This window comes from Rhodococcus sp. ACPA4, from assembly GCF_002300185.1.
GTDB lineage: Bacteria > Actinomycetota > Actinomycetes > Mycobacteriales > Mycobacteriaceae > Rhodococcus_F > Rhodococcus_F globerula.
Genome location: NZ_NSDY01000001.1, coordinates 1152585 through 1267927, shown reverse-complemented (window position 1 = coordinate 1267927; position 115343 = coordinate 1152585). Strand labels below are relative to the sequence as shown.

The 115343-nt window shown below is 62.0% G+C and carries 83 protein-coding genes and 1 pseudogene (2 of these 84 cut by a window edge); 49 read left to right on the top strand and 35 right to left on the bottom strand.

The annotated features are described in order from the left end of the window. Both CJ178_RS05780 and CJ178_RS05775 read left to right on the top strand, forming a co-directional pair. A protein-coding gene (locus CJ178_RS05780) for a long-chain-fatty-acid--CoA ligase (RefSeq protein ID WP_095886325.1) crosses the window boundary here: on the top strand, positions 1–668 show its 3' portion. 991 nt of this gene lie to the left of the window's left edge; 668 of the gene's 1659 nt are visible here — the last part of the coding sequence; the start codon falls outside the window, past its left edge; it ends in the stop codon at positions 666–668. 188 nt (positions 669–856) lie between these two features. After that, positions 857–1714: an aspartate/glutamate racemase family protein gene (locus tag CJ178_RS05775; protein ID WP_143547500.1), complete on the top strand. Its 858-nt coding sequence runs from the start codon at positions 857–859 to the stop codon at positions 1712–1714. Between the two features lie 703 nt (positions 1715–2417). Here the strand turns inward: CJ178_RS05775 and CJ178_RS05765 are convergent. Both CJ178_RS05765 and CJ178_RS05760 read right to left on the bottom strand, forming a co-directional pair. Beyond that, positions 2418–3356 (bottom strand): SMP-30/gluconolactonase/LRE family protein, encoded by a 939-nt coding sequence (locus CJ178_RS05765; RefSeq protein ID WP_033232007.1) that lies wholly within the window; start codon positions 3354–3356, stop codon positions 2418–2420. Positions 3357–3412: 56 nt separating this feature from the next. Beyond that, positions 3413–4948 carry a class I adenylate-forming enzyme family protein gene (locus CJ178_RS05760; protein WP_095886322.1) on the bottom strand — a complete coding sequence of 512 codons (1536 nt, stop codon included), beginning with the start codon at positions 4946–4948 and terminating at the stop codon, positions 3413–3415. A 347-nt stretch (positions 4949–5295) separates the two neighbouring features. Here CJ178_RS05760 and CJ178_RS05755 point away from each other — a divergent pair, with 347 nt between their 5' ends. Next, on the top strand, positions 5296–6180 hold the full coding sequence (locus tag CJ178_RS05755) for a hydroxymethylglutaryl-CoA lyase (protein ID WP_257013012.1): 885 nt from the start codon (positions 5296–5298) through the stop codon (positions 6178–6180). On the opposite strand, the gene CJ178_RS32445 is transcribed toward CJ178_RS05755, so the two are convergent. Further along, positions 6106–6879 carry a GntR family transcriptional regulator gene (locus CJ178_RS32445; RefSeq protein WP_179300725.1) on the bottom strand — a complete coding sequence of 258 codons (774 nt, stop codon included), beginning with the start codon at positions 6877–6879 and terminating at the stop codon, positions 6106–6108. The genes CJ178_RS05755 and CJ178_RS32445 overlap by 75 nt on opposite strands. 133 nt (positions 6880–7012) lie before the next feature. Here CJ178_RS32445 and CJ178_RS05740 point away from each other — a divergent pair, with 133 nt between their 5' ends. Continuing rightward, positions 7013–8227 carry a CaiB/BaiF CoA transferase family protein gene (locus CJ178_RS05740; RefSeq protein WP_045068132.1) on the top strand — a complete coding sequence of 405 codons (1215 nt, stop codon included), beginning with the start codon at positions 7013–7015 and terminating at the stop codon, positions 8225–8227. 84 nt (positions 8228–8311) lie between these two features. Here CJ178_RS05740 and CJ178_RS05735 read toward each other — a convergent pair whose 3' ends face one another. From CJ178_RS05735 to CJ178_RS05715, 5 genes are all read right to left on the bottom strand, one after another. After that, complete coding sequence (locus CJ178_RS05735) at positions 8312–9376, bottom strand: DUF4236 domain-containing protein (RefSeq protein WP_095886320.1); 1065 nt, start codon at positions 9374–9376, stop codon at positions 8312–8314. A gap of 9 nt (positions 9377–9385) precedes the next feature. Continuing rightward, entirely contained in the window at positions 9386–10006 is a 621-nt protein-coding gene (locus CJ178_RS05730; protein ID WP_095886319.1) for a TerD family protein, read from the bottom strand. Between the two features lie 153 nt (positions 10007–10159). Continuing rightward, positions 10160–10456 carry a putative quinol monooxygenase gene (locus CJ178_RS05725; protein WP_045067782.1) on the bottom strand — a complete coding sequence of 99 codons (297 nt, stop codon included), beginning with the start codon at positions 10454–10456 and terminating at the stop codon, positions 10160–10162. Between the two features lie 44 nt (positions 10457–10500). Then, positions 10501–11139, bottom strand: coding sequence for a carboxymuconolactone decarboxylase family protein (locus CJ178_RS05720; protein ID WP_033232012.1), 639 nt, complete (start codon positions 11137–11139; stop codon positions 10501–10503). 21 nt (positions 11140–11160) lie between these two features. Then, entirely contained in the window at positions 11161–11727 is a 567-nt protein-coding gene (locus CJ178_RS05715; RefSeq protein WP_033232013.1) for a VOC family protein, read from the bottom strand. 201 nt (positions 11728–11928) lie between these two features. Here CJ178_RS05715 and CJ178_RS05710 point away from each other — a divergent pair, with 201 nt between their 5' ends. The 4 genes from CJ178_RS05710 (at position 11929) to CJ178_RS05695 (ending at position 15623) form a co-directional block, all read left to right on the top strand. Next, positions 11929–12315: a nuclear transport factor 2 family protein gene (locus tag CJ178_RS05710; protein ID WP_033232014.1), complete on the top strand. Its 387-nt coding sequence runs from the start codon at positions 11929–11931 to the stop codon at positions 12313–12315. Next, positions 12312–13496 (top strand): acyl-CoA dehydrogenase family protein, encoded by a 1185-nt coding sequence (locus tag CJ178_RS05705; RefSeq protein WP_179300724.1) that lies wholly within the window; start codon positions 12312–12314, stop codon positions 13494–13496. Before CJ178_RS05710 ends, CJ178_RS05705 begins: the two co-directional genes overlap by 4 nt. Further along, complete coding sequence (locus CJ178_RS05700; RefSeq protein WP_095886318.1) at positions 13487–14863, top strand: phosphotransferase family protein; 1377 nt, start codon at positions 13487–13489, stop codon at positions 14861–14863. The genes CJ178_RS05705 and CJ178_RS05700 overlap by 10 nt, the downstream gene beginning before the upstream one ends. Positions 14864–14981: 118 nt before the next feature. Further along, the gene (locus CJ178_RS05695; RefSeq protein ID WP_095886317.1) at positions 14982–15623 is read left to right on the top strand and encodes a TetR/AcrR family transcriptional regulator; all 642 of its coding nucleotides are present in this window, start codon (positions 14982–14984) and stop codon (positions 15621–15623) included. A 101-nt stretch (positions 15624–15724) separates the two neighbouring features. On the opposite strand, the gene CJ178_RS05690 is transcribed toward CJ178_RS05695, so the two are convergent. Together CJ178_RS05690 and CJ178_RS05685 are read right to left on the bottom strand one after the other, a co-directional pair. Beyond that, entirely contained in the window at positions 15725–16882 is a 1158-nt protein-coding gene (locus tag CJ178_RS05690) for an acyl-CoA dehydrogenase family protein (RefSeq protein ID WP_045067779.1), read from the bottom strand. A gap of 418 nt (positions 16883–17300) precedes the next feature. Then, positions 17301–17627, bottom strand: a pseudogene (locus CJ178_RS05685) (transglycosylase family protein); the annotation flags it as partial. An 824-nt stretch (positions 17628–18451) separates the two neighbouring features. Here CJ178_RS05685 and CJ178_RS32700 point away from each other — a divergent pair. Both CJ178_RS32700 and CJ178_RS05675 read left to right on the top strand, forming a co-directional pair. Then, complete coding sequence (locus CJ178_RS32700; protein ID WP_179300723.1) at positions 18452–18856, top strand: hypothetical protein; 405 nt, start codon at positions 18452–18454, stop codon at positions 18854–18856. Between the two features lie 377 nt (positions 18857–19233). Beyond that, positions 19234–20883 (top strand): NAD-dependent malic enzyme, encoded by a 1650-nt coding sequence (locus CJ178_RS05675; protein ID WP_095886316.1) that lies wholly within the window; start codon positions 19234–19236, stop codon positions 20881–20883. 197 nt (positions 20884–21080) lie between these two features. Here the strand turns inward: CJ178_RS05675 and CJ178_RS05670 are convergent, their stop codons facing one another. Then, entirely contained in the window at positions 21081–21746 is a 666-nt protein-coding gene (locus CJ178_RS05670) for a TetR/AcrR family transcriptional regulator (RefSeq protein WP_051730327.1), read from the bottom strand. Positions 21747–21865: 119 nt separating this feature from the next. On the opposite strand from CJ178_RS05670, the gene CJ178_RS05665 reads away from it, so the two are divergent. After that, entirely contained in the window at positions 21866–23260 is a 1395-nt protein-coding gene (locus tag CJ178_RS05665; protein ID WP_095887855.1) for an MFS transporter, read from the top strand. A gap of 256 nt (positions 23261–23516) precedes the next feature. Here the strand turns inward: CJ178_RS05665 and CJ178_RS05660 are convergent, their stop codons facing one another. The 3 genes from CJ178_RS05660 to CJ178_RS05655 all read right to left on the bottom strand — a co-directional run bounded on the left by CJ178_RS05660 (position 23517) and on the right by CJ178_RS05655 (position 25301). Next, positions 23517–23966, bottom strand: coding sequence for a hypothetical protein (locus tag CJ178_RS05660; RefSeq protein ID WP_257013011.1), 450 nt, complete (start codon positions 23964–23966; stop codon positions 23517–23519). Between the two features lie 247 nt (positions 23967–24213). Then, on the bottom strand, positions 24214–24378 hold the full coding sequence (locus CJ178_RS32695) for a hypothetical protein (protein WP_179300722.1): 165 nt from the start codon (positions 24376–24378) through the stop codon (positions 24214–24216). A 464-nt stretch (positions 24379–24842) separates the two neighbouring features. After that, entirely contained in the window at positions 24843–25301 is a 459-nt protein-coding gene (locus tag CJ178_RS05655) for a hypothetical protein (RefSeq protein ID WP_095886315.1), read from the bottom strand. Between the two features lie 147 nt (positions 25302–25448). Here CJ178_RS05655 and CJ178_RS33630 point away from each other — a divergent pair, with 147 nt between their 5' ends. Beyond that, a complete protein-coding gene (locus tag CJ178_RS33630; RefSeq protein WP_306453170.1) occupies positions 25449–25676 on the top strand; it encodes a recombinase family protein in 228 nt (75 codons plus the stop codon). Positions 25677–25708: 32 nt separating this feature from the next. After that, positions 25709–25867, top strand: a complete 159-nt coding sequence (locus CJ178_RS33625) for a hypothetical protein (protein WP_373557443.1) — start codon at positions 25709–25711, stop codon at positions 25865–25867. A 57-nt stretch (positions 25868–25924) separates the two neighbouring features. Here the strand turns inward: CJ178_RS33625 and CJ178_RS05645 are convergent, their stop codons facing one another. The 3 genes from CJ178_RS05645 to CJ178_RS05635 all read right to left on the bottom strand — a co-directional run bounded on the left by CJ178_RS05645 (position 25925) and on the right by CJ178_RS05635 (position 28382). After that, entirely contained in the window at positions 25925–26278 is a 354-nt protein-coding gene (locus CJ178_RS05645) for a hypothetical protein (protein ID WP_257013010.1), read from the bottom strand. 680 nt (positions 26279–26958) lie between these two features. Beyond that, a complete protein-coding gene (locus CJ178_RS05640) occupies positions 26959–27543 on the bottom strand; it encodes a hypothetical protein (protein WP_095887852.1) in 585 nt (194 codons plus the stop codon). Positions 27544–27677: 134 nt separating this feature from the next. Continuing rightward, on the bottom strand, positions 27678–28382 hold the full coding sequence (locus tag CJ178_RS05635) for a hypothetical protein (protein ID WP_233363878.1): 705 nt from the start codon (positions 28380–28382) through the stop codon (positions 27678–27680). A 126-nt stretch (positions 28383–28508) separates the two neighbouring features. Between CJ178_RS05635 and CJ178_RS32690 the strand changes: the two genes are divergently transcribed. After that, positions 28509–30752 (top strand): DUF6924 domain-containing protein, encoded by a 2244-nt coding sequence (locus CJ178_RS32690; RefSeq protein ID WP_179300721.1) that lies wholly within the window; start codon positions 28509–28511, stop codon positions 30750–30752. Between the two features lie 158 nt (positions 30753–30910). On the opposite strand, the gene CJ178_RS05625 is transcribed toward CJ178_RS32690, so the two are convergent. Then, entirely contained in the window at positions 30911–31864 is a 954-nt protein-coding gene (locus tag CJ178_RS05625; RefSeq protein WP_095887850.1) for an alpha/beta fold hydrolase, read from the bottom strand. A gap of 110 nt (positions 31865–31974) precedes the next feature. On the opposite strand from CJ178_RS05625, the gene CJ178_RS05620 reads away from it, so the two are divergent. Next, positions 31975–32997: a helix-turn-helix transcriptional regulator gene (locus CJ178_RS05620; protein ID WP_095886314.1), complete on the top strand. Its 1023-nt coding sequence runs from the start codon at positions 31975–31977 to the stop codon at positions 32995–32997. Then, complete coding sequence (locus CJ178_RS05615) at positions 32998–33618, top strand: YdeI/OmpD-associated family protein (RefSeq protein ID WP_095886313.1); 621 nt, start codon at positions 32998–33000, stop codon at positions 33616–33618. A 99-nt stretch (positions 33619–33717) separates the two neighbouring features. Here the strand turns inward: CJ178_RS05615 and CJ178_RS05610 are convergent, their stop codons facing one another. Beyond that, positions 33718–34338 (bottom strand): class I SAM-dependent methyltransferase, encoded by a 621-nt coding sequence (locus CJ178_RS05610; protein WP_095887849.1) that lies wholly within the window; start codon positions 34336–34338, stop codon positions 33718–33720. A 143-nt stretch (positions 34339–34481) separates the two neighbouring features. Here CJ178_RS05610 and CJ178_RS05605 point away from each other — a divergent pair, with 143 nt between their 5' ends. Then, positions 34482–35204 carry a hypothetical protein gene (locus CJ178_RS05605; protein WP_045068095.1) on the top strand — a complete coding sequence of 241 codons (723 nt, stop codon included), beginning with the start codon at positions 34482–34484 and terminating at the stop codon, positions 35202–35204. Positions 35205–35240: 36 nt separating this feature from the next. After that, entirely contained in the window at positions 35241–35900 is a 660-nt protein-coding gene (locus CJ178_RS05600; protein WP_033232028.1) for a response regulator, read from the top strand. 12 nt (positions 35901–35912) lie between these two features. Here the strand turns inward: CJ178_RS05600 and CJ178_RS05595 are convergent, their stop codons facing one another. Further along, positions 35913–36605 carry a hypothetical protein gene (locus CJ178_RS05595; protein ID WP_095887848.1) on the bottom strand — a complete coding sequence of 231 codons (693 nt, stop codon included), beginning with the start codon at positions 36603–36605 and terminating at the stop codon, positions 35913–35915. A gap of 230 nt (positions 36606–36835) precedes the next feature. Between CJ178_RS05595 and CJ178_RS05590 the strand changes: the two genes are divergently transcribed. The 5 genes from CJ178_RS05590 to CJ178_RS05570 all read left to right on the top strand — a co-directional run bounded on the left by CJ178_RS05590 (position 36836) and on the right by CJ178_RS05570 (position 42777). Then, positions 36836–37399, top strand: a complete 564-nt coding sequence (locus CJ178_RS05590; RefSeq protein ID WP_033232029.1) for an FxsA family protein — start codon at positions 36836–36838, stop codon at positions 37397–37399. Between the two features lie 18 nt (positions 37400–37417). Continuing rightward, a complete protein-coding gene (locus CJ178_RS05585; RefSeq protein WP_033232030.1) occupies positions 37418–39016 on the top strand; it encodes an amidohydrolase in 1599 nt (532 codons plus the stop codon). Next, a complete protein-coding gene (gene lnt, locus CJ178_RS05580; RefSeq protein WP_045067754.1) occupies positions 39006–40607 on the top strand; it encodes an apolipoprotein N-acyltransferase in 1602 nt (533 codons plus the stop codon). Before CJ178_RS05585 ends, lnt begins: the two co-directional genes overlap by 11 nt. Further along, positions 40600–41907 carry a TerD family protein gene (locus CJ178_RS05575; protein WP_095886312.1) on the top strand — a complete coding sequence of 436 codons (1308 nt, stop codon included), beginning with the start codon at positions 40600–40602 and terminating at the stop codon, positions 41905–41907. Before lnt ends, CJ178_RS05575 begins: the two co-directional genes overlap by 8 nt. Positions 41908–41979: 72 nt before the next feature. Beyond that, positions 41980–42777: a hypothetical protein gene (locus CJ178_RS05570; RefSeq protein ID WP_095886311.1), complete on the top strand. Its 798-nt coding sequence runs from the start codon at positions 41980–41982 to the stop codon at positions 42775–42777. A 405-nt stretch (positions 42778–43182) separates the two neighbouring features. On the opposite strand, the gene CJ178_RS05560 is transcribed toward CJ178_RS05570, so the two are convergent. Next, positions 43183–43521 (bottom strand): RNA polymerase-binding protein RbpA, encoded by a 339-nt coding sequence (locus tag CJ178_RS05560; protein ID WP_033232034.1) that lies wholly within the window; start codon positions 43519–43521, stop codon positions 43183–43185. 201 nt (positions 43522–43722) lie between these two features. Between CJ178_RS05560 and CJ178_RS05555 the strand changes: the two genes are divergently transcribed. The 4 genes from CJ178_RS05555 (at position 43723) to CJ178_RS05540 (ending at position 72726) form a co-directional block, all read left to right on the top strand. After that, entirely contained in the window at positions 43723–44064 is a 342-nt protein-coding gene (locus tag CJ178_RS05555) for a hypothetical protein (protein WP_033232035.1), read from the top strand. Positions 44065–44379: 315 nt separating this feature from the next. Next, complete coding sequence (locus CJ178_RS05550) at positions 44380–70914, top strand: non-ribosomal peptide synthetase (protein WP_095887847.1); 26535 nt, start codon at positions 44380–44382, stop codon at positions 70912–70914. A 129-nt stretch (positions 70915–71043) separates the two neighbouring features. Further along, positions 71044–72234 carry a lipase family protein gene (locus CJ178_RS05545; RefSeq protein WP_095886310.1) on the top strand — a complete coding sequence of 397 codons (1191 nt, stop codon included), beginning with the start codon at positions 71044–71046 and terminating at the stop codon, positions 72232–72234. Positions 72235–72282: 48 nt separating this feature from the next. After that, the gene (locus tag CJ178_RS05540; RefSeq protein ID WP_033232036.1) at positions 72283–72726 is read left to right on the top strand and encodes a DUF5709 domain-containing protein; all 444 of its coding nucleotides are present in this window, start codon (positions 72283–72285) and stop codon (positions 72724–72726) included. Positions 72727–72745: 19 nt separating this feature from the next. Here CJ178_RS05540 and CJ178_RS05535 read toward each other — a convergent pair whose 3' ends face one another. Continuing rightward, positions 72746–73807 (bottom strand): GGDEF domain-containing protein, encoded by a 1062-nt coding sequence (locus CJ178_RS05535; RefSeq protein ID WP_095886309.1) that lies wholly within the window; start codon positions 73805–73807, stop codon positions 72746–72748. Between the two features lie 883 nt (positions 73808–74690). On the opposite strand from CJ178_RS05535, the gene CJ178_RS05525 reads away from it, so the two are divergent. Next, positions 74691–75713: a hypothetical protein gene (locus CJ178_RS05525; RefSeq protein ID WP_095886308.1), complete on the top strand. Its 1023-nt coding sequence runs from the start codon at positions 74691–74693 to the stop codon at positions 75711–75713. On the opposite strand, the gene CJ178_RS05520 is transcribed toward CJ178_RS05525, so the two are convergent. Beyond that, complete coding sequence (locus tag CJ178_RS05520; RefSeq protein ID WP_033232226.1) at positions 75710–76153, bottom strand: MarR family winged helix-turn-helix transcriptional regulator; 444 nt, start codon at positions 76151–76153, stop codon at positions 75710–75712. The two genes, CJ178_RS05525 and CJ178_RS05520, sit on opposite strands and share 4 nt — an antisense overlap. Before the next feature lie 117 nt (positions 76154–76270). Between CJ178_RS05520 and CJ178_RS05515 the strand changes: the two genes are divergently transcribed. After that, positions 76271–77149, top strand: coding sequence for an alpha/beta fold hydrolase (locus CJ178_RS05515; protein ID WP_095887846.1), 879 nt, complete (start codon positions 76271–76273; stop codon positions 77147–77149). A 21-nt stretch (positions 77150–77170) separates the two neighbouring features. Here CJ178_RS05515 and CJ178_RS05510 read toward each other — a convergent pair whose 3' ends face one another. From CJ178_RS05510 to CJ178_RS05470, 9 genes are all read right to left on the bottom strand, one after another. Further along, the gene (locus CJ178_RS05510; RefSeq protein WP_095886307.1) at positions 77171–77707 is read right to left on the bottom strand and encodes a nitroreductase family deazaflavin-dependent oxidoreductase; all 537 of its coding nucleotides are present in this window, start codon (positions 77705–77707) and stop codon (positions 77171–77173) included. Between the two features lie 496 nt (positions 77708–78203). Continuing rightward, the gene (locus tag CJ178_RS05505; protein WP_218833744.1) at positions 78204–78962 is read right to left on the bottom strand and encodes an ArsR/SmtB family transcription factor; all 759 of its coding nucleotides are present in this window, start codon (positions 78960–78962) and stop codon (positions 78204–78206) included. A 165-nt stretch (positions 78963–79127) separates the two neighbouring features. Then, positions 79128–79679 carry a PIN domain-containing protein gene (locus tag CJ178_RS05500; protein ID WP_095886305.1) on the bottom strand — a complete coding sequence of 184 codons (552 nt, stop codon included), beginning with the start codon at positions 79677–79679 and terminating at the stop codon, positions 79128–79130. A 1-nt stretch (position 79680) separates the two neighbouring features. Beyond that, the gene (locus CJ178_RS05495) at positions 79681–80118 is read right to left on the bottom strand and encodes a helix-turn-helix domain-containing protein (protein ID WP_095887845.1); all 438 of its coding nucleotides are present in this window, start codon (positions 80116–80118) and stop codon (positions 79681–79683) included. A 208-nt stretch (positions 80119–80326) separates the two neighbouring features. After that, positions 80327–80728: a hypothetical protein gene (locus CJ178_RS05490; RefSeq protein WP_045067747.1), complete on the bottom strand. Its 402-nt coding sequence runs from the start codon at positions 80726–80728 to the stop codon at positions 80327–80329. A 536-nt stretch (positions 80729–81264) separates the two neighbouring features. Next, positions 81265–82401, bottom strand: a complete 1137-nt coding sequence (locus CJ178_RS05485; protein ID WP_095886304.1) for a nucleotidyltransferase family protein — start codon at positions 82399–82401, stop codon at positions 81265–81267. Further along, entirely contained in the window at positions 82380–83255 is an 876-nt protein-coding gene (locus CJ178_RS05480) for a hypothetical protein (protein ID WP_257013009.1), read from the bottom strand. The genes CJ178_RS05485 and CJ178_RS05480 overlap by 22 nt, the downstream gene beginning before the upstream one ends. Positions 83256–83263: 8 nt before the next feature. Next, a complete protein-coding gene (locus CJ178_RS05475) occupies positions 83264–83536 on the bottom strand; it encodes a PqqD family protein (protein ID WP_033232043.1) in 273 nt (90 codons plus the stop codon). A 28-nt stretch (positions 83537–83564) separates the two neighbouring features. Next, positions 83565–85634 carry a glycosyltransferase family 2 protein gene (locus CJ178_RS05470; RefSeq protein WP_095886303.1) on the bottom strand — a complete coding sequence of 690 codons (2070 nt, stop codon included), beginning with the start codon at positions 85632–85634 and terminating at the stop codon, positions 83565–83567. A 44-nt stretch (positions 85635–85678) separates the two neighbouring features. Here CJ178_RS05470 and CJ178_RS05465 point away from each other — a divergent pair, with 44 nt between their 5' ends. Continuing rightward, the gene (locus CJ178_RS05465; protein ID WP_033232045.1) at positions 85679–85951 is read left to right on the top strand and encodes a hypothetical protein; all 273 of its coding nucleotides are present in this window, start codon (positions 85679–85681) and stop codon (positions 85949–85951) included. 1164 nt (positions 85952–87115) lie between these two features. After that, positions 87116–88507, top strand: a complete 1392-nt coding sequence (locus tag CJ178_RS05460) for an NAD(P)/FAD-dependent oxidoreductase (RefSeq protein WP_045067742.1) — start codon at positions 87116–87118, stop codon at positions 88505–88507. Between the two features lie 76 nt (positions 88508–88583). Here the strand turns inward: CJ178_RS05460 and CJ178_RS05455 are convergent, their stop codons facing one another. Continuing rightward, a complete protein-coding gene (locus CJ178_RS05455) occupies positions 88584–89012 on the bottom strand; it encodes a PaaI family thioesterase (protein ID WP_033232047.1) in 429 nt (142 codons plus the stop codon). A gap of 259 nt (positions 89013–89271) precedes the next feature. Then, positions 89272–90027 (bottom strand): hypothetical protein, encoded by a 756-nt coding sequence (locus CJ178_RS05450; RefSeq protein ID WP_242484429.1) that lies wholly within the window; start codon positions 90025–90027, stop codon positions 89272–89274. A 208-nt stretch (positions 90028–90235) separates the two neighbouring features. On the opposite strand from CJ178_RS05450, the gene CJ178_RS05445 reads away from it, so the two are divergent. Genes CJ178_RS05445 through CJ178_RS05435 form a run of 3 tightly spaced genes read left to right on the top strand, consistent with a single transcriptional unit; the run spans position 90236 to position 93653 of the window. Further along, complete coding sequence (locus CJ178_RS05445) at positions 90236–91696, top strand: iron chelate uptake ABC transporter family permease subunit (RefSeq protein WP_072782575.1); 1461 nt, start codon at positions 90236–90238, stop codon at positions 91694–91696. Positions 91697–91698: 2 nt separating this feature from the next. Continuing rightward, the gene (locus CJ178_RS05440) at positions 91699–92802 is read left to right on the top strand and encodes a FecCD family ABC transporter permease (RefSeq protein ID WP_045068076.1); all 1104 of its coding nucleotides are present in this window, start codon (positions 91699–91701) and stop codon (positions 92800–92802) included. Further along, entirely contained in the window at positions 92799–93653 is an 855-nt protein-coding gene (locus tag CJ178_RS05435) for an ABC transporter ATP-binding protein (protein ID WP_033232048.1), read from the top strand. Before CJ178_RS05440 ends, CJ178_RS05435 begins: the two co-directional genes overlap by 4 nt. Before the next feature lie 10 nt (positions 93654–93663). Here CJ178_RS05435 and CJ178_RS05430 read toward each other — a convergent pair whose 3' ends face one another. Continuing rightward, a complete protein-coding gene (locus CJ178_RS05430) occupies positions 93664–96237 on the bottom strand; it encodes a rhomboid family intramembrane serine protease (protein ID WP_095886302.1) in 2574 nt (857 codons plus the stop codon). A gap of 165 nt (positions 96238–96402) precedes the next feature. On the opposite strand from CJ178_RS05430, the gene CJ178_RS05425 reads away from it, so the two are divergent. From CJ178_RS05425 to CJ178_RS05355, 15 genes are all read left to right on the top strand, one after another. Continuing rightward, positions 96403–96798, top strand: coding sequence for a BlaI/MecI/CopY family transcriptional regulator (locus CJ178_RS05425; RefSeq protein WP_033232050.1), 396 nt, complete (start codon positions 96403–96405; stop codon positions 96796–96798). 44 nt (positions 96799–96842) lie between these two features. Then, entirely contained in the window at positions 96843–97796 is a 954-nt protein-coding gene (locus CJ178_RS05420; protein ID WP_033232051.1) for a M56 family metallopeptidase, read from the top strand. A gap of 280 nt (positions 97797–98076) precedes the next feature. Then, positions 98077–100059, top strand: a complete 1983-nt coding sequence (locus CJ178_RS05415; RefSeq protein ID WP_257013008.1) for a DEAD/DEAH box helicase — start codon at positions 98077–98079, stop codon at positions 100057–100059. Positions 100060–100276: 217 nt separating this feature from the next. Then, the gene (gndA, locus tag CJ178_RS05410; RefSeq protein ID WP_033232053.1) at positions 100277–101734 is read left to right on the top strand and encodes an NADP-dependent phosphogluconate dehydrogenase; all 1458 of its coding nucleotides are present in this window, start codon (positions 100277–100279) and stop codon (positions 101732–101734) included. A gap of 62 nt (positions 101735–101796) precedes the next feature. Then, positions 101797–103305 carry a DEAD/DEAH box helicase gene (locus CJ178_RS05405; protein ID WP_095886300.1) on the top strand — a complete coding sequence of 503 codons (1509 nt, stop codon included), beginning with the start codon at positions 101797–101799 and terminating at the stop codon, positions 103303–103305. A gap of 5 nt (positions 103306–103310) precedes the next feature. After that, entirely contained in the window at positions 103311–104192 is an 882-nt protein-coding gene (locus tag CJ178_RS05400) for a DMT family transporter (protein WP_033232055.1), read from the top strand. A 3-nt stretch (positions 104193–104195) separates the two neighbouring features. Next, positions 104196–105632: a GuaB1 family IMP dehydrogenase-related protein gene (locus CJ178_RS05395; protein WP_033232056.1), complete on the top strand. Its 1437-nt coding sequence runs from the start codon at positions 104196–104198 to the stop codon at positions 105630–105632. A 310-nt stretch (positions 105633–105942) separates the two neighbouring features. Then, a complete protein-coding gene (locus CJ178_RS05390) occupies positions 105943–107325 on the top strand; it encodes a hemolysin family protein (protein WP_095886299.1) in 1383 nt (460 codons plus the stop codon). Then, positions 107318–108406 (top strand): hemolysin family protein, encoded by a 1089-nt coding sequence (locus CJ178_RS05385; RefSeq protein ID WP_045067736.1) that lies wholly within the window; start codon positions 107318–107320, stop codon positions 108404–108406. The genes CJ178_RS05390 and CJ178_RS05385 overlap by 8 nt, the downstream gene beginning before the upstream one ends. Positions 108407–108409: 3 nt before the next feature. Further along, the gene (locus tag CJ178_RS05380) at positions 108410–109288 is read left to right on the top strand and encodes a 3-methyladenine DNA glycosylase (protein WP_095886298.1); all 879 of its coding nucleotides are present in this window, start codon (positions 108410–108412) and stop codon (positions 109286–109288) included. A gap of 18 nt (positions 109289–109306) precedes the next feature. Next, positions 109307–110611: a CoA transferase gene (locus CJ178_RS05375; protein ID WP_095886297.1), complete on the top strand. Its 1305-nt coding sequence runs from the start codon at positions 109307–109309 to the stop codon at positions 110609–110611. Between the two features lie 31 nt (positions 110612–110642). Next, positions 110643–111119: an OsmC family protein gene (locus CJ178_RS05370; protein WP_033232061.1), complete on the top strand. Its 477-nt coding sequence runs from the start codon at positions 110643–110645 to the stop codon at positions 111117–111119. Further along, complete coding sequence (locus CJ178_RS05365; protein WP_095886296.1) at positions 111112–112146, top strand: nucleoside hydrolase; 1035 nt, start codon at positions 111112–111114, stop codon at positions 112144–112146. Before CJ178_RS05370 ends, CJ178_RS05365 begins: the two co-directional genes overlap by 8 nt. 231 nt (positions 112147–112377) lie before the next feature. Further along, on the top strand, positions 112378–113328 hold the full coding sequence (locus CJ178_RS05360) for a sulfite exporter TauE/SafE family protein (RefSeq protein ID WP_033232063.1): 951 nt from the start codon (positions 112378–112380) through the stop codon (positions 113326–113328). A gap of 178 nt (positions 113329–113506) precedes the next feature. Next, on the top strand, positions 113507–115343 hold the 5' portion of the coding sequence (locus CJ178_RS05355; protein ID WP_095886295.1) for a LuxR C-terminal-related transcriptional regulator. The gene runs 788 nt beyond the window's last position; the window shows 1837 of its 2625 coding nt (coding positions 1–1837); its start codon is at positions 113507–113509; the stop codon falls past the right edge of the window.

Below are 115343 nucleotides of genomic sequence, written 5' to 3'. Positions count from 1 at the left end.
TCATTCATGCGTACGGGGCTACCGAGACTGCCCCGATGGCTTTCGTGAACTACGGCCGTAAGGTCACCTTGCAGGGCAAGGTCACGGAAGACGAATGGTGGAACATCAAGCGCTATCAGGGTCTTCCCGCGGGGGGTGTCGATGTGCGAATCGTCGATCCCGAAGACAACGACTTGCCGCACGACGGCAACAGTCAGGGCGAGGTCCTGCTGCGGGGACCGTGGATCACCGCGCGATACCACAAGCTTGATGACGACGCCGACCGATTCCTGGACGGTTATTGGCGAAGCGGCGACATCGGGACTATCGATGAAAACGGCTACCTCAAGCTAGCGGACCGGCTCAAAGATGTCATCAAGAGTGGCGGCGAATGGATTTCGTCGATCGATATGGAAAACGCGATCATTGCCCACCCCCGGGTCGCCGAGGCCGCAGTGATCGGTGTCGAGCATCCGAAATGGCAGGAACGTCCAGTCGTCATCATGGTGACCACCGACGGTGAGGACGTCGCGCTGGGCGAGGTCCACGCGCTGCTCGAAGGCGCATTCGCCAAGTGGCAGCTTCCCGACACGGTCCTGTACGTCGACCACCTCCCACGGACCAGTGTCGGCAAGCTGGACAAGAAGGTCATGCGCGTTCAGCACGGTGACCTCTATCGGAGCGTCTAGACGCTGTTGAAACCCGGGCAGTGCGATTTTCGCACTGCCCGGGCTTTGTTGTATCTGTCTGTTACGCAATCTTTTTCGCTGTTCTGGAATATCGGAGTCTATTCTTCACAGTAGAAATGCTTTCTGATAGCCTCGTCACACGAGTCGCCGGTAGTGCCTCACATCACCCATGAATCAAGGAGCGTCAGTTGACCAAGCGGATTGCCTACGTGGAGTTGAAGACCAGTCAGCAGACGAGTCCGGTCCCCGAGCATCTGATCGCGCCCGGCTACGCCGTCGACTTGGTGCAGACGGAAATCCGGGTAACCCCCGTTGACGCAGCAGACCTACTGCTCTCCGATGTCGCCTACGGGGAGGCCGCGATGCGGGCCGCTCGCAACGGGTACGACGGCGTGCTGATCGGCGGCGTACCGGACTACGGTCTGGCTGCAGTACGCGCGACCACCGATATTCCGGTGGTCGGCAGCGGCGAGGCCAGTCTCCTGGCAGCAGCGGCGCTCGGCGAAAAGTTCAGCATCGTCACGATCTGGCCGGAAACGATGGACTTCGTTTACGATCGCCTCCTTCGTGATAATCCCATTGGGCGGCAGTGCATCTCGGTACGTTACGTCTCGACGCACGCCGAGCAGAGCACTCTGGCCGAGGATGACAACTTCCTTACCCAGATGAAGGCCGGGCGCGAGCACATGATCGAGCGCATACTCGCCGAGATCGAACTCGCAGTGCAGGATGGCGCCAAGTCGGTCATCCTCGGCTGTAACTGTATGAGCCCGGTCGCCGAAATCCTTGCTGCCCGCTCGAGTGTTCCGATCGTGGATCCGACCACGGCCGGCTACCGGCAACTCGAGACGATGATCGCGCTCGGCTTGCGACCGGCACGGGACCCACGGATGTCACTATCGGAGCGAGCGGATCTCTTCGCCGAGATGGTGCAGGCTGCGGACCTCTCGCTCGGGGCAGGGCAGGAAGACTGCCCCGTGTGTGTCCTTCACGACGATGGCACCGCGTCGTGTGACCTGCCGGCAAGCGTGCCCGCCGAAGTGTAGGGCGGAACCTGAATTCGACGCGGCTCTCCTCGCAGCGGACCCAGGCGAATCGCCCGCACCGACTTCCATCCCATACGAACTAGACAATCCCGACGACGCCAAAGACCTGCGGTCATATTCGACCGCAGGTCTTCCGTGGTTCGGGCACACATCGAGGTCCTGCACACCGAGTTCTACTGAGACCGCGGCTGTCGGGGGGCTATGACAAGATCGGTGACATGACTCAATTCACGCGAGCGTGCATGGTGCGGCGGGCGGTGGGCGCGGAGCACCAACCGTCGCCCCGGTCCGTCCTCATCCGGGGGTAGCGGTCGGGGCGCACGAACGTGAAAGGCACTGCCTTGTCCCGAACTGATTCACACGCACCGCTGTGGGTTCGCATCACTCGCCGTGAGTTGGGTGTCGAACCCGCCCACGATCACCGCGATGGAATCTGCGATCTGCCGCCTACCCCTTCATCCGATTGGTCGCCGCGGTCGCCGGGCACTTGCTATTGGACATTCGCATACACCGGAATCCGGATCTGCTCCTGTTCACTCTGCTACGACAGTGCCGGCCGCCGAAATGATCTCCAGCGGGAACGGCGCAACGCGGCATCTCGAATCTCGGCTGATCTGCGGCGTTGGCGGATCGGAGACGCCGCCGCATTCGACGACATCTCCACGCCTCGTCGCCGCCGCGATTGGTGGTGACGGTGCGACCGTCAGACCAGTGAAGCCTGGTTGTTGAGAACCAGACCAGCTCGGGGCCAGTCGAATCGGAGCAGTTTTCCGGTACTCGACGCGGTCACGAATGCTGTGCGCATGTCGTCACCGCCCCAGCAGATGTTGGTGATGCCTGGGTCGCCGTCGGTGTCGATGCTGAGGAACTCGATCAACTCGCCGTCCGGACTGATCACACAAATGCCGGGCGTGGCGAGAGATGCGACGCAGATATTGCCATTGGCCTCGACTCCGAGCGAGTCGAAGTAACGGAAGTCGGGTGATCCCCAGAGGAAGTTGCCCCCGCCGGAGCCGGCGAGCGTACGGCCACCGACGATCTCGCCGGGAGCGGTGACGTCCCACCACCAGACCCGCGCGGTGAACGTCTCACTGACGTAGAGGCGTGTGCCGTCGGGGGAGAGGCCGATTCCGTTGGGGCCATGCATTTCTGAAGCAACGAGGCGGATCGACGAACCATCGCTCGTGCCGTAGAAGAGACGGCCGTGATCGTTGCCTCGGTCGTTGCTCTTGCCGTGGTCCGTGAAGTAGAAGCCGCCATGCGCGTCGAAGACGATGTCGTTGGGGCCGCGGAGTGGGATGCCGTCGCACTCGGTGTACAGGGTCTCGATCTCGCCGGTTTCGAGATCGACAGCTTGAATGCTGCCGCCCGTATAGTTCTCGGGGGTGCCGCCCGCGAAGACGTAGCCATACGCCTCCGTGGCGATCATCCCTCCGCAGTTGGCGATGTATGCGCGGCCGTCGGGGCCGATAGCGGTGCCGTTGGGGCCGCCGCCGACCTCCGCGACCACAGTGTTGGTGCCGTCCGGGGTTACTCGCGTGAGTGTTCCGCGGTGAATCTCGACGACTAGTGCGTCGCCGTTCGGCAGTGCAACCGGGCCCTCCGGAAATTTCAGTCCGGTGGTGACAACTGTGAAAGACATCGGGTGCTCCTCGGTTCGTGTACTGCGGGAGTTGTTGTGCTGCTGGGGTGTTGGCGTCAGTTGGATGCGAACTGATCGCGCAGGACGTTCTTGCGGATCTTGCCGCTGACGGTTTGCGGCATTTCGTCGATGAAGATGACCTTGCGGGGCTGCTTGAAGGCGGCGAGTTGCGAGCGGCAGCTGCTGACTACATCGTCCTCGGTCAGCGTGGTGCCGGGCTTGCGGACAACGACGGCAGTGACAACTTCGCCCCACTTGTCGTCGGGAGTTCCGATGACCGCGGCCCCGAGCACATCGGGGTTGGTGTAGATCGCGTTCTCGACCTCGCTCGAGTACACGTTCTCACCGCCGGAGATGATCATGTCCTTGGCTCGATCGACGATGTAGAGGAACCCCTCGTCGTCCTGACGGGCGAGGTCGCCGGTGTGGAACCAGCCGCCCTCGAATGTCTGCGCGTTCGCCTCGGGATTGCCGAAGTAGCCCTTGGTTACCTGGTCGCCCTTGACGACGATCTCACCGATCGTGCCTGTGGAGCAGTCGTTTCCGAGCGGATCGACGACGCGTACATCTACCAGGGACATCGGCTTGCCGACGGCATCGAGCAGGTGCTCTTCCCCATGAGCTGCCCTGATGTGTGCAGCCTTGTCGAGCGTGAGCATATTGCCGCCGAGTTCTGTCATTCCCATGCCGGCGTAGACGACGGGCCCGAACCGGTCGATGGTCTGGCGCAACACATCTGCCGGGATTTTCGACGCCCCGTACCCCATCCACTCCAGGCTGCTCAGGTCGTAGTCGTTGATCTTCGGGTGTGTGAGCAGCATTTGCATCATGGTCGGAGCGAATCCGCCACTGGTGACGCGGTTGTCCTGCACCAACTGCATCCATCGCTCCGGGTCCCAGCCCGACATCATCACTACCGAGCCGCCACGGAACTGGTGCAGCGGGGTCAGGTAGCCCGCGATGTGGCACAGGGGCATGGCATTGAGGAAGCAGGTTTCGGGCTTCGGGTCGTATTCGATCGCCGACTGGATCAACGCGGTGTTGAGGTTGCGATGGCTCAGCCGGGCGCCCTTGGGCTTACCCGTTGTTCCGCTTGTGTACAGGATCCACGCATCGTCGTCTTCGCTGATCTGCAATTGCGGGGCATTGGTCGACGCGGACTGGAGGACGCTCTCGTAGGCCGTGAAGCCTGTGGCGGGCTCGCCGATCACGATAATGTGCTCGACGCTCGTGAGCTCGGATCGATAGTCGGCAATTACCTCGAGATACTTCGACTCCACCATCAGCACACGGGCCCCGGAGTCGTTGAGGATCCAGACCCACTCTTTTGGGTGCAGGCGGTAGTTGAGCAGAGTCAGGACCATGCCTGCAGTCGGGACGCCGTAGTAGGCCTCGATGTACTCGAGATTGTTTTCGGACAGCAGCGCAACTCGATCGCCAGGGGCTGCGAGGCCGCTCAAACCGTTCGCCAGGCGCAGGGCGCGCTTGTGGAGCTCGCCATAGGTCCGGCTATCGGATCCGTCGTCCATCGCGAGTGCAGTCTTGTGGGGAAAGCGAGCGGCGTTCCGCCGTAGAAGATCGCTGTACAGCATGTGGGGCTCCAGTCGAAACGAGGCCAAGCGGCCAGGAATTGCACACAATCTAACTCAAGAGTGCCACAGATCACAAGTATGTGCATCATGCGGTCGATTCAAGATGTCCGATTGTCGACAAGTTGAGCGAGGGGCCGACTTGAGTGATGATTCCCGAGTTCCACCACTTGAACAGGCATAGTCGCGCAAGCACATTGCTGCGACTGTCAGCCACGGCGGATTGCTTGTGGGTGACGTTCCGGTTAGGTGCCGATCCGTCACCTAACGATCACAGACACTTGTTTGTATACAATAATCGGGGTCGGTGCAGATTTTGCCGAGCAGTGTTCAGACGAAAGGGATTTGCCGTGGAGATCGTGGAGGTGAGCCCGCGCGACGGGCTGCAGAACGAGGCCGTGCACGTTTCGACTGCGGACAAGATTGCGCTGATCGAGCGCGCCATCGCTTCCGGTCTGCGGCGCATCGAGGCCACCAGCTTTGTGCATCCGTCTGCTGTGCCGCAGATGGCAGACGCGGAGGCTGTCATGGCAGGAGTGCCGCGTCGTGCCGATGTCTCGTACAGCGGCCTCGTACTCAATCGCCGTGGCTTTGATCGTGCCGTGGCCGCGGGCGTGAACGAGGTGAACTGCGTCGTCGTGGCGTCGGAGACTTTCAGCGAGCGCAATCAGCGAATGTCGGTCGCGGACTCGGTGCATATTGTGCGCGATCTTGTCGACGATGCCCGCGTCGCTGGTGTCGGGGTATCGGTCACCATCGCAACCGCATTCGGTTGTCCGTTCGAGGGTGAAGTTTCCGAATCTGCAGTTCTTGCCCTGGTCGAGCAGATAGCTGAGTTGGGAGTGGACGAGATCGCGTTGGCCGACACGATCGGGGTGGGTGTACCCGCCCAAGTCGCCCGACTGTTTTCAGGGACCGCGGCGATCGCGCCGGGAATTCGGTTGCGCGCCCATTTTCACAACACTCGCAACACCGGATATGCCAACGCTGTCGCAGCTATCGACTCGGGGGTGACGGTGCTGGATTCCTCGATCGGCGGGATTGGCGGATGCCCCTTCGCGCCGGACGCCACCGGCAACATTGCGACCGAGGATCTGGTTTATCTCCTCGATCGCAGTGGTATTGCCACGGGCGCTCTGCTGCCCGAGTTGATCGAGGCGTCAGACTGGCTCGGCGGGGTACTCGGCGCTCAGGTTCCCGGCCAGCTCGCCCGGGCCGGCGGTTTCCCAGGCTGAGACGCCGAACAGCTCGTCCACCTCGTCACTACTGGTTGCTGCGAGGTGGGCGAGAAGTACGTCGCGCCCCTGGAGGACGTGTTCGTGCATCAAGGCGGACGCCCGGGGGCCATCGCCGGCGACAATCGCGTCGCGTATGAGCTGATGGAACAAATGTGACCGCTCGGTCTGGGCGCGATCGTATTGGCGGAACGCCTGAAAAACCAACGGAACGTCAGTGGTTCGTTCAAGCAGGCGGCTTAGCCGCTCATGCTTTGCCGCGGCCATGATGGCCCGGTGGATTTGGCTGTTTGCCGTATCCACCGCCCGAACCCGTTCAACGGCGTCGACCGAAGTGAGTGTCAGTGCGAGTGCAAAATCCTCGATGCCCGCGTCGAGAATCTTCTGCGTGGCAGGGTCGATGCGCTCGGCCGCCAATTCAGCGGCGTATGACTCGAGGCGGGCGCGAAGTCCGTACAAGTCAGACACATCTTCCATCGACAGGGTTCGCACGATGGCTCCCCGGTTTGGCTCGCTGAGCACAAGCCCTTCGGCTTCGAGTCTGCGAAGTGCCTCGCGGACAGGTGTGCGGGACAGCGAGAACTGCTCGGCGATCCGCTGTTCGATCAGGCGCTGGCCGGGCTTGTAGCGTCCTTCGACGATCGCCTGGCGGATTTGAGAGTAGGCGGCCTGACCCGGTGCCTGCGGTGTGGTTGCCACGGTGCCTCTTCGTTGTATGTGGGGTTGATGCACAGCAAAGCCTATCCCGTCGACAATACGATTTTTGTATGCAGGAATGGCGAGTTCCGGGCAGATTATCAATTGAATGTCGCAGATTGTGTACAATTTTGCCATGACTACAACTTCCGGGCCGCTCAGCGGCCTGCGCGTGCTCGAACTGGGAAACTTCATCGCCGGTCCCTTTGCCGGGCAACTCATGGGGGACTACGGGGCTGAGGTACTCAAGATCGAAGCGCCCGGGTCCGGCGACTCGATGCGGCGGTGGGGTGTCACGATGGAAGGCGAAAGCCTGTGGTGGCCTTCGATTGCGCGGAACAAGAAGTCGGTTGCAATCGACCTCCGTCAGCCCGACGGTCGCGAGTTGGTACGCAAACTGGTCGCCGAGGCCGACATCGTACTCGAGAACTTCAGGCCGGGCACGCTTGCGAAGTGGGGGATGGACTACCAGTCACTCGCGGAAATCAACTCACGCATCATCCTTGTTCACGTCTCGGGGTTCGGTCAGAACGGGCCACGCTCGACGGACGCCGGTTTCGGCAGTGTCGGTGAAGCGATGGGCGGAATCCGCCATACGACGGGCAATCCCGGACTACCCCCGACCCGCGTGGGCATTAGCCTCGGCGACTCGTTGGCGGCACTGTTCGCGGTGATCGGGACCCTTGCCGCAGTCCACGAGCGCTCGGTCAGTGGCCGAGGTCAGGAAGTGGACGTAGCGATCTACGAGGCAGTGGCTGCCCTGATGGAATCGACAATGGCTGACCATGAAATCGGTGGCATCACCCGTGGACGCACCGGATCGGTTCTGCCGCGCGTTGCACCGTCGAATGTGTATCCCACGTCGGACGGAGCCGAGGTGATCATTGCCGCCAATGCCGACACCGTTTTCCGCAGGCTTTGCACTGCAATGGACCGCGCCGAGTTGGCCGATGATCCGAAGTTCGCGGAACACGGGCCGCGAGGCGAGAACATGGCCGAGATCGACGCCATCATCGGTGCTTGGACATCGACGATGAGCGGCGATGTGTTGTTGAAGACCATGGAAGACAGCGGAGTTCCGGCCGGCCGGATCTACACGGCCCCGGACATGCTCGCCGATCCGCACTATGCCGCGCGAGAGATGGTAGTCCGCCTCGTCAACCAGTTCGGTGTTGCAGTTCCCGCCGCAGGCGTTGTACCCAAGTTTTCCCGGTCACAGACTGCAACTCCCGAGCCCGGGCCGGGTTTGGGCGAACATACCCGCGAAGTTCTCGCCGCACTGGCCGGTATCGATGACGGCGAATGGGCCGACTTGCAGTCGGCTGGTACCGCTGTTCAGGCGCGCAGCTGACATGAAGTTCTCGACCACGCCGTAGACGAATGGGTGGGCCTCGACAGTAAGCGCTCGAGGCCCACCATCTATCAGTCCATCCGGCTAGGGCAGCGCTGCGAGCGCTTCCTGCAGGCCCGGGTAGGTGGGGTCTTCGGCGAGAACTTTCTCGATGCTCTTGCGCGCGGCGGCTTTCCGATTCTGGGAGAGATCGACTTGCGCTCGTTCGAGCAGCGCACGGTGCCGTACTTCGGAAGCGTGGGAGCGCACCCGCAGTGCTTCCTTGAAGCTTTCGCGTGCGGCCTCGTTGTATCCGAGTTGTGCGAATGCTCGCCCGCGCAGCGCGAACAGCAGTGCGGTGGCGTCGTCTTCGTTGGTGACGCCGTTGGTCAGATCGACGACGTCCTGGTGCCGGTCGGCGGAACTGTAGAGGTCCGCCAACGAAAGTGCTGCGTGGGCTGTGGGGGTCGCGTATTCGACGGTCCAGATCGCGGCGGGGAGGTCGCCGGCGCTTTGGTGCAGTTCGGCGGCGGCGAGGATAAGTACGTCGTCAGTGATGCGCAGGGCAGCTGTGACGCCGTGGACGATCTGTACCGGCCACCTGCGTTCGGCGAGGTATCGCTGCACGAACGGATCCGCGGACAGGTCGACATGTTGGGCGACGACCCACCCGAGTAGCGAACGCGCTCGTTGGGCGGCGGCAGGGTTGGTGTCGGCGAATTCGAAGTGCAGCAACCCTTCCAATGCTGCGGCGAGGATCCGTATGTTCGGGGCTACGTGCTTGTGGCGTTGGGCAACGCCGACGTAGTCGGCTGGTGTCCGAGAGTGCAGGATCTGGAACAGTTCGCGCTCCCAGGCCGGTGCATGCGGAGGCGGCATCAGTGGTGGGGGCGGTACGGGTGGGAGCTGGGGAACCAGAGCTGCCGCGGCAGTAGGGGTTCGGCGGCGGGGTGCGGTCGACGTACTTGTCGATCGAGATCTGTTGCCGCCGACCGTCGATTGATGCGAGAGCCCAGTACCTGGCACCGACAGGGTGCGGCTGACGCGGCCGTTGGCGTGCTTGGTGATTCGGGCGCCCTTGACGCCTGCGGAGTAGCCGATGCCGCTGCGACTGACATTGACGCGGACACCGGGGACGATCTGGATGCTTTTGCGGAATCTGAAACCCATGATCGGCTCCTACAGTTCGTATCCGGCAGGGACCGGTGGGTTGGACCAGTTGATGGGCGGCGGGCCGTGAACTACCGGCGCGGCAGCGGGCTGCGAGGGCTGGGCGTCGACGGTGACACCGAAATCGCGAGCCAAACCGGCGAGCCCGTCGTGGTAGCCCTGACCGACCGCACGGACCTTCCAGCGGTGGTCACGGCGATAGATTTCGACGGTGACAGCGGCGGTTTCGCTGCTCCAGTCGTCGATGGTGAAAGCGGCCAGTGCGCTGCCGACTGCGTCGTAGACGGCGATGTCGGCCTGTCCCAGGTCGGCGAGGGTTGCCGGCGCCGCCGCATCGAGACTGAGGACGATCGCGATGCGCTCGATCTCCGGATCGAGGCGGTGCAGGTCCACGGTGATGCAATCCTCGACGGAAGTTCCCGCACTTCGTTTTCCGGCGTAGTGGGTGGAATCGTCTCGCGACTCGGCCTGGTTGTAGAACACGAAATCGAAGTCACCACGCACCTTCCCGTCGGGGGTGAGCAGGAGTGCTGATAGGTCGGCGTCGATCGCTGGTCTTTGGTGCCATGTGCAGCGCACAGTGACGTCGGCCTGATCGAGTGGGGCATTCTGTCCCTTGCTCAACTGCACGTGATGCGCTCCCTGGTCGTACCGGCTTCAGCTACATCAAATCAGGGGGACCGTCATGATTGCTAACGGGTCGCCGCACGACGACGAGGGTCTCCGGTCGTGATTTCACGACCGGAGACCCTCGTCGTCCGGCAATCTGAGCCCGAGTTTCGATCACACCTGCGGGTCGACGGTTCCCGTCGTCAATGACGGTGCACCTGCGAGCAGCGGGCCGAGATCAGTGATCGCTCCCTCGCCGGCGCGGAACTTGCGGTACTCGGCGTCATGATCGGCCGATTCCCAGGTTTCGATAAATCGCCACGTGGTGGGATTCTTGCTGTCGACGACTGTCTTCACGGAAATGCAACCGGGGAATGCTCGCGTTTCCTCGAGCACTCGCGTCATCACCGTACGTGCGGAGTCGAGGGAATCCGGCTTGAATGAAAGTTCCAGGATGGCAACAAGTTCCATGTTCAGTCCTTACCTAGTAGATGTCCTTGATGAAGACTAGCGGGTCATTCTCCGGCAAGGTCGGCAGAGAGGTCGGCGACTACGACGCCCTCGGGTATTCGGACTTCTTCGATGAGTTCGGGGCGGTCGTCGAATTCGAGTTTCAGAGCCCGGCAGATGGTGGCGTGCATGTCGTACATGCAGGTGATGTACGTCAGTTCCATGATTTGTTTGTCGGACAGGTGCGCCTTGAGGACGGCAAAGACCTCGTCGGGTACGCGGCCGCCGTCGTAGACGAGTCCGTCGGTGTAGGCGAGGACGGCGCGTTCGATGTCGGTGAACAGGTCGCTGATCTGCCAGTGGGGTAGGGCCGCGATTTTCTCTTCGGTCATGCCGAGTGAGCGCATCTGCTTGCAGTGCTGAGAGAAGACGAACTGGCTGCCCCGTGCGTATCCGGCGCGGGCCTGACCTAGTTCGCGCAGGAGCGGGTCGAGGTCTGCGTTGCGATACAGGGCGAATCCTCGTACCGCGTGGCGGAAGACGTCGGGGGATTGGGCGAAGACGGTCCACCAGTCGCCTGGGGTGGCGTGGATGGTGCCGTGATCGACCGCGGGGTCTTTGTCGGCGCCGAACAGGCGGTCGTAGAAGAAGAGGATCTTCTCGTCGGTGACCTCGGCGCGGGGGATTTCACGAAGGCGGGGCATGAGTGGATCCTTTCGGGATGATCAGGAAGCGCTGGGAACGTTGCGGTCTGCGGCAGTCTTCGGCGTGTGTGCGACGTCAGATTCGGTGAATTCCTTGGTCCAGCAAGCGAATTCGAGAAGTACACCATCGGGGTCCTGGAAATAGAATGACCGGACGAAGGTGCCTTCATGGATCTCTCGCGACGCACCCTCCGGGCTGTCGTCGTGGTTGAGCGTGATGCTCAGTGGCACGCCGTCGGCCTTGAGCCGCTTGCGGTACTCGTCGAACTTCTCCGGTGGGACGGCAAACGCGACGTGATTCATCGACCCGACAGCGCTGACGAGCTCGTCCCGGTCAGGCAGTCCGGCGGGGGCGGAGATTCCGGGAACTGCGTCGGGTGCATCCGCCAGCCAGAAAAACGCCAGCGTGTCGCCGTTTCCACAATCGAAGAAGAAATGCTGTCCGAGGTTGCCGGGAAGATCGAGCGTCTTGACCAGCGGCATACCCAGAGTTCCCGAGTAGAAGTCGACGGTGCGCTGCATGTCCGAGCACACAAGCGCGAGATGGTTGATTCCGCGGAATTCGAACTTCGGATTGGTGACGGTCATTGCGGGCCTTTCTGGGGTGAATCGGTGAGAGCGGGACCATAAAGTGACTTGACAGTCATGTCATGTTCTTGGATAGTTTGTCCATGAGTAAGTCATCTGTCAACACCTCACTCCGGGCGGGCGAGGTGGGAGGCCGTTCGGATTTCTCCGTCCCGGTTATGGCTTGCGTGTTGTAACTGCCTCGAGGAGAATCATTTTCGCATGAAAGACTTCGCAGATCGGTTCTTCGCCGCAGTCTCCGGCGGCGATGAAGCGACACTCACCGAACTGTATGCGCCGGACGCGCGCATCTGGCACAACGACGACGGACAGGAGCAGACCGTCGAGGAGAACCTCCGCACGTTGCGGTGGCTCTCCCGCACTCTCGCAGACTTTCGCTACGAGGACGTCCGACGCTACGTACTGCCAGACGGATTCGCGCAACAGCACGTCGTACGCGGCACCCTCCCTGGACACGGCCCTCTCGAGGTGCCGGCCAGTCTGTTCGTCCGCGTCGAGAATGGGCGGATCTCTCGGATCGACGAGTACGTCGACTCGGCCGCCACCCGGCCCCTGCAACTCGCTGCTGCCACAAGGAGGCACCCATGACTGTGAACCAACCCGAAGGCGATATCGCCGAACTGCGCACTCGGTTGCGCGCATTCATCGACGACGAGGTGATCCCCGCAGAACCCGTCCTCGCGAAAGAGGACGAGGTTGCACACAAAACACTCGGGCAACTGCGCTCGCGCGCAAAGGAACTGGGCCTGTGGGCGCTCGGGCACCCGGCAGACGTCGGCGGTGGGGGAGTTCCCTTCCTCGACTTCGTGTTCCTCAACGAAGTCATCGGCAGATCCGAATTCGGCCAGCTGGCAGTCGGCTCGGTGTCGATGCAGGACACTCTGATGCTGCACAAGCATGGAACCGAAGAACAGAAGCAGCGATGGATCCCGCCGATCGTCGCGGGGGAGTTCCTGCCGTCGGTCGGTTTGACCGAACCGGACACTGCTGGCTCCGATCCCACGTTGATCGAGACCCGCGCGGAACTCGACGGCGACACGTGGGTCATCAACGGGCACAAGTGGTTCACCACCGGGGTGGCAGATGCGGGGTACTGCTCGGTATTCGCTCGAACCGAGCCGGATTCGACGCCGCGGCATTCCCGGATCAGCGCGATCATCGTGCCGACCGACACGCCAGGATTCGAGATCGTCCGCTCGATACCGACCATGGGGCACGATCCCAGCGATCACTACGAGGTTCGTCTCACCGATGTCCGCGTTCCGTCGGCTAACCTCCTCGGCGAACGGGGTAAGGGCTTTGTCGTCGCTCAGGACCGACTGGGCCCCGGCCGGATCTTCCACTGCATGCGCTGGCTCGGCCAGGCGCAGCGCGCATTCGAATTGATGTGTGAGCGCGCGAACACCCGCTACGTACACGGGTCACTGCTCGCCGAGAAGGGCGAAATTCACCGGTACATCGCGGAATCCGCAGCGCAGATACACGCAGCCCGCCTGATGACCCTCGACGCGGCCCGTGTGATGGATGCCGGCGAGGATGCTCGCATCCAGATCGGTCTGGTGAAGTTCTGGGGTGCTCGGATGCTGCACGACGTCGTCGATCGCGCGATCCAGGTGCATGGCGCACTCGGACTGACCTCCGACACACCGCTCGAACGGATGTACCGACAAGCACGTTACGCGCGCGTCTACGACGGTCCGGACGAGGTGCACCGCATGTCGACCGCACGTCGACTGCTGCGCGATCCAGGCGCAGCGCCATGGCTGTGACTCATGCCGCCAGCAGCCTTGGTGACGGAATCCGCGTCGCACTGAGCGACTCCTTCGGCGACGAGATCACTGTCGGGGAACCCCGACAGTTGACCGGCGGTGCGAGCCGTCAGATCTGGGCGGTCGGCGTTCGGGGCGTAGATGGTCAATCGCAGGACGTTGTGCTGCGCCGGGACCCACCCGGGCACGGCGACGCAGACCGGATGCGGGCAGAGGTGGCATGCCTGCGGGCGGCCTCCGCAGTCGGGGTTCCGGTTCCCACCGTCCTCGCATCAGGGGACACGGCACCGGGCATCGATGCTCCGTATCTGGTGATGGACATGATCGTCGGTGAGTCGATCCCGCGTAAATTGCAGCGGGATTCCGCGTTCGACGAGGTGCGGTCTCATCTCGCTGAGGACATGGGTTACGTGCTCGGACAGATTCACCGTGCGGACACCGGCACTCTCGGGATGCTCGACGCCGGCGACCCGCTGGACGCGATCGAGGCCGTGTACCGGGATTTGGAACAACCTCGCCCAGCCGTTGAGGTCGGACTGCGCTGGCTTCGGGAGAATAGGCCTGCCAGGCGCCCGAATGCTCTGGTACACGGCGACTTTCGACTCGGGAACGTGCTTGTCGACGGCGGGGGAATCCGCGGCGTGCTGGACTGGGAACTCGCCCATCTGGGTGATCCGATCGAAGACCTCGGCTGGCTCTGCGTGCGTGCATGGCGGTTCGGTGCGGAGCCGCCGGTTGCGGGCATCGGTACGCGCGAACAGTTGCTCGACGGTTATGAACGCGCCGCGGGAATCCGGCCGTCCGAAGCTGAACTGCACTGGTGGGAGGCATACGGCACCCTGCGGTGGTTGGTGCTGAGTCAGTTTCAGTCGCAGCGGCATCTGAGCGGCGCCGAGAACTCGATCGAACTGGCCGCGATCGGGCGGCGAGTGTGTGAGTCGGAGTACGACCTGCTCCTGATTCTCGGTCTGCTCGACAACATCGAGTCGCTACCGGACGACACGGCGCCGTCGGTGCACGACCGTCCGAGCATGTCGGAGATCCTCGAACTGGTCACCAGCACTCTTCGCGATGATGTCGCCCCAGTGCTTGACGGGGCGCATGAACGGGAGCGGTACCTGCTCCGCATCTGCGTCAACCTGCTGGGGATAGCGGGACGGGAGCTCAGTGCCGGAGATCGCACAGGCGAGGTGACGGAATTGCTTGCAGCACTCGATTGCACATCGGAAGCAGATCTTGCCGATCGAATTCGTACCGGCGCCGTCTCGTACGCGGATACGGCCGTCCGCCAGTTGATCTCGACTGCCGTGCTCGCTCGATTGCGGGTGGCGAACCCCCGCCACGTGCTCCGCCCGTCGCAGACCTGATCCCGGACCAGGCTCGACCCCTCCAGTGCTACGTGTCTACGCTGGAGGGGTCGAGCGGGTGTGTCCACCTAGGCAACATGACTTGACAGTCATGTCAGTTTATTGGACACTCACGAGGGTGAGCAAGTCATCTGCCAGTACACCTTCCGTACCGCCACCCGCTGACACCCTGACCGCGCGGGGTCGAAAGACGCGCGACGGTTTGCTCGATGCAGCGCGCAAGGTCTTCGAGGAGGTCGGGTTTCTCGACACTCGAGTCGAGCAGATAGTCCAGGAAGCCTCCGTCTCCTACGGGACGTTCTACCGGTACTTCGAGTCGAAAGACGATGTGTTCCAGGAGTTGAGCATTCGGCTCTTCGAGGACGTACACCGCCGTGAACCTCTCGACTCCGACCTGTCGCCGGCCGCCAGGCTCATCGCAACCAACCGGTTGTACTACCAGGCATATCGCAGAAACGCGAAGTTGATGGCCATCGTCGAGCAGGTCGCGACCTTCAATGCCGAATTTCGCGCACTTCGGCACGAGCATCGTCGACAACTGATCGAGCGAACATCCCGTGCAATCGCTCGTTGGCAGGACCAAGGCCACGTTCGTGAGTCACTCGATCCGGTGATGGCCGCCCGCGCCATGTCCGCGATGGTCGACCACACGCTGTATTTGTGGCTCGTTCAGGGCGACGAAGCAGATGAGGAGATCTTGCTCGATACCCTCGATCAGATGTGCATCGGGGCGCTCGGCCTCGATGTTGCCTCCACATAGCCCTCGCGCATCGATCCTCACGGTGTGGATTCACCGTGAGGATCGATTCGTGGTCACGTGAGCGTCGTGCGCATCAGTCGATCTCGTTGCGGGACAAGGTGTCACCGAAACTCGGCGGCGATGTCCCGGCCGATGATTTCCTTCATGATCTCGGTAGTGCCGCCGTAGATGGTCTGGATCCTGGAGTCGACGTAGGCGCGGCCGATCGGGTATTCCATCATGTACCCGTACCCACCATGCAACTGCACGCAGCGGTCGACAACACGCTTCTGAAGTTCGGTCGCCCACCACTTGCTCATCGACGCATCCACTGCCGTGAGCTCACCGGCATTCAGTGCGAGAACGGCGCGGTCGATGTGCGATTCGGTGACCTCGATCTCCGTGCGCATCTCCGCTAGGGCAAACCGGGTGTTCTGCAGATCGCCGATCGGCTTTCCGAATGCCTTTCGCTCGAACACGTAGTTCTTGGTCCACTCGTAGGCAGCGCGGGCAGCCACGATTGCAGACACTGCAATGGAGATCCGCTCGAGCGGCAGGTTCTCCATCAGATGAAGGAATCCCTTTCCTTCGGTACCGAGCAGGTTGTCGGTGCGAACGCGCACGTTCTCGAAGACCAGTTCTGCAGTGTCCTGAGCAGCCAGTCCGACCTTGTGGAGCTTGCGCCCGCGGGTGAATCCGGGAGTGTCACGTTCAACGGCAATCAGAGAGAAGCCCCTCGACCCCGCCTCGGGGTCGGTCCGGCACACGACGATCACAAAATCGGAGTGGATCCCATTGGTAATGAACGTCTTCTGGCCGTTGATCACCCACTCGTCGCCGTCCCGTACCGCAGAAGTCCGAACTCCTTGCAGATCCGACCCGGCGCCGGGTTCGGTCATCGCGATTGCGCCGATCACCTCACCACTCGCCATCCGGGGCAGCCAGCGGGCCTTCTGCTCTTCCGTGCCCAGATGCAGGACGTACGGGATGACGATGTCGTCGTGCACGCTCAACCCGGAGCCGAACGATGTAGTGGCCGTGCGGGCGATCTCCTCGAAAACAACATTCCGGAACCGATAGTCGGTGACGCCCGCTCCGCCGTACTCTTCGGGAACACTGAGGCCGAGGATGCCGGACGCACCGGCGGCGAGCCACGCACTGCGGTCGATGAGCCGATCCTCTTCCCATTTCGCGTAGTGAGGTTCGATCTCACGGGCCAGGAATTCGCGGACGGTTGCGCGGTAGTCCTCATGATCGGCTTCGTAGTGCTTGCGTTGCATCGGGTATCTGCCTCAGTCTCGGTGTTGACACGTAGGGTGTTGCTGAAACCCGGCCTGGGCCGGGTGATTGCGTTGCAGCGGAAGGTAACTCGAACAAGGTGGTACGGACAGCAAACCGAACCCCCGTTGAAAGTTCGGGCCGACTGATCGGCACATCCTTACCTGGGGTCGGCCATGAATCTCATCCAGTCACGGCCACCCTATCTAGCGCACGCTAAGTGATTCTAGCGTGCGTTGAATTACTCCGTCGACGCAGTCGGTGGCCCGCCGGCAATCAGACAGTGTCGACGCGCCACGACGCTGAATGTCACTTGCGACTCTCCCGAGACGAGATGTCGGCAGAACGAAACTGCCCGGTGACCGTCGGATTCGACGGTCACCGGGCAGCGACGCAATACGTAAGGGGTGGGGATCAGCGCAGGTACTGTCCGCACACCGGCCATGCGCCGGCACCCTGACCTGCGAGGACGTTCTCCGCGACACGTTCCTGTTCTGCCTGGCTGGCGGTGTGTGCACTGCCCGAGCCGCCGTAGGCCTGCCACGTGCTCTGACTGAACTGGAGTCCGCCGTAGTAGCCATTGCCGGTGTTCGCGCCCCAGTTGCCCGACGATTCGCATTCTGCGACGCCCGACCAGTCGTGGCCGGCAGCAGATGCGGTGCCGGTGCTCAGGCCGAAGACTCCGGCAGTGAGTGCGCCGGCGGTAGCGACGGAAGCAAGGACGCGAGTAACAGTGTTGTTCTTCATGTAAATGAATTCCTTTCAATTTCCGCCAGCGGAGGACGGTGACCGTCTCAGCTCCCACCACAAAGGGATGTTGTCGAATCCGAATCACGGGGTGGGGCTGGCGGTGGCGATCCGGTAATGCCCGGTTGCTTGGGCTCACTCCAAGGTAGGGGACTATCACGGATTGGTCACGGGTAGGCGTGTCGGTGCCTGTTTGTGCAACGTATGTGCATCAGAAGGTGTTATTGCAGGTCGATCGCCGTTATTCGGGCCCGTAGAGCGTTACAGAATTAACCTGAAATGTGATGTATATCATAACGATGACGGTCTTCATTGGCCCGAAATATGCCCGTTGAGGGTGAAAAATGACGCGGAATCGACTGTTTCGAGGTTCAAATTTAGTCGACCGACCGACCAGATTTTCGTTGCAGGACAGAAGAATTGGCGTGGATCGATCACGTGCGTCCGCAGATGCTTTGGTACGAAGTGTCGCGGCGGCGGAGATTCTCTCGCGGCGACAGGGTCGTGTCCTCGACAGCCGACACGGCTAGAGTTCGTCGCGATCGGTCAATCCGGTCTGCCCGTCGACACATCTTTGTCGGACACTAAATCGCACAGATCTGCTGAAATATCCCCAAGGAATGTTGTCAGTTTTCAGAAGACGACTGCACGCTCGGCGAAAGCGTGATCACCGAGTCGTTCCCCTGTCTGACTGCTGAACCTGGAGTCCGGGAATTGACCGGTGTTCCTTTCGAAGCCACGGCGTCCATTAATCGTTTCTTCCTGAGGCACTTAGTGTTGAGACACCTCGTTGATGTTGTGCGGGGATGATCAAGGGGGATGAAGTGTCGAAGATCGTGCGGTTGCTCGACAGTGAGGTCGTTCAGCGATGGGCAGCTACGGTCGCCACAATCGGATTCTCCCTCTCTGTTCTTCCTTCCCGCGTGGGTCAGGCTGCCGAACACCCCTCAGTGTGGAACTGGGTTGTCGTCGTAGTCGTAGTGGGAGGCATCGTTTCCTTCGCGGTTAATGCCGTCACTATGTGGCGCAAGCGTTTGGCCCGAGGAACCAAGCCTGATCACACGTTTGTTGCACCCGAGGATGTTCCGTACTTGGATGTGGAGACGGCGATCGAATCGACAACGGACCGGATCTCGGCGATCAAGGCGTTGCGTGAACAACATCGGGGTCTCGGATTGAAGGTCGCTGCGGATCTCGTCGACGCAGCTCTCGATGAACGAAGCGAATGACCGGAGCAGCACTCGGCAGCTGCCCGCTGGGCAGATCCGTCCCAGATTCGCTCGGTTCTGGTGCAGTGATCCGCGTGACAGTCCCAGATTCGATCTTGGTCTCAACAGATCAACGCATCGATGTGGCCTTCCATCCTTGTCAGGTGTAAGGCCAGATCGTCAGTATGGAGGCGCTGACAGATTGGTCAGCTGCCGAATCCGAAGAGGTGGCGTTCACACTGCGAGCAACCCTGATACGCCAGCCGGGACAGTTCAGTCAACCTGTGGGCAGCGCAGCGACTGCGGGGTTAGATTTGACTCCAATTGAGGTCAGTCATTGGCGCCGGACTGTCACCTGAAGGGTCCACTGGCGGTCCTCCCGACGGATGGGGGAGAGCATGGATGAAGCAAAGAAGATTCTTCGCGACGATGCGGTGAACCGGGGAACTGCATTCACGCAAGAGGAGCGTGCATCACTTGGCCTGGTAGGGCGGTTGCCATCAGCGGTCGAGACCCTTGATCAGCAGGCGAGACGCTCATACGCACAGTTGCAAAAGCAGTCAACGGATCTCGCGAAGTACATCTACCTTGATTCGCTCCACGAGCGCAACGAAGTCTTGTACTACCGCGTGATTGCGGATCACCTCTCGGAATTGCTGCCCGTCGTGTACGACCCGACCATCGGGGACGCGATCGAACAGTGGTCGCAGGACTACCGCCAGTCGCGTGCGGTGTACCTGTCGATCGATCACGTCGACGACATCGAAGTTGCCTTCGCCACACTGGAATTGGGTCCGGAGGATGTGGACCTGATCGTCTGCTCCGACGCTGAGGAGATCCTCGGGATTGGGGACTGGGGCGTCAACGGTACCGACATCGCCGTGGGGAAACTGGCGATCTACACCGCCGCAGCCGGCATCAACCCCAGTCGCGTCATCGCGGTGAATCTAGATGTGGGGACAAGCAACGAAGCGCTCCTCAACGACCCGTTCTACCTTGGGAACCGACACAGTCGCGTCCGGGGGGAGAAGTACGACAAGTTCATCGGAACCTACCTCGAGACAGTGGAGAAGCTCTTCCCGAAGGCACTGCTGCATTTTGAGGACTTCGGCCCCTCCAATGCCCGCCGTATCCTCGTAGACCACGCCGACAAGTACCGCATTTTCAACGACGATCTTCAGGGAACCGGCGCCATCGTCGTGGCGGCGGTCATCTCGGGGCTGAAGGTCACCAAACAGACGTTCGCGGATCAACGACTTGTCATCTTTGGCGCTGGCACCGCCGGCACGGGCATGGCCGACCAGATCTCCGCCGCGATGAGCCGCGCCGGGCTCGGCGATGACGAGGCCCGCGCTCGAGTGTGGCTTATCGACCGCGACGGCTTGGTCACCGACGATATGCAGGACCTGCCGGACTACCAGCAAGCCTATGCTCGGCCAGCGCACGAAGTCGCCGATTGGGGCGGGCGCCCTATCGACCTTCTGACGGTGGTCCAGCACGTCAAACCCACCATCCTGATCGGCACTTCGACCGCGCACGGAGCTTTCACGCAGGACGTCGTAGAAGCGCTCAGTGGCGGGGTTGAACGCCCCATCTTGCTGCCGCTCTCGAACCCGACCAGTCGTATAGAGGTCATGCCCCAGGACGCCATCTTGTGGTCCAAAGGGCAGGCGTTGATGGCGACCGGGATACCGATCGAACCGGTCGAATACAACGGCGTCACTTATCGGATCGGTCAATGCAATAACGCTCTGCTCTATCCAGGCCTAGGCCTTGGCACGATCGTGTCCGGTTCTCGTCACGTAACCGATGGCATGCTCCTTGCAGCTGCGGTCGCGGTCGCCGGTCAGGTGGATGTCTCGGAGCGGGGAGCGTCCCTCCTCCCCGACGTCGAAAACCTTCGTGCCTCGTCCGCGACGGTGGCTGTGGCGGTCGCGAAGGCAGCAGCCGATGACGGCGTCGCCACCGTGACCCACGACGACTTGGTGCAGGCCGTTCAGGATGCGATGTGGCTGCCTGTGTATCCGGCCACCCCTCAAAACAGCTGATCCTGGACAACTCAGATAGGCAGGTTGCCGATTTCTCCTAATGGCGAAACAACGCGTCGAGATGCTGCGTTAATCGGTTGGCTATGGGAGGTGAAGTTGCATCCGGGTGGCGGCCACACCGCCTCTCGGCGCGAGGCTCGGCGTGTTGACTACCTGGCACGTTGTCGCTGTTGAGGCATGGCCTGGTGTCAGTGCCGTTAGGCCGGGCTACGCAGGTATCCGTCGATCAGTATGTCGAGACCTTCGAGATAACCATCGGTCGTCGTCCCGGCCGGCCAGTCTTCGAGCACCTCGTTGAGTACGGGTAGTTCCGCGGGCCCGATTTCTCGGATCTTGATCGCAAGAGGTGACACGCTGCCTTCGGGTCGCGCGCTGTCGTCATAGATGTTGAGCAGTGCGCCGAGCGTGTAGTTCCACAGCGCTCGGTAGACCAACAGTGCGCGGCGTGGAGACATGCCCAGTTCGACACACGCGGCCATGGCTCGATCGACCAGGACGACGGCGCCGCTCCCGCCGCGCCCGCCGCGCTGAAGCAACTCGATGATCCAGCGCTCAGATGCCAGCGTTTCGAAGATCGCGGTGAAGATCAAGCGAATCCGCTCGACCTGATCCTGTGGCAGGACCAGCGAACCGAGGTCTTGTGAGTACGCATCGAGAACCGCGCTGATCAGCTGTTCCTTGTCGCCCACGTGTCGGTACAGCGCCATCGGTGTGGTGCCGAGGGACTTCGCCAACGCTCGCATGCTCAGTGCGTCGGCGCCGCCGGACTGAAGTTGCCGTTTCGCCTCTTCGACTATCTGCTCCGACGTGATCGTCGGGGGACGTCCGAGCCGCGGCGATCTCGGTTCCATCTTTTCGGCCATGCATCGATTGTGCGCGCCCCTGCTACGGCGCTCTCGCCCGGGGAACCCCTTGCATCTCGGTCGATAGCAAGGTAAACCTAACTACTTATGAGAACATGTATACAAATGAGTTGCCTGCAATGACAACATCAACACGGGCGGTAGCCGCGCCTGCCCTGGTCCTCACAGCCGCCGCGGCAGCACAGTTCCTGGTCGCCTTCGACATGTCGGTCATCAACGTCGCGCTAGCCGACATCCAGGAATCACTGAACTTCTCCGACGCCGGGCTGTCCTGGGTCGTCAACGCGTACGCCCTCGCCTTCGGCGGATTGCTGCTTCTCGGCGGCCGACTGTGCGATGTGATGGGCACTCGCCGGGTTCTGGTCGCCGGACTTCTGCTGTTCGCCCTCGTCAGCATCGTCGGCACCTTCTCGGTGTCCGCCGAGATGCTTGTCGGCGCTCGGGCACTTCAAGGCGTCGGCGCTGCGATGATCGCGCCGGCCGGGCTCGCCGCCCTCAGCCAGGCCTTTCCCACCGGACGCGCCCGGGCCAAGGCATTCGGCATCGGCGCAATGTCATCAGCACTGGGCGGTGCACTCGGTGTAGTACTGAGCGGCATTTTGACCGAAGGGCTCAGTTGGCGATGGGTGATGTTCGCCGGCGCACCGGTGGCCCTGATCGCCGCAGTTGCCGGTACCCGCGGCCTGCCTGCCGGCCAAGCCACTAGAGGCGGCACCCTAGATCTCCCCGGCGCCATCTTGGCGACGGCCGGAATCACCGCCCTTGTCGGCACCGTCATCGCCACTGAATCACATTTCTGGACTTCGGGTTACGTGCTGGGTGGATTCGCGCTCACGATCGTCATGCTGACCGCCTTCGTCGCGGTCGAAAGCCGCTGCGCCACACCACTGGTACGACTGTCCACCCTCCTTCGACCCCGAATCGGACTGGCCAACGCCATCATGTGCCTGGTGTGCGCGGCACAGTTCAGCGCGTTCTTCTTCGTCTCGCTATTCCTGCAACGCGGACTGGGCTATTCGCCGACCACCACCGGTCTGGCGTTCCTGCCCTTCTGTTTCGGCCTGGTCATAGGCATCCTCGCATCCACCAAACTCCTTCCACGCTACGGAGTTCGGCCGCTACTCGTAGTCGGAACAGCGGTCGCAGCAATCGGGACTTTCATCTTCTCGACCATGAACCTCGACAGTCCCTTCTGGGCTGTCATCCTGGTGCCTTCGCTTCTGGCGAGCATCGGCATCGGCCTGTCGTTCATGCCGCTCAGCAACGTCGCCACCGCCGACGCTCCTCCCGAAGAAGTCGGCATGACATCCGGGCTGCTGAGCACGTCGCGTCAGATCGGCGGTTCACTCGGACTAGCCGTTCTCGTGAGCGTCGCCGCGTCCTCGACGGCACGCTCGGACAGCGCGCCGACGGAAGCACTGGTTTCCGGATACTCCCAAGCCCTCTTCGTTTGCTCCGGCCTACTGCTGGCCGGCACCCTCCTGTCCTTCTTCTTCCCACGAATGGATCGTTGACCTCAGATGTTCACCACCCGAACCGCATTCGGCATCGTCGCGGCACTTCTCCTCACCGGCGCCGGTGCAAGCGCGTGCAGCAGCTACTGAGAACTTGATCGACGACGACCTGAGGCTCGAGAACTGACTTCACTTCCCGGCGAGTGATCGAACATGGCGTGGGAACCGATCAACAGGAAGTCCGAGGTATCCCAGCGCGGGGACGCAACTGAACGTTGTGTTGATGAGTTTATGAAGACTATGTCCTGCGGTGCGGTCAGGAAGTGGGTGGTGGTTGCTTCGACGATTGGTGGAGGAAGGGGCGCGGCCAGGCACCTAGAGCGAGCACGGCGAGGGTTGTCTGAATGATGCCGGTGGCGAAATAGATGCCGTGCAGCGGCGACCAGACGAGGATGATGGCGATTTCGACGAAGACCCAGATCATCATGATTAGGCCGGCTGCGGCATGTAGACCCCACGCCAGTGCGAACCTGCCGTACTGAGCAACAAGCGTGATTGCCTGGCTTCCGCCGACGATCACGCCGAGGATGATGCCTGGCCAGAAGTAGGAAGTGAAGACGGTTCCTTCGATCCATTCCGGGGGGAGGCCGAACCCGCCACCAATGGTTAGTCCAGCCATTCCGAGAAGGGCGGAGAGCAGGTTGAACCATGCGACGACGGACAGGCTGATTCGGAGCGGGCGCGGAGGGAGCGGCGCTGGTTTCATGACTGTCACGATAGAATAATGCCGCTCATGCGACGCATCCGCTATTTAGTGGGTTGGTTAAGTTGCCGTGGCTGTAGCTCATGTTCCGATTGATCCACTGGTTTTTATTGCCGCTCAGGGCATTTCGGGTGTCCGGCAGGAGAAACTATCCAGTTTGTCGATGGTCAAAACGAACACCCAAACCCGTAGAAATGATCTGAGAGCGATCCGGTTAAACAGGCCAAAACGTGGTGCCGTGGCTGTGGCTTCACAATGTTCGGGGCAGATCGTGCGCTTGCTCGTCCGGCATCGTCAGATTCGTGATTGCCACGTAGGTGTCGGGAGCGTAGGTGTCGGGCAGCGGGTTTCCGCACGTCCCGTCAACGGGAAGAGCGGCCCTTGCTGAGTTTCCTGCGTCATCGACCAGCCACATAACGGGAGTGGGAATTGTGCCGTCGGTAGGGCATTCGCCGAACCACGGTCATTTGGTCGAAGCGCGACTAAGTTAAGTTGCTCGACTACCGCGACGAAGTTGCCGAGCCCGCTGGTCTGGCGCATAAGTGCGCAGCCGCAATCGTCGGTGTACCCGCTGAATTCGCACACCACTGCCGACGTCGGGCTCAGTGAGGACAACACTGCGGATGCCAGGCATGGGGGCTGTCCGATCGCCACCGCAAGCGGTACTGGTGCCGGTTTTCGTCGTTCGTCGAGCACTCCGAAAAACATCGCACCAAGAGCAAGGAGAGTTGCACAGGTCCCAGACGCTATCAACCACGTACGCAATCGCCGCGTAGCTCACACTATGCGCAACTACGGGCATCGAACTGATATCCCGAACGCCACACCAGGGGAGTGCTAATGGCTGAGACGGCAGGGGATTCGGCTATTTGCCGAATCCTATTTTCCAGCTGATGCAACGTCATCGTGAGCGAGGTCCTCATGTGTGGCCGCGGGGTAGTACACGGATGCTGCTCCGAAGGAAATCGCTGAGATCGTCAACGCAGGCCAGGCGATACTAAACCCATCGGCTCCTGCAACGGAGAGCGCAGCAGTGACGATCATCGCGACCACCACAGCCGTCGACGTTGCGAATGCGAGCCGCCACGTCGTCGGTGCCGCGGCGCGGACGTGTCGCTCGCCGACCGCGAGGACGCCCTTCCCCGTCAGGATTGCTGCCATTCCCAACAGCCCGCCGGCAGGCAGCGAGCACAGCGACCCCAGGCAGATCGCGGTGAGAACACTACTGACATCACTGGAATCTGCGAAGAGAAGCGCGAAGTAACTTCCGAATACAGTTCCCACGACCAGCGGCCACGCCATCGCTCGGCTCTGCCAGGAAACGTCGGAACGAGTCATACCGCGACGATACCGATCGGGTGGCAACGTCCACCTCGAATCACCTGACGATCAAGCCGCGTGCCAAATAATTCGGTAAAAAACGTGCCAAATAATTTCGGGAGTCACAGGTAAATAGGGGTTTCCGGGACCGATCACGTCCTCGATTTGCAGAGTGACGCTCTGGCGGCCATTCGATGTGATCGAGGGTGGGAAGAAGCGGCGAGTGGCGCCAAGGACGATCGCCCGGTCCTGCTCGATCTACTCAGTCACCTTCGGGCCGGTGACACCCTCGTCGTCTGGCGACTGGACAGGCTAGGTCGGTCACTCAAGCATCTGGGCGAAACTGTCGAGGACTTGCAGCGGCGCGGCGCGGCGCGGCTTTCCGCTCGTTGACGGAGTCGACTGACACGTCATCGGCCGGCGGAATGCTCATCTTCCAAATCTTGGGCGCCTTAGCACAATTCGAGAGGACGCTGATCCGGGCGCGCACGGCGCAGGTTTGGCGCCGGCTCGCGCTCGTGGTCGTATCGGCGGGCAGCCCAAGCGAATTGACCCAGCGAAAGCTCGTATCATTCGTCAGGTGATCTGGATTGGCACACCCAGGATGGAGATCGCGAAGGTCCTTGAGGAACGCGACCACGTCAGGGTCGGCGTTGCCGGGGTTGGCCAGGTTGGTGCTCACTCAGCTCACTTGGTGTCCCGTCGCCTCCACGCTGTCGACCCCTATCAGGGTTGATGTGGAGTCGAACGCCCTTATAGGCGACTGTGTACGGCACATCGTCGTCGTTGTCCGGGTCGCCGGAGCCCGCAGGGTCAGGCAGTTCCGCGATCTGCTCGATGACGATCTGTGCTCGCGCCGCACCGGGATCGAACATCTCCTGAAACGGCCCGACGAACGACCCCCCAAGGCCGCGGCTCTTCGCCCGGACCGCCGCCCACCAGAGCAACGGCAACGGGCCGAACATGGCAAACAGCAGTAAAAGCCCCAGTCCCATGCCCACGAGCGTACCGACCGACCGCTATCAAACGGGCTCACGTCAGTGCGACAATCCCGGTACGGTTCGGTGTCCGCATGGTGTCATGAGGAATATTTCACGTTTCGAATACTGCACACCGCCAATCGACCTCTCAAGTCGTCACTGATCGGTTCAGCCTGGAAGTAATGACTGATGATCGCAGGTCGCTGGATCTGGTTCTTCCGTTGCCGTGGGAATGGCGAATAGCGTTGTCGAAAGCAATCCCTTGCGAACTCTTCGGCGTACAGCGCCGTCGGGTTCTCTGACTGGTACATGACGAAGCCCGCCGACACCGGGAGATATCGAGTGGCTTCAAAAGAGTCGGTGCCCGGCTTGCGCCTCTCGGCACCCAGTCGAGGTGCCGCTATTCGATACAGATGCATCAATGTTGTATCTGACAGAACGGGAGACGAGTCGGGTTAGCGTGTGCGTATTCGATGATTTGCGAGCAGTCTTTCGACGCTCAAGCATCCTCCGCTTGCAGCTGGAGAGTGATTGACGTGTTTGGGTAGAGCGGAGATGTCGAAGTCGTTGAACCCGAAATCGACGCAGCAAGACGGCTTTTCCTTCCGGCCTGTCGACCGCTTCGGCGAGCCGCCATATCCCGGATTGTCGGGTTAACGGCACACTCGATAGAAGGTTTTGCGCGTCGATGTTGGTCAGATTGATTCTGCGCTGTTTGCTGACTCGACGAACCGCGACCAGTACGGGACGCTGATAGTTCGGGGGGAGAGTGCCTTTCGGCCCTGTCCGGACAGCAACTCGTTGGTGAGGTATTCGAGTAGGTTGGCCCCGTAGTAGATGATGTCGGTCTGCCACACGGAGAACACCGGTGATTCTGACGGTGAAGGCGCGGCGGGGGTGAAGCGGTGCGCGTAGATCGGAATGAGGCGCGGCCACCCCCTGAGTTCTCGGCGCACCGTTGTGGCTATGCCCTCGGTTGAGGAGGGCAATGTGCCCCACGATGGCGGCCAGAACGGCGGACTCTGATGCAGTGCATCCCATATGAATCCTTCGGCAACACTATCTAGCCATGTCTCCAGCTCGAGGTCGTCGCCGTTTCGCCAGTCCGGCCAGCGGTCACCGAGCGGTAAGGCAGTGGCGAGAAGGCTGCGGTGATCCGGATTGAAGTGAAATCCGAAGCGTTCGTGGACAGAGTCGAATTCAGCTTCGGTCAATCCGGGGCCGAGTTCGATTCCGGCGTCGTTGAGCAGTGCTGCTGCTTCGCGCCCGATGAGTGCCATCCGAGGAGTTTCCCAGATATCCACGAAGACCGGGAATACTGCACGTTTCGAATCTGGCACCTCCTCCAGTCACAGTGGAGGTAGTCCGCTCTATGACCAGTCAGTCATCCTCGACAGACGGTTGATCTGCTTCCTCAGTGATGCGGGTACTCGCGGACAAGTTCTGGATGTTTGGCACGCAGATAGTGGCCGCTCAGTGTGACGCGTTCTGCTGCCAACCACGCCCATGCCGATCTGTCCCACTTGACCAGTTCGGTAACAATGTCCGCGACAGTGACTGTGCCACTCTCACTTTCGCGCAGAACGACAGTGGGATCGTCCCAGTCGATTTCTGCGGCCTCATTGTCCAGTGTCCCGTGCGCTGCGATGACGGCGAGGTCCATATCTTCCGAAAACGTTCCGAATTGGACTTGGCGCTGAAAGTCGTTGTCCGCGACCATATCGAAGTCCAGTGCCGCGACTAACCAGCGGCGAGGACAATCGCGTGCCACCAAGACGGCGGTCACCTGAATCGGTCGGGGTTCGGCATCGGTCGGAACGCTTCCGACGACGATGGCAACCCGGTCATCGGCCACTGCAATTGGCACACCTTGAAGACCGGGATGGTCGGGACGATCACCGGTGACAAATTTGTCGTCGTACTGGCCGGCGAGCAGTTCCTCGAGCAGTGGGCCCGTGGCCGCGCGGGCAATCTGCCATCGATCACGTCGAGCGATGGCCTCGATGAGAAGGCTGACGCATGCGATCAGAGTTCCCAGGCGGCGGTCTTCTTTGAATCGGTTTTCCATTACGCCGCCGTCGTCGAGCGCGAGAAGCAGAAACCCGGCGTCGAACCACAAGCGGCGAGGGGAGAGGAGAACTCGCGGAACTGTCTGTGCATCTCATGCCCCGAGTTCTCGGTGAACCGCAACACGAAGGTCGCGGACTCGGGGTCACCCACATGCGACGGTACCGTACCTAGAGTCGTGGCTCGCACCGCAAGCTGGGGATTGGCGGCCGCATGCGTGTGGGTCGGGCTTTTCTCGGCAGAACGGACCGTCAGGTACGTTCTGAAGATGGCTCCGACATGGGAACAGATTCGAGGCGCGAATTACGGCACGATGGGACGCACAGTCGGCGGACGCGTCCACCGACCCGACGGGTCATGGCAGTTGGTGTTGCACGCTCCGGAGGCGGCATGGCGTTACGAAAACGAGTTCGGTGAACCGATATTCCTGGAGGACACCACCGACAGATGGTCACTCGACGCGGACGGCACGATGGTCCACGCCGCCAAGTCTCCCAACACCATTTACGCGACCATGGGTATCGGTTCACCCTCACTGCTTCTGCGTGCGTACGACGTGTTTCCTCCCAAATCGAGTCACGGGTTCGACAACCATCGATTCGTCGACCCCAGTACACCCCGAGAAGCGATGGTTCGCGGCCGTGAAGGATGGGAAGTTACCGCTCTCGACCAGTACACCAACGAAACGGTTACCTACGTGTTCGATGCGCACCTCGGTGTCGCGTTGCGATGGCAGCACAGCGATGAGTGGATGGAACTCGAAAACCCTGCTCTGGACCAAGAATTCGAGCCCGACCTTTTCAGATGGACAGGTCCCTCTCGCCCCGCGCAAGACGAGATGGCGAAGTTCCAGCGCGAGCATCAGGAACGAGAACGCGCACTGGCCGAGATACCTCAGGCGGTTCCGACGTGGCTTCCGCTGACGATAGGCGCCACGTCGCAGTCAGGTGATCCCCGCACCGGTGAGCTGAGCTTGTCGATCAACGGGATTTCGCCCCAATTCACGTTGCGCCGTTGGGTGAGCGCGATCGGCGAGCCGTCACTCGAGTGGCCGAACGATCAGACGCCGGAACGTTATCGGCAGTCACTCGGTGACTGGACATACGAAATTCGTAGCTATCAGGACATCGACCCGGCCGACTGCGCTCGCGTCGTCGAGTCGATCGTTCCCGTTGACCCACCGCAACGGGAGGCGGCAGAGATCACCGCCGAACTCGCAGCGGAGGAACACGACCGCCGTGAAGCGCAGGTACTCGAAACTCTCGGAACCGGAAGAATACTCACCGACCACCTCGCAGACGAGTCGCTGCTGATCCGCACAGACTTCAGCGACGACGCCGCCTGGCGTGAGATCGCTGTCGCCGCAATGGCTCCGATACCGCAGGGCAACGACATGGAATTCGCGGCCTACCTCACCTGCATCGACAATCGTGACTACGACGGACTGAGCGTCGACGGGTTGCTCGAGGCAATTGGCGAACCGCCGCCCTACTACGCATTTCTCGTCGATGCCGAGACGGTGAGTAACCCCGAAAAACCCATCGTCGCTGTCTACACGGGTCCGGACGAACCGGAGCGGCCGCGCGGGAGAACCTTTCGCGTCATTCCCGCGGAGATGCCGAGCGTGGAGAACAACCTGTCGATCGCGAACATGGATTTCGAGTCTTTCGCGGACAGCGTCGACGAAGACGGAGTTTTCCGGGGTTTTCCCGAGCCAGTTCGACCTGTCGGGGAGGTAACCACACGTGAAATCGCACAGTGGATCGCAAACGATCTCGACACCGACGCCCTCAGAGACTTTTACGCCGAGATCGTCGGGTGGAAGTACCCCTATCCGGTGTCGCTGTTCGAGGTCGAATTGTTGGAGGTCCATGCGCAGACTCGCGACCACGATCATGGAGTCGCCGACCTCGTCGGATACGACGAGTTCCTAGCTGCGACAGCACATGGGGGCCCTGCGCTGAGCGGTACCGTACCGGCGCACAATGCGCGATGGTCGTTTGTGATCGACCGTGAATCGTATCGACCGATCGCGGTGTACCGCATCGGGTTCCGCGCCTACGCCCCACCGGCCTCCCCGGACGGGGCGCCGCAACCGATGAGGCTGGAGGTGCCGTTCGTGTGTAGGGAACCGGTGTCGCTGTCGACACTGACGGACGACGATGACCTAGTCGACCGAGACGCGGTACAGCAAGCCGTTCTGGCCGAGGCTGCACGCCTCCACGGAGATGCCCACATCGCCGGCGGTGAACCTGTTCTTCAGCGGATTCCGAGACTCGAAGGTTTCACCATCGGGTGCCATGCCCAGGTCGACGGTCACCCAGTTTTTTACGTAGCGATCGTGACCGACGTCCGCGACGAATTCATCGTGCAGGAAGTACCGCCCGAGGGACTGCGCGTGGTCGGTCCAGGGGAGGCCTGAACGATGGCCAGTTCTAGCCAGGTCAGGCACGCCAAGGACTTATCGACATCGCGTGTCTATTAGCGACAGTGCACCAAGACCAACTCGAAATACAATCCATGACCTGACGGGCTTAGTACCGGATCTGAATGAGATTGACATATTTACTGAGTCCGCACCTAGCGTTGAATCGTTGTGGCATCCTGCCGTTCCAGCCAATTCAAGATTGCCTGGTTAGTTTCAGTGGGCCTTTCTTGCTGGATCCAATGACCGCAGTCAAGATTGACTACTTCTACGTTGGGCACGAACTCTGTCAGTTTTTCAGACTTCGCGATGGCGTCGCGGTCGCCGTAGATCATGAGTGTGGGCTGTTGGATGATTGGGTTCACATCTGCCAACACATGCCAGTTGCGGTCCAAGTTTCGGTACCAATTGATACTGCCCGTGAATCCTGTCGATTCGAAGGCGGAGACGAAAACGGCCAATTCGCTATCGCTCATCAGAGGCTCACCGAGCGGCGTCTCTGCTCTGGCGAGATCGATCAGCGCCATACCCGGCTTAGGCTCCCTGAGGGGTTCGTTCTTCCGGTACATGTTGCGGAGGAACCGGAAGGTGTTGTCTTCGAACACGGCGTCCGCGACGCCCGGCTGTCGATTGAAGTGGACGAAGTAGAAGTCACCGCCAAGCACGGCTTCCATGAACTCAATCCAGGGCTGCTCTCCGCGATCCTGGTAGGGCAAGCTCAGGTTGATCACTTTGTTTACCCGGTCCGGGTGCAACAGGGTCAGGCCCCACACGACAAAGGCGCCCCAATCGTGACCGACAAAGGTGACATCTTCGTAGCCGTAGTGATCGAGAAGTGCGATGAGATCACCCGCCAAATGTTCAATGTCATAGTCCGTCACTTCGGTCGGACGTGATGAATTGCCGTAGCCGCGCTGGTTCGGGACGATGACGTGGTAGCCCGCCTCGACAAGGGCGGGCACCTGGTATCGCCAAGAATAGGCGTGCTCTGGCCATCCGTGACACAGCACGATGGGTTTCCCGGCATTGTGTCGCCCTGCTTCGAAGACTTCGAGTTCCACGCCGTTGACTGGGATAAGGACGGGCTTGGGGAAGTCGGATGGATTCACGGATTCTCCTTTGGGTTGATTACCGATCGTGTGTGTGGAATGACCGGTTGCCCCGACGATAGGGAACATTGCGGACACATCGTGTCCTCGATTGTTGGCACACTGAAGAAATGCGGAACGATCCAACAGGTAGAGCGCTGCAGCTGCTGTCGCTCCTGCAGACTCATCGTTTCTGGCGCAGCGCCGAGCTCTCCGCACGACTCGAGGTCACGGAGCGAACGGTGCGCCGCGACGTTGATCGCCTCCGCGACCTCGGCTATCCGGTCGATTCCACGTCGGGAAAATATGGGGGCTACCGACTTGCAACAGGAGCACACGTGCCGCCCCTGGTTCTCGACGATGACGAGGCCGTCGCGGTAGCCGTCGGGCTACGCTACGCCGCTGAGGCAGCCATCGACGGCATCGAAGAAACGTCGCTGCGCGCGCTGACGAAAATCGAAACACTCCTGCCTCATCGCCTGCGCCGACGTGTGTCGGCGCTACATTCGAGCGTCATTTCGATGCGGCGGGTGGACGACAACGACATCGTTGATCCCGAAGCACTCAGTGTGCTCGCCGCGGCATGTCGCGACCATGAGCATGTGCGTTTCGACTATCGGCGAGGTGATGGCGAGAGCAGCAGACGGTTGGTCGAGCCGCACCAACTTGTCACGGCAGGACGACGTTGGTACCTCCTGGCATGGGACCAACATCGTGGTGACTGGCGAACTTTTCGGCTGGACCGACTCTGGGAGCCCCAGCTGGCGGGCAGTCATTTCACACCACGCGAGATTCCGGGTGGTGATGCGGCTGGCTTCGTCGCGAGCTCACTCGGCTCGTCGCCCCGTCACCTCGATGCGAAACTCGTCATCGAAGCCACGTTCTCCGAACTCGAGGGTGTGCTCCGATGGATTGACCACACACCAATCGAGTTGGGGCCGAACTTCAGTGTGGTCGAGATCCGCGGTGAAGATCTCGGCCGGCTCGCCATGACGGTTGCTCGCATTGCGCTCACCGCTCCAGTGACAGTCATCGAACCAGCCGAGCTCGCCGACACCGTAAGGCAGCTCGCCATTCACCTCAGAATCTCGCCACCATGCCGGTCCCTCGTCTATCGAGATACGTGTCCGCTTCGCTCTGAACTAGGAGAATAAATGACCACTTCGGAATCGCCGCCACCGGTCTCCGCCCACCCCCCAACGTGGAAATTCGACTACCCGATCATCCATGCCGAGACTCGGGAACAGTGGCGAACTTGGCTGACGCACAACCACAAATCAGCCCGAGGTGTGTGGTTGTGCTCCTGGCGCAACACCGCCGGCCGTCAACGCTGCCCGTACCCCGAGGCCGTCGAGGAAGCCATCTGCTTTGGTTGGATCGACTCCACCAACACCATCCTCGACGAAGAGCGCGGCTTGCAACTGTTCACGCCACGCAGACCCAAGAGTTCTTGGACCCGGCTCAACCGCGAACGCGCAGCCGATATGGAGGCGCGCGGTCTCATGACCGACGCTGGGCGCCACGCCATTGCTGCCGCGAAAGCCAACGGCTGGTGGACGATTTCCGACCAAGTAGAAGACCTCGAGGAACCGTCTGACTTGACGGCGGCGCTGGATCGAGACCCGCGAGCTCGAAGCAACTGGGACGGTTTTCCGCCCAGCGCCCGTAAACAGATGCTGTGGTGGATCGTCAGTGCCGCTCGAGACGCAACACGGGCAAGTCGAATCGTCCATATCGTCTCCGAAGCGGCCATCGGTCAACGTGCCCGCGGCTGATCCGCAATTCGCTCGCGCCCGGCGCGAAGCCGTAGCGAGCTTCGGATCACTCGGCGACGCAACAGGTAGCGCCGCACAAGTCCTGGTGCCCGGAGTCAGTCAACCTACGGGCCTGGCAACGCCGAGGGACAGCGCGCCCATGATTTTTGGTACACCCTTCTGATAGAAGGTGTCGAGGGCGTGGATCTCGAAGCCCGCGGTTTGCACGAGCGTCGGGATCTTGCGCGTGAGATGGCAGCCGCCTGCGACTGCTTTCTGGATCGGTTCGAAGCGGTGCTGCCAGCGTCGCACTTTCTCGTCCGGGGCAAGACCGTGTTCAACGAAATGCAGGGTTCCGCCGGGCTTGAGAACCCGTCGCACCTCGCGCAGCGCGGCGCCCGCGTCGGGGATAGTGCACATCGTCCACGTGGAGAGTGCGGCGTCGAAGGTGTTGTCGGGGAAGGGAAGTGACTGCCCGTCGAGTCCGGAGCGCTCGACGGGCACGGGTGACGCCGCGAGCCGTGTGCCCGCTAGTTTCCAGCCGAGGTCGGCGGGTTCGACGGCGCTGACCGAATCGATGGAGTCTGGGTAGAACGGGACGTTGAGACCGGATCCGAACCCGATCTCGACAACGCGACCGTGCAGGTCGGCGCAGACTCGCTTGCGCGAGGGTTCGGTCAGCGACATCCCGCAGGTTGCGTTCACCAGTCGCGGAACGATGTGATCCTCGTAAAACCTCATGTCAGCCTCCCCGTTGTGTGGTTGCTGTACATCCAGCATTCCAGAATCCCGACGAATGTTGCACTGGCGACTTTGCAACGCGCTGGTGCCGATGTTGAAACGGGGTAACCGTCGAACGGGGACGGATTCGGAGAGGACAGATGATGACTGACAATCCACGATCAATTGCTGAACGCACCAGAGAGGTTCCCCCGGGTGACGGACAAGAACGATTCGCCGGCTACGGGGTGATGGGACAACCATTCGCTAGTGGCCACTACTTGGCGATGCGGCACTTTCCCGCCAGCTCGGTCGGTGCCGGGTACGACTCGGTGTGGCATCGAGACCCCGACGGACGTTGGATCATTTACAGCAGCAACTCGCCCGAGAACAGTTGCGCCCGATACTTCGGCTCGGATCTCGCCGACGCGCGAACAGCGGACATCAAGGTGACGTGGACGGGCCCGTCCGCCTTCACGGTCAGGGTGGACGAGACACTCGTGTGGGAACTCGACGTGGGCCGATCAGCGGCGACCGCCGTGATGACGGGCATGGGCAAGCTGATGCCTGGCGCGATGTGGCGCAGCGATGGCGTGATGTCCGCGATGGGACGGGCCGCTGGACCTGCGCTGGGTGTCGGCCGGGTGAAACTGACCGGGACCACCTCGAACGGTCAATGGTTCCGAGCGAATCCTCGGATGTTGTGGACCGTCGACCGGAGTCGAGCGAGTTTCGACGGGGTCGATATCGGACCGCCAGGTCCGCTACCTGTGCAGGCACGTCTCGGAGATTTCTGGCTGCCGCAGAAGGGGATGTTCGTCGTGGGCGAATCCTACTTCGAGCCCTACGACGCCACTCGACATCTGCCGGCCCATCCGAAAGGCTGAGTCGCATCAGCCCGGTCGGCCCGATAGGTTTACGCGGTGCCTATCTCCGTGCTGATTGTCGATGACCAGGAACTCATGCGTATGGGGCTCAATATGGTCCTCGCGGCACACGAAGATATTTCAGTGGTCGGTGAAGCCGGGGACGGAGCGGCTGCGCTTGCCTCGGCGATCGCACTGAAGCCGGATGTCGTGCTGATGGACGTCCGAATGCCGATTGTCGACGGCGTCAGTGCAACCGAGCAGATTCTGGCGTCGGGGATCGAATCGCGTGTTCTTGTGATGACGACGTTCGATCTCGATGAACATGCACTCGGTGCGTTGCGGGCAGGTGCCAGTGGGTTCCTGCTCAAGGACACTCCACCCGAGGACCTCGTGTCCGCAATCCGCAGTGTTGCGGCCGGCGATGCTGTTGTGTCACCCAAGGTGACGCGAAGATTGTTGTCTCGCTTCATCGTCGACGGTCCGGCGCCACGGCGAGATCCGATCGTTCTGGACGTGTTGACCGAACGTGAACGGGAAGTGCTCAGCCATATCGCGGCGGGGCGATCCAATACGGAGATTGCCCAGGAACTGTACTTATCGGAGTCGACGATCAAGTCTCATGTGGGACGCATCCTCACGAAGCTGGATCTTCGCGACCGCGTGCAAGCTGTCGTGCTGGCCTACGAGACCGGGCTGGTGACTCCGGGCTCGTAGGCCGATACGAACTCAGGCGTCGAAGGAGCCGACCGTCGGAAGCACGATGCAGGACTTTCCGTCGGTGTAGTCGACCTTGCCGAACATCGCGGCCAGGACCTTGCCGTCACCGGTGTCGACGACCTTCGACAACAGGGGAGTGTCCAGAATCGGGAGGGTCTCGTCCAGAGGAACAATTCCGCCCTTGAATGTGCTGGTGTTGATCCAAGCGACACTCAACTCGGACGTTTTCGGAATCCCCACGTATGCGGGAATGGCCTGGAAGCGAATCTGGTTGTCTTCCACCCACGGTGGCAGCGGGTAGTTGGGGCCGGATTGTGCCGTTGCCAGCGTCACCGTCGCCATCTGTCCGTCGAGCCCGCAACCAACCGTCGGTGCGGGATACATGAACGGCGCCGGTGTCGTGAAGCCGAGATCAACGCCCAATGCGTCAGCGATCTGGTCAGCTGCCGCCGTGCCGATCAATTGATTCAACGCAGCGGTGGCCTCGGGCGAAATTGCGCCGGCTTGATCGATCAGTGCCGCGAGGTCGGTGGGCACATTGATCTCGATCGGCACTGTGAACTCGGCAGGTGCCTGCGGATCTGCCGCCGCAGAACCGGCTCCGACCAGGGCAGACCCTGCAGTCAGGGCTACGACGGCGGCAGCGCCGGCCAGCGCAGCGGGTAGACGCCGGGAAAGTCTGTTGCCGGGGAGTCGGCTCATGTCGGGCTCCTTCACGTTCACTAGGTCCGCTGGAAAGCGGGTGAAACGACTTGACCACACGCAGAGTCTAAAGGTCAACTTTAGGGTTAGATCGTTAGCGGAGCGTTAGTTAACGACGCGCACACCCGGCGTGGTGGGGAAGTGACTCACTACACAGGCAATGTCGGGCGCTCGGGAGAAAAACCGAACCGTCGTGCGTTGTAGTGGTAGACCGTCTGAAAGGGGACGTCATGATCGCCGCCATGTTCCTGCTTTACGTGATCGTCGAGATCGCCGCACTTGTCATCGTGGGCAACGCCATCGGCATTGCCTGGACAATTCTGCTGTTCCTGGCCGGTTCACTGGTCGGGATGGTGCTCATGCGTTCGCAGTGGCGAAAAGTCATGGACGGATTCCGCAAGGCAACGCGCGGTGAAGGTTCACCGTCGCTCGCCGTGGCAGACGGCGCGCTCGTTGCTACTGGCTCCGCGTTGATGTTCGTTCCCGGTCTTGTCACATCGGTCCTGGGTCTGCTCCTACTGATTCCCCCGACCCGTTGGGCACTGCGTCCTCTTGCTGTCCTCCTGGCAGGCCGGCGGGCAGCGGCGTTCGCAGCGGGCGGTGACGCCTTTGCAGGCACCGTCGGATACGCAGCCCGGATGCGTGGAAACGGTGAGGTCATCGACGGCGAGATCATCGTCGAAACACCTACCGCGACCACCGAATATGTGGCCAGCAACGGCAAGGAACTTGTCCTCGAGGGTGAGATTCTCGACACGGATACACCCACCCGTTCGCGGGGGCCGCAGTACTAACAGGCAGACTTGGCGCTCGTGACTACTCGATTGCTGGTCAACGGCCGGATCTACAGTTCCTTTGCACCTGACGCGACTTCGCTCGCCATCACCGACGGCACCGTCGTCTGGGTAGGTGACGAACGCGCCGGACGCGCATTGCATCCCGGCGCCGAGATCGAAGATCTGGACGGTGCGTTTGTCACTCCCGGTTTTGTCGATACCCACGTCCACATCACTGCGCTCGGATTGTCCATAGTCGGACTTGATCTTGTCGGTGCACAGTCGCTCGACGAATGCCTTTTGCGTGTAACGGCATTCGCCGACGCCAATCCCGACGCCGTCATCTGGGGGCACGGTTGGGACGACACCGAGTGGGCCGATCAGACTGCGCCCTCGACGGCTGACCTTGATGCCGCAGCGCCAGGGCGCAAGGTGTACCTCTCCAGGATCGACGTGCACTCGGCAGTGTGCTCGAGCACACTGCGGGACGGGATCGATGGACTGGCAAACGAGGCCGGTTACTCCGCCGACGGCCCGCTGACTTTCGAAGCCCACCATCTCGCCCGCGCCGCCGCACGCAACCTCCTCACGGCAGATCAGCGCGCCGCCGCCCGCACCGCCGCTCTCGATCTCTGCGCCTCACGCGGAATCATTGCCGTGCACGAGTGCGGTGGCCCGGATATCTCCGGCCTCACCGATTTCCAGGAACTCCTCGCCCACGATCACGGCGTCGAGGTCCGCGGATACTGGGGTGAGCACGTCAGTACCGCGGAGGACGCTCGAGCGCTCCTCGACAAGACCGGCGCGCACGGACTCGGCGGTGACCTCTTCATCGACGGCTCGCTGGGATCGCACACTGCGTGGCTCGCCGAACCCTATGCAGATCAACCGGATTCGACCGGAAACGCCTACTTGGGCGTCGACGCCATCGCGGCGCACGTACGGGCATGCACCCTCGCCGGAATTCAAGCCGGGTTCCATGCAATCGGTGATGCCGCCGTCTCGGCCGCTGCGACGGCATTTCAGCAGGTTGCCGACGAACTCGGCGGACCCAAGGTCGCCGCACTGGGTCACCGTCTCGAGCACGCCGAAATGATGTCTGTCGCCGACGCCGAAACCTTTGCCGCGCTCGGCGTCATTGCCAGCGTCCAGCCGGTCTTCGACGAATTGTGGGGCGGCACCGACGGCCTGTACGCGACGCGACTGGGCGGCGAACGTGCCGTTGCACTCAACCCGTTTGCCCCGGCCGCATCCAAGGGCGTATCCCTCGCATTCAGTTCCGACGCACCGGTCACTCCGGTGGAACCGTGGGCGATGCTCCGCGCCGCAGTGCATCACCGCACCGACGGAAGCGGCATCTCACCTCGAGCGGCCTTCTCGGCCGCAACCCGCGGCGCCTGGCGCGCCGGTGGAGTCCGCGACGGCGCGGCCGGAACACTCAACCCGGGTGCGCCGGCGTCGTATGTCATCTGGGAAGCGGGAGACCTCGAGGTAAGCGCGCCGGCCGACTCGGTCCAGCGATGGTCGACCGATCCGCGCTCGCGTGTCCCGGCGCTACCGAGTCTCGACGCCGACGCGCAGGCACCGGTGTGTGTTCGATCGGTGCATCGTGGACGCGTCGTTTATGAGCGTTGAGTCACCCGCCGGGCAGCGGTCTCGGATAACCGAGATTCTGACCCGTTCGGTGTGGTTGCGGTCGCTGTACTCGGCAGCGGGTGGATATCTGATCTTTGTGGGGTTTCCGCCGCGGCCTCTGTGGTTTCTCGCACCGGTGGGCATTGCACTCCTCACGTGTGTGCTGACGAACTTCGGCCGCGGGGGACTGCGGCTGCGAGCTGGATTCGGATACGGCTACCTGGCAGGTCTCGGCTTCCTGATTCCACTACTCCCGTGGATCGGGGTATTTGTCGGCGCAATGCCGTGGATCGCCCTTGCCGCCGTGGAGTCACTGTTCATCGGATTGTTCGGGCTCCTGGCAGTTTTGGTGTCTCGGTTACCGTGGGCTCCGCTCTGGATTGCCGCAATCTGGTCATTGACCGAATGGCTGCGCTCCAGTGTTCCGTTTGGCGGATTCCCTTGGGGCAGGCTTGCTTTCGGCCAGTCCGAAGGTTTACTGCTTCCGCTGGCCAGCCTCGGCGGAGCGCCGCTGCTCAGTTTCGGGGTGGCCCTGACCGGCACCGGTTTGGCTGCCGTAGCTATTGCCGTTGCAGGCAAACGCTGGGACAGGGGATTTGTCGGAGCGGTTGCCGCATCCGTCGTACCTGTTCTGCTGGCTGTTGCCGTGGCGCCGTTCCTCGCAACCATGGACTCCGGCGAGAAGACGATCACCGTCGCGGCAATTCAGGGAAGCGTCCCGCGGTTGGGGTTGGACTTCAATTCCCAACGCAAGCAGGTGCTCGACAACCATGTTGCCGAAACTCTGAGGCTTGCTGACGAGGTCGACGCCGGACGCGTCAAACAACCCGACATTGTCATCTGGCCGGAAAACGCCTCCGACATCGATCCGCTGCGCAACGTGGACGCAGCAGCCGACATCACTCGCGCTTCCGTATCGATCGGTGCGCCGATCCTGGTCGGTACCGTGCTGGTCAACGCCGACCGGACAACCACGAACTCCGTGATCGTCTGGGACGGAAACAAGGGTCCGCAGGAACAGCACGACAAGAAGATCATCCAACCGTTCGGCGAGTACCTGCCGTATCGCGATTTCTTCCGGAAGTTCTCCGAGTACGCCGACCGTGCCGGCAACTTCGTACCCGGCGACGGCAATGGCGTTGTCCACGCCGCGGGTGTGCCCATCGGCATCGCCACCTGCTACGAAGTGGCATTCGACCGGGCATTCCAGGAATCAGTGCGCAACGGAGCGCAACTTCTTGCCGTACCGACCAACAACGCCACTTTCGGCGATACGGAGATGACGTACCAACAGTTGGCGATGTCGCGAGTTCGTGCCGTCGAACACGGCCGAGCCGTGGTCGTCGCAGCTACCAGCGGTGTCAGCGCCATCATCTCGCCGGACGGTTCCGTCACGTCGGAAACCGACTTGTTCGTACCCGAGTATCTGGTTGCGGATGTGCCGCTGTCGACCGACACCACCCTTGCAACGAAGCTTGGCCCCGCGCCCGAGGTCGTCCTGTGCCTCCTCGCTGCGGGCTCAATAGTGATAGCAGTAATTTCCCGACGACGTGAACCCTCCCTTCCCGAAACAGGAGAGAGCAATGACTGACGTAACCAAGGGCTCGAAAACCGATCTGGTGGACGCGAGCTACACCATCGCGCTCGACACCGGAAGCGTTCGTGGTGTGGTGGATATCGCGGCAGTTCTGCTCGGCGCCGACGGGAAAGTCCGAACCGACGACGACTTCGTTTTCTTCAACAACCCGAAAGCCCCCGGCGTTGCACTCGTTTCGGACGAGACGATCACCATCGACCTCGCCGCTCTGCCTGCTGATGTTCACCGCGTGTTGATGACCGGCAGCACTGAAGCGCAGGGAAAGAACTTCTCGGATGTCACTTCCCTCCGCGTCGACGCCCGTGGATCGTCGCAGCAGTTGTCTTTTGTGCCAACAGGTTTGACTACCGAAACGGTGCTGCAGTTGGTCGCCTTGTATCGCCGCGGCGCGGGTTGGCGTCTCGACGCCGTCGGACAGGGATACAGCGCCGGATTGGCAGCCTTTGCCGCCGAACACGGTATCGACGTCGATGACGACGAGCCCGCAACTGTTGCGGCTCCTGAAGCACCCGTAGCCGCTCCCGCCCCCACCGTCAGCTTCGAGAAAGTCTCCGTCAGCCTCACTAAGGATTCACAGGACAAGACAGCGCGCATCGACCTGCGTAAGAGCCAAGGCGATCCCAGTTGGGTGTTGACTGTCGGCCTGGAATGGGACGGGCGCGGGGCGACGTACGACAAGAACGGCAAGGTCAAGAAGTACGGCGAAGGAGACCTCGACGTCTACTTCTTCTGCCGCAACGAAGAGACCAACGACTACGTCGTGATCAGCGGTGAGCCGAACCATCGAGGTGGACTCGAAACCTGGCCGCACATCTACCACTACGGAGACAGCGCCGGACCGGGCAAGGGGAAGAAGCCGGCCGTCGAGCAGGTTCGTGTGCTGCCCCACGAGAACGGCGATCTGCTGGTCAACGTTTATCAGAGCGTGGACAACGGGGCCGGTGCAATCGATTCGTTCGGCAATCCTCGCGTCGCCATTCGGTACGGCAAAGCCGGTAAGGACGGACTCCCTGGTTCGGACGCCGACGAGATCCTCGTGTACGTCGGCAACGGCAAGAACTCGTTCTGGGCGACCGTCGCGCACATCGATGTGCAGGACGGAGTACTGACCGTCGACGGGGAGACGCGCTACAGCCGAACTCTCAGTGAACGCATGCCCGGTCTGGACGCCGACGGTCAGTGGGTGCAGCGCCCCAAATCAGGCCCGACCGGACGCAGCAAGAAAGCGAACAAGGGCGTCGGACTGGACAAGTACTCCGGGCCGTGTGATTCGGGGCGCAAAAAGCGCCGTTAGGGGCACAAGGGCTTCGCCTCCTTCATTATCGGGTATTCGCCTTGACACCTAGTCGAGCAAAGGGCGTTTCCCATGATTGAAGATCAGAGTGTCAGCCGTAAGACGAGCGTTGTCGATGCTGTTCTACGGTCTCCACTTGCGGGATTGTCCCCGTGGATTCTGCTCTCACTATTGTCCGGACCAGGACGATTCGAGGAATCCGCTGCAGCTGCGCTCGGATTATCTCTGTTGATACTGGCCGCAAATCATCGGCGGGGCGGCACTCTGAAACTGCTGGAACTGTTCGATGTCCTCTTCTTCGGCATACTCGCAGGAATTGGACTGTTCGCATCGGCAAATACGATCGAATGGTTCGAATTGTGGGGCGGTGAGCTCACCAATATCACGCTTGTTGTCTTCGCTTTCGGATCGATACTGCTGCGCAATCCGTTCACCATGCAATATGCAAAGGAATCCACTCCGGAGGAGTACTGGACCACTTCGCTTTTCTTGCGGATCAATTACGTGATCACCGCGGTCTGGGCGCTGGCCTTCACCTGGTCTGCGATTGTCGGACTGATCGGTGACGCAGTGCTGGGCGACAGCGGCAATTTCTGGACCGGTTGGATTCTGCAGTTGGCTGGCACGTTCTTCGCTATCTCGTTCACCGAGTGGTACCCGAGCTACGCCCGGAGCAAGGCCGGCCAAGCACTCGGGTTTCCGGTCGAGCCGCCGGAATCGATTGCTCGACTGTTCGATTTCGTGCCAGTTTTCGTAGCAGTCACCGGCATGGCGGGACTGGTGACGGATTCGACGACGGTCGCTCTGGGCGTCGGGTTGATCGTGGTGGGGGCGGCGGGATACGTGGTGATGCGTCGCTGGACCGTGTAGGCGCAATCGGCGAAGGAAGCTGGGCCCCTTTTCCTCGAGTGAGCATGGTTTTCTGGGCGCTGGAGCCTGTGCTCACTGAGCAGAAACTGTGCTCACTCGCATACCGGCCGTACTCCATCCGTGACGTTTGGCAGCCGAGCCGTCAGGGGATACAGCAAACACTGGTACAGATATCCGTGCCGATGGCTTTCCCTGCCGAACAGTGCGAGGAAGGTTACCGGCACGGCGCTTGTCTGATCGATGAAAACTGCTGAGCGGGAACGCTTTCGGATGACATCGGCGTCGAAGAAGGGTTCGTGGACAATGGCTGCAACACAAGGACCACATCGGCATCGAATGCAACGAGAAAGACCGCCCGGCACGTGGCCGGACGGTCTTCGACGTGCACACTGTGGTGCTAGTGCATCACGCTCCGCGGCGCTTGGCCTTCAGGAGATCGAGACGCTCTTTCAGAAGTTCTTCGAGTTCTTCGACGGAACGACGCTCGAGCAGCATGTCCCAGTGGGTACGCGGCGGCTTGACCTTCTTGGCTTCGGGCGCAGTGCCCTCCATAAGGGAACCCTCGAGGCCGTTGCGGCACATCCACGTACCGGGGATCTCGGCGTCGTCGGCGAACGGGATGTCAAAGATCTCACCGTTGTCGCACTTGTACTTCGCCATACGACGGGGGGCGAGGTCATGGTCACGGTCGGTCTCGTAGCTCACAGCTCCGAGTCGGCTACCTCGAAGTACGCGATCTGCCATGGTGGTGTCCTCTCTTCGTTCGTCACCGCTGGTGGGCGCCCGGTGTTGGGGAGTAGACGCTCACACTCATCTACAACGCCACGAGCACCGGATTGGTTCCCGTGTGGCGAGAAGACGCAACCTCCCCATCTTACCGGGTCCCGCGCGCTCGCATCCGAGCGGACATCGAGGGCGTCTGAATCTCGAGTAAAGTGTCATCTCATGACCTCGAGCACGCGCCCCAGAAGCGCCGGTAGTCCTTGCGCGTGGTGCGGTCGTGGCGTAGCGGCAGTCGGCGTCGGCCGTCGCCGCCGGTACTGCTGCCAGTCGTGCCGCCAGCGTGCGTACGAGCAGCGTAATGCGGTGAAGGGCACCAGCGTTCCCGCGGACGCGGTCATCCTGACGGCCACCGAGGCCGTCGAGTTGGTGGACCGAATGTTCGAAGTTCGTTGCGCTGCTGAAGACGTTGCCACTGCTGTCGCTGAGGGCGCCGATACTACCGAGCTACTCGCCTTGTGTGAGCAGCTGACGGTGCTCGCACGCGAGGCCGAACGTTTTCGATGAACGCCTGATTTCTTTCGATCGACGAGGTGTTTCGATCCTCCCCGTCTGGGCAATCACTTTGTAGCTGTGTGCGCGCCGCCGTGAATATGCGGTGGGCGCACGAGGCGACACAACTTCAATCCTTCAGTTCGGACCTTCGGGGAGGTTCGAACTCCGAGCCGACCCATTAATCGCGATCGACGCGATGTGCGGTGGCTCGAACAGGGTCGTTCATGGTTTCCACTCTCGATATCGAGGCGGTGCGATGTACTTCTTCAATCCCCGAACCACACCTTTCGATCGCCACTCCCGGCGAAGCATGCGGGGGTGGTTGTGATGGGTACCGACAATCGGGATGAGCAGTCGCGAACTCTGCCTGCCGGGGCGTTTCCGTTGTCCGCGGTGCAGCGGAGCATGTGGTTTGCGCAGCAGTTACACCCGGCGGTTCCGTATTTCATCGCGCAGTACATCGAGATACACGGCGACCTGGACATCGACTTGTTGTCGCGGTCTGCGGTGGCGGCGGCGCACGAGTTCGAATCACCGTTCCTGCGGTTGATGTACCCGGATGGCGAGCCGTGCCAGATCGTCGACCCCACAATCGGCGCGGAGATCGACTACTTCGACTTTCGAGAATGTGACGATCCGCGCGAAGCTGCTGCGGAGTGGATGGACAACGATCACGCAACACCGCTCGATTTGACGCGAGACCGTCTGGTCGAAATGACGATCCTACAAACGGGGGATCGAGATTACCTGTGGTACACGCGAATTCACCACGTAGCGCTCGACGGATACAGCGGCATGACCATCGTCAACCGCATAGCGGCGCTCTACACCTCGGAACTCGAGGGGCGTGAGCCCGCGCCCAACAAGGCGCTCGATGTGGTGAAGCTGTCGGAGTTGGACCAGGCGTATCGGGCGTCGAGTCGATTCGATGCTGATCGGCAGTACTGGGCCGAGCGCATCGCGGGCGTGGATCACGGATCGACACTCGCGGGCCGGGAAGCACCACCTCGCGCGCATTCTCGGATTGTGACGGATTCGCTGTCGGAAACGTCCGTCGCAGCTCTGGACGAGTGGAGTGCACGTTCGGGTGCAACGCCGGCTGCTGTGCTGATTTCGGCGTTGGCCTGCTACCTATCGCGTCGTACCGGTTATCGGGACGTGTTGATCAATTTGCCGGTCTCGGCTCGCACCACAGCGCCGTTGCAGCGCTCGGGCGGCATGTTGGTCAACGTGGCTCCGCTGCATATCGAGGTGCTCCCGGGTGACACTGTCGATGATTTGGTGGGGCGGGTGCAGCTCGAGCTACTCGGCGCGCTTCGGCATCAGCGGTGCAGCCTCGAAGACATTCGCCGGGATGCCGGACTGTCGATGGAGGATCAGCGACTGTCCGGGCCGATGATGAACGTGATGCTCTTCCGTCAGGAAATCACCTTGGGCCCGATGGTTGGCGAGTACCACATCGTGACGTCGGGTCCGGTGGAAGACCTGCTGGTCAACATCTATCAGAGCGGTAGTCCCGTCAAGACGCTGATCGAGTTCCGCGCCAATCCGGATCGTTACGAGCGCACCGAACTCGAAGAGCACCACGCAGATTTTGCGGAGTTGATTCGTGAGTTGATCGCGGTTGGTCCCGGCACACCGCTGGATCACGTACATCGCAGGACGGCTGAGATCGGTAGGGAGCGCGCGCGGGCTCGTGAGCTCGAGCAGTTCTGGGCCAGGGAGATGACGGACGCCCCCGAAGGCGCGTCGGTGGTGCTTGATCGTCCACGCACCTCGGATCACCGCGAGGAGATCGGAACTCTGCGCACCCCGATCGCACCCGAGTTGCACCAGCGCATGCGGGCAGCGGGCACAGACGTGTTCAGTCTGGTTCACGGCGCCCTGGCCATCGTGCTGTCTCGGCTGACAAACACCGACGACATCGTGATCGGTGCTCGATTTGCGCCGGGCGCACCCGTAGTGCCGCTCCGCAGCGCAGTCGATCAAGCGCATTCGTGCGCCGATGTGTTGAATGATGTTGCAGACCATGATGTTACGGTCCGCGACTACAGCCAGGGCGTAGTGGACACCGCCGGACTGCATGTCGTCCTGACCGACGGTCCTACCAACCGCACAATCGAGGGCGCAGACCTTTCCATCGGTGTGGTCGACGACGCGGGAACGTTGACGTTGGACGCCGCCTACGACCAGGATGTGCTCGACGAGCGCTCCGCGCAGCAGGTGCTCACGCGAGTGCTGCGGGCATTGGGCCGGGCGCTGGAATCTCCCGGCATGGCAGTGGGTGATCTGCCGATACTCGACGAGGCCGAAGGGGAATCGCTCCGCGCAGTTCCCGGTCCCGCAGCGGCGTCCCCTCGCACTCTCGCGCACATTCTGTGCACCGCCGCACAAGTGAATCCGGACGCCGACGCGGTAGTCGTGGGCGATCAGGCACTGACGTACCGAGACCTCGACGCCCAGTCGAATGTGTTGGCGCGAGAGTTGATTGCGCGCGGAGTCGGCCCGGGGACGTATGTTGCGCTCGCGCTGGCACGTTCACGAGAATCGGTGATCGCTACCTGGGCTGTGGCGAAGGCCGGCGGCGCATTCCTTCCCGTCGACCCGCACTATCCGTCCGACCGGATCACGCACATGCTGACCGACTCCGGGGCGACACTCGGGATCTGCACCAGTGATGTCCGGGGCGGATTGGGGGACACTGTCGACTGGCTGGTGCTCGGCGACCTGGAGCACCGTTCGAGCGCAGCTATCACCGACGCAGATCTGCTGAGGCCGCTGCGACTCGACGATCCGGCCTATCTGATCTACACCTCGGGTTCGACCGGCGTACCCAAGGGCGTTGTGGTCACGCATCGCGGTGTGAGCAGTTTTGCCGAGGAACTACGAATCCGTTTCGGTACCAGCCCCGACGCACGGACCCTGCACTTTTCTTCCCCCAGTTTCGACGCGTCCGTTCTCGAACTCCTGCTTGCGTTCGGAGCCGCGGCGACGATGGTGATCGCACCGCCCACGGTCTACGGCGGTGAAGAACTGGCGGAGGTCCTGCGCGCGGGCAAAGTGACGCACGCATTCATCACCCCGGCTGCCCTCGCGACTGTTGATCCGGACCACCTGCCCCTGCTGCGTGTGATCGCCACGGGCGGTGACGCGTGCTCGTCGTCGCTTGTCGAGCAATGGTCCGGGCACCGGTTGATGTTCAACGCGTACGGACCGACCGAGACGACTGTTGTCGCCACCATGGCCGGTCCGCTGCGCAGCGACGTTCCGGTCACGATCGGTCAACCCGTGCGGGGAGCGTCGGCGATGGTGCTCGACGCACGGTTGCACCCCGTGCCGATCGGGGTAGCCGGTGAGCTGTACGTCAGTGGTGTCGGCCTGGCCCGCGGCTACCACGGACAGGGCGCCACGACGGCTCAGCGTTTTGTCGCTGCCCCGAACGGGGAAGCCGGCGAGCGGATGTACCGGACGGGTGATCTGGTTCGTTGGACTGCCGACGGTGAGTTGGAATACCTCGGCCGCAGTGACTTCCAGATCAAAGTCCGCGGATTCCGGATCGAACTCGGTGAGATCGACGAAGTGCTGCGTCAGCATTCGAGCCTCGACGACGTGGTGACTGTCGGGGTGAGCGGCAGCAGCGGACAGACGATGCTGGCGTCGTACGTCACGGCAGCGCCGGGGATGCGTATCGAGGTGCCGGAGGTGACGGCGCATGCTGCGGCATCGCTTGCACCGCACATGGTGCCCTCACGCATCGTGGTGCTGGACGCGATTCCCCTGACACCCGCCGGGAAGATCGACCGCAACGCCTTGCCGGGAATCGACGAGGCGTCGGGGATCGGCGAGTACCGCGCACCGGAAAGCTCTACCGAAAAGCGCGTCTCGGCTGTGTACTGCGATCTTCTCGGCATCGCCCGCGCCGGCACGAATGACAGCTTCTTCGACCTCGGCGGCGACTCGCTGATTGCCACGCGTGTGGTGGCGCGGGTGAACGGTGCGCTCGGCACGTCCCTGAGCGTGCTCGATCTGTTCGAGGCGCCGACCGTGTCCGGATTGGCTGCGCGCGCGGATTCCTCGGATTCACGTGAGACTCTCCTCCCGCCGTTGACGAGGATCGAGCGTCCCGAACCGATTCCGGCGTCACTGGCGCAGCAGCGCATGTGGCTGATCAACCAACTCGACCCGGCGTCGCCGGCGTACAACATTCCGATCGCCGTCCACTTGACGGGCCCCCTGAACGTGGCGGCATTGTCGACAGCCCTGCGGGATGTCCTGATCCGCCACGAGTCCCTACGCACGGTGTTCCCGGCCACCGCGTGGGGTCCGGTGCAGAAGGTGCTCGACGTCGCCGATGTGAATCCGGAACTGACAGTCGAGACGACTTCCGCCGGCGCGATGCGTGCCCGAGCCGAAGAGCTGGCGCGGCTGGGGTTCGACGTCACGTCGGCGCCCCCGGTGCGTGCAGTGTTGCTCGAAGCCTCCGAACACGACCACGTGCTGGTCCTGGTGGTGCACCACATCGCCGCCGACGGTCTGTCGATGACACCGTTGGCCCGCGACGTCATGGTGGCGTATTCGGCCCGGGAGTCCGGACGGGTTCCGGCGTGGTTGCCGCTCGAGGTGCAGTACGGCGATTTCAGCGAGTGGCAACGCCGTGTGGTCGGTGATGCGGCAACACCCGATTCGATACTCGGCTCGCAGTTGAATTTCTGGCGCGGGGAACTCGCTGCCCGCGACGACCTTCCGGAACTTCCGATGGATCATCCGCGCCCGGCGCGTGGATTCCTGCGAGCCCACGACGTGAACTTCACGGTCGATGCACCGACCTATCGCCGTGTTGCGGCCATCGCTGCCGAGCACGATGCCAGCGTGTTCATGGTGGTGCATGCAGCGTTGGCGGTCCTCCTCGCTCGGGAGTGCGGCGGGAACGACATCGTCATCGGCACACCCGTAGCCGGGCGAAGTGAGCGTGCGCTCGACGACGTCGTCGGCATGTTCGTCAACACGTTGGCCCTGCGCACCGTCATTGACGGGGCCGCGAGTTTCGAAACCGTCGTATCCCGCACGCGCGCCACCGATGTGGCAGCACTGCGGCACAGCGACGTTCCCTACGACGTGCTGGTGGACGCTCTGAGCGGTGACTCGCCGCTGTTCCAGGTCATGCTTGTCATGGAGGGTGCAACGCCCACCGAGGTTGCTCTGCCGTCCCTGACCGTCTCGGTGGACGAATTAGACACCGGCGCAGCAAAATTCGATCTCCAGGTCATTGTCACCGAGCGCGGTGATCACCTGGAGGGGAGATTGAACTACGCAAGTGATCTGTTCGACTCCGACACCATGTCCGGATTGGCAGATCGGTTTGTCTCTCTTCTCGACACAGCGACTCAGAAGCCGGATTCCGTCGTCGGAGACATCGACCTGTGCGCAGTAGGCGAGCGCACGTTGGTCCTCGAGCGGTGGAACGCGACGTCGCGACCGCTCGAGGCACTGACCCTGGACGATCTGACACGCGCCCAGGCCGAGCGGAGTCCCCAAGCCGTCGCTCTGCGCTTCGATGACGCCGCTCTGACCTACGAACAGTTCGACAATCAGGTGAACTCACTGGCTCGGACGTTGATCGCCCGCGGCGTCGGGCCTGATCAGCGCGTGGCGGTGGCGCTGCCGCGCTCGCTGGAACTGTTGGTGGCGATCCATGCGGTGATCCGCAGCGGCGGCGCATACGTCCCGGTGGATCCGGACCATCCCGAGGAACGAATCCGGTACGTGTTGTCCGTGGCATCACCGGTGTGTGTCCTCGGAAGCAATGGACATCACGGGCACCTCCCGACGGATATAGACGTCCTCGATGTCGACCTCGAGGCTTCGCCGACCCCTCCGGTTACCGACGCCGACCGGATTGCTCCGCTCCACCCGGACAACATCGCTTACGTCCTCTTCACGTCCGGCTCCACCGGTCGCCCGAAAGGTGTTGCGGTATCGCATCGTTCGATAGTCAACCGGCTGAAGTGGATGCAAGGCGCCTACCCGCTCGAACCGTCGGATGTCGTGGTGCAGAAAACGCCGATCACTTTCGACGTCTCGGTCTGGGAACTGTTCTGGCCCCTGCAGACCGGTGCGGAGTTGGTGATCGCGGCGCCGGACGGTCACCGCGACCCGACCTATCTCTCGACGTTGATCGCCGAATCGCGGGTCACCGTGGCCCACTTCGTTCCGTCCATGCTCGCCGAGTTTGTTGCCGTCGCGTCGCGCGGCGACTGCGCAACTCTGCGCCACGTGTTCAGTAGCGGCGAAGCACTGCCTCCGGCCACGGCGATGGCCCTGACCCGCGTGAGTGACGGCGCCCTGCACAATCTGTACGGCCCCACAGAGGCAGCTGTGGACGTCACCGCGTCCGAATACCTGCCGGGCCCGGGAGCGTCGGTTCCGATCGGCGCACCGGTCTGGAATACCCAGGTCTACGTGCTCGACTCGCGCCTGCATCCGGTTCCGGTCGGCGTTCACGGCGAGTTGTACCTCGCCGGCGTCCAGTTGGCGCGCGGCTATTTCGGCAGAAGTGAGCTCACCGCCGACCGTTTTGTAGCCGATCCGTACAGCCGAACCGGGGCCGCCCGCATGTATCGCACAGGCGACATCGTGCGGTGGCGGGTGGACGGTCAACTCGACTACATCGGCCGAAAAGATTTCCAGGTCAAGATTCGTGGTCTGCGGATCGAGTTGCCGGAGATCGAATCGGCGATACTGCGCACCCCGGGGGTAGCGCAGGCAGCTGCCCGTGTTCATCACGACGACGCGCTCGGCGATTCTCTAGTCGGATACGCGATCGGCGACAAGGGGGCTGCTCTCGACCCGGATCGGATTCGGCAGGTGCTTCGGGACGAACTTCCGGCGTACATGGTGCCGTCGTCGATCATCACGATGGACGCTTTTCCGCTCGGTTCCACCGGAAAACTCGATCGAACGGCGTTGCCGGATCCCACCTTTACGAGCACGCGTGCATATGTCGCACCACGGACGCCGCTCGAGCAGACCATCGCAGACATCCTCGCTGATCTTCTCGGTACCGACGAGATCAGCGTCGACGACAACTTCTTCGACATCGGCGGCAACAGCCTCATCGCGGCCCGCGCGATTGCCCGTATCAACGACGCGCTGGGGGTGAGCCTGTCAATTCGCAGTATCTTCGACGAGCCGACAGTCGAAGGCTTGGCAACGAACTGCGAGAGCGCGGCGCGCGCAGCGACAACGCTTCCACTGGAACCGCAGGCGCGTCCGGACCGAATCCCGTTGTCGCTGGCCCAGAAGCGAATGTGGTTCGTCAACCAGTTCGACATCAGCTCGTCGGCGTACAACGTGGCCATCGCGATCCGGATGCGCGGCGACCTCGATCACGGTGCCCTGCAGAATGCACTCGGCGACGTACTCGAGCGGCACGAATCGCTGCGCACGTCGTTCCCGATGGTGGACGGTGTTCCCGCTCAGGTCGTCGTTCCGGCAGCTGATGCGTTGCCGTCGCTGCCACTGCACCGCTGCGCGCCGGAAGAACTCCGCAGCCGGATCAACGAGGTGGCCACGGCAGGATTCGACGTCACGGCCGCACCGCCGATCCGAGCGGAACTGATCGGGGTATCGACTGACGAACATGTCCTCGTCGTGGTGGTGCACCACATCTGCGCGGACGGTTTCTCGATGGCGCCGCTGGCAATCGACGTGATGACCGCGTATTCCGCGCGCACTCGCGGCTTCATACCGAATTGGGCACCGCTGCCGATCCAGTACGCAGATGTTGCGTTGTGGCAGCAGAGCGTTCTCGGCGACGTCACCGAGAGTGGAAGCGAACTGTCCCGCCAGCTCGACTACTGGACACACCGACTCGAAGGGCTCCCCGAAGTACTGCAACTACCGACGGATCGACCCCGTCCGCGCGTTCAGGATCTGTCCGGCGCCGTTGTACGGTTCGAGATCGACGCGGACGTGCATCGACGGTTGCTTGCCACCGCGCAGAATTCTCGCAGCAGTCTCTTCATGGCGATGCACGCGGCATATGCGTTGCTGCTGGGACGACTGTCCGGGATGGACGACATCGCGATCGGTTCACCCATTGCCGGCCGAGGTAACGCGCTGCTCGACCCGATGGTCGGCATGTTCGTGGGAACACTGGTCCTGCGCACCGGGTTCGACCCCGCTCGTTCCTTTGCCGACGCTCTCGAGCAGGTCCGCAGTGTCGACCTGGACGCCTTCGACAACGCGGACATTCCGTTCGAGCGCGTCGTGGATGCCCTGGCGCCGCAGCGGTCGACGTCGCACTCTCCACTGTTCCAGGCGATGCTCGAGTTCAAGAACACCGAGCGGCCGACATTGACTCTCGACGGCCTGGACGTGGACATTCTCGACCTCGAAACAGTGGTGTCCAACTTCGATCTTCAGTTGACGCTCGCCGAGAAGTTCGACGAGCACGGCGAACCGGCGGGGATCGAGGCCGGATTCACCTACGCGAGCGCATTGTTCGACAGCGCCACCATCGAGCGCTTTTCCGAGTACCTGCTCCGAATCACCGACGCCGTCACCCGGGATCCACATGCGCCCGTTGGCGACATCGACTTGCTCGGTAGCGCCGAGGTGCGCGCCGCCGACACGCGAGCACTTCCCGAACCTGCGCTTCTGCCGGACTTGATCTCGGCGAACTACCGTAGCGATTCGATCGCTCTGGCCTTCGAGGGAATCGAGATCGCCTACGAAGCTGCCGATCGGCACGCCAATCAACTTGCACGAGTGCTGATCTCGCACGGAGCAGGACCGGAGAGCGTCGTGGCACTTGCCTTGCCGCGATCGGCGACGTCCGTGCTCGCGATCTGGGCGGTCGCTCGAACCGGTGCAGCGTTTGTTCCCGTCGACCCGTCGTATCCGGCAGACCGGATCAAGCATATGATCACCGATTCCGGCGCGTGTGTAGTCGTGACCACCACAACCGACACACACACCATTCCGGAGGACGTGAGCACGGTTGTTCTCGACACGATGGAGGTCCGCGCAGAATGCGCTGCCGCATCGGACGAACCGATCCGCGATTCCGAACTCCGCGCGCCCCGATCCCTCGACCACGTTGCCTACGTCATCTACACGTCCGGCTCGACCGGACTGCCCAAGGGCGTCATGGTCACCCACCGTGGCCTGGCAGCACTCGCCGAGCAGGAACGCATCACATTCGGGGTCGATGCACACTCGCGGACTCTGCATTTCAGCTCGCCCAGCTTCGACGCCTCGATCCTCGAACTGCTGCTCGCGGTGTCCGCGGGCGCAACGATGGTGATCGCACCGCCCTCGATCCTGGGCGGCGACGAACTCACGGCTCTGCTGCGCGACGAGCACGTCACTCACGCGTTCATCACACCCGCCGCTCTGGCAACCGTCGACGGAAGTGTCCTGGGCGAACTCGAGGCTGTCGGGACCGGCGGCGACGTCTGCCCGCCCGAACTGGTAGCTGCCTGGGCGCGCCCGGGGCGGATCATGATCAACGCCTACGGGCCGACCGAATCGACCGTCGTCGCGAGTATCACCGAACCGCTGACGCCGTCGCGGCGCGTCAGTATCGGACGGCCGTCGCTCGGGATCACCGCATCCGTCCTCGACGCGCGACTACACCCCGTGCCGATCGGTGTGGCCGGCGAGCTGTACGTCAACGGCGACGGTGTGGCCCGCGGGTACCGGAACCGAACCGCCGTCACAGCCGAACGCTTTGTCGCCGATCCCGCCGGAGCTCCAGGCAGCCGGATGTACCGGACCGGTGACCTGGTCCGCTGGAACGGTGAGGGCGAACTCGAGTACCTCGGTCGCAGCGACTTCCAGGTCAAGATCCGCGGCTTCCGCATCGAACTCGGCGAGATCGAAACGGCACTCACAGGGTGCCCTGGTGTGGCTCAAGCTGTCGCGACCACGGTCGAGCGTGACGGCGGACCGGCACGGATCGTCGGATATGTCGTTGCCTCGGATACCGACGTCTCGCTTCTGAGTCCGGATGACGTGATCGCGGTGGTCAGCACCCAACTGGCCCCGCACATGGTGCCGTCGACGGTTGTCGTCCTGGACGAATTGCCGCGCACGTCCAACGGAAAGCTTGATCGCCGCGCACTCCCGGTCCCGGACTTCGCTGCCGCCCGAACGCATTCGCGAGCAGCGGAAACCGAACTCGAGACGGCTCTCGCCGCATTGTTCGCCGACGTTCTCGGGCTGGATTCGGTAGGCGTGGACGATTCGTTCTTCTCACTCGGCGGCGATTCGATCATGTCGATCCAACTGGTGGCTCGCGCTCGCACGAGCGGCATCGTGTTCTCGCCGCGTGAGGTGTTCGAAGCCAAGACCGTCGCCGCACTTGCGGCAGTGATCGAGCTCGCCGAAGACGCCGCACCGCTCGTGCTGGAGGAACTGCCGGGAGGGGGAGTGGGTTCGATGCCGCTCCTGCCGGTTGCGCACTGGTGGCTCGATCGATTTGCCGAGAACACGGCAGGACTGGACTCGTTCTCGCAGTCCACTCTGCTCAACGCCCCCACTGCTCTGCATGGCATCGAACAGCTCACTGCCGCAGTACAAGTCGTTCTCGACCGCTACGGAACGCTGCGCGCTCGACTCGAACTGCAACCGCACCGGGCGCTGGTCGTCGGCGAGATCGGGAGCATCGACGCGGCCCACGTGTGCCGACGCGTTCAGGTGGACGCCGAACCGGGAACGTCGGAGTTCGACGAGGCGATCGTCACCGCCCTCGACGACGCCCGCGACGCGTTGGATCCACGAAACGCGTCGATGATCAAGGTCACCTGGTTGTCCGGCCCCACCGGCGCCGGACGCTTGCTCCTGGTCATTCACCATCTTGCAGTGGACGGTGTCTCCTGGCGGGTACTGGTACCCGAACTCGCGGCAGCCTTCCATCAACTCGACGCCGGACTCACCCCCGCCTCGACGTCGACCCCCGGTGAGACGTCCCTGCGGCGGTGGGCAACCGCCCTCGCGGAGATCGCCCCGACCCGTCGCAGCGAGATAGACCTGTGGCGTTCCATGCTGGCCGGAGCGGACCCGCAAATCGGTTCGCGGCCGCTGGACCCGCACCTCGATACCGGCCGGGCGTTGGCGCGCGTAGCCGTCGAGGTTCCGGTGGACGTGTCCGAGACCGTACTGACCGCCTTGCCCGCGCTGTATTCGGGCTCGGTCAACGACGGACTGCTCGCTGCGCTGGCGCTGGCGGTGACGCAGTGGCGATCGTCTCGCGGAGTTCGGGCCGACGACGTGCTGGTCTCGTTGGAGGGACACGGTCGCGAGGCGCACGTCGTCCCCGGTGCCGATGTTCTGCACACGCTCGGCTGGTTCACGACCGTGTTCCCGGTGCGGGTGGATCTATCGGCAGTCGATACCGCCGCACTGCTGTCCGGGCAGGAAAATGCCGGACCGCTTCTCAAATCGGTCAAGGAACTTCTTCACGCAATTCCCGACAGCGGCATCGGATACGGACTGCTCCGCTATCTCGACGATGTCGGGCAGCAACAACTGTCGGGACCGGACTCGCCTCAGATTTCCTTCAACTACCTGGGCCGATTCGGCGGCTCCGAATCTTCTCACGACGGCGACTGGGCGTTGGCCTCGGACGTCGATCTGGAAGCATCCGCGCGGGGATCCGACATGCCGCTCGCGGCCGTCCTGGACGTCAATGCCGTCGCCACCGACATCGACGGGCGACCACAGTTGTCGGCTACGTGGGCGTACCCGTCCGGCGTCCTGTCAGACGGCGATGTCCGCGAGATCGCGGACTTGTGGGTATCGGCGCTCACCGCACTGGCCGCTCACGCCGAGAATTCCGAACGCGGAGGGTTCACCCCGTCGGATCTCCCGCTGGTCGACCTCGATCAGAGCGCTATCGACCGCTTCGAGGACCAGATTCCCGATCTGGCCGACATCTGGTCACTCTCGCCCCTGCAAGCCGGCTTGCTCTTCCACGCGCGGTACGCCGAACACACCGTCGACGCGTACACCGTGCAGTTGACCCTCGACCTCGAGAGCGTCGAACCTGCTCGTCTCCATCGCTCCGCGCAAGCACTGCTCGATCGGCACGACAACCTCCGCACCTCGTTTGTCACCGACGAGGCCGGCAACTCCGTGCAGATCGTCCACGCGAATGCGGTTGTGCCGTGGACCGAGATCGACATCTCCCCGCTGCCGCCCAGCGAGCAGGACACGGAATTCTACGAACTGCTCCGAGCAGATCGCGTCCGCGGGTTCGACATGGCCACCGCGCCGTTACTGCGTTTCCTGCTCCTACGTACGGGGGAGACAACCTACCGACTCATTCTGACCAACCATCACATCCTCCTCGACGGTTGGTCCATGCCGTTGCTGCTGCGGGATCTGCTGACGCTGTACGCGACGGACTCCGACCAAAGTGCCCTCTCGCGCGTCCATCCGTACCGTGACTATCTCGAATGGCTCTCACACCGTGACACCGAGTCGGCTTTGACAGCCTGGTCGCATGCCCTGGCCGGGATGGACGAACCGACCTTGGTCACGCATGCCCACACGGCCGAAGAACTGACCACTACATCGCGTGACACCTTCCTCGAACTCGATGTCGCGCGAACCGAAGCCCTGCGCGGGTTCCTTCGATCCCGCGGACTGACCATGGCATCACTGATCCAGGTGGGCTGGGGACTCGTGTTGAGCGAGTTGCTCGGCCGCGACGACGTGATCTTCGGCGGCACGGTGTCCGGGCGTCCACACGAGGTGCACGGTATCGAATCGATGATGGGGTTGTTCATCAACACCGTTCCCATCCGGGTGCGACTCGACGCACGAGAGTCTTTGGCCGAGTTGTGCATTCGCGTGCAGAGTGAGCAAACTGCGCTGCTCGACCACCATCATGTCGGTCTACCGGACATCTCGGCCGCAGTGGGCAGCGCAGCCACGTTCGACACATTGACCGTCTTCGAGTCGTACCCGGTCGATCGCACCGGGTTGTCCGCCGGAATAGACATCGCCGGAATGCACGTACTGGACGTGCATGACGCGCAGGACGCCGCGCACTACCCGTTGGCCGTCATCGCGTCCACCGACGGCGGCATGTTCAAGCTCAAGTTCGAGTACTTCCCGGGTGCACTCGCCGATCGGGACGTCGACGCGGTAGCCGACCGGTTGATGCGGACCCTCGAACTCATTGCCGCGCATCCCGACTTGCCGCTGGCTCACCTGTCCCTGATGCCCGAGCAGGAAATGCGCGAACTGGTTCCGGCGTACGGGACGCCGGGCGGGTCGAATCGCACTCTTGCCGAACTGTTCACCGACGCCGCGGCCCGTTTTCCGGATCGGATCGCACTGACCGCCGGCACGCGCCAGGTCACCTACCGCGAACTGGACAACGCATCCGATCGCCTTGCCCGGATGCTCATCGCCGATGGTGTCGCGGCTGAGGATCGGATCGCGATCGGCGTCAGCAGGTCCGTCGAATCCGTCGTCGCGATGTGGGCGATCACGAAGGCCGGCGCCGCCTTTGTTCCGGTAGATCCGCGCTATCCACGTGAGCGAATCGAGTTCATGCTCGCCGACTCCGCTGCACACATCGGCATCACCACCACCGAGCACTCCGGTGACCTACCCGCCGCTATCGGATGGATCGAACTGGATTCACCCGAAACGCAAGCGCGTCTGGCCACCTTGGCATCGGGCCCCAGCGTTACCCCCACGCGCTTGGGCAACGCGGCGTACGTCATCTACACCTCGGGATCGACCGGACAACCCAAAGGCGTACTTGTCACGCACTCCGGCCTCGAGAACTTCGCCGACGAGGAACGTGAGCGTTTCGGGATAGACGAGCAGTCCCGCACCTTGGCATTGTCCTCGCCCAGTTTCGACGCCTCCGTTCTCGAATACCTCCTCGCGTTCCCCAACGGTGCCACCATGGTGATCGCGCCGACCACCGTGTACGGCGGCGAGGAACTCGCCGCAGTCCTGCGCGATGAGGCGGTCACCCACGGATTCATCACCCCGGCCATGCTCACCTCAGTGGATCCGAGCGGCATCGACGCGTTGACGTGCGTGATCGTCGGCGGTGAAGCGTGCCCACCGGAACTGCTGCACACCTGGGCACCGGGGCGCTCCTTCCACAACCTGTACGGGCCCACCGAAACCACCATCGGCGCCAACATCAGCGACCCGATACCCGCCGACGGCACCGTCGTCCTGGGTGGACCGATCCGAGGCGTGCGCGAACTGGTCCTCGACCGACGCCTCCAGCCGGTGTCCGTTGGAGTGCCCGGTGAGTTGTACATCGCCGGCGCCGGACTGGCGCGCGGCTATCACCAGCGTGCCGGGCTGACCGGCGAGCGCTTTGTCGCCGACCCCTACGGGGAACCGGGGGAGCGGATGTACCGCACCGGCGACGTCGTACGCTGGCGCGCCGACCGTACCGTCGAATACCTCGGCCGCAGTGACTTCCAGGTCAAGATCCGCGGCTTCCGCATCGAACTCGGAGAGATCGACACCGCCCTCGCCGCATTGCCTGGCGTCGAATTTGCCGTCACCCTCGCCGTTCACGGACCGGCCGATCAACAGGCACTCGCGTCGTACGTCCTGATCGACAGCGATGCTGCGGTGACCGTCGCCGACGTCCTCACACACGCACGTCAGCACCTGCCCCCGCATATGGTCCCCGCCAGTGTTGTTATCCTGCATGACATCCCACTGACCGGTACCGGAAAAGTCGACCGGGCGGCCCTACCTGAACCGCAGTTCGACACCGCGGGCGGAGAATTCACGGCCCCGACCACCGAGTTCGAACGACTGATTGCCGCAGCATTCGACGAAGTCCTCGAATCGGGACCGATCGGTCTCGACACACACTTCTTCGACGCCGGCGGAAACTCGCTCACCGCGACTCGCGTCGTCGCACGGGTGAACGCCGCGCTGGGCTGCGACATCGGCGTCCGGACCCTGTTCGACGCCCCGACGGTACGGGCACTGGCACACGCCGCCCAGAACGCCGGCCGCGACCTCACCGCGCGAGTGCCACTCACCCCGATCGAGCGCCCCGAACCCATCCCGGTATCCGTCGCGCAGAAGCGCATGTGGTTCCTCAACCAATTCGACATCAGCTCACCGGCATACAACATCCCACTTGCCGTCACCCTGACCGGAGAACTCGACCACGACGCGCTGACCCGCGCTTTCGACGACGTCCTTGACCGCCACGAAAGCTTGCGGACGATGTTCCCCGCCACCGCCGGAACACCGACGCAACGCATCGTCCCCGTCGATGACGTTCCACTGAATCTGGAACCGGAACCCGTCGCCGAGCAGGATCTGATCAACCGCATCCTCGAATTCGGATCAGCAGGCTTCGACGTCTCACGCGCTGTCCCGATTCGCAGCACACTGCTCGAGATCGCCCCGGATCGCCACGTTCTTGTGGTCGTGGCTCACCACATCATCGCCGACGGGTTCTCCATGAGCCCCCTCGCGCTTGATGTTGCCACCGCCTACGCCGCACGTAGCACCGGCAGCGCGCCGACCTGGGCCGAACTACCCGTCCAGTACGCGGACTTCACGCTGTGGCAGCAGGCGAACCTCGGTTCGGAGGAGGACGCGGACTCGGAGATCTCCCGTCAACTCGACTACTGGACACACCAACTGGCGGATCTGCCCGACCCTATCAATCTGCCCTCCTCGCATCCCCGTCCGGCAAAGCAGTCGATGCAAGGCGCCGTGGCGGCGTTCGAGATTCCGGCGAGCACCCACCGACTCCTCTCCGATGTGGCCCGCCAGCGCGGCGTCACCATGTTCATGGTCCTGCACAGCGCTTACGCGGCACTTGCTGCCCGACTATCCGGCCAGAGCGACATCGTGATCGGAACACCCATCGCCGGACGCGGTGAAGCCGAACTCGATCACCTCATCGGCATGTTCGTGAACACCCTGGTCCTGCGCACACCGCTCTCACTCGACTCCACCTTCGCCGACCTGCTCGATCAGGTGCGCGAGATCGACCTCGGTGCGTTCCAGCACGGTGACCTACCGTTCGAGCGTCTGGTCGACACACTGGACCCTGAGCGCTCCACATCGCACACTCCGCTGTTCCAGATCCTCCTCGAATTCCGCAACAACGTGGTGCCGACACTCGAACTTCCCGGACTGAGTGTGTCCGGAGTGGACATCGAACTCCCTGTCGCCAAATTCGATCTGCAACTGTCGGTCACGGAACGGTACGGGGAACACGGCGCTCCCGACGGCATCGACGCCGAGTTCATCTATGCCACAGATCTTTTCGACGCCGATCTCATGGAAACTTATGCTCGCCGGTTTGTCGAACTGCTCACCGCCGCCGCACAGGAGCCGACAACCAGGCTCGGCGACCTCGACATCCTCGACGACACCGAGCGCCGCACAGCGCTGACCGAATGGAACACCGCAGGATATGCGTCGCTCACCGCAGACGACACCATCGCAGATCGCTTCTACGCGAGCGTCGCGGCGCATCCCAACGCCACTGCGGTCGGTGACGGCACCACGTCACTCACTTATGGCGAACTCGACGGCCGCGCGAATCGACTCGCCAGGCTGCTGATCGCCCAGGGGATAGGACCGGAATCCGTCGTCGCCGTCGCGCTGCCCCGCACCACCGAGTTGGTGGTTGCGCTTCTTGCCGTGATCAAAGCGGGTGGCGCGTACCTGCCCATCGACGTCACCTACCCGGAAGAGCGCATCCGATTCCTCGTCGCCGACGCACAACCCGGCGCCCTGATCACGTCCGACGAATTCCGGCGGATGTTGCCCGACGGCCTCACGGACGGTTACAGCCTCCCGGTGATCGAACTCGGGACGCCGGAAACAGACCTGCGTCTCGAGCATCTTGCGCCGTCCCGGATCACCGACGCGGACCGCCTGGCTCCACTGCGCGGCGACTCGATCGCCTACATCATCTACACCTCCGGATCGACCGGACAGCCCAAGGGCGTGCTCGTCTCACACCGCAACGTCCTCACCCTCATGGACAACGCGTCCCCGACATTCGGCTTCGACCACACCGACGTGTGGACGATGTTCCACTCCTACGCCTTCGACTTCTCCGTCTGGGAACTGTGGGGCCCGCTCCTGCACGGTGGCCGCCTCGTTGTGGTCGACTACTACACAACCCGCTCACCCGACATGTTCGACGAATTGTTGCGCCGCGAAGGCGTCACCGTCCTCAACCAGACACCCACCGCGTTCTACCAACTCGCAGAAGCCGACCGCGGTCATCACCCAGCACCCGGCGAACCAGACCTCGCACTGCGCTACGTCATTTTCGGTGGAGAAGCACTCGACCTCGGTCAACTACGAAAGTGGTTCGACCGCAGACCCACAACACCTGCACTGATCAACATGTACGGCATCACCGAGACCACCGTCCATGTCAGTCGCATCGCCTTGACCCGCGACGACGCGCATCGCGGCTCCGCCAGCATCATCGGCCGCGGACTACCGGGAATGAACGTCTACGTCCTGGACCAGCGACTACGCCTGGTACCGCCCGGCGTCGTCGGAGAAATGTATGTATCCGGTGACCAGATCACCCGCGGGTATCTCGGCAAGCCCGCATTGACCTCTACGCGGTTCCTACCCGACCCTTTCGGTGGCTCGGGGGATCGAATGTATCGAAGTGGGGACCTTGCGAAGTGGAACGACGCGGGGCAGCTGGAGTATGTGGGACGCAGCGATTTCCAGGTGAAGGTGCGTGGTTTCCGCATCGAACTCGGTGAGATCGAAGCCGCCATGCTCCGCTGCCCCGGCGTCGCGCAATCCGTTGCCACCGTGCGCAGCGACAGTGGCAGCTCGAGAATCGTCGGATACGTTGTGCCCGAAGCTGGAGCGAGCATCGATTCCGAGGCAGTGACCGTCTCCGTGTCCGCCGAATTGGCGTCGTACATGGTGCCGACGGTGATAGTGGTCCTGGACGAGCTTCCGCTGACCGTCAACGGGAAACTTGATCGGGGACATCTCCCGGCCCCCGATTTCACCGTGCTCACTCTGGGGCCGACGTCTAACCGAAGCCCTTCCACCACAACAGAATCCATGCTCGCCGATCTGTTCGCCGACGTTCTCGGCCTACCATCGGTCGGCATCGACGATTCCTTCTTCGGCCTCGGCGGCGATTCGATCATGTCGATCCAATTGGTCTCGCGGGCCAAGGACGCCGGACTGGCCTTCACTCCGCGCGACGTGTTCGAGGCAAAAACCGTGGCCGGACTCGCGCAGGTGGTCCGCAGCGAACCCGTCGAAACCGCACCCGCACTGGAGGAACTACCCGGCGGCGCAGTCGGAACAATGCCGCTCACGCCGATCATGACATGGCTCCTCGAACGCAGTGGTGGCGATCTCGAACTGATCCGCGGCTACAGCCAGAGCGCGCTGCTCTCTCTGCCTCGTCACACCATCGCCCGTGCACTCGATGACGCCCTGCAATCCCTGCTCGACCATCACGATGTGCTGCGAAGCCGCCTCGACACCGGCACACACAGCCTGATCGTCGCCGAACCCGGAACGGTGCGCGCATCTGATGTACTGCACCGCCTGGAGATCAGTGCAGATCAGGGGCCGCAGTTCCGCCGCACCGCCGAAGAAGCAATGGCATACGCGTCGAGTCGTCTTGATCCCGAGAACGGAAAGATGATCGCAGCGGTGTGGCTCGATCCCGTCGGAGCCAGCGCCCGTGGACGGCTACTCCTGGTGATTCACCACCTCGCCGTCGACGGTGTGTCGTGGCGTCTACTCGTTCCCGATCTTGCGACCGCATATGCCGCCGCCGAAGCCCGCACTCCGGTCGCGCTGCCCGCCGGTGGGACGTCGATGCGCCGGTGGGCAACCGGCCTCGCCGAACAGGCACCCGCGCGCCGCGCAGAACTCACTCGCTGGGAAGCCACCGCCGGCCGCGACGCACTGCTGGGAAACCGGGCACTCGACCCCGCCGTCGACCTCGGTTCGACCGTGGAAAAGATCACCGTCGACATCGACTCCGCGGTCACCGACAACATTCTCACCGCCGTTCCGCACCTGTTCGGCGGCTCGGTGAACGACGGCCTGCTCGCAGCACTGGCGCTGGCCGTGACCGGGTGGCGTCACTCGCACGGCAAGCGCGGCACCGATGTCCTGATCAATCTCGAAGGCCACGGACGTGAGGAAGCCGCTGTACCGGGAGCCGACCTGTCCCGAACCGTCGGCTGGTTCACCACCATCTTCCCGGTACGACTCGACCTCGCCGGCATCTCCGTCATCGACGCTCTCTCCGGCGGCGACGCCATCGCGTCGGCAGTGAAATCGGTGAAGGAAACGCTGCTCGCCGTACCGGACAACGGCATCGGGTTCGGAATGGCCAAGTACCTCGACGACGCCCGATCACTGCATGAACTCCCGGCGCCGCAGATCTCGTTCAACTACCTCGGACGACTCGGTGGTACCGAGACCGGCAGCGAGGAAGTTCCGTGGTTGCCAGTGCCGGGAGTAACCCTCGACGAACCACACAACGGACAACTCCCGGCCGCGTCGGTGCTCGACATCAACACCGTGGCCACGGACAGCGGCAGCGGTCTGGTCCTGCGCAGCACCTGGGCGTTCCCGGGAGGAATCCTCACCGCTACCGACGCGTCGGAGCTCGCTGAACTGTGGACCCGCGCCCTGACCGCGCTCAGCAACTACGTCGAGCAGACGCACACCCGGCAACTCACCCCGTCGGACGTCGACCTCGTCACTCTCGATCAGCCTGCGATCGAACACCTGACCACACGATTCCCCGATCTGACGGACGTCTGGTCCCTCTCGCCGCTGCAATCGGGGCTGCTTTTCCACGCACAGTTCGACGACACCGGTATCGATCCGTACATGGTGCAGTTGACTCTCGAACTCGGCGGCCGCATCGATCACGCGCGGATGCAACGCGCCGCAGCGGCATTGCTCGACCGTCATCCCAGCCTGCGAGCCGGATTCATCGCAGCGCCCGGCGGGCGCGCGTTGCAGATCATTCGATCCGACGTGACGGCGGACTGGACGGATGCGGACCTGTCACATCTCCGGCCTTCCGAGATCGAAGCGGAGTGGACACGCCTCCTCGAGGCCGACCGCTCGCAGCGTTTCGATATGGAAACAGCACCGCTGATCAGGTTCATGCTCGTCCGCATCAGTGACGACTCGGCCCGACTTGTCATCACCAACCACCACATCCTGCTCGACGGATGGTCGACGCCCCTCGTGCTGCGCGACCTGCTCACGCTGTACGCCACCGACGGTGACCCCGAGATCCTGCCCCGCGCACCGCACTACCGTGACTATCTCGCCTGGCTGACCACCCGCAACAGCAACACATCGCTCGAAGCCTGGCGAGGCGCTCTGCAGGGGATCGACACACCAACGCTGTTGGGCGCGTCCACCGACGACCCCGAGCAGACAAGTGAGGTGTGCTCGGTCAGTCTCTCGCCCGAACGCACCGATGTTCTCCGCACCTTTGTCCGCTCGCACGGACTGACCATGGCAACGGTCGTTCAGGCCGCGTGGGGAATTGTGCTGGGGGAGTTGCTCGGCCGCGACGACATCGTATTCGGTGGAACCGTCTCCGGGCGCCCACCCGAAGTGTCGGGCGTCGAGTCCATGGTGGGCCTCTTCATCAACACGGTGCCCGTACGCGTTCAACTGAACGCACGAGAATCACTGTCCGAGTTGTGCGTTCGCATCCAGGGCGAGCAAGCTGACATGCTCGATCACCACTACGTCGGACTCACCGACATATCCGCAGCGGTGGGCCCTGCGGCCTCCTTCGATACCTTGACGGTCTTCGAGTCCTACCCGGTCGATCGCGCCGGACTGTCCGCCGGTACCGATATCGCCGGCATGCATGTCCTGGGAATCGACGGACGTGACTCCGCCCACTACCCCCTGGCAGTGGTCGCCTCCGAAGATCGAGCCCTCCACATCAAGATGGAATACCAGCCCAGCCAGTTCACCGAGCGTGACACCGAGATCATCGCCGAACGCATACTCATCGCGATCGAACGCATCGCGGCGACGCCGGACGAACCACTGTCCTCGATGCACATCCTCACCGAATTCGAGAGCCGCGACCTGGTCCCCGTCTTCGGCGCCCCCGGGCGATCCACTCGAACACTCCCCGAGATATTTGCCGACGCCGCCGCAACGTTCCCCGAACACATCGCACTCTCGGCCGGCGAACGCGCACTCACTTACCTGGAACTGGACCGCAAATCCAACCAGTTGGCCCGCGAACTCATCAAGCGCGGCGCCGGCCCCGAAACCGCCGTCGCGATCGGCATTGCCCGCTCGATCGAATCGGTACTCACAGTATGGGCCGTCACAAAAACCGGAGCAGTTTTTGTTCCCGTCGACCCCAATTACCCAGCCGACCGCATCGAACACATGCTCACCGATTCGAACGTCCTGCTCGGCCTCACTGTCAGCGAGTCCGTCGACTCACTCCCACCCGCGGCGCCGTGGCTCGTCCTCGACGAAGAACCCTTCATCCGGGACGTCTCCCTCGCCTGCACACTCCCGATCAGCCAGGACGAACGACTGGGTGCAATCGACCTGAACAACGCCGCCTACATCGTCTACACCTCGGGTTCCACCGGGAAACCGAAAGGCGTCGTCGTCACCCATTCCGGCCTGGACAGCTTCGCGCTCGACCAACAACGACGCTTCCATGCCGACCACACTTCGCGCACATTGCATTTCGCGACGCCCAGCTTCGACGGCGCGATCTTCGAATACCTCCAGGCATTCGGTGTGGGGGCCACGATGGTGCTGGTGCCCACCGATATCTACGGCGGCAGCGAACTTGCCGAGCTCATCAAGACCGAACACGTCACACACGCCTTCATCACCACGGCCGCCCTTGCCACCGTCAACGCCGAAGGACTCGACGAATTCCGGCACGTTGTTGTCGGGGGAGAGGTCTGCCCACCACACCTCGTCACGCAATGGGCCCCTGGACGTGAGCTCGCCAACGCGTACGGACCTACCGAAACCACCGTCATGGCCGACATCAGCGAACCGATGACCGTCGGCGCGCCCATCACCATCGGCGGCCCCATCCGAGGCGTCAGCGAAATCGTCCTCGACAGCCGTCTCCAACCCGTACCTGTCGGAGCGCACGGCGAGCTGTACATCGCCGGCGTCGGTCTCGCCCGCGGCTACCACCAGCGCACCGGGTTGACCAGCGAACGGTTTGTGGCCAACCCCTACGGCAAGCCAGGGGAGCGGATGTACCGCACCGGCGACATCGTGCGCTGGCGCGCCGACCACACCATCGAATACGTCGGTCGCAGCGACTTCCAGATCAAAGTCCGCGGCTTCCGCATCGAACTCGGCGAAATCGACACCCAGATAACGTCCATCGACGGTGTCACCAACTCCGTCACCCTCGGCGTCGAAGGACCAGGGGGAGCGACCGTCCTCGCGTCGTACCTCACCGTTTCCGAAGGATCCGACCTCAGCCCCGCCGCCGTCGTCGCGCACCTGTCCGGACGTCTGCCCACCCACATGGTGCCGACCAGCATCACCATCGTCGACGAACTACCACGCAACGCCGTGGGAAAGATCGACCGCAGCGCACTACCCGCTCCGGACTTCACCGCGCCGTCCACGGAATTCCTGGCAGCCCGGACACCACTCGAACGGCAGATCGCAGCAGTGTTCGCCGACATCCTCGACCTGGACAAAGTTGGCGTCAACGACAACTTCTTCGACCTCGGCGGCAACTCGCTGATCGCCACCCGCGTGGTATCCAGGCTGAATACCGCCCTCGAACTCGACCTCGGCGTGCGGACGATCTTCGAATCACCCACCACCTCGCAGCTGGCAGTACTGATCTCCTCGCAGCGGGAAGAGGGACCGTCGACCAGCATCCACGTCCCACTCGTTCCGTTCGAACGGACCGGCAACATTCCGCTTTCGCTTGCCCAGAAGCGGATGTGGTTCCTCAATCAATTCGACACCAGCTCAGCCGCGTACAACATTCCGTTTGCCGTGCGATTGACCGGTGACCTCGATACCAATGCCATGAAAGCCGCGATCGTCGACGTCGTCGGACGCCACGAAAGCCTACGAACCGTCTTCCCGACCGCGAACGGCGAACCGTTCCAGAAGGTGCTCGACATCGCCGACGCCCTACCCGCAGTCGCTACGGCAACGGTCGGACCCGACGATCTCTTCAGTCGCATCAGCGAGCTCGCTCAGGAAGGGTTCGACGTAGCCAACGAACTTCCGCTGCGCGTCACGCTGTTCACGGTCGACACCACAACCGACGAGGCCGAACACGTCCTGTTCGTTGTGGTCCACCACATCTGCGCGGACGGGGCATCCATGGCTCCACTCGCACGCGACGTCATGACCGCCTACCTGTCCCGAACAGCCGGCATCGCACCGGCCTGGGAGCCGCTACCGGTCCAGTACGTCGACTTCACACTGTGGCAGCAACACGTCCTCGGCTCCGAATCCGATCCCGAATCGATCATCAGCAGCCAAATCGCGTACTGGGACGCACAACTCGCCGGGCTCGACGACGTCATCGCGCTACCAGCCGACCACCCCCGGCCGCTCCAACAGACTTTCCACGGTGACCGCTTCGACTTCCAGATCAACGCGGACACCCACCGTGCACTCACCGCGCTGACTCGTGAACAAGGCGTCACGATGTTCATGGCACTACACGGCGCGCTTGCCGTGCTCCTGGCAAAACTCTCCGGAGCTGACGAAGTCAGCATCGGCACACCCATCGCCGGACGAGGAAAAGACGAGCTCGAGAACCTCGTCGGAATGTTCGTCAACACACTGGTCTTGCGCACCCCCGTGAACCAAGATCAGACGTTCACCGAACTACTCGACGGCATCCGCGACACCGATCTCGCCGCCTACCATCACTCGGATCTGCCATTCGAACGGCTCGTCGACGTTGTCAATCCCACCCGGTCCACGTCGTACTCACCACTGTTCCAAGTCGCACTCGAACTGCAGAACAACGAGACGGTGGCGCTCGAACTACCTGGACTCACCGTCGAAGCACTCGGAACAGAATCCAAGACTGCAAAGGAAGACCTCGAACTGGTCGTCAACGAATCCTTCGACGCAGCCGGACAACCTGATGGAATGTCCGCAGCCTTCATCTTTGCCGTAGACCTCTTCGAACCCGACACCATTCACGCGTTGGCGCAGAGGCTCCAACTGATCCTCGACACCGTGGTCGGCAGCACCGACATCCACGTCGCCGACATCAACATCCTCGGCGCCGACGAGACCGAATCACTTGTCCCCGCATTGGGCGCCGACGCGACCCGACCGCGCACCTGGCCCGAGATCCTCGAGACCGCTGCCGCACTGAACCCCGACGCACCGGCAGTCTCCAGCCAGGAACGCACCATGACCTACCGAGAACTCGACACCGAAGCCAATCGTCTGGCACGAGTGCTCCGCGCCCGGGGAATCGGTCCGGAAGATTACGTTGCACTCGCGCTGCCACGATCGGCCTCGGAAGTCGTCGCGATCTGGGCCGTCGCCAAGACCGGCGCCGCCTACCTGCCCGTCGACCCGAACTACCCGCACGAGCGCATTACCCACATGCTCGACGATTCTCAGGCGGTCCTCGGATTGACCGTCGCAGCACAGCACGCGAAGCTGCCCCCGAACATCGACTGGATAGTCGTCGACTCCGAACAGACCACCCGCGAACTCACATCTCGGAGTCCCGCCCGATTCACCGATGCCGAGCGCACCATGCCCCTGCGCCTCGGGCACCCCGCGTATCTCATCTACACCTCCGGATCGACCGGAAAACCGAAGGGCGTCATCGTCACACACCTCGGCCTGTCCAACCTCAACGCCGAAGAGCACCAACGCTTCAACGTGCAGACCACCTCGCGCATCGCGCACCTCGCATCCCCGAGCTTCGACGCGTCGGTCTTCGAACTGATGATGGCGTTCGGCAGCGCCGCGTGCCTCGTCATCATCCCGCCGGCCGTATTCGGCGGATCCGAACTTGCCGAGATCTTCTCGGGCGAACACGTCTCGCATGCTTTCATCACGCCTACCGCGCTGAGCTCGATCGAAAGCTCGGCACTACCGGAGCTGCAGGTACTCGCAGTCGGCGGCGAAGCGTGCCCCACCGAACTCGTCGACACCTGGGGACGCGACCGGCGGATGTTCAACGGTTACGGACCCACCGAATCCACCATCCAAGCCGCCGTCAGCACGCCAATGCGGCCAGGGAAGAACATCAACATCGGTCGCCCCGCCATCGGTTTTGCCGGACTGGTACTCGACACTCACCTGCGGCCCGTCCCCGTCGGCGTCATCGGTGAGCTCTACGTCACCGGCCCAGGTCTCGCGCGTGGCTACCACCGCCGCCCCGGACTTACTTCCGACCGCTTTGTCGCGGACCCGTACGGCGAACCAGGCCAACGGATGTACCGCACGGGCGATCTGGTTCGCTGGAATGCCGATCACGCCCTCGAATACATGGGACGAAGCGACTTCCAAGTCAAGGTGCGCGGATTCCGCATAGAACTGGGGGAGATCGACTCCGTTCTCACGTCACACCCGTCCGTGTCCTTCGCCGCAACCCTCGGCCAGGAAACACCGTCCGGCGACACTATGCTCGCGGCGTACGTGCAGCCCGTCGACGGACATACCATCGCGGAAGCCGAACTGCGGCATCATCTCTCGTCCAGACTGCCCGCGCACATGGTCCCCGCGGCAATCATCGTCGTCGACAAGATTCCGATGACGCCCGTCGGCAAACTCGATCGCCGCGCACTCCCGACGCCCGACTTCGAGAACCGCAACGTGCCGTATGCACCGCCGACAACCCGCACCGAGGAAGTTGTGACCGAGGTCTTTGCATCCGTCCTCGGCGTCGACCGCGTCGGTATCGACGACAACTTCTTCGACCTCGGCGGCAACTCCATCGTCGCAACGAGGATCACTGCCGAACTCGACGAACGAATCGGCCGACGCGTCCGCCTGCAAGCACTTTTCCTCGACCCCACACCCGCAGGCGTTGCCCGAGCCGCAGACCAGGCGAATCAACCCGCCGACACTTCCGCCTTCCTCGCTCCGGTTGTCGCTCTGCGCGCAGGTGGCACCAAACCTCCGCTGTTCTTCATCCATCCCGGCATCGGATTGGCCTGGGGATACGCAGGATTCGCTGCGCATGTGGACCCGGATCGCCCTCTCTACGGCCTCCAACTGCCGTCCCTGAGCGGAGGACCCAGCTTCAGCACCCTCACCGAACTCGCGCAGAACTATGCAGACCGCGTCCAATCACTTGCACCCAGCGGGCCCATCCATCTGGTCGGGTGGTCACTTGGCGGCGTCATCGCCCACGCTGTGGCCCACGAACTCGAGAAGCGACACGCGGACGTCTCAACAGTTGCGATCCTCGACAGCTACCCATCCGCCGACAACGACCAACCTGTCGACCTCTCCGTCGCCGAATTGGTCGCAGGACTCGGATTGCCGCCGGGGGAGACAAACGTCGCGACGTTCGACGACGCTGTCGACCTCCTCGAGCGAACACTCGGGCCCGGCACCGGTATCGAGGCCGATCACCTCGCCCGGATCAGCGACGGCTATTCCCGCTCGGTCGCACTGGTGAATGCTCACCGTCCGCCGTATTTCGGTGGCGACATCGCATTTTTCATAGCCGGACAATCTAGTGAAAACGGTCATAGTGTCGACGAGTGGCGCGCATATGTGGGCGGTGCGATCGCAGCCGACACCGTTGACTGCGCACACAACCAGATGATCGATGCAGTGCCGTCCGCATACATAGCGGCAGCGTTGCGAGAGCATCTCATCTAGGACGATGCATGAAACTGGTAGCCGCTGGGTACTACTACGCACTAAGGTGCAAAGTGGCACCTACGGGGGAGTTTGTGCCTGCTCGACAAACAGGTAGAGGGGAAACAATTGAAATTCAGGACTCGACGGATGCTTGCTGGACCGATGCTGGCGACGGCGCTCACCGTGCTTGCGCTCTCCACGACACCAATAACAGCGTCCGCTGCGCCGGCCTCTCTGGATCCAGATCCGTTCTACTCACAAACCGAAGCCACAACCGGTCCCGTCGGCACACCCATCTCCGTCCGACGAGCCCCTGACCTCTTCATCTTCCCAGGATCCGCAGTCTGGCAGGTGAACTTCAGATCGCTGAACTCGGCAAACAATCCGATCGTCGCCGTCACCACCGTCATAATCCCTCCCAACCACACACCAGACGGCCCGCTGTTGTCGTATCAACACATCGTCAACGCACTGGGCACTGAATGCGCACCGTCACGAGCGCTCTACAGCTCTGACCCCAGGAGCACCTACCGTGAAGCCGTAGCACTGAACATCGCCCTTCAACGCGGCTGGGCAGTTGCGCTTCCTGACCATCTGGGTCCCACCAGCGCGTACGGCGCTGCGCGCCTCGGCGGACAGATCACTCTCGACGGAATCCGCGCTGTGCAGAAGTTGCCCGAACTCGGGCTCACATCCAGTCCCGTCGGAATCGCGGGATACTCGGGCGGCGGTATGGCAACAGCGTGGGCCGCAGCGCTTGCACCGACATATGCCCCTGAAATCAACATCGTCGGCGTTGCCGAAGGCGGTGTACCCATGAACATCACCAAGATGGCAAACGCCCTAGGCCGCGATCCTCACCCGGCATTCGGTCTCGCATTTGCAGCCGCACTGGGTCTCGAACGCGAATACCCGACCGAACTGCCACTGACCAGCCAACTCAACGGTCTAGGACATGCTCTGGCTACAGACTTGACCAACGCCTGCACAACCCAACTCCTCATCACCGGAGCCGGGCGAAGCGCCCTCGACGTAGCGCTGTCGACATCGATGCTGGACAACCCCGACGCCATCAGCGTCATGAACGACAACAGCGTGGAACTCTATCCCGGAGTTCCGACGGCACCGATATACGAATGGCACAGCGCCACAGACAATCTCATTCCGGTCGACTCCGTCGTTGCAACCATGGCCCGATACTGCGCAGCAGGCGCGACCATCCAAAGCGTGTTGGGCCCCAATCTGGATCACCTGACCGTGGGAGCCATCGGGCTGCCTGCCGCGGTCGACTATCTGCAAGACCGATTTGCCGGCCGACCGGCACCGAGTAACTGCTGACATGAGCGTTCCGTGGCCAAATCTCGCTCGCGGTGGCATCGTGAAGTCATGAATGATGCGGACGATACCGGCGCAGCAGCCGAAGGTAACTACAGCCTCGATCCAGACGACCAACTTCAACCAGAAGACACTCTGATCGACCGAGGCGTTGACGACATCCTCGACGAAGGGATTTCGCCGCCTGAGCGTCCCTATGCCCTCGGCGATTCGGAAACGGGGGAGACCCTCGACGAGCGTCTTGCCGAGGAAGAACCCGACCCTGCGGCCAAGCTGGGAGATCCGTTATTCGAGCAAGGTGACGCGGAAGACGCTGTCCGCGAAGCGGAATTCCCACCGGACCGTGAAGTGGGCACACGCCGTGCGGGACGCCTTGTTGCCGAGGACGAAGGGCGATACGAGGACGAGGAAAGCAACTTGGTAGCCGAGGACGTCGGTGTTGATGGAGCGGCCGCCTCTGCGGAGGAAGCTGCGATTCATATCATCGAGGACTAGGTTGTTCGAGGGTTGACGGCTACGGCGACGTCATCACGATTGTGTGGACGTGATTTCCGCCCAGTCGTTTGCTCTCGTACATCGCGGAATCGGCGAGACGATGAAGCGCGTCGATTCCGGCTTCCTCGGCGTCCGAATCCAGCCAACTGCCATTGTGGATCGCGATCCCGATACTTGTAGTCGATCGTGGTTCGACAATCGGTGTATTCATTGCGGGGTGGATTCGCGAGATCAGATCACCGACATCAGAGAGCGGCATGATCTGAACCACGATGAATTCGTCACCGCCGACTCTGGCAATTGCCGCATCTGCTCGCGCCCACGCGGTCAATCGATTTGCCGTTCGAATGATGACGCGATCACCGACATCATGTCCGAAAGTGTCGTTGAATTGCTTGAAATTGTCGATGTCGATGACAACCACCAATAGTGACTGGCCGATGCCGGACTTGGATCGAATCAGCTCCGCTGTACGACGAGCAAGACCGCGGCGATTGAGAAGATCTGTCAGGGGATCGAGCTCCGACCCTTGGGCGTCGTTACTCAGAAGGATCAATGCAATCTGCGTCAGGAACGGAACAACGCTGATGACGCTCACCGCAAAGAGAATTCGCCCAAAGGTATCGAAGAATGTCGTCGGTTCTTCGGTGAAAACACCGCAGCATGCTGCGACGACGATTGTGATCGAAAACAGCAGGTGAACCAGGTGAGCACGCATGTTGTGGAAGAAAGCGATATACGTGCCCATCAGCCCGAACACCAGTGATCCGAGAAGTCGCTGATCAAGATCCGCTTCGGTGAGCACGATAATGGCGATCGACACATCGCTCGCGATGACAAATTGAAGCGAACGGTTTCTGGTAGTCGTGAATACCGGGTATGCCAATCCGCCTATCAGCGCGAGTACACCGATCATCATGTCAAGCGGAATGCTGCTTAGTTGATCGGATGCCGTTCCCAGTCGTTTTCCCACAACGGTGACTCCCATGGAAAAGACCATGAGGCCGATAAGTATTCGTGTGGCCTCGAGGAATCCGTTGCCACGAAGCAAACGGGTAAATCGATCAAACTGGTCAGGCATAGCAAGCCAGCGTTCGACCACTTCACGTATGGGGTTCACTGAGGACGTAAGCCTCGCGAACTCGTGAGCGGAAATTCGGGCATGCTGACAAGTTTAGTCGGTTATCGAATTTCTTAGAGCTTTCTGATCACCCACCAGAAAAGCTCAATATGTCACAGTGACGTATTGAGCTGGGGGACGCGGACCCTGGCAGCTGCTGACCACTAGCCGGAATCCCGCCCAGGCCCGTCAGCATGCCTAGGTCTGGGCCAGACGGCGTTGGTTGCCATAGGCCCGTGGGCACGGGGCGTGGCGGCGCCGGCAGATCCGAGTCGGCGACCGATTCCACAGGGCCGCGGCCAGTCGGACGCGCGGATACTGACGGGATGAGTGCGTGTCCGTATAGGCACAGACAGGCATGACGAGAGATTGGGTTCATTCAGGCCATCCGACACATATCCGCAGGTCGGTAATTTGCCGATAATCTACATTATGTCAAGTAGTGGGGATCTGAGCGTCTGAAGGACCTTCCCCCATGGATCAGACGCAGATCGAGCACGACGGTTCTGACACGCTCGTTTCCACATCTCGACCTGGAGTCGACGCAGCAACGACGGATGTTGTAGCGGACTGTCCAGGAGAATCCCGCTGACAGAATCGCCGGCCGGTTGATCTTCGAATATCGCGCGAGCCCATTCCTGAGTTGATGCTCTGGGCTCTGCGCCCTGAGCAAGTGCCGGCACGGCGCCAATTCAAGCAGCCATCGCGGCACCCGGCCCATACGAAACAAACGTCGCACCACCCGGAGCGTGCGCCCCGCGATAGAAGTTAACCGTGTTGTGAACTACGCCGCGCCGGACCTTCAGTGCACGACTACGCGGTTACAGGCGACTAGCTTTGGTACATGGATACGGTCTCGATGATGCTGGGCTCGCCTCGTGGTCGGTTCTTCTGCGCAAATATCGGAAATGCCTGCAGCACGCACGAGTTGGCGTCGCGTTATGGTCTGCACTCCACACTCGGCGACGTTGTTGATGTCCTCGCTAACGTGGACTTCGGAGCCGTTGCCGCACTGTCCGAAATCGAAATTCTCGACCGGTTCGCCTATGCCGTGGATTTTGCACGCTACTGGCAGCCGCCGGACGAAGAGGACATCGTGTTGGTTGTCCCCCAGATTGTCGAGCTTCTCCGACCCATCGCTCATGCAGTCCTGGCGTCACCGCACACTCAGTGGTGGGCCGAGTCCGTCGACCTCGTCAACCAGCGAATGGTTCAGAAATACGAACGTACCGATGACCCAGACGTGACGCCCCTGCACATCCGGAAGTTCGAGGACGGACTGGAGCAGTGGCGAGCGCACACGCTGGACTATGAAGCGACGTTCGTCGAGTATCTGAAAGCGGATCCTGACAGGCAGATCGGCGGTGAATGGTGGTCGATCCCAGCCGCGAACGGGGCTTACGACACCACTCGCGCCCGGGACGTCCTCGGAGCTATCGAGTTGATGCTCGTTGAGGACAGCCCAGGATGGAGTTTCGCTCACGTGTGGCCGGTGAGCATCGACAGAACACCTCGGGTGTACGAGATCTCGAGTCCTGCGGACTGGGCTCACCTCGTCGACACCTATCCCCTCGCTGTACCGGCATCGCGTCGTTCCGTTTGGTACGACACCACGGGCGAGTATCACGACTGGTTCATTCCGGATTGGAGCAAGGTAGTCAACGACTACGACGCAGTTCACCTGAGCATGATCGGGTATCTCACCACTCCGGGTATCACGATTCCTCTGTCCGCCCGCTCAGGTGCCACCGTACTTGCGGGCTGGAATCCCGATACCACATTCTGGCTGAACACCAGTTTTATCACCGTCGACGGCAACATGACCGCCTGGCGCCCGAACTCTGAAAATCTCTGGGAGCCAGTCTAATCGGCTGGTGCCTGCGATCCTCGGGTGACCTCGACCGCGGCACTCATTTTCGTCAAGAACTCGCCTATCGTCGTCAATTGCGTCGGCGAAAAGGATTCCAAGACGTCGGTGGCCTGGCCGATCAGCGGTCCGAAAAACGACCACCCCAGATTCTTGGCGCTATCGGTGACATCGATGATCACGCGTCGACGGTCACTCATGTCTCGTTCTCGAACCACCAGGCCGCGTTGTTCCATACGGTCGATCAATGCTGTTACCGACGCGGAGTTCAAACCCAGTTGCTGACCCAGCCATCCCGGCGTGGCTGGTTGTCCCGCGCGTTCAGCGTCAAGAAGGCTGATCAGCGCGCGCACATCTGTGGAGTGAAGTTGATGCTGCGCTGCGAAGTTCGCACCGAACAGATCCAGCTGCACGACCAACGCCCGCAGTAGGTGCACCATCTCGTGACCGCTGGTAGTCGACTTATTCGTATCGGTCACTTCCACTCCTCCGCTCGACGCGATTAGTTCCATTGTCTATTATCTCGACTATCGAGATAAATGACGATGGAGTTCTCAATGCCTGCATCATCGATCGATCAGTTCGCGGCAACCGATAGCGGTGTGGCCTTCTACGCTGCCTACGATTCGGTACTGTCCACCTGGCCGGACGACACAACTTCTATTGAGATCGAATCCGACTACGGCACAACTCATGTCAACATGTGCGGTCCAAAATCAGGCCCTCCGGTCGTTCTTTTACCCGGCGGTGGAGCAACATCGACCGTGTGGTTTGGCAATGTGACTGCGCTCAGCGGACAGAACAGAGTCCATGCAGTGGATCTGATGGGAGATGTCGGACGCAGCACCGCCCACGGCAAACCGATGAAGACTGTCGATGACCTGCGTGACTGGCTGAAGAGCGTCATAGACGGGCTAGACCTCGACTCCCCCAGCATCATCGGCCACTCGTACGGTGCCATGATCGCGTTGGACTACGCGCTACACAATCCCGACAGAGTGAGTCGGCTCATATTGATCGACCCCAATTCCTGCTTTGCCGGCATGAGGATGCAATACCTGGTGCATGCACTACCAATTCTTTTGCGCCCGAACGAAAAACGGGAACGGACGTTCATCGAATGGGAAACCGGTGGTGCATCGCTGGATGAGGACTGGATGTCACTCCTCACTCTTGGGGCAGCACACTTTCCAAAATCGAAGACGATTGTGCCGAAGCGCCCCGACAGGAAGAAGTTGGCGGGGTTTTCCGTCGACACCACGGTCATCCTGGCGGGACGAAGCAAAGTTCATGACAGCAGCCGAGTTGCGGCTTTGATACGTGCATCGCTCCCCCACGCGAAGACTCTGATTCTCGCTTCGGCGACACACCACGCACTTCCGATGGTGCCGGCACAAGAGCTGAACGCCGCACTGTGCTCCGCACTGGGGCGCTAGTCAGTCAGTGCTTGTGCTCTTTCACCGTGGAACAAGACAGAATATTCGCAGATCGCGGTCCGTACGATCTCGATATCTCGCATAGGCCTCACCGATTGCAACGAACCTTTCGAAGGTGCGCTCTTTCTCCGCGCCTAACAGAGGTGTCGCTTCCACCGGTACATCCACACCGCCAATGGTGACGGTGGCCTGGTTGTTGACCAGCAGGTTGTTCGACCAGGCCGGGTGATGGTCCTGCCCGCAGTTGCTTCCCACGACAAACAGTTGACCGTTTTCGCGGACGTATGTCAGCGGAGTTGTGTGAGGTTGCCCGGTCTTTCGGCCGACTGTCGTCAACAGCAGAAGTGGCAATCCGAGCGGCCCGAGGATCGTGTACCGACTATTACTGCGCTGCAAAATCCACCGATCCAACGGTGTTGCAGTACGAATGAGCCACGATCCGACCTTGCTCGACGCGAAGACGGTGACGGGTTTACGCAGTATCGGCCTATCGTGGCTCCACCTGACGTCAGGAAACGAATCTGCCGGGTGGCTCGGATTGTCGCAATTCTTGTCCACAATCGTTCCTCGGTTCGGAATAATTCGCGCCGCTAGACGCGCTCTCCCCCGGATCCAGCTTCCTCAATTCCATCGCAGCCGATGTTTACGCACAAGGGTTCGTCAAATATGCGAAATCGTGACAAGTCGAACCCTGTTGTCTGTGCTTTGTGCCCGACTTCTTTGTGGTGTGGTGAGGTGCGCGCTCATTTTTATTGCGTTGTTAGGTAATTTGCTGACTACATACATTCGGGAAATTACGTGGTTCCGTCACCGTCCGATATTAGGCAATCGGAATAGAGAGATCAACGACAAGACGCCAATTTTTTAGCGAGCTGTCCTGTTCGATCAGCCAACCTCGATCGAAAACCGCACTATCACATGGGATTTCTCGGAATTGGGCCGACTGCCACTCCCCCCTGAGCGCTGCACGACACTACCTCAATCACTCCCCCAGGCTTGCCGGCGCCCGGTCCACGAGTTCCTCCCCTTCCCCGTGAACCGGCCCGACTACCCTTCAGTTGGCAGGCATCTCCCACGGTGTGTCAGGAAGAACGTGCCCCGTCTCGAGCAGGGACTTGAGGTTGGAGAGAACTGCCGGCCAGCCCCGGGAAATGCTGCTATGCGCTTCCTCGTCGGCAAGGTTTTCATGCACGACGGTGAGGCGAACAATCGAGCCGTACGGTTCGATTGTGTACGTCACCCGGGAGGTAGTGTCCTCGCTGGGATTGTCAGGAGACGCCCATGATGTAACCAGCCGGCTCGGCGCTTCACTTTCGATGACAGTGCCCACGACATCAGCGATACCGGAACCATCGACGCGGCGGTGCTCCCACGAGGATCCGACATTCCAGTCGGAGACGTTCTGGTGCCCCCAATAAGCCGCCGTGAGGTCAGCGTCGGTGAGTGCTCGCCACACCGCTTCCGGTGTGCTCTCGATGTAGGTGACGTATTTGTAGGTGGGCTTGACGGTCATTTCTGCCTCCGCATGTCGTTTGATTGCACTCAGCGCCTGAAGTCGCGAGTGTTCGAAAGTGTCAATCCATCGTTCGCGAATCTCCTCGAGTGGAACAGGATTGAGATAATGACGCTTCTCTCGACCATGGCGCACGTGGCTCACCAGATTTGCCGCCTCGAGCACGGCCAGGTGTTGGGTTGCAGACTGACGTGTCATCGTCACGCGCTCACATAACTCCCCCAGCGTCTGACCATTGTCTTCGCGCAGGCAGTCGAGAAGGAACCTGCGCGTTGGATCAGCCAGTGCTTTGAAAACCAGGTCGGTAGATGACGCCATGGACACATGATATGCAGGCAAATGACTGCATGTCTAGCCTTGTACAACAAACCAATCAGTTCGAATTTTGGCATACAACAAGGCCAAATCGAGGCCGACCGTCGAAGGCTTGAGCACTAGCGTGGAGGTAGCAACCGAAGCTTCTGTTCAGCGCCGCAGCGCTGCTGCCGAAATCGGAAGACCCGCTGCCACAAGACGGTCGCACACATCCGCTGGCGTCCCCGGAGGATTTCGCCATCCCGCTGCAGTCGCACTGACCGCCTGATGAACCCGCACCCCGTCGAGGTGGAACAAATCCATCACGAACTCGTCCGGATGCTTGGCCTCGACGCCGAATTGGGCGAGTTCGGATTCCGGAAAGTCCCGCAGATTCGCGGTGACAATGACCTGGGCTCCCGCTCGTATCGCTGCGGCAAACACATGCCGATCATTGACATCAGGCAGCGTCAGGGCGGGGATGAGTTTTTCGTAACCAGTGATCAGACAGTCCGGAACCGCGACATTCATCAACTCACGCAACTTGTCCAGTTTCGCGATCGGGATGTCCGGACGGTCCTGCGCCAAGTTCCCGAAAGCTTCGTCGAGAATGCGGTCTGTCCAACGGGCATGAACAAGCCCGGTCTGCGCGAGCCGTATCAACACATCTCGTAGAACATTGGGGTACAACACGTTTGCGTCGTACAACACGGTGAAGGTCACGTCAGTACAGCCCGAGCTCTTCCGTGTGAGCTGCCAACTCGTCGGCGGCACTGCGCGCGGCGCCAAGCTGAGACCGCCGATAGGCAATCAGCGACGATGCGAGGATCCGGCGATGACGCCCGACCAACCGATACTCGATCTGTCGTTCGTCGAGCAGCTTGATCACATGTGGGCGAGAGACATTGAGCATCTCGGCGGCCTGCTGCGTGGTCAACTCGGCATGCGCCGGGACGACCGTGACACCCTGCCCGGCAGCCATATTCGCCAACACATCCCGGATCAACTCGAATGCTGCACGTGGCAAATGTAGCGACTCCGCAGTGCCCGCAACCTTGACATCGAGCGTCTCCCCCACGTCGGGTTCGACACCGCGCAGCACCTGCAACGCCTGACGCGCCTGTTCCTGCTCGATGACACTGGGCTGATCGCCAGCAGACATGGCATTACCTCCTGCGAACACAAAAGAACTTCCAAACGAAATATACGCAACATTCGAATTAAACGCAACGGCAGGTGTCTCCGTGAGTCACACCGAAACCATCGACACCTCGAGGCCCCGGTGGTCGACTGATCTTCCATATCCTCGGCTGACGTCGAGAGCGGCTCTTCTTAAGGGTGACCGGCCCCATTCGTGAGTCGGGACTGGCTCACCACCCTGAACTCCCAGGTGATCCGAAGTTGCTGGGCGTTAAGGAGAAATTACCCGCAGCCAGAACGAAACCCAGAACGAAGTCCAACGAGGTGCCCACAAAGGAGTCGCCAAAGGAGTCGTTGACCGCTTGAGGAGCCGAGGCTCGCGCACCGATCGGCGGGATCATCATCCCTATCGGGAGGGTGCCCGCAGGTAGGTTGAGGACGGCGTTGATGTCGTAGACGGTGTTGTCGGCAGTGTTGGTCACCGAAAACGAGACGCTGCCGAAGTCGGTGACCGGACTATCTGCTGACGCGGTACCAACTGCACTGCCGAGGGTGATCCCGACAGCAAGTGCGCCGGCTCCAAGCAACGAGGTGGTCCGGGACCAACGAGCGGGCGTTTCGAGACCATTCACAGATGTACTCCTTTTCGTGGTGACAGCTTCCGTGCACGCGAGGCGGAGCAGCCACGAGATTGCAACCATTACCGAGGAAGATAACGGACATTCACCTCATAGCGGGGTAGTTCAACACGAAGTGTTCCGCCACTGAATGCGAAGCTGCTGCACGCATCAGGTGGCAATGGGAGCGCCGTGGCGGCTACGACAGGTACGGCACCAGCGGCAGGTTGAAGAACCAGTTGGCCAGACCGACGAAGATCGGCTCGAGCCACGGCCGGACCTGCGGACCCATCCACTAGTACGGGTCCGGTCCACCCGGCGAGGCGGCAGCGAACCCACCGCCGAGGAACAGTGCCAGGACAACCGTGGCGACGACAGTCAGAACCCGCGCTCGTGTCATACCGGGGTATCGCGCGGCAGTCCTCTGTCCGTTACCGGCGCGCCCACCGGGAACTCTGAGGCGGTCGGTTTCGAGTCCTTCTGAACGCAGGTCCAGCGAAGCTGCCGTACATGATCAACGAGAAAGCTGAGAAAGCAAGTAGAGAACTTCCCTAAGCATGCGCGGAGGTGCGCTGCGCGTCGCCGAGTGCGGTCCGCGCGCGGCGGGTGAAATACGTCAGTCGGGCGCGTGCCAGCGAAATTCCGCGCAGCTCCTGTCCTGCCCTGATCGAGAGTCGATCACGATCGAGGAACAGCGGAACCATGACCAGATCCCGGTAGAGCGAGTGCATGCGCGGGTGATCCGCCAACCACAGCGTCCATCGCCACCACAGACGTGCCGACGCAGTTACGCCGACAACGCTTGTGTCGAAGACTGATTCCACGGCTGCCAACTGCACGTTCACGGCCCGGCGAACGTCGCGCGCCATCGGGCGGTTCACCAATGCGTGGCCGATCGACGGATCATGAGCAAGTAGATATCCGACGTCGAAAATACTGTTCAGCGCTAGATCAGCGCGTACCAATGCCCGGTCGGCAAGGCGGGCATGGGAGATAACGTGCAGGGCCACATCGTCAAGCGCGAGTTTCGCGCCGGCCGACGACACGATGTTCTGCACCGCACGCTCTCGGGTGAGCGCGTGTCGGGCAAAGCGCGGCAGAAGGTGTGCGTGGATTTCGACGGAACCATGTCGATCGTCTCGAAGCAGCGCTGGTTCCTGATGGTCGTCGTGATCGATGGAATCTGCGGACACCTCGTCGGAGCGCACCATGCGGTATCCGTGGTCGATGATCGCGTCGTTGGCGGGGACCGCGTGAGCAAGGTCCACGACAAGCAGATCTATGTCGGTCATCCGCCGCGCCGCGGGATTGGGCCAGATGTTGCGTTCGAGTAACGCCGCGCCTTTGAGTGCAACAGTGGGAAACCCCTTGTCTCGCAGCATCTCCTGAAGTTCAGCCCGCTGAGATTCCAGATCGGCGATTCGCAGCGTATTGCGATGATGCACCAGGCTCAGTGTCAATTGTGGGCTGGATACGTCGGCGGTCGATGTTGCCAGGATCGTTGCAAAACTCGGAGACAGAATCGAGGCGAACTCAGCGTCGACAGCGGCAGCGGCGAGTAGCGGTAGCGCCTTGTGCCGCGCGGCAACGTCGATAAGACGCGGCCAGTCGTCATCACTACATGAACGGATGACCTCAGCGCCGTCCTCGGCGTCGAGCATCGCGATCAGATACTGCGTGTCACGCACGACGCCACCAATTCCTCGACGGCCGCGATCCCGGAATCCAGGTGCTGGCGGGTCAAACTGAAGCACGCCGTATTCGACAACAGCGCTGCGATGTTTCGGAGCGTCAGCCGGTGATTGTCTGACCACAGTGCGGATTGTTCGGCCAACGATTGCAAAGCTACGGCGGTGGGCACTGGCTCAACACGCGTCGTGTCGCTCCACCCCTCGAGGATCAACAGCACATCGATCCCCCGCAACCCGGCCACGACGTCAGGTGGCGTGGGCAATGATGTCGGGTCAAGTGCCCACACCGGGGGTTCATACGGCAGATGCAGCAGCTCGCAGCTGCTGATCTCCGGCAATACATCGAACGTGCCCGCCTTGACGTGGACGCGGCGCGGTAGACCGACAGCTTCTTCACCTCGGATGAAGACGCCCTCGTCCGCGTGAAGCTGTGCGCCCCGCAGGGCGAGCGCCAACGAAAGCGTGGTCTTACCTGCCCCCGAGTGCCCGGCAATCGCCACCCGCACCCCGCCACAATCCACCAGAGCAGCGTGCAACCGCGTCCACTGGTCGATGCGAGCCGCGGTCATGACATCGCGGTGCACGGTGCGATAGATACTCTCGGCGGCCTGCAGACCGTCGAGTCCGACCAGGTTTTCACGGGTCGCATCGATTGTGGAGCGGATGGTCGCATCCCATCGCCCTGGCACCGATTCGCTGGGCACAACGTTCGCGTCTACCCGGTGGTTCGCAGACCACGGGCTGGCAACCTTGTGTTCGACGACGCGAACTTCGGGAACCGCGGTGCCCGTGACGTGTGCGTCGACCCATAGGTACTGCGAACGGATGTTCTCCGCACCGCCAGGTGTCACCTAGGACCTCACACCAACAACCGTGACGTGTTCAGCTGTCCGTAAGTTTCAACGACCACGGATTGCGCTTCAGCAGTGGGGATTTCGAGGACTTCGGCGACAGCGTCGACTATGTCGCCGACAGTCCGCCCGTCGCACAGTTCCCAGACCAAGGTCGCAACGGGATTGAGGTGATGTGCTACCTCGCTGGAGCTGTCGTAGAGAACAACTCCGTCAGCGAGATCATTGCTTTCCACGCTGTGTGCGCGCTGCGGCCGGGTGTCTACGAGCAATTCGGTCAAGGGAGCCTCCCGTGGATGTGTTGTGAAATCAGAGTGTGAAGCGTCGTGAGTATTCGGATTCGAGTGCGCCTGAACGGAGCAAGGTCCGGTTGGTGGCGATACCTGGCGACAACGACAGGCAGGTCAGTATGCCCGACGCGGCAGAGTCCACGACAAACTCAGCGAGGGAACGATATCGACCAGCCCACTGCGCAAACTCGGCGGATTGCGATTCAGGATCGGGAATGGCGACAAGTAGCGTCTCGTACGCACGAGAATTCACAAGTACCGCATGCATCCCGCGGTTTTCCGCGCTGACTCGAATCAACGAAGAATCACCAAAAAGGGTTCCGTCGTGTGACTTCGGATCATGGCCGAGATGCACCACGTCCCACTCGAGATTGTCGAGTTCACTGCGTGCTGAGTCGAGTATCGACGACGACACATCGAGCAGATCGAGATTGTCGGCCGCGACGAGAACCGAACCCCATTCTTTCTCTGCTGCCCGTGTGATGGCACGACGCCAGGAGACCGCAAAACCGATGGCCGGGTTCGCGCGGTCCTCGTACGCCGAAATTCTCTCTACCCCAGCTATGTTCGCGAGTCGATTGAACTTCCGCCACGAGTGCGACCAGCTTTCGCGGTCCGTATCGAGATTTACCAGGGCCACTCCCATGGTGACCACAGGGTCATCCCCGGAGGGTGCCCGGCGGCGTGCCAGATCCTGTTTCAGCGTTACAGCGCTCGCCCCCTCAGAGACGAGCCAAACCGGCAAGGAGAACTCATCCTCACCCATGCGGGTGATGCAGTCGGACAGCCGGTCACGCAAACGCTCGTAGGCACTACTGCGCACGATCAACACCGCACCGGACACGTCGTTTTCGGCCCCGTGGATAACTGCACAATCGACGTCTTCGGCGAGATCGATCATGACGTTTCGAAGTTTGTACGGCAGCGCACCGTCGATGGCGTTGTGTTCCGACAGGAAGACCACGGACTTCCAGCCCAACAGAATCGCCTTGTCGATTCCTGCGACAAACGCACCCGCCGGTCGCCACGGATCCTCGGTGTCTTCCGCGGGCACCACTCGGTGCACTGCCACATCGACCGACTCGGCCTCGGCTAGGCACGACCGCCATGGCGCGACGCGGCGATCGTCACTCAGGACGAGCAGACCACCGAAGATCAACTCGGGCTTCTGCACGCTCCGCTCGGCGCGCTCACGAATGCTCGGGTACGAGTTACCCAGATGTTTGGAGAACTGACGGTGTACCGACTCGACATCCCAACCGATCTCCTGCCAACCGAGGAGGTAATTGTGAATCCGGTCGTCCCAGTTGATGCGATACGGCACCCCGGCCGGGCGTTCGAATCGGTGCAACCAGCCGAATGACGGCAAGCACACCACTTTCCCGCCGTTGATCCGGAATTTTTCGTGAATATAGCCCTCTTCACCACCGAACCCGGTGAAGTGCGAGTTCAGTCCGGGCCACGCCTCACGTCGACACGCAAACGACCCCAAACCTTGCATGGGGATCTCGAATGGAACGTCGGGGTTTTCCTTCGCCCGCGGATCGACACCCCAGGCGCCGAACATCCCTCGCCGCCAGACCGGCTCCATGTGTGTGGCCGCGATGTGTGACGAGTCCTGCGACAGCATCGGGCCCTGGATCAGATCATCTGTTTCCGGATGCGCGTCGAAGTAGTCCAGCAGCGACTCCAATGACCCAGGAGACAGGATCACGTGGGAATCGAGCACCAAGACGTACTTTCCAGTTGCCTTGCGGAACAGCACATCCCGGACGGCAGTCGAACGCACCTCCGTGAACGGTATATAACGGAACCGGTCCACGTACTTCGCGAAGGATTCGAGCATCGGTGCCGGCAACCCCTCGGGGAAATTGTCCAACAACACGAACTCGACTCGATCGAGGACTTCACGATGGTGAGTCAATATCGAGTGGATCGTGAAATACGCGCCGTCGAAATCGTCGTACGTCGCAATGGCAATCGTCAGATCCACTGGTTTCCCGTGAGGCGGTGTCTCCTTCACCTTCGCGGTGCCCGCGCTCTGAAGTTTTTTCAGAGCGCGGTGCAGCGCGGCATCGAACTCACTCATCGTGTGGGTAGCCCCTCGTAATCGACAAGGATCAGGTCGGCTCGGTGGGATTTGTGGGTACTGTCGGGATTGTAGGTTCGGTCGGGTCAGTCGGAGCTGTTGGCTCGGTGGGGTTGGTGGGTCCCGCCGGGATGGTGGGTTCCGTCGGCACCGTGGTGGTTGTTGTGCCGCCCGAACCCGAGGAACTCCCCGACGATCCCGAGCTACCCGAACTGGATCCCGATGAGCCGGAAGATCCGGAACTACCTGACGAACCTGATGACCCCGAAGAACCAGAGCTACCCGAAGATCCGGAAGACCCGGAACTGCCGGGCTGACCGGATCCGCTGTCGCCCTGACCCGGCTGGCTGCCTTGACCGCCTTGGCCGTTCTGTCCTTGCTGACCACGATTCGGCAGACCCGACAAGTTCGGTGTGTCTCCCGATGCAAATGCCGGTGCGGCACCACCCAGGCTGATGGACGTCACTACCGGAACTGTGACCGCAGAAGCTGCAAGCACAGTTTTCACAAATTTCCGTCGATCTACCGGAACAGTCTGAAAAGCATCGCCACCCACGGGTGTCCTCCCGAATCCATTCATTCACGCTCAATCGACCTGTTTGCGACAAAGCTAGCATCCATCTAGCGAACAAACCGACCCAAAACGCTGATTTTGGTCGAATTCAGCAATCTTTTCTAATCCCTATGCGGGTTTCGTTCGATTACCGAACCAATCCTCATTTCTCCCTATGTCGTAATTGTCCGATTCTGTAAATGGGGATTCCCTGGACGCCGATTGGACGTTCGGGCAGATTCTCATGATCGCGAATCACCCTTGTAGATACTCTGTTTCAGGCAGGATGCCGTTCCAACGGTGGACCAAGAGGGGCGTCACCTCGGCCGAACAGTCGAAGCGCTTACCGCGTCGCGACAAGAATCATGCGTTCGGTACACCGGACCGCCACGGCACATCTGTGAGGACTGCACACTTTCGGCAACGCCGACGGCAAACCATCAGCGATAACTGACCGACCAATACGATAGCTGGCCCGTCGCGATCCGCGCTTCCAATCGGACCGTAGGCGGAACCCGTAATTCACAGTGCGCTCCGGCGCGCCACGACGGGGTTATGCCGACGAATCCACGGCACATCAGTACCGTGATGTGAGCGAGCCAACTTTTGGCATTAAAAGGAGAGGGTCAACACATGGACTTGGCAGCAATTGGTGTGGGCGTCGGGTACGCGTCTGTCGCGTTGTCGATCTTGGTTTTCGTAGGCGGTTGTATCGCCCTGTTCATCCTGTCGATTCGGCAGTAAACCGGCGCTCTCGCGCTCGGCGCGATCATCCAGCCGTTCCTACTTGTCCGATGCGGCAAGTAGGACGCTGGGGACACTTCACTTGATCGATTCCGGAAGAGTCGGACATCTTGCGGACTCGCAGAGAACCTCAGCGTAGGTGGGACTACCGTAGAACCGTCGTCTACAACTCGAGGAGCACGGAATGAGCATCCAGTCGGTTGAATCGCACCGCCACCGCGTCGTGGTGATCGGTTCCGGCTTCGGTGGATTGTTCGGCACACAGGCTCTCAAAAAAGCCGATGCCGAAATCACGATGATTGCGCGCACCACCCATCATCTTTTCCAACCCCTTCTCTACCAGGTAGCCACGGGAATTCTGTCCGTCGGCGATATCGCGCCGGCAACCCGATTAGTACTCCGCAAGCAGAAAAATGCGCAGGTACTGCTCGGTGAGGTCGAGACGATCGACTTGGAGAAGAAGACCGTAACTTCACGGCTGTTGGAACGGGTTACCGTGACGCCGTTCGACAGTTTGATCGTCGCTGCGGGCGCCGGACAGTCGTACTTCGGAAACGATCACTTTGCCGAATTCGCGCCAGGTATGAAAACAATCGATGACGCGCTCGAGTTGCGCGGTCGCATTCTCGGCGCGTTCGAGCAGGCAGAACTGTCGGACGATCCCGCCGAGCGCGCACGCCTGCTCACGTTTGTTGTTGTCGGCGCAGGCCCGACGGGTGTTGAGCTCGCGGGTCAGATCGCGGAATTGTCGCGTCGCACCCTCGATGGCGCATTCCGGAAGATCGATCCCCGTGAGGCTCGGGTAGTTCTCCTTGACGGTGCGCCCGCTGTGCTTCCGGTCTACGGCGGCAAGCTGAGCCGCAAGGCCGCAGAAACGCTCGAGGGCCTCGGAGTCGAGATTCAGTTGGATGCCATGGTCACTGACGTCGACAACGACGGACTGATCATCAAGGAGAAGGACGGCACACTGCGCCGCATCGAGTCGCAGTGCAAAGTGTGGTCGGCCGGTGTTCAGGCGAGCCCTCTCGGCAAGCAGCTGGCAGAGCAGAGCGGCGGCGAGACAGACCGCGCCGGTCGGGTCATGGTCAACCCGGATCTGTCGCTGCCGGGTCATCCCAACGTGTTTGTTGTCGGCGACATGATGTCGCTGGACAAATTGCCGGGCTTGGCACAGGTTGCGATGCAGGGCGGCAAGTACGCTGCCAAGCAGATCAAAGCCGAGATCGACGGACAGGCACCCACTACTCGCGTTCCGTTCAAGTACTTCGACAAGGGAAGTATGGCCACCATTTCGCGATTCAGCGCGGTGGCAAAGGTGGGCAAGCTCGAAATCAGCGGTTTCATCGGCTGGGTGGCGTGGTTGGCCATCCACCTGTTGTATCTGGTCGGTTTCCGCTCACGTGTGTCCACGATCCTGTCGTGGACGGTGACGTTCTTCGGCCGTGGCCGTGCTCAGATGGCGTCGACCGAGCAACAGGTGTTCGCGCGAAATGCCATGGGCGAGTTGGAGAAACACAACAAATCCAAGGCTGCGGTCGAGAGCGGAAAAGGCAAACCGGAACAGGCTGCCGGCTGAGCCTCTCGATTGACACGGAAAACGGCGGTGGAATCTGATTCCACCGCCGTTTTGTTGTCCTCGGACCTCGCCGTCGTCAGTTGCCGATCGCTGAGGTGTCCGTGATGTTCGCAAGGCGTACCTGCCCCTTGGACACCAGTCGACCTTGCTCATCGGTGATGCGCACCTCCCACAACTGGGATGTACGACCGCGATGAATCGGGTTGGCCTCCGCGGTCAGCGTCCCTTCGCGTGTCGCGCGCAGGAAATCGGTGTTGTTGTTGACGCCGACAACGTGTCCGCGCTCCCCCAGCCACACCGTGCCGCCGATGCTGGCCAATGATTCCACTACGGAGCAGTACACGCCGCCGTGCTGGATACCGGCCGGCTGGTGAAGCGTCGGCTTGACCGTCCACTGAGCGCGAACTCGATCTGGTGTCACGTCGGTGTATTCCAGCCCGATGGTGGCGTCGAAACCGGTTCCCAGCAAGCTCTTCATGTCTGCGATGTCAGCTGTGTCGGACATGCCTTCTCCATCTGTGTTTCCCGTGGCGCCGGTGCGGCGGCCGCTGACTACTTGCCTACACCAGCCGTAACTCGAGCGACGATTCAGGTCCGTAAAGACGAACAGGCGGGTTCCGCATCATGACGATGCGGAACCCGCCATGGGAAGGACCGGGAGTCTCTGCAGCCCTCAGGACTCCGGCGCGGTCCGGCAGTTTCTTGAACTCGGCGGGTTGTTCTCCCCGCTTTGCATTGCTCAATCATAGGCAAGGTTTACCTAATTAAGCAAGCGTTTCGTCAAATTGATTCCAACGGGGGCGCGCTGCGATCTTCCGACGAGACCGCACCGGCACTCCGGCGCCGACAAATGCGTCGAGCAGTCCCTGACCTCGGCGCTGCGCTGCCGTTTCGCCGCCACCCGCGAGAATCGGGACGTACGCAGTTGCTCCCAGGATGGCTTCGCCGACCAAACCCCAGAATCGATAGGGATCTATCGGCGCGCAACGAGACACAGCGGCGAGCACTGCATGCAGGGCTCCAAGGCACCTGTGCGCGGTCCAGACGAAAAGCGCTTCCTCACAGGGCATGCCGACAACGCCATCCCGGCCGTACTCGGTACCGCCCGGCGCCACGCGCAGCGTTTCGTCAACCACGCCTGCCCAGTCGATACCACTGTCGCTGTCCATATGTATCCAGAGGTTCTCGAGACCGGGATCCCACGCCGAGCCCTCCGCCACGATGGAAGCGGTTACCCTGCCGACAACGGCGTGGATCAAGGACGTCGCAACCTGGATTGCCGCGGCCTCCGGATTGTCGAGATCCTGGAGAGATCGCAAATACAGCTGTTCGACTCGTTCACTGTGCAGACCGGTACTCAGTTTCCACCATCGGCGTTTGCCCTCACCAGCCATGGCAGCAACTGCATACACGCGCGGGTAATCGGGGTTGAGCCCCCGTAAGCGTGTGCAGGTGCGGCTGAATGCGTCAGTCCGGAAATCCAAGTCACGAATCTGCACATGCTCGGTGGTGAGGGTCATGGTCACCATGCACTCCAATCGGCCGTAGGGGTCTTACACACTCAACATAGGTTAGCCTCACCATAATTCAAGAGTAAAGATCTGTGAGCCTCGGCACGCATATTCGGTCCGGAAACCAACCCGCGCGAGGTTCCCGGGGATAGGGTTCCGTAACCTAAGATCTGAAATCCCTGCGAGCCAAGACCAGGAGTTCGATCCACCAGTGACCATGACCGACACGCCCGGGAGCGAACATCCGCGCGGGCCCAGCGAGAACTACGGACGACGTGTCGTACCCCGAGGACCGGCGCCCGTCCGATTGCGCATCCTTGCCGGACTGTTCGACGTCGCAATCATCGCGCTCCCTCTCGTGATCGGCTGGTACATAGTCCAGTCCTTGCAGGACGACAACGGCGGCGGTGAAGCTGATCGCGCAGTGTTCGGCGGGACAGCAATCGCCATCGCTATCGGGCTTCTCATCTGGAACTTCGGATTCCGTGAGGGCACGAATGGACGAACGTCCGGAAAAGGTTGGGTCGGCCTGATCACCCGGGATGCACAGACCAAGCAGCCCATTGGCGTCAGACGCGCACTCTTGCGCCCGATCAACCGATCCGGAATCGACGTTGTCCGCGAAAGCACCGCTCGCGACGAGGGGTTCGCCGAACTCGAGCGCGACAACTCGGTATCAGCCACCCGCAGGCGTCGTCTCATCGGTCTTGCAGTTCTGACCGTCCTTCTGGTGCTGGTCATGCTTGCCAGCATCGCGGTCGGAGCGCGTCCGCTCACTTTTGCCGAGATCTTCCATGCAATCTTCAACTCCGACGGGTCGCAGACCGACATCATCGTGCGAACTCTGCGCGCGCCGCGAACAATCCTGGGCTTGGTTGTCGGCATCGCGCTGGGAATCGTCGGTGCACTCATTCAGGGGCACACCCGAAATCCCCTTGCCGACGCCGGCCTCCTCGGCCTCAATGCCGGCGCTGCGTTCTTGGTTGTCATGTCGATCTACCTGTTCGGGTTCACCGCACCGAGTCAGTACATGTGGTTTGCATTCGCTGGTTCGTTCATCGCGAGTGTTGTCGTATTCGGCTTGTCATCCATCGGCAACGGAGGTTCCAGTCCGCTCAGCCTGGCTCTCGCCGGGGCCGCTGTCGCGTTCTTCCTCCAGGCCATGACCAATGCGGTGATCATCCTCGACCAGGCAAGCCTCGACGCGTACCGATTCTGGGTGGTCGGCTCGGTGTCCGGACGCGGATTCGACGTGTTATGGCAGGTGCTTCCCTTCCTGGTCGTCGGTCTCGTCATTGCTCTCGCGAGCACGCCAGGACTCAACGTCCTCAGTCTCGGCGACGACGTAGCCAAAGCGCTCGGAACCAACATCGTCTTCAGTCGCACTCTCGGCATTGTCGCGATCACCTTGCTGACCGGCGCCGCCACCGCTGCCTGCGGACCTATCGCCTTCATCGGCCTCGTCGTGCCACACGTTGCCCGGGCCATCACCGGCCCTGATTACCGCTGGCTCGTCCCGTACGCGGGTCTGCTCGGCGCGATCATGTTGATCACCGCCGACATCATCGGACGCGTTGTCGTCCGTCCGGGTGAACTTCAGGTCGGAATCATTCTGGCGATCTTCGGTGCGCCGTTCTTCATCGCTCTCGTACGGCGCAGGAAGTTGGCAAGTCTGTGACCATCACACAAGGCAAGGTTCTCCGGGGTGAACCTGGTGCGCTCCCCCGAACTGTTCCCTCCCGCAAAGCGATTCGTGTCGGTTCGTTCTCGCTGGTGTATCGCCCGCTGGCGGTGTCGGTGTGCGTTGCACTGACTGCCGCACTGTTCGTGCTGATCTGCCTGAGCGTCGGACGCGGCGACTACCCGATCTCCATCCCTGACGTGATTTCAGTTCTGTTCGGTGGCGGCACAAAAACCCAGAACCTCATCGTCTTCGATCTCCGCTTGCCCCGGTCGCTGACAGCTCTGTTCATCGGTATGGCACTCGGCATCGCGGGCGCGATCACGCAGACCATCGCCCGCAATTCACTCGCGAGTCCGGACATCCTGGGTATCACCGCCGGTTCCAGCGCGGCCGCTGTCGCACTGATCGTTCTCGGTGGTGGCGGATCGTTTGTGGGTCTGCTTGCGACACTCGGCATTCCGCTGGCAGCGCTGGCGGGCGGGCTACTGACCGCCGTGGTCATCTACACGCTGGCGTGGCGCAAAGGCGTCGAAGGATTCCGTCTGATCCTGATCGGCATCGGCGTTAACGCGATGTTAGTGGCAACTACCGGGTGGCTCCTGATTTCAGCCGATATCAACGATGCGTCCCGGGCGCAGGTATGGCTGAACGGCTCGCTGAACGGAGCGACCTGGAACCAGATGTGGCCGGTTGCCGTCGCGGTGGTAGTTGTCGGTGGATACGCCGTGATCGCGTCGTTCACCATGGGCGCACTGCGATTGGGCGAGGACAACGCGACGTCACTGGGCGTGCGCCTTCAGTCGTCACAGGCCAAGCTCCTGCTCTCGTCCGTCGCATTGGCTGCGATCGCCACCGCCGCTGCCGGGCCTGTCGGCTTTGTCGCCCTGGCTGCTCCGCAGGTAGCGATGCGCTTGGTGCGATCTGCCGGCCCCCCGATCGTCGCGTCCGCGCTCACCGGCGCTGTGCTTGTTGTCGGCAGTGACGTGATCGCCCGCACGGTTCTTCCCGTCGAATTGCCGGTCGGCATCGTGACATCAGCGCTCGGCGGACCGTTCCTGCTCTACCTCTTGGTTCGTAACAATCGGAAGGTCACAGCATGACCACGTTGTCCCAGTCCGTCGACGCCCCCGCACGTCTCGTCGCAAAGGATCTCACCCTGGGTTACGGGGATCGCATCATCGTCGACGGTCTTGATCTCGAAATCCCGACCGGCGTGATCACGACGGTCATCGGACCGAACGGCTGCGGTAAGTCGACGCTCTTGCGCGCTCTGGGACGACTACTCAAGCCCAAGAGTGGGTCGGTTGTGTTGGACGGCAAGGCAATCAGCTCGATGAAGACCAAGGACGTCGCACGAGTCCTTGGCATGTTGCCGCAAACTCCAGTCGCTCCCGAAGGGTTGACCGTCGCCGATCTGGTTGCGCGTGGCCGCCATCCCCACCAGTCGTGGATCCGTCAATGGTCGGCAGACGACGAAGGCGAAGTAGCTCAGGCGCTCGAGTTGACCGGGGTATCAGATCTTGCAGATCGTCCGGTCGATCAGCTGTCCGGCGGTCAGCGGCAGCGGGCGTGGATCTCGATGGCGCTGGCACAGGGCACAGATATCCTTCTGCTCGACGAGCCAACGACCTACCTGGATCTTGCGCACTCCATGGAGGTTCTCGACCTCGTTGATCAATTGCACGAGGAGATGGGCCGCACTGTGGTCATGATCCTGCACGATCTCAATCTTGCGGTGCGCTACAGCGACCATTTGATCGTGATGCGGGACGGCGCCATCGTCGCCTCGGGAGTTCCGAAAGACATCATCTCTGCGGAACTGCTCCTCGAGGTGTTCGGTCTCGAAGCCGCTGTCATCGACGACCCGGTCTCGGATCGCCCGCTGATCGTGCCCATCGGAACTCGACATGTTTTCGGTACCGTCGGCGGGCCGGCCGCACAGACTTCCTGACGGCATTCGCTCATCGACCGATAATCGTCCGCACCAACTTCACTCCCTGACCGAGCGACACGGTAGGCAGGTACGCCCGCCCTACTGCGTTGCCGATACTCGGCAGCGCGGCAGGATCGGCGAACACCATGTGCATGGGCACATATCGCGGCTGGAACTTCGATTTGAAGGCCAGCAGCGAGCGGAAACCGTACACGGGTTCGAGGGTGCGCCCCAAGAATTCGAGCACGTTGTCCATCACGCCGGACAATGTCATCGCTTCCAGCTCAACCGAATCCGAGCCGTCATCCGTCGCGACCTTCGCCAGCGGGGCGCCCGAGAGACTCAGGAATTCGACTCCTTCGGATTCCAAGCTCAGGGCAGCCGACGCGATCAGGAACTCCATGGTCGGCCTGAAACCCTCGGAGCGGCGTCGCATGAAGTCGAGAGTCCAGCCCACGATTCGGCCGTCCCGGTACACGGGCAGCCATGATGTGACACCGTGGACCGTGCGTTCCTCGTCGATCGCGATCAGGCATCGCACGTTGTCGTCGTCGATTTCATTGAGTCCGCCGAGCGTGAAGCCCATTTCCGGCATTCCCTTGTCTGCGACCCATTCCTCGGAAATCGCGACAATCTGATCCTTGACGGCGATCGCGGCGTGCGGATAGTTGATCCATTCGGCCGTGATGCCGGACTTCTTCGCCCGGTTCAACGCCGTTCGAATGTCCTGGAATCGTTTACCGGTGAACGCGATCTCGCCCAGATCGAGAATCGTTTCCTCGGCAACCTGCAGGCCGCTCCACCCCATCGAATCCGTAATCGCTCGAACGTCGTCGGTGACCGAGTAGAAGCACGGGATCCAGCCGTTTTCCGTGGCGAATTCTGCAAATTCGCTGATGGTGTCTCGCAGGTGACCGGGTGGCCCCACCGGGTCGCCGGTAGTAAGAGCCACCCCGGAAATAACGCGGTAGGCAACGTAACTCGAGCCGTCCGACGAAAACCAGAAGGTATTTCCCGTCCACGTCGTCATCCACGACAGCGGGCTTCCGGTTCCGGCGATCAGCATCGCTCGGGCGCGCGCGGCGTCCCGCGGATCAAGTGCGTCGACGGGTTTGCGGAACGTCACGAACACGAGAATCGATGCGGCCACCCAGAACACCACTCCTGTCCATTCGAACAACAGAGTCGCTTCGATGTCGACGGGCAGAAGCCGCGGATCAACCAGTTGCAGATAGACAGGCGGCACCAACCGTTGCGGAAAATCAGCCAGAAGTAACGCGACGCTCGGTTCGCGGTCGAACCCGTGGCGCGCAACCATTCCCCCGCCCACATACACCACGATCAGACCGGCGAGTAGCGCTGAGAGTGACACTGCCAGTTTCCGATAGGTTCCGGCCGGAGCGGACACGTCGAAATATCGCCGCGTGAGGATCAACATGATCAGGACAAACAGTGGGGTGAGGAACGGCACCAACGTCCGATACACGTTGGGGTCACCGATGCCGTAGAACAAGCTCTCGCTGTCGGCGGCGTCGACGAACCGGATGACGAAGTTCCCGATCGAGAGAATCAAAAGGATCACTTGCGCGCACACGGTGGCGATCCAGGCGAAGCGCCGGCCGCGCCGCAAACCGTCGCTGAGCACGAGCACGAAGATCGAGGGCATGAGCGAGAGCAACGTCGGCCCGATCCCGGACAGGCGCAGTTCCAACAATCCTCGTCGGCAATCCGGGTCGGTCGACGACTCGGCACACAGGTCGCGGACCTCGGCCACTGTCCAGGGAACACCGCGGAACAGATCGCGGAGAACAGCCAAGGGTCCCACTGCCTCCGGGGAGAGTGCCGCGATCATCGGCCCGATCGCACTCGCCGCGACAACTATGGCCACCAGCACGCGGCCTTCCCGCTGAGTCCCGACGATCCGGTCACCGCGCGCTGACCTACCGACGATCCACGCACCGATCACCAACCCGACCACACCGGCGAAGAGGCGGATGACGTCCTGAAGTTGCCCACTGAACAACGCGAGCGTGATGGTGAGAGCGAGAACGCCTACGCGGATGCGTCGACGCCACAGCGTTCCCATGTTCGCGGTGGCGACCATCAGAGCCCCCACGACCCAGGCGCTGGCGCCCACCGCGGCTCCCGAGTGGAGGCGAAACCCCCAGCTGGCGTCGACTACCTTGGCAAGCGACGCCCACCCCAGCCCGAGGATCACGCCCAGTATCTGCGTTGTGACCGCCGCGATCGCGAGTTTCACCGTGCCCATGCGTCGTTCGAGGGGTGCGGCGACAACGAGCAACAGCACGGTCGCGCCGATGTACCGCAGAAGGTTCCCCTCCCACAGCGCAGATGTCAGTGGTGTCCATAGTCGCCCGTGTTGCAGCGAACCCATTCCGACGGCAATCTGGTGAGCCAGCGATCTCGACGGCCCATGCACAAGGCTTCCCGTCGCCGCACCCAGAACCCACGTGATGACCACGATCGACGTCGTCATCGGGGCATCCCGAATTCCGAAACGAACAAACTCCCGGGCTTTACCCCCGTACGCCGACAGTCGGGTCGAGAGAGGCGTGGACTCAGAGGAACTGTCGATCTTCATCTGCGCGCGACTACTTTCTACTGATCGACTCTGCTCTGACGTGGCCACGGTCTCCATCCACGTTATCTGTCCTACAGCTCACTATGTCCAATACCACACTGATTGATCCGCCCTTACTACTACCAGTAGTACGTATTTCGTCGTGGAAGTCCGTAGAATCGAAGAATGGCAGGTCTAGGTGAACTCGAACGCGCGGTCATGGATCATTTGTGGTCTACAACCGAACCCCAAACTGTGCGACAGGTACATGAAGCACTCGCAACACATCGCGAACTGGCGTACACGACGGTCATGACCGTCCTGCAACGACTCGCGAAGAAGCACCTGGTGATTCAGCAACGTGACGATCGCGCACATCGCTACCTCCCGGTGAACAAGCGTGAAGAGTTGGTCGCGAGCCTGATGGTCGACGCTCTGGCTCAAGCGCCGGAGTCAGACGGTCGAGCGGCAGCCCTGGTTCACTTCGTCGGCCAGGTCAATGCCGACGAGGCTGACGCTCTGCGCGAAGCACTTGCCGCTCTCGAGGTGCGCGAATCCGCGAAAAAAGATGTGCGGCCGTAGATTTTCTAGGCCTAACTGATTTCTTCGTGCATGATGACTAGGTCATGAACGCCACCACTGCACTGGTTTTCGGAATCCTCGCGTTGTTGCTAGCGGGTCCGGTACCAGCACTCCTGAGCCGCTCCACGTGGCCGTACCGGGCGCCGCGTGCGGCTCTCGTCCTGTGGCAGGCCATCGCGCTTGCCGCGGTGTTGTCAGCTTTCAGCTCGGGCTTGGCCATTGCCAGTCAGCTCCTGGTTCCAGGACCGGACGGACGACCGACCACTGCGCCGACCGCTGAGATCGACGCTCTTGGTTTGCCACTGTGGATTCTGTACGTCGTGGTATTTGCGCTCACCTTGCTCATCGGCGCGAAACTGATTTTTTCGATCCTGCAAGTGGGTGTACGAACTCGGCGGCGACGCGCACGCCACCGCATCCTCGTGGATCTACTCGACGACTGCGCCATGCCCGCCGCGGTGGAGCGCACCCCGGACCTGCGCGTTCTCGATGTCGAAGAACCCATCGCGTACTGCCTGCCCGGAATACGTCAGCGGGTGGTCCTGAGCCAAGGAACGTTGCAAAACCTCGATCATGCCGAGGTCAAGGCAATTCTCACGCACGAGCGTTCACACCTGCGCGCGCGTCACGATCTGGTTCTCGAAGCATTCACCGCGGTCAACCATGCGTTCCCCCGGTTCGTTCGTAGCAAGTCCGCCCTCGGATCCGTCCAATTGCTGGTCGAATTGCTGGCCGATGATTCCGCGGTTCGCGTCACGGGCCCGACTCCCCTAGCCCGGGCACTGGTCGCGTGTGCAGGTTCGACCGCACCGCGTGGCGCCATGGCAGCCGGCGGTCCGTCGACGTTGATCCGCGTCCAGCGACTCTCGACAGACGCTGCCGATCCCCGTGTTGCGGTATGTGCCTACCTTGCCGCCATCACGATTCTGGTTGTCCCCACGGTCGCCGTCGCAGTGCCGTGGCTCACCGAACTTCGCTTACTTCTCAACGCGTACTAAGGTCTTGACCAGCAGAACGCGCTGTAGTAGTACAGGTCACACGCGGGGTTACCTGACTTCCCGGCAGGGAGTGGCGTACAGTAGAGCCCGGCCACCATCGTGGTTCATCAACATTTAACGGCACACAGCCCAATTCCCCGCAGTATGCGTTCGGATTGCCAGGTGACATGTGCCCTGGCTCGTCCCTTTGCGAACTGTGTCGTGTGTTCAAGCATGACTTCTTCCGCTCCGCGACGTGCCCGTAGTCCGGAGAGGTTTCCGCGTGACCAACGCTGTCCAAATGTCGTCTTCTGAGAACATCGCAGAAGATGTCGTAGTAACACCCGCCGCTGAAGACAAAGCCGCCACCGAGGCCGTCTCAGCTGAGCCCACCATCACTTTTGCCGAAATCGGCCTGCCCGAGCAGCTTGTTGCCGCCCTGGCCCGCAACTCCATCACCAGCCCGTCGCCCATCCAGGCTCAGTCCATCCCGGACGCGCTTGCCGGCACCAACGTTCTGGGCCGCGCACAGACCGGATCGGGCAAGACCCTGGCCTTCGGTCTGCCGATGCTGACCCGCCTGTCACGCCACGAAGATCGTCCGGCCGCGAAGCGTCCTCGCGCACTCGTGCTGGTCCCGACCCGTGAACTTGCATTCCAGGTGGTCGACTCCCTGAACTCCTACGCCGGTGCTCTCGGACTCACGGTCCGTCCCGCCGTCGGTGGTACTCCGTTCGCCAAGCAGGTCGATCAGCTCCGCCGCGGCGTCGACGTCCTCGTGGCTACGCCGGGTCGTCTGGGCGATCACCTGCGCCAGGGCACCTGCATCCTCGACTCGGTGGAAATCACCGCACTCGACGAAGCCGATCAGATGGCGGACATGGGCTTCCTGCCCGAGGTTCGCTCGATCCTCGGTGAGACCCCTGCCGACGGACAGCGTCTGCTGTTCTCCGCAACCCTCGACCGTGAGGTCCAGTCGCTGGTTCGTCAGTTCCTGGCCAACCACGTCACCCACTCCACCGAAGACGGCCGCGCGAGCGTCGACACGATGGAGCACTACGTACTCCTCGTCGATCGTGGACAGAAGGACGCTGTTCTCGCTGAGATCGGCGCCCGTGACGGACGCACCATCATGTTCGCCCGCACCAAGCTCGGTTGCGAAGGCATCACCGATCGCCTCCGCGCAGTCGGAATCGCCGCGGAGTCACTGCACGGCGGCAAAGCACAGAACCAGCGCACCCGCGTCCTCGAGCGTTTCAAGAACGGCCGCACTCCCGTCCTTGTTGCCACTGACGTCGCAGCGCGCGGCATCCACGTCGACGGCATCGACCTCGTCGTTCATGTCGACCCCCCGGCCGATCACAAGGATTACCTTCACCGCGCAGGCCGTACGGCTCGCGCCGGTGAGAAGGGAACTGTCGTTGCGATCGTTCTGCCGAACCAGAAGCGTCAGTTCAAGCGCCTGACCGGAATGGCGGGCGTCAACGCCGCAGCTGTTCCCGTCACCCCGGGTTCCGCCGAGCTCGCTCGCATCACCGGAGCCAAGAAGCCCACCGGAGAACCGTTGCGCGAGAGCTCTTCTCGTGGCGAGCGCTCCTTCGGCGACCGTGGTGGTTCACGCGGTTACCAGGGCAACCGTGAAGGTGGTGGCTACCAGGGCAACCGCTCTTCCGGTGGTTACCAGGGAAATCGCTCGTCGGGTGGATACCAGGGCAACCGCGACAGCAGCGACCGTGGCGGGTACCAGGGCAACCGCTCCTCGGGCGGCTACCAGGGTGATCGTTCCTCGGGTGGATACCAGGGCAACCGTGACGGCGAAAGCCGTGGCGGGTACCAGGGCAACCGCTCCTCGGGCGGCTACCAGGGTGATCGTTCTTCCGGTGGATACCAGGGCAACCGCGACAGCAGCGACCGCGGCGGATACCAGGGCAACCGCTCCTCCGGCGGCTACCAGGGCAACCGCGACAGCCGCCCGTCCTACGGAGACCGCGACAGCCGCCCCTCCACCGGCTACCAGGGAAATCGCTCGTCGGGTGGATACCAGGGCAACCGTGACGGCGAAAGCCGCGGCGGGTACCAGGGCAACCGCGACAGCCGCCCGTCCTACGGAGACCGCGACAGCCGCCCCTCCACCGGCTACCAGGGCAACCGCTCGACGGGTGGATACCAGGGCAACCGCGACAGCAGCGACCGCGCAAGCTCGACCAGTGGCGGCGGATTCCGCAGCCGCACCGACCGTCGTAGCTACGACGGCTTCGACGGACCGAAGCGCGATCAGCGGTAATACGCTCGCTGAGCTGCGGCTCACCAACTGAATATTGATCACACTCCGGCCACGCCGGAAGCTGTATCGAGACGGATGCAGGTCACTGCAATAAAGTGATCTGCATCCGTGTTTTGTATGCACGGTCTGATGTTCACGCGCGTCGCGGCCGCACAGTTTTTCGGCTGCGCCAGGCGCAGGATTTCACAGCCGCGGACCGAGAGGGAAAGCTGTAAGCATGTCAACCACTAGCACCGAATCACCCCGGGCACAGATCGGCGTCACCGGACTGGCCGTCATGGGTTCGAATATTGCCCGCAATTTCGCCCGCCACGGTCACACCGTTGCCTTGCACAACCGCAGCATCGCGAAGACCGATGCGTTGATCGCCGACCATGGTTCCGAGGGCGACTTCGTGCGCACCGAGACTGTCGAGGAATTTGTTGCCGCGCTGCAGAAGCCGCGTCGCGTGCTGATCATGGTCAAGGCCGGCGCGCCGACCGACGCTGTGATCGAAGAGCTCGCCAATGCGATGGAGCCGGGCGACATCATCATCGACGGCGGCAACTCGCTGTACACGGACACAATCCGTCGTGAAGCAGCGATCCGCGCCCGCGGTCTGCACTTCGTCGGCGCTGGTATCTCCGGTGGCGAAGAAGGCGCACTCAACGGTCCGTCGATCATGCCCGGCGGCCCGAAGGAGTCCTACGAGGCTCTCGGCCCGCTTCTCGAGTCGATCTCCGCTCACGTCGACGGCACCCCGTGCTGCACGCACATCGGTCCGGACGGCAGCGGTCACTTCGTCAAGATGGTGCACAACGGCATCGAGTACGCCGACATGCAGCTCATCGGCGAGGCGTACAACCTCTTCCGTGACGCTCTGGGTTACGACGCCGGCCAGGTCGCCGACGTCTTCACCGAGTGGAACAAGGGCACGCTCGAGTCGTACCTGATCGAGATCACAGCCGAGGTTCTGCGTCAGGTCGACGCCGAGACGGGTAAGCCGCTGGTCGACGTCATCGTCGACGCTGCCGAGCAGAAGGGCACGGGCCGCTGGACGGTCAAGTCCGCTCTGGATCTCGGAGTACCGGTTACCGGTATCGCCGAGGCCGTGTTCGCTCGCGCGCTCTCCGGTAGCCGCACGCAGCGCGCCGCAGCTCAGGCTCAGGGCTTGGCTTCGGGTTCGCTCGGTGACAAGCCTGCTGATGCCGAGCAGTTCGCCGCGGACATCCAGGCAGCGCTGTACGCCTCGAAGATCGTGGCATATGCGCAGGGCTTCGACCAGATCGCGGCCGGTAGCGCCGAGTACAACTGGGACGTCAAGCCTGCGGATCTGGCAACGATCTGGCGCGGTGGTTGCATCATCCGCGCGCAGTTCCTCAACCGCATCAAGGACGCGTTCGACGCTGATCCGTCGCTGCCGAGCTTGATTCTCGCTCCGTACTTCCGTGAAGCCATCGAAGCAGGAATCGACAGCTGGCGTCGTGTTGTCGCCACCGCGACGATGCTCGGCATCCCGGTGCCGGCGTTCGCGTCATCGCTGTCGTACTACGACGGACTGCGCGCGGAGCGTCTCCCGGCTGCGTTGACTCAGGGTCAGCGTGACTTCTTCGGAGCTCACACCTACGAGCGCATCGACAAGCCCGGCAAGTTCCACACGTTGTGGAGCGGCGACCGCAGCGAAATCGAGGCCTGATTCACACCCGGTATCGGTAGACGCGGTCACCTGCGTCTACCGATACCCGGTAGCCTGGACAAATGCCGAAATCGACGATCGACTCGCCCACATCAACCGAAGGGCGCTCGTTCATCGACCTCGGAATCCCCGCTGTGATGGTGCACGCACTGCGCCGACACGGGATTGATGCTCCGTTCCCCATCCAGGCTGCCACGATTCCCGATGTGCTGGCAGGCCGCGACGTTCTGGGGCGTGGCGCGACAGGTTCCGGCAAGACTTTGGCTTTCGGGCTTCCGATGCTGGTGCGCCTCAAGGGCGGCGCAAGTAAACGGAATCGCCCCCGCGGATTGGTGCTCGCTCCCACCCGCGAACTGGCAATTCAGATTCACAAAGCGCTCGACGACGCGGCCACCGAGGTCGGCTTGCGAGTAGCGAGCGCGGTGGGCGGCGTCCCGATCAAGCGTCAGGCCGACATTCTGGCTCGCGGGGTCGATCTGCTGATCGCCACGCCTGGCCGGTTGCTCGATCTACTCGAGCAGAAGTCGGTGATCCTCGACGACGTTGTGATCACCACGATCGACGAAGCGGACCACATGGCAGACATGGGCTTCATCGACGAGGTTGCCAAGATTCTCGACACGACTCCGAAAGATGGTCAACGCCTTCTCTTTTCGGCAACGTTGGACGGCAAGGTCGACGATTTGGTCGCAGGCTACCTGCGCAACCCGGCATCGCACGCCACCGCTCCCCCGGTTGCGACGGTCTCCACCATGGAACATCACCTGCTGTTCGTGGACCAGGTGGACAAGAGATCCGTTGTCGCACATATCGCTTCGCGTGCGGGACGAACCATCATGTTCGTCAAGACGAAGCACGGCGTGGATCGTCTTGCGCAGCAACTGCATTTGATCGGCGTGTCCGCCGGAGCCCTGCACGGCGGAAAGACGCAGAACAACCGGACCAAGACCCTCGCGTCGTTCTCCGACGGCACGACGCCGGTCCTGGTGGCTACCGACGTCGCCGCCCGCGGCATCCATGTCGACGACGTGACGCTGGTTGTCCATGTCGATCCGCCCGCCGAGGCCAAGGATTACCTGCACCGCGCCGGTCGTACGGCCCGCGCAGGTGAATCGGGTGTTGTCGTGACGATCGTGACCGACGAGGAACGCGCGGGGGTCGAGAAGCTGACCAAGGCGGCCGGCGTGAAGGTTCACAGCGTTCGGGTCCGTCCAGACGATCTGGAACTCACCCGCATCACCGGCGCCATGGAACCGACGGGAATCCCCGTCGCAGCGCCCGATACGACCGTCGAGGTCACACACACGGCCAAGCGTGGACGTCAGGAACACGACACTGCTGGCCGCACAGCTGCCGGCGGCCGGATGAAGAAGGACGGTGACAAGCGCGCTGTTGCGTCGCGCCGGGTCACCGATCCCAAGACGGTGAAGAAGATTCGCGCCGACGGCACTCCCGTCCCCACACGTTCGGAGCGCCTCGCGTCCAAGGGGCTCACGCCGCGCCGCGGAACAGGTACACCGAATTCGGGTCGCCCGTCTGCCGGAAAAGCCGGAGGCAAACGCGCACACTGAGATCTATGGGCGATCTTCCACTGATCTCGATCATCTGCGCACTCGCTGCCGCACTGCTCTTCGCGTGCGCGTCGGTAGCTCAACAGCGGGCCGCGTCGTCGGTGCCTGAGGGCGGCGCGCTGGTGGCGTCGTTGATCCGAAGTCCCCGGTGGTGGGCCGGCCTGATCGGCGACGGCGGCGGTTATGTCATGCAGGCCCTAGCGCTGGCACTCGGTTCGGTGTTGGTGGTGCAGCCGTTGATCGTGTCGTCCTTGTTGTTCGCGCTGCCGCTTTCGGCAAAGTTCTCCGGAATCCGGATCACTCGGACGGCCTGGACGTTTGCGGTCATGCTTGCCATTGCCCTGGCCGTCTTCCTGGTGGTCGGTGATCCCACCGAAGGCGACAGTAATGCTCCGTGGTCGGACTGGGCGGTGCCGCTGGCGATCACGGTCGGAGTGGCCGTCGTTGCCACCATCGGCGGCTTGTCCAAACTCGATGCCGGATGGCGCGCACTGCTTCTCGGAGCCGCAGCGGGCATCTACTTCGGTATAGCCGTCGCATTCACGAAATACGTGACCGAGCTTCTGGAGCACGGTTTTGTCGGCGTCGTGAGCGCGTGGCAGACCTGGGCGCTCATCGCGTCGGGTGCTATCGGCGTGTATGTGCAGCAACGAGCGTTCCAGGTGGGTCCCTTGTCTGCGTCGTTGCCGGCGTTGACCATCGGCGAACCGATCGCGGCAGTGTTCCTCGGTATGACGGTTCTCGACGAGCGACTACGAGTCGAGGGCCTCGGGATTCTCGTCATCGGTTGCGCGGTGGCCGTCATGATCGTCACCACCATCGCGCTCTCGCGGTCGCAAGGACGCGAAACAATCGGCGTAACTGCGCCGTCGCCGGTAAGCTCGTGAAACGTGCAGTTCCTCGAAGGGCAACGCCCCCCATACGACCTGACCTACGACGATGTCTTCCTCGTCCCCAACCGGACTGACGTGACGTCCCGGTTCGACGTCGATCTGGCGTCGGCCGACGGCTCGGGAACCACCATCCCGGTTGTCGTCGCCAACATGACCGCAGTCGCCGGTCGCCGAATGGCCGAAACTGTCGCCAGGCGCGGCGGGTTGGTCATCATCCCGCAGGACATCCCCACCGAAGCGGTCGCCGAAACGGTGGCGTTCGTGAAGAGCCGTCATCTCGTCGCCGACACTCCGGTGACCCTGAGCCCCGAGGACGCTGTCTCCGACGCGTTGGCCTTGCTGCCCAAACGGGCGCACGGCGCGGTTGTCGTCGTCGAGGACGGCAAGCCGCTCGGCGTGGTCACCGAGGCTGCCTGCGCGGACGTCGACAGGTTCACTCGCCTTCGTACCGTCGCGATCACCGACTTCGTCACAGCACCGGTCACCGCAACAACGCGTGAGGTGTTCGAACTACTCGAAACCAAGCACGATCCGCTTGCCGTCATCGTCAACGACGACGGCACACTCGCCGGAGTTCTGACTCGTACCGGTGCAATTCGTGCCGGGATCTACGACCCCGCCGTGGATGCCAACGGCGCGCTGCGCGTTGCCGCGGCGGTCGGGGTCAACGGCGATGTGGGTGCCAAGGCCAAAGCGCTGGTCGACGCCGGCGCCGACGTCATCGTCGTCGATACCGCCCACGGACATCAGCAGCGCATGATCGACGCACTGACCACGCTCAAAGCTCTGGATCTCGGTGTGCCTCTGGTGGCCGGAAACGTGGTCTCCGCGCAGGGCACCCGTGATCTCATCGCCGCGGGCGCCGACATCGTCAAGGTCGGTGTCGGACCAGGCGCGATGTGCACAACACGCATGATGACCGGCGTCGGACGACCGCAGTTCTCGGCTGTTGCCGAATGCGCCGCGGCAGCACGCGAATTGGGCAAACACGTGTGGGCTGACGGTGGAGTGCGCCATCCGCGCGATGTAGCGCTGGCTCTGGCCGCGGGAGCGTCGAATGTCATGATCGGCTCGTGGTTCGCCGGCACGTACGAGTCGCCGGGCGATCTCAAGGTCGATCAGGCCGGCAACGCGTACAAGGAGAGCTTCGGTATGGCGTCCAAGCGCGCCGTTGCTGCGCGGACCGCCACCGAGACGGCTTTTGATCGCGCCCGCAAGGGTTTGTTCGAGGAAGGCATCTCGAGTTCACGGATGCGACTTGATCCCGAGCGTCCCGGCGTCGAGGATCTGATCGACCAGATCTGTTCCGGTGTCCGCAGTACCTGCACGTATGCCGGGGCGCGCTCACTCGAGGAACTGCACGACAAGGCAGTCCTCGGTGTGCAGTCTGCAGCCGGATTTGCCGAGGGACGGCCGCTTCCTGCCGGCTGGTGAATCGGTAATTGTGACGAACGGCGGGTGCTCGGCTCCCAAAGCCCGGGCACTCGCCGGTATCATCGAACGTGGAAACAACAAATGAAACTCGGTCGGGTGCCAATCGGCAACCCGACCGAGCCCGCTAAAGCCGAGAAGTCATCGGCCCGACGAGAGGAACCCGGTGCCCGAGGCACCCACACACTTACCCGGCGCAACACCCGTCGTCATATCCGAGGAATCATCTGATTCCGCTGGTTCGGAGGGCTCCTCTAGCGAGCCGGGAGACAAACCCGGCGCACTTCGCTCTCCACTTGGGTGGCGATGATCGATGGACATCGCATTCACCATTCTCAGCCTGCTCGGCTTCATCGCACTGACCGCAGGCACCGCCCTCTTCGTGGCGGCAGAATTCTCACTTACCGCGCTCGAGCGCAGCACCGTCGACGAAGCTGCTCGTGACGGCGACCTCCGTTCGCGTCAGGTCCAGCACGCACACAAGACGCTCTCGTTTCAGTTGTCCGGTGCGCAGCTCGGCATCACGATCACCACACTCATCACCGGTTACCTGGCCGAGCCTGTTCTCGCCCGGTTCATCACCCCGGTCACGAAGGCCGTCGGGCTGAGCGAATCAGCAGCGTCCACAACGTCATTGATCCTCGCCCTGGTTATCGCGACCTCGTTCTCGATGATTTTCGGTGAGCTTGTCCCCAAGAACCTGGCGATTTCCAAGCCGATGCCGACGGCCCGCGCCACAGCCGGTTTGCAAGCCGGTTTCTCGCTGGTCTTCAAGTGGGCGATCAACGGTCTCAACGGAACCGCCAACTGGATCGTCAGGCGCCTGGGCATAGAGCCTGCCGAGGAACTGCGCTCGGCACGTTCCCCGCAGGAGCTCGGCTCGCTGGTGCGCACGTCGGCGCAGCGTGGTTCCATCGACGCGGGCACTGCACTTCTGGTCAACCGGTCGTTGCAGTTCGGTGACCGCACAGCGGAAGAACTCATGACACCGCGTGTGAAGATCGAATCACTCGAGTTGTCGGATACAGTCGCCGATCTCATCGTGACGGCGTCCCGTACCGGCTACTCGCGGTTCCCCGTTGTTCGCGGCGACCTCGACGACACCGTCGGAGTTGTCCACATCAAACACGCGTTCACGGTTCCCGCCGAGCGCCGACGCACGACGCGAGTCGACAGCCTCGCCCAGCGCGTGCCGGTTGTCCCGTCGAGCCTCGACGGTGACACCGTCATGGAACGCATCCGCTCGGACGGCATGCAGGTCGCACTCGTGGTCGACGAATACGGCGGAACCGCCGGCATCGTCACCATGGAAGACCTCATCGAGGAAATCGTGGGCGACGTGCGCGACGAGCACGACGAACCTGAACTCGACGTCCAGCGAGTCGGCGACGGATGGTCCTGCTCCGGGCTCCTGCGCATCGACGAAGTCACCTCAGCTACCGGGTACACCGCACCCGAAGGCGATTACGACACCCTCGGCGGCTTGGTACTCACCGAATTGGGACGCATCCCCGACGAGGGCGACGAAGTGGCATTGCCAGACGTCGACGCGTCCGGCGATCACCGCGGCAAATGGATTGCGCGAGTCACCTCGATGGACGGCCGTCGTATCGACCGCGTGACCATCACTCCGGTCCCCGGTGATGTCGAACCCGAATCAGCAGCAGAGCGCACAAAGGAGTCCGACGATGAATAACCTTCTCGGCGTTCTCCTCACCGTTGTACTGCTGGCAGGCAACGCGTTTTTCGTCGGCGCGGAATTCGCGCTGATTTCTGCTCGCCGCGACCGACTCGAAGCGTTGGTCGCCCAGGGCAAGAAGCGGGCACTCACCGTCATCAAGGCCGGCGAGAACCTGTCGCTCATGCTCGCCGCGGCGCAGCTCGGCATCACGATCTGTTCGATCCTTCTCGGTAAGGTCGCCGAACCCGCCATCGCGCATCTCCTCGAGGTGCCGATGGAAGCGGCCGGCCTGCCGGACGGATTGCTGCATCCGATTTCGTTTGCGATCGCACTGTCGTTGGTGGTTGTGCTGCACATCCTGCTCGGTGAGATGGTGCCCAAGAACATCGCGCTGGCTGGTCCGGAGAAGACTGCGATGCTTCTCGTGCCGATCCACCTGGCGTTCATCAAGATCGCGCGCCCGATCATTGCGTTCTACAACATCTGCGCTAACGGGATTCTGCGTCTGTTGCGAGTCGAACCGAAGGACGAACTCGATGTCACCGTCTCGGCGGTGGAGTTGTCCGCGATGATCGGTGAATCCCGATCCGAAGGGCTTATCGACGCCGAAGAGCACCGCCGGTTGAAGCAGGCCCTCGAATCGACCGATCGCACGGTGTCGGAAGTGCTGATCACTCTCGACAAGGTGCGGACCATCCCGCTCACCCCGACCGGCACCACGCTGGGCGACATCGAGCGGGCCGTCATCGAAACGGGCTACTCGCGCTACCCCGTCCGAGCTGCCGACGGCACTCTGGCCGGATACGTGCACCTCAAGGACGTGCTCGACGAGGTTCTCGACGAAGCTGCCGGGCCGGATACCGTCGTACCCACGTCGGATATCCGTCCGTTGCCCGTCGTTCCGCTCAGCACGCCGCTCGCCGAAGCGTTGGCAGGCCTGCGCCGCGCCAGCTCACACCTCGGTGCCGTCACCGATGCCGACGGCGTTGTCATCGGCATCGTGGCATTGGAAGACCTCCTCGAGGAGTACGTCGGCACCGTCCGCGACGGCACTCACCGCGGAACCGATGCTGTTCCGGGACAACGGAACAACTGATCCATGACACGTTCGGTGGAAACACTCGCGCTCGCACATAACGAGTGGACGGCTCGGCAAGCTCTGCACTTCGAAAAAGTGGAGCAGCTTGTCGGGCCGCACCGGGCGCGTCGCAGTGCCGGTATTTCTCACCCGGTGCATGATTTCCTGTTCACGTACTACAACTTCAAGCCCGCGCAGCTTCGACGCTGGCACCCCGGATACGGCGTAGCGCTGGAGGCCGGATCCGAGTACGCAGAGTTCTCGGGGTATCGCGTGGACGAATCCGGTTGCGCGAGCGTCGATCGATCCGTGCTCGAACGTCGACTGCCCACGGTCGAATTCGTCTGGAATCTGTTGAATCAGACCTCTTCGCGCCCCGCTGTGCTCGGTTGCTTCGGTTTGCACGAGTGGGCGATGGTGTACCGGGGCGGCGAGGAAGCGATCCGCCATCAGTCTGTTCCGCTGCGACTGGGATTCGCGGGTACCGACGCCGTAGTGGAATCCTTGCCCCTCAAATGCACTCACTACGACGCGTTCCGCTTCTTCACTCCGGACGCGGCTCCGAAGAATGCGCTCAACCTGATTCGCGACACGCAGATCGACTACGAGCAGCCCGGATGCCTGCACGCCGGGATGGATCTCTACAAATGGAGCTTCAAACTTCTGCCGCTCGTCGATTCCGATCTGGTGATGGCGTGCTTCGAGCACGCACTCCTGGCTCGTGAACTCGACATGCGCGCCAGTCCCTACGATCTGCGCGACTACGGATACTCCCCCATAGCCATCGAAACACCGGCTGGCCGTGCCGAATACGTGCGGCAGCAACAGCAGTTGGCGGAGAGGGCCGCCCCGCTGCGCGCTACGCTGGCCAAACGGTGCCGGGACCTGCTCGGTCGCTGACCTCCCGAAAGGCATCGAATGGAGCACGGTTACGGGTTCTATCTGGACGAGTACCAGCGCGATGTCGGAGCGCACGTCCACTCCTCGATCACCTGTCCCGAGTCCGGGGGTTACCTCTCGGCGCACCTACCGGTGTTCGACCTCGCCGCCGGATCAGTGGCCGCTTTTGCGTCGGCGATAGACCGCTCGCCACTGGTTGATCGCACGCCATGGACACTCGATCCCGAACGCATCGCCGCGTCCTTCTCCAGTGACCGACTCCTGCGGATAGGCGGACAACCCGTCGACGCGTTCTCGGCGTACTCGGGCTTCTTTGCCGCCCGCGACGGCTGGGTGCGCACCCACGGCAACTACCCGCACCATCGCGACCGACTACTGTCCATCCTCGAACTGGGTTCCAGCGCAACCAAAGACGATGTAGTGCAACGGATATCCGCGATCGACGCCATCGAGATCGAACAGCGCGCCGCAGACGCCGGGGCTATCGCTGTCCGTGTCCGTACCGAGAACGAATGGCGTCTGAGCGAGCAGTACGCCACAGCGCGGTCGGCGCCACTCGTAACCATCCGAGTCCGGGACACCGAAGGATCACCCACGCATTCGCCCCGATTGCGTGTTCTGGACCTCACCCGCGTCATTGCCGGACCTGTCGCAACACGCGCGCTGGCTCTACTCGGCGCCGACGTCCTGCGCCTGGATCCCCCAGGCATGCCGGAGATCGAATGGCAGCACCTGGATACGGGGCACGGGAAGCGTTCGGCACTTCTCGACCTGAAGAGCGAAGAAGGCTCCGCACGTTTCCGCGGACTTCTCGACGCCGCCGACGTGCTGGTGACCGGGTACCGGCCAGGCGCCCTCGAGGCACTCATCGGGCACGAACTCCCCGCGCACCTGATTCACGGACGGGTCAGTGCGTGGGGCTGGGACGGACCGTGGGCAGATCGACGCGGATTCGACTCCATCGTGCAAGCCGCGTCGGGTATCTCGTTCCTCGAAGGTGGTGACAAGCCTGGTGCGCTCCCGGCCCAAGCGCTCGACCACGCAACCGGGTACTTCCTCGCGGCCGCCGTCGTGGACGCGCTGACCTTGCGGAAACAGGACGGGCTCGGTCGCGATGTCGACGTGGCACTAGCTCGGACCGGGGTCCGACTGCTCGATGCTCCGGGCCGAACCCTGCAACCTGGGCCGGCCGAAGCGCCAGGGCCAGATGTTGTTGTCACACATGGTGAAGTCACCACCGCGCGGCCGGCGCTGGCCGAGTTCGACGACTATCCGCGACCAGCACAGAAGTGGGGCAACGACGTTGCCGCGTGGGCGCGCTGAGATAGTGACGCATACAGGGCAAGATGGACATGTGAAGTCGCATACGTACACCCTGGATCTGCAATGGACAGGCGATCTGGGAACCGGAACATCCAGTTCACAAGCCTATTCGCGGGACCATTCCGTATCAGCTGCGGGCAAACCCGAACTCCTCGGCAGTTCCGATCCCGCTTTTCGTGGCGACCCGGAGCGGTGGAACCCCGAAGAACTGCTGGTCGCATCGCTCGCTCAGTGCCACATGCTCTGGTATCTCGGACTGGCGGCCGCTGCCGGAGTCGTTGTGCTCGACTACACAGATCAGCCGGTCGGCACGATGATCGAGGAGGCGGATGGTGACGGCCAGTTCATCGAAGTAACCTTGCATCCAACGGTTTTGGTGTCCGACGCATCGATGGTCGACAAGGCTGAGGCTCTACACGGCCCCGCTCACGCGAAATGCTTCATCGCGCGGTCCGTGAACTTCCCTGTCCTGAACGCGCCTACCACTGTGGCGGCTACTGATGAATAACCGTCACAAGCTGATTGTCGACGTCGACACGGGCATCGACGACTCGCTGGCCCTGCTGTATCTGCTGGCCAGCCCCGAAGCCGAGATTCTCGGGATCGCGAGCACCGCCGGAAACGTCCCTGTGGAACAGGTCGCGGCAAACAATCTCAATTGGCTCGAGCTGTGCGGAGCCCCCGACATCGAGGTTGCCCTGGGCGCCACCGTGCCCCTGGTGATCCCGCTACGGACCACCGAGGAAACCCACGGACCGCAAGGTATCGGTCATGCGGTACTCCCCGATTCCGGGCGAGAGTTGTCGGTACGTACCGCCACCGAATTGTGGGTGGACCTGGTTCGTGAATATCCCGGTCAGATCACAGGTCTGGTGACCGGTCCCCTGACGAACCTTGCCCTCGCGATCCGGATCGAGCCCGACCTCCCACGTCTGCTGAATCGATTGGTCGTGATGGGCGGATCGTTCAACTACCCGGGAAACACCACGCCTACCGCCGAATGGAACGTCTCCGTCGACCCACACGCAGCGAAGGAAGTGTTCGACGCGTTTTCCGGTGTCCCGGCGCACCGGCGTCCGATCATTTGTGGACTCAATGTCACCGAGTCGATCGAGATGTTCCCGGAACACGTCCGTCGGCTTGCCGAAGCGGCTGGGAGCACCCCGGCCGAGATCATTTCCCCGGACGACGGACCGGACGTCCGCAGCGCCGCGTCCAACAGCGTCATCCGGCACCTGTCCGACGCCATCCGGTTCTACATGGAGTTTCATCGGGAGTACGACCAGGGATTCCTCGCGCACATGCACGACCCGTTTGCCGCTGCGATTGCCCTGGACCCGACGATGGCCACACTGAGGCCGGCAACCGTGGATGTCGAAACCGAGAGCCCACTTCTGATCGGAACCACCGTCGCCGACTGGGTCGGACACTGGAAACGTGACCCCAATGCGGACATCGCCATCAGCACTGATCCGGTGAAGTTCTTCGATGAACTTGTCCAACGGGTGGGACGGTTCGCTCGCGACGTGGGTTGAAATTCGCTGTCAACGGTTATGCTCGCTAGGAACAGAACCCACAAACGAGATAAAAGGACCCCACCGTGCAGATATCCAGCTCCGATGCCTCGCCGGCATTCGCGCTCGGATTGATGGCGTTCTGGCCCACTCGTCGTAGCGCATGCTTCGATCAGGCGTGTTGCTGAGCGGCGATTTCTCGCTGCCTGCACCCCTGACTTTGTCGCTTCTTCGCTCGGAGTCTGTCTTCTCATGTTCAACCTGCTGTTGTTCACACTTGTCGGTGCCGGCGCTCAACTTGTCGACGGCGCACTCGGAATGGCGTTCGGTGTCACCGCAACCACCCTGCTGATGATCGGGGGGCTCGGGCCTGCCCAGGCCAGTGCCGCTGTGCACCTTGCCGAGGTCGGAACTACCTTGGCTTCGGGTCTGTCGCACTGGAAGTTCCAGAACATCGACTGGAAGTTGGTCGCCAAGCTCGGTGTTCCGGGTGCAATAGGCGCATTTGCCGGTGCGACGGTTTTGTCCGGCCTGTCTACCGAAGCAGCGGTCCCCATTACGGCGACAATCCTCCTCGCGATCGGTGTCTATGTCGCGCTGCGTTTCTCGGTCCGCCCACCCGCGACCGCCCATGCTCGCAGTACACCGCACACTGCTCGGTTCCTATCCCCGCTCGGTCTGTTCGGAGGATTCATCGACGCCTCCGGGGGCGGCGGTTGGGGCCCTATCACCACCAGCACCCTGCTCTCGCGTGGCAAAACTGCTCCGCGCACCGTGATCGGTTCGGTCAGCGCGTCGGAGTTCCTGGTCGCATCAGCAGCGTCGTTGGGCTTCCTCGTCGGGCTTGGCCGCGAATCTGCCGGTAATCTCCTGGTTGTCGCCGGCCTGGCACTCGGCGGAATCATCGCAGCTCCAGCCGCCGCCTGGCTGGTCAGTAGAGTTCCCGCCACCTTGCTCGGCACTGCCGTCGGCGGTGTGATCGTGCTGACCAATACGCAGAAACTGTTCAAGTCCTTCGACATCACCGGCGCTGTGACGGTGCTCGGATACGTCGCAATCATCGGCGCCTGGGCCGCGTTGCTGGTCTACGCGTGGCAGCGGTCCAAGCTCACCGCAGCCGAAGCCCAAGGCGAGTTCGCCGGTATCGAACTGGCCGTCGAGAAAGAAATCACGGAGCCGACAGTCGCGCCCGAGAAGCGATAAGTTCAGCTGCCGTAGAGCGATCCCGTCTACGAACCGGCATTCAACGAAGAAAGACGACGAAGTCGGAATATCGCTCGTTCACCCGATTAACACCGGCTAGGATCCTTGTGAACAAACGGTAGTAAACGACAAACCGTTCACATGGCGCGAAAGTTGCCGATATAAGGAGTCCGCTCTGGTGATCGGTAAGGACCGCCACAATTGGTCGTCAATTCCTGACCGGCGTGCCCACCCCGAGTCGATTTCGCACCAGCCGCAATTCACGAAACTCGATAAATATGCCGCGCTGACCATTATTCGCGCACCGATCGGTTACGGGAAATCCACCCTGGTCGCCTCGTGGTTGCGCACCATTCGCGCGACTGAGCGCATTTCCGTCTGGATCCCTGAGCCCGCTCCATCCATGACGGCCCGTGAATACTGGGCACACGCGCTGCAAAGGTTCGTCAGCGCCGGAATTGTCTTTCCGAATCCTGTGATCGAGCAAGAGCAAGACCCATTCACCGCGATAGTTCGGATGCTCCGCGACAACTCGCGCCCGGTCATTCTTGTATTGATCAGGCCGGACAAAGTGGATGGCAAGTTGGACGAAAGCCTCGCCGACCTCGTCAAGTATTGCCGATGCGTCAATCTCGTTGTGACCTTGACGGGTCGCACCGTGTTCCCCGAACCTCATTTGCTCGATCTCGATCAGGAATCGATCAGCGCGCACGACCTTCTCTACACGCTCGAGGATACGACGAGCGTTCTCGAAGGTTCCGGTGCACATATCGTTCCCGGCGAAATCGAACATATTTACTCAATGACCGGCGGGTTGCCAGTTTTGGTACGCCGTTCGATTTCGGTACTCAAAAACCTTCCAACTCAGGTCGGACGCGAACACCTTCTCCGGCATAACCTACGACGAGTAATCCAGCACTACACCCAGGAATCTATCGCGGCCGAGGCGCACCTGGTCGGACACTACGATCTTGTCGTCGCTACGGCAGCAGCCCGTGAGCTCACCGTTGATACCGTCATGCACTTGCTCGAATCTTCCGAATCCTCTCAGCGGATTCGGGATCGACTCATTGCGCTCGAAGGTGCCGGGGTTCTCTCGTATGTCGACACCGAGGTCGTGGAAACCTGGAGACTGGCACCGGCGATCCGACAATCCATCCTGACGTCCCAACCCTCCGGGGGAAGTGATCCGGCCGCTCGCCTGTCATACCTATCGCGCGCTCAACTCGATGCCGGACAACACGCGTCTGCGCTCGATTATGCAGTCGAGGCACAGGACTGGCCGCTTGCAGTCGACATTCTCGACAAGCACTGGGCGACGATGATCGCGGACAACCTCGAGTTGGTTCGCTCTGCCTTCCAGCAGATTCCGCCCGAGTCCACCGACAAGCACTCGAGCTTCCGGGCCGCACGCAATCTCTACCTGCAACATCCCGACGAGCAGGTGACCTTCGGGACCTCACTCCCCGATTCGGCTGATGAGTTACGCGAACTCGGGGCGAGTGCCGATGCCGTGTCAGCTCTCACCATCGGTTGCATCCAGGCTCTGATGCTCATGCACGTCGGCGAATACGATCGCGCTGCAGATGTCACCGTGCGTCTGATCGAACTGAGCCGCTACATCACCGAGACCGATCGGCACGACATCAGCGATCGACTTTCCACCATGCGAGCGCAATGGGCAATCACCTTTCAACTGAACGGCCGACTTGCCGAATCGACAGGCCTAGCGCGAATGGCCTACTGGAGCGGGAAATCGCAGCGCATCGACTACATCGCGCGAAGCGCCGCCGGCACAGCGGCGCTGAACTGGGCGGTAGTCGGTGAACTGCGCCGCGCACGGCAATGGTTGGATCTCGAAAACCAACATCGAAACGTCGAGATCAAGATGCAATCCCAGGTCAAGGTTGCCGGATTAACGGCCGGCGCCTTGGTGTCCCTCGATTCACTCGATTTCGAAGATGCCGAACGGGCACTGACCGAACTGGGGCACCCCACCGAGAACGATGCACTCT

Coding starts and splice junctions, on each gene's coding strand:
- CJ178_RS05765 (WP_033232007.1), bottom strand. CDS start 3,356: ATGTCTTTCACAGTTGTCACCACCGGACTGAAATTTCCGGAGGGCCCG.
- CJ178_RS05760 (WP_095886322.1), bottom strand. CDS start 4,948: ATGCTGTACAGCGATCTTCTACGGCGGAACGCCGCTCGCTTTCCCCAC.
- CJ178_RS05740 (WP_045068132.1), top strand. CDS start 7,013: ATGACTACAACTTCCGGGCCGCTCAGCGGCCTGCGCGTGCTCGAACTG.
- CJ178_RS05735 (WP_095886320.1), bottom strand. CDS start 9,376: ATGGGTTTCAGATTCCGCAAAAGCATCCAGATCGTCCCCGGTGTCCGC.
- CJ178_RS05725 (WP_045067782.1), bottom strand. CDS start 10,456: ATGGAACTTGTTGCCATCCTGGAACTTTCATTCAAGCCGGATTCCCTC.
- CJ178_RS05720 (WP_033232012.1), bottom strand. CDS start 11,139: ATGCCCCGCCTTCGTGAAATCCCCCGCGCCGAGGTCACCGACGAGAAG.
- CJ178_RS05715 (WP_033232013.1), bottom strand. CDS start 11,727: ATGACCGTCACCAATCCGAAGTTCGAATTCCGCGGAATCAACCATCTC.
- CJ178_RS05710 (WP_033232014.1), top strand. CDS start 11,929: ATGAAAGACTTCGCAGATCGGTTCTTCGCCGCAGTCTCCGGCGGCGAT.
- CJ178_RS05705 (WP_179300724.1), top strand. CDS start 12,312: ATGACTGTGAACCAACCCGAAGGCGATATCGCCGAACTGCGCACTCGG.
- CJ178_RS05700 (WP_095886318.1), top strand. CDS start 13,487: ATGGCTGTGACTCATGCCGCCAGCAGCCTTGGTGACGGAATCCGCGTC.
- CJ178_RS05690 (WP_045067779.1), bottom strand. CDS start 16,882: ATGCAACGCAAGCACTACGAAGCCGATCATGAGGACTACCGCGCAACC.
- CJ178_RS05675 (WP_095886316.1), top strand. CDS start 19,234: ATGGATGAAGCAAAGAAGATTCTTCGCGACGATGCGGTGAACCGGGGA.
- CJ178_RS05670 (WP_051730327.1), bottom strand. CDS start 21,746: ATGGCCGAAAAGATGGAACCGAGATCGCCGCGGCTCGGACGTCCCCCG.
- CJ178_RS05665 (WP_095887855.1), top strand. CDS start 21,866: ATGACAACATCAACACGGGCGGTAGCCGCGCCTGCCCTGGTCCTCACA.
- CJ178_RS05660 (WP_257013011.1), bottom strand. CDS start 23,966: ATGAAACCAGCGCCGCTCCCTCCGCGCCCGCTCCGAATCAGCCTGTCC.
- CJ178_RS32695 (WP_179300722.1), bottom strand. CDS start 24,378: ATGTGGCTGGTCGATGACGCAGGAAACTCAGCAAGGGCCGCTCTTCCC.
- CJ178_RS05655 (WP_095886315.1), bottom strand. CDS start 25,301: ATGACTCGTTCCGACGTTTCCTGGCAGAGCCGAGCGATGGCGTGGCCG.
- CJ178_RS33625 (WP_373557443.1), top strand. CDS start 25,709: ATGCTCATCTTCCAAATCTTGGGCGCCTTAGCACAATTCGAGAGGACG.
- CJ178_RS05645 (WP_257013010.1), bottom strand. CDS start 26,278: ATGGGACTGGGGCTTTTACTGCTGTTTGCCATGTTCGGCCCGTTGCCG.
- CJ178_RS05640 (WP_095887852.1), bottom strand. CDS start 27,543: ATGGCACTCATCGGGCGCGAAGCAGCAGCACTGCTCAACGACGCCGGA.
- CJ178_RS05620 (WP_095886314.1), top strand. CDS start 31,975: ATGCGGAACGATCCAACAGGTAGAGCGCTGCAGCTGCTGTCGCTCCTG.
- CJ178_RS05615 (WP_095886313.1), top strand. CDS start 32,998: ATGACCACTTCGGAATCGCCGCCACCGGTCTCCGCCCACCCCCCAACG.
- CJ178_RS05610 (WP_095887849.1), bottom strand. CDS start 34,338: ATGAGGTTTTACGAGGATCACATCGTTCCGCGACTGGTGAACGCAACC.
- CJ178_RS05605 (WP_045068095.1), top strand. CDS start 34,482: ATGACTGACAATCCACGATCAATTGCTGAACGCACCAGAGAGGTTCCC.
- CJ178_RS05595 (WP_095887848.1), bottom strand. CDS start 36,605: ATGAGCCGACTCCCCGGCAACAGACTTTCCCGGCGTCTACCCGCTGCG.
- CJ178_RS05590 (WP_033232029.1), top strand. CDS start 36,836: ATGATCGCCGCCATGTTCCTGCTTTACGTGATCGTCGAGATCGCCGCA.
- lnt (WP_045067754.1), top strand. CDS start 39,006: ATGAGCGTTGAGTCACCCGCCGGGCAGCGGTCTCGGATAACCGAGATT.
- CJ178_RS05575 (WP_095886312.1), top strand. CDS start 40,600: ATGACTGACGTAACCAAGGGCTCGAAAACCGATCTGGTGGACGCGAGC.
- CJ178_RS05570 (WP_095886311.1), top strand. CDS start 41,980: ATGATTGAAGATCAGAGTGTCAGCCGTAAGACGAGCGTTGTCGATGCT.
- CJ178_RS05560 (WP_033232034.1), bottom strand. CDS start 43,521: ATGGCAGATCGCGTACTTCGAGGTAGCCGACTCGGAGCTGTGAGCTAC.
- CJ178_RS05555 (WP_033232035.1), top strand. CDS start 43,723: ATGACCTCGAGCACGCGCCCCAGAAGCGCCGGTAGTCCTTGCGCGTGG.
- CJ178_RS05550 (WP_095887847.1), top strand. CDS start 44,380: ATGGGTACCGACAATCGGGATGAGCAGTCGCGAACTCTGCCTGCCGGG.
- CJ178_RS05545 (WP_095886310.1), top strand. CDS start 71,044: ATGCTTGCTGGACCGATGCTGGCGACGGCGCTCACCGTGCTTGCGCTC.
- CJ178_RS05540 (WP_033232036.1), top strand. CDS start 72,283: ATGAATGATGCGGACGATACCGGCGCAGCAGCCGAAGGTAACTACAGC.
- CJ178_RS05535 (WP_095886309.1), bottom strand. CDS start 73,807: ATGCCTGACCAGTTTGATCGATTTACCCGTTTGCTTCGTGGCAACGGA.
- CJ178_RS05525 (WP_095886308.1), top strand. CDS start 74,691: ATGGATACGGTCTCGATGATGCTGGGCTCGCCTCGTGGTCGGTTCTTC.
- CJ178_RS05520 (WP_033232226.1), bottom strand. CDS start 76,153: ATGGTGCACCTACTGCGGGCGTTGGTCGTGCAGCTGGATCTGTTCGGT.
- CJ178_RS05515 (WP_095887846.1), top strand. CDS start 76,271: ATGCCTGCATCATCGATCGATCAGTTCGCGGCAACCGATAGCGGTGTG.
- CJ178_RS05495 (WP_095887845.1), bottom strand. CDS start 80,118: ATGTCTGCTGGCGATCAGCCCAGTGTCATCGAGCAGGAACAGGCGCGT.
- CJ178_RS05470 (WP_095886303.1), bottom strand. CDS start 85,634: ATGAGTGAGTTCGATGCCGCGCTGCACCGCGCTCTGAAAAAACTTCAG.
- CJ178_RS05460 (WP_045067742.1), top strand. CDS start 87,116: ATGAGCATCCAGTCGGTTGAATCGCACCGCCACCGCGTCGTGGTGATC.
- CJ178_RS05455 (WP_033232047.1), bottom strand. CDS start 89,012: ATGTCCGACACAGCTGACATCGCAGACATGAAGAGCTTGCTGGGAACC.
- CJ178_RS05450 (WP_242484429.1), bottom strand. CDS start 90,027: ATGACCCTCACCACCGAGCATGTGCAGATTCGTGACTTGGATTTCCGG.
- CJ178_RS05445 (WP_072782575.1), top strand. CDS start 90,236: ATGACCGACACGCCCGGGAGCGAACATCCGCGCGGGCCCAGCGAGAAC.
- CJ178_RS05435 (WP_033232048.1), top strand. CDS start 92,799: ATGACCACGTTGTCCCAGTCCGTCGACGCCCCCGCACGTCTCGTCGCA.
- CJ178_RS05430 (WP_095886302.1), bottom strand. CDS start 96,237: ATGAAGATCGACAGTTCCTCTGAGTCCACGCCTCTCTCGACCCGACTG.
- CJ178_RS05425 (WP_033232050.1), top strand. CDS start 96,403: ATGGCAGGTCTAGGTGAACTCGAACGCGCGGTCATGGATCATTTGTGG.
- CJ178_RS05420 (WP_033232051.1), top strand. CDS start 96,843: ATGAACGCCACCACTGCACTGGTTTTCGGAATCCTCGCGTTGTTGCTA.
- CJ178_RS05415 (WP_257013008.1), top strand. CDS start 98,077: ATGTCGTCTTCTGAGAACATCGCAGAAGATGTCGTAGTAACACCCGCC.
- gndA (WP_033232053.1), top strand. CDS start 100,277: ATGTCAACCACTAGCACCGAATCACCCCGGGCACAGATCGGCGTCACC.
- CJ178_RS05405 (WP_095886300.1), top strand. CDS start 101,797: ATGCCGAAATCGACGATCGACTCGCCCACATCAACCGAAGGGCGCTCG.
- CJ178_RS05400 (WP_033232055.1), top strand. CDS start 103,311: ATGGGCGATCTTCCACTGATCTCGATCATCTGCGCACTCGCTGCCGCA.
- CJ178_RS05390 (WP_095886299.1), top strand. CDS start 105,943: ATGGACATCGCATTCACCATTCTCAGCCTGCTCGGCTTCATCGCACTG.
- CJ178_RS05385 (WP_045067736.1), top strand. CDS start 107,318: ATGAATAACCTTCTCGGCGTTCTCCTCACCGTTGTACTGCTGGCAGGC.
- CJ178_RS05380 (WP_095886298.1), top strand. CDS start 108,410: ATGACACGTTCGGTGGAAACACTCGCGCTCGCACATAACGAGTGGACG.
- CJ178_RS05375 (WP_095886297.1), top strand. CDS start 109,307: ATGGAGCACGGTTACGGGTTCTATCTGGACGAGTACCAGCGCGATGTC.
- CJ178_RS05365 (WP_095886296.1), top strand. CDS start 111,112: ATGAATAACCGTCACAAGCTGATTGTCGACGTCGACACGGGCATCGAC.
- CJ178_RS05360 (WP_033232063.1), top strand. CDS start 112,378: ATGTTCAACCTGCTGTTGTTCACACTTGTCGGTGCCGGCGCTCAACTT.